The 114,568-nt window shown below is 62.1% G+C and carries 102 protein-coding genes and 2 pseudogenes (1 of these 104 cut by a window edge); 50 read left to right on the top strand and 54 right to left on the bottom strand.

Annotated elements, in window-relative coordinates; translation table 11 throughout:
• Positions 1-1,721, top strand: the 3' portion of a protein-coding gene (locus CFII68_RS02145; RefSeq protein ID WP_018613471.1) for a nitric oxide reductase activation protein NorD. 118 nt of this gene lie to the left of the window's left edge; the window shows 1,721 of its 1,839 coding nt (coding positions 119-1,839); its start codon lies off the left edge, out of view; the stop codon is at positions 1,719-1,721.
• A gap of 5 nt (positions 1,722-1,726) precedes the next feature.
• Here CFII68_RS02145 and CFII68_RS02150 read toward each other — a convergent pair whose 3' ends face one another.
• Positions 1,727-1,927, bottom strand: coding sequence for a hypothetical protein (locus CFII68_RS02150; protein WP_018613469.1), 201 nt, complete (start codon positions 1,925-1,927; stop codon positions 1,727-1,729).
• Positions 1,924-2,607: a Crp/Fnr family transcriptional regulator gene (locus CFII68_RS02155; protein ID WP_003202487.1), complete on the bottom strand. Its 684-nt coding sequence runs from the start codon at positions 2,605-2,607 to the stop codon at positions 1,924-1,926. Before CFII68_RS02155 ends, CFII68_RS02150 begins: the two co-directional genes overlap by 4 nt.
• Positions 2,608-3,162: 555 nt before the next feature.
• Here CFII68_RS02155 and CFII68_RS02165 point away from each other — a divergent pair.
• Together CFII68_RS02165 and CFII68_RS02170 are read left to right on the top strand one after the other, a co-directional pair.
• A complete protein-coding gene (locus tag CFII68_RS02165; RefSeq protein WP_018613464.1) occupies positions 3,163-4,353 on the top strand; it encodes an NnrS family protein in 1,191 nt (396 codons plus the stop codon).
• A 25-nt stretch (positions 4,354-4,378) separates the two neighbouring features.
• Positions 4,379-4,816: a hypothetical protein gene (locus CFII68_RS02170; RefSeq protein ID WP_018613461.1), complete on the top strand. Its 438-nt coding sequence runs from the start codon at positions 4,379-4,381 to the stop codon at positions 4,814-4,816.
• A gap of 194 nt (positions 4,817-5,010) precedes the next feature.
• Here CFII68_RS02170 and ytfE read toward each other — a convergent pair whose 3' ends face one another.
• Positions 5,011-5,685 (bottom strand): iron-sulfur cluster repair protein YtfE, encoded by a 675-nt coding sequence (gene ytfE / locus CFII68_RS02175; protein WP_018613459.1) that lies wholly within the window; start codon positions 5,683-5,685, stop codon positions 5,011-5,013.
• A gap of 159 nt (positions 5,686-5,844) precedes the next feature.
• Here ytfE and norR point away from each other — a divergent pair, with 159 nt between their 5' ends.
• The 8 genes from norR to CFII68_RS02215 all read left to right on the top strand — a co-directional run bounded on the left by norR (position 5,845) and on the right by CFII68_RS02215 (position 13,062).
• Complete coding sequence (gene norR, locus CFII68_RS02180) at positions 5,845-7,377, top strand: nitric oxide reductase transcriptional regulator NorR (RefSeq protein WP_018613457.1); 1,533 nt, start codon at positions 5,845-5,847, stop codon at positions 7,375-7,377.
• A 215-nt stretch (positions 7,378-7,592) separates the two neighbouring features.
• Positions 7,593-8,240: a pyridoxamine 5'-phosphate oxidase gene (pdxH, locus tag CFII68_RS02185; RefSeq protein ID WP_018613455.1), complete on the top strand. Its 648-nt coding sequence runs from the start codon at positions 7,593-7,595 to the stop codon at positions 8,238-8,240.
• Between the two features lie 228 nt (positions 8,241-8,468).
• Entirely contained in the window at positions 8,469-9,023 is a 555-nt protein-coding gene (gene moaB, locus CFII68_RS02190; protein WP_018613453.1) for a molybdenum cofactor biosynthesis protein B, read from the top strand.
• Positions 9,020-10,255 (top strand): gephyrin-like molybdotransferase Glp, encoded by a 1,236-nt coding sequence (gene glp, locus CFII68_RS02195; RefSeq protein ID WP_033062928.1) that lies wholly within the window; start codon positions 9,020-9,022, stop codon positions 10,253-10,255. Before moaB ends, glp begins: the two co-directional genes overlap by 4 nt.
• Positions 10,256-10,335: 80 nt before the next feature.
• Positions 10,336-11,331, top strand: coding sequence for a peptidase U32 family protein (locus CFII68_RS02200; protein ID WP_018613449.1), 996 nt, complete (start codon positions 10,336-10,338; stop codon positions 11,329-11,331).
• An 11-nt stretch (positions 11,332-11,342) separates the two neighbouring features.
• On the top strand, positions 11,343-12,233 hold the full coding sequence (locus CFII68_RS02205) for a U32 family peptidase (RefSeq protein ID WP_018613448.1): 891 nt from the start codon (positions 11,343-11,345) through the stop codon (positions 12,231-12,233).
• Complete coding sequence (locus tag CFII68_RS02210; RefSeq protein ID WP_018613446.1) at positions 12,227-12,697, top strand: SCP2 domain-containing protein; 471 nt, start codon at positions 12,227-12,229, stop codon at positions 12,695-12,697. The genes CFII68_RS02205 and CFII68_RS02210 overlap by 7 nt, the downstream gene beginning before the upstream one ends.
• Entirely contained in the window at positions 12,697-13,062 is a 366-nt protein-coding gene (locus tag CFII68_RS02215; protein WP_018613444.1) for a putative zinc-binding protein, read from the top strand. The genes CFII68_RS02210 and CFII68_RS02215 overlap by 1 nt, the downstream gene beginning before the upstream one ends.
• 1,315 nt (positions 13,063-14,377) lie before the next feature.
• Here the strand turns inward: CFII68_RS02215 and CFII68_RS02220 are convergent.
• From CFII68_RS02220 to CFII68_RS02230, 3 genes are all read right to left on the bottom strand, one after another.
• On the bottom strand, positions 14,378-15,055 hold the full coding sequence (locus CFII68_RS02220) for a Crp/Fnr family transcriptional regulator (RefSeq protein WP_018613442.1): 678 nt from the start codon (positions 15,053-15,055) through the stop codon (positions 14,378-14,380).
• Positions 15,056-15,366: 311 nt separating this feature from the next.
• Positions 15,367-16,014, bottom strand: a complete 648-nt coding sequence (gene narL, locus CFII68_RS02225) for a two-component system response regulator NarL (protein WP_003202460.1) — start codon at positions 16,012-16,014, stop codon at positions 15,367-15,369.
• Positions 16,011-17,810, bottom strand: a complete 1,800-nt coding sequence (locus CFII68_RS02230; protein WP_018613439.1) for a HAMP domain-containing protein — start codon at positions 17,808-17,810, stop codon at positions 16,011-16,013. The genes narL and CFII68_RS02230 overlap by 4 nt, the downstream gene beginning before the upstream one ends.
• A gap of 308 nt (positions 17,811-18,118) precedes the next feature.
• On the opposite strand from CFII68_RS02230, the gene CFII68_RS02235 reads away from it, so the two are divergent.
• The 12 genes from CFII68_RS02235 (at position 18,119) to CFII68_RS02290 (ending at position 34,545) form a co-directional block, all read left to right on the top strand.
• Positions 18,119-19,420: a nitrate/nitrite transporter gene (locus CFII68_RS02235; RefSeq protein WP_018613437.1), complete on the top strand. Its 1,302-nt coding sequence runs from the start codon at positions 18,119-18,121 to the stop codon at positions 19,418-19,420.
• Positions 19,398-20,795: a NarK family nitrate/nitrite MFS transporter gene (locus tag CFII68_RS02240; protein WP_018613432.1), complete on the top strand. Its 1,398-nt coding sequence runs from the start codon at positions 19,398-19,400 to the stop codon at positions 20,793-20,795. Before CFII68_RS02235 ends, CFII68_RS02240 begins: the two co-directional genes overlap by 23 nt.
• A 64-nt stretch (positions 20,796-20,859) precedes the next feature.
• Entirely contained in the window at positions 20,860-24,633 is a 3,774-nt protein-coding gene (locus CFII68_RS02245; protein WP_018613430.1) for a nitrate reductase subunit alpha, read from the top strand.
• A 1-nt stretch (position 24,634) separates the two neighbouring features.
• The gene (gene narH, locus CFII68_RS02250) at positions 24,635-26,173 is read left to right on the top strand and encodes a nitrate reductase subunit beta (protein ID WP_018613428.1); all 1,539 of its coding nucleotides are present in this window, start codon (positions 24,635-24,637) and stop codon (positions 26,171-26,173) included.
• Between the two features lie 2 nt (positions 26,174-26,175).
• Positions 26,176-26,931: a nitrate reductase molybdenum cofactor assembly chaperone gene (gene narJ / locus CFII68_RS02255; RefSeq protein WP_014339180.1), complete on the top strand. Its 756-nt coding sequence runs from the start codon at positions 26,176-26,178 to the stop codon at positions 26,929-26,931.
• Positions 26,924-27,604, top strand: coding sequence for a respiratory nitrate reductase subunit gamma (narI, locus tag CFII68_RS02260; RefSeq protein ID WP_018613426.1), 681 nt, complete (start codon positions 26,924-26,926; stop codon positions 27,602-27,604). Before narJ ends, narI begins: the two co-directional genes overlap by 8 nt.
• A 10-nt stretch (positions 27,605-27,614) precedes the next feature.
• Positions 27,615-28,583, top strand: coding sequence for a peptidylprolyl isomerase (locus CFII68_RS02265; RefSeq protein WP_033062926.1), 969 nt, complete (start codon positions 27,615-27,617; stop codon positions 28,581-28,583).
• Between the two features lie 25 nt (positions 28,584-28,608).
• Positions 28,609-29,601: a GTP 3',8-cyclase MoaA gene (moaA, locus tag CFII68_RS02270; protein WP_018613423.1), complete on the top strand. Its 993-nt coding sequence runs from the start codon at positions 28,609-28,611 to the stop codon at positions 29,599-29,601.
• 312 nt (positions 29,602-29,913) lie between these two features.
• Positions 29,914-31,929, top strand: coding sequence for a ribonucleoside triphosphate reductase (locus tag CFII68_RS02275; RefSeq protein ID WP_018613421.1), 2,016 nt, complete (start codon positions 29,914-29,916; stop codon positions 31,927-31,929).
• A 31-nt stretch (positions 31,930-31,960) separates the two neighbouring features.
• Positions 31,961-32,122, top strand: a complete 162-nt coding sequence (gene nrdD, locus CFII68_RS02280) for an anaerobic ribonucleoside-triphosphate reductase (protein WP_014339185.1) — start codon at positions 31,961-31,963, stop codon at positions 32,120-32,122.
• Positions 32,119-32,814: an anaerobic ribonucleoside-triphosphate reductase activating protein gene (locus tag CFII68_RS02285; RefSeq protein ID WP_033062924.1), complete on the top strand. Its 696-nt coding sequence runs from the start codon at positions 32,119-32,121 to the stop codon at positions 32,812-32,814. Before nrdD ends, CFII68_RS02285 begins: the two co-directional genes overlap by 4 nt.
• Before the next feature lie 111 nt (positions 32,815-32,925).
• Entirely contained in the window at positions 32,926-34,545 is a 1,620-nt protein-coding gene (locus tag CFII68_RS02290; RefSeq protein WP_018613416.1) for a methyl-accepting chemotaxis protein, read from the top strand.
• A gap of 446 nt (positions 34,546-34,991) precedes the next feature.
• Here the strand turns inward: CFII68_RS02290 and CFII68_RS02295 are convergent, their stop codons facing one another.
• From CFII68_RS02295 to CFII68_RS02310, 4 genes are read right to left on the bottom strand one after another with little or no spacing between them, the layout of a single operon-like run.
• Entirely contained in the window at positions 34,992-36,359 is a 1,368-nt protein-coding gene (locus tag CFII68_RS02295; protein ID WP_018613413.1) for a 4Fe-4S binding protein, read from the bottom strand.
• A complete protein-coding gene (locus tag CFII68_RS02300) occupies positions 36,347-37,201 on the bottom strand; it encodes an FTR1 family protein (RefSeq protein ID WP_018613411.1) in 855 nt (284 codons plus the stop codon). The genes CFII68_RS02295 and CFII68_RS02300 overlap by 13 nt, the downstream gene beginning before the upstream one ends.
• 22 nt (positions 37,202-37,223) lie before the next feature.
• Positions 37,224-37,568, bottom strand: coding sequence for a cupredoxin domain-containing protein (locus CFII68_RS02305; protein WP_018613409.1), 345 nt, complete (start codon positions 37,566-37,568; stop codon positions 37,224-37,226).
• Between the two features lie 2 nt (positions 37,569-37,570).
• The gene (locus CFII68_RS02310) at positions 37,571-38,101 is read right to left on the bottom strand and encodes an iron transporter (RefSeq protein WP_018613407.1); all 531 of its coding nucleotides are present in this window, start codon (positions 38,099-38,101) and stop codon (positions 37,571-37,573) included.
• A 204-nt stretch (positions 38,102-38,305) separates the two neighbouring features.
• Between CFII68_RS02310 and CFII68_RS02315 the strand changes: the two genes are divergently transcribed.
• Positions 38,306-38,533: a DUF3079 domain-containing protein gene (locus CFII68_RS02315; RefSeq protein WP_018613405.1), complete on the top strand. Its 228-nt coding sequence runs from the start codon at positions 38,306-38,308 to the stop codon at positions 38,531-38,533.
• 140 nt (positions 38,534-38,673) lie between these two features.
• Here CFII68_RS02315 and CFII68_RS02320 read toward each other — a convergent pair whose 3' ends face one another.
• The 3 genes from CFII68_RS02320 to CFII68_RS02330 form a co-directional block, all read right to left on the bottom strand.
• A complete protein-coding gene (locus CFII68_RS02320; protein WP_018613403.1) occupies positions 38,674-40,413 on the bottom strand; it encodes a dipeptidase in 1,740 nt (579 codons plus the stop codon).
• A 330-nt stretch (positions 40,414-40,743) separates the two neighbouring features.
• Positions 40,744-42,744: a U32 family peptidase gene (locus CFII68_RS02325; RefSeq protein WP_018613401.1), complete on the bottom strand. Its 2,001-nt coding sequence runs from the start codon at positions 42,742-42,744 to the stop codon at positions 40,744-40,746.
• Positions 42,745-42,860: 116 nt separating this feature from the next.
• Positions 42,861-44,429, bottom strand: a complete 1,569-nt coding sequence (locus CFII68_RS02330) for a sensor domain-containing diguanylate cyclase (RefSeq protein WP_033062923.1) — start codon at positions 44,427-44,429, stop codon at positions 42,861-42,863.
• A gap of 127 nt (positions 44,430-44,556) precedes the next feature.
• Here CFII68_RS02330 and CFII68_RS02335 point away from each other — a divergent pair, with 127 nt between their 5' ends.
• Positions 44,557-45,015 carry a metallophosphoesterase family protein gene (locus CFII68_RS02335; RefSeq protein ID WP_018613398.1) on the top strand — a complete coding sequence of 153 codons (459 nt, stop codon included), beginning with the start codon at positions 44,557-44,559 and terminating at the stop codon, positions 45,013-45,015.
• 6 nt (positions 45,016-45,021) lie between these two features.
• Here CFII68_RS02335 and CFII68_RS02340 read toward each other — a convergent pair whose 3' ends face one another.
• From CFII68_RS02340 to CFII68_RS02350, 3 genes are all read right to left on the bottom strand, one after another.
• Complete coding sequence (locus CFII68_RS02340; protein WP_018613397.1) at positions 45,022-45,924, bottom strand: sugar phosphate isomerase/epimerase family protein; 903 nt, start codon at positions 45,922-45,924, stop codon at positions 45,022-45,024.
• A 175-nt stretch (positions 45,925-46,099) separates the two neighbouring features.
• Positions 46,100-47,269: a Gfo/Idh/MocA family protein gene (locus CFII68_RS02345; RefSeq protein WP_018613396.1), complete on the bottom strand. Its 1,170-nt coding sequence runs from the start codon at positions 47,267-47,269 to the stop codon at positions 46,100-46,102.
• A gap of 18 nt (positions 47,270-47,287) precedes the next feature.
• On the bottom strand, positions 47,288-48,208 hold the full coding sequence (locus CFII68_RS02350; protein WP_018613395.1) for a TIM barrel protein: 921 nt from the start codon (positions 48,206-48,208) through the stop codon (positions 47,288-47,290).
• 127 nt (positions 48,209-48,335) lie between these two features.
• On the opposite strand from CFII68_RS02350, the gene CFII68_RS02355 reads away from it, so the two are divergent.
• From CFII68_RS02355 to CFII68_RS02365, 3 genes are all read left to right on the top strand, one after another.
• Positions 48,336-49,391: a LacI family DNA-binding transcriptional regulator gene (locus CFII68_RS02355; protein ID WP_033062921.1), complete on the top strand. Its 1,056-nt coding sequence runs from the start codon at positions 48,336-48,338 to the stop codon at positions 49,389-49,391.
• 73 nt (positions 49,392-49,464) lie between these two features.
• Positions 49,465-50,031 carry a chalcone isomerase family protein gene (locus CFII68_RS02360; RefSeq protein ID WP_018613393.1) on the top strand — a complete coding sequence of 189 codons (567 nt, stop codon included), beginning with the start codon at positions 49,465-49,467 and terminating at the stop codon, positions 50,029-50,031.
• Between the two features lie 58 nt (positions 50,032-50,089).
• Positions 50,090-50,395 (top strand): DUF6482 family protein, encoded by a 306-nt coding sequence (locus CFII68_RS02365; RefSeq protein WP_024617111.1) that lies wholly within the window; start codon positions 50,090-50,092, stop codon positions 50,393-50,395.
• A gap of 21 nt (positions 50,396-50,416) precedes the next feature.
• On the opposite strand, the gene CFII68_RS02370 is transcribed toward CFII68_RS02365, so the two are convergent.
• The 8 genes from CFII68_RS02370 to CFII68_RS02405 all read right to left on the bottom strand — a co-directional run bounded on the left by CFII68_RS02370 (position 50,417) and on the right by CFII68_RS02405 (position 57,496).
• Positions 50,417-50,905 carry a DUF2878 domain-containing protein gene (locus CFII68_RS02370; protein WP_018613391.1) on the bottom strand — a complete coding sequence of 163 codons (489 nt, stop codon included), beginning with the start codon at positions 50,903-50,905 and terminating at the stop codon, positions 50,417-50,419.
• Positions 50,905-52,173: a cyclopropane-fatty-acyl-phospholipid synthase family protein gene (locus CFII68_RS02375; protein WP_033062920.1), complete on the bottom strand. Its 1,269-nt coding sequence runs from the start codon at positions 52,171-52,173 to the stop codon at positions 50,905-50,907. The genes CFII68_RS02370 and CFII68_RS02375 overlap by 1 nt, the downstream gene beginning before the upstream one ends.
• Entirely contained in the window at positions 52,136-52,960 is an 825-nt protein-coding gene (locus CFII68_RS02380) for a DUF1365 domain-containing protein (RefSeq protein WP_018613387.1), read from the bottom strand. Before CFII68_RS02380 ends, CFII68_RS02375 begins: the two co-directional genes overlap by 38 nt.
• Positions 52,957-54,204: an NAD(P)/FAD-dependent oxidoreductase gene (locus CFII68_RS02385; protein ID WP_018613384.1), complete on the bottom strand. Its 1,248-nt coding sequence runs from the start codon at positions 54,202-54,204 to the stop codon at positions 52,957-52,959. The genes CFII68_RS02380 and CFII68_RS02385 overlap by 4 nt, the downstream gene beginning before the upstream one ends.
• A gap of 3 nt (positions 54,205-54,207) precedes the next feature.
• On the bottom strand, positions 54,208-54,963 hold the full coding sequence (locus CFII68_RS02390; protein WP_018613382.1) for an SDR family oxidoreductase: 756 nt from the start codon (positions 54,961-54,963) through the stop codon (positions 54,208-54,210).
• Positions 54,960-55,382, bottom strand: coding sequence for a nuclear transport factor 2 family protein (locus CFII68_RS02395; RefSeq protein ID WP_014339204.1), 423 nt, complete (start codon positions 55,380-55,382; stop codon positions 54,960-54,962). The genes CFII68_RS02390 and CFII68_RS02395 overlap by 4 nt, the downstream gene beginning before the upstream one ends.
• Positions 55,383-55,528: 146 nt before the next feature.
• The gene (locus CFII68_RS02400) at positions 55,529-56,605 is read right to left on the bottom strand and encodes an alkene reductase (protein WP_018613380.1); all 1,077 of its coding nucleotides are present in this window, start codon (positions 56,603-56,605) and stop codon (positions 55,529-55,531) included.
• A gap of 51 nt (positions 56,606-56,656) precedes the next feature.
• Positions 56,657-57,496, bottom strand: a complete 840-nt coding sequence (locus tag CFII68_RS02405; RefSeq protein WP_018613378.1) for a pirin family protein — start codon at positions 57,494-57,496, stop codon at positions 56,657-56,659.
• Between the two features lie 121 nt (positions 57,497-57,617).
• Here CFII68_RS02405 and CFII68_RS02410 point away from each other — a divergent pair, with 121 nt between their 5' ends.
• Together CFII68_RS02410 and CFII68_RS02415 are read left to right on the top strand one after the other, a co-directional pair.
• Positions 57,618-58,532, top strand: coding sequence for a LysR family transcriptional regulator (locus tag CFII68_RS02410; protein WP_018613376.1), 915 nt, complete (start codon positions 57,618-57,620; stop codon positions 58,530-58,532).
• Positions 58,533-58,666: 134 nt separating this feature from the next.
• Complete coding sequence (locus CFII68_RS02415) at positions 58,667-59,284, top strand: hypothetical protein (protein WP_018613374.1); 618 nt, start codon at positions 58,667-58,669, stop codon at positions 59,282-59,284.
• Positions 59,285-59,507: 223 nt separating this feature from the next.
• Here CFII68_RS02415 and CFII68_RS02420 read toward each other — a convergent pair whose 3' ends face one another.
• From CFII68_RS02420 to CFII68_RS02430, 4 genes are all read right to left on the bottom strand, one after another.
• Positions 59,508-60,710, bottom strand: coding sequence for an NAD(P)/FAD-dependent oxidoreductase (locus tag CFII68_RS02420; RefSeq protein ID WP_018613372.1), 1,203 nt, complete (start codon positions 60,708-60,710; stop codon positions 59,508-59,510).
• 236 nt (positions 60,711-60,946) lie between these two features.
• Positions 60,947-61,321, bottom strand: coding sequence for a response regulator transcription factor (locus tag CFII68_RS0126250; RefSeq protein ID WP_033062919.1), 375 nt, complete (start codon positions 61,319-61,321; stop codon positions 60,947-60,949).
• Between the two features lie 101 nt (positions 61,322-61,422).
• Entirely contained in the window at positions 61,423-62,073 is a 651-nt protein-coding gene (locus tag CFII68_RS02425; protein WP_018613367.1) for a response regulator transcription factor, read from the bottom strand.
• Positions 62,070-63,521 carry a sensor histidine kinase gene (locus CFII68_RS02430; protein WP_018613366.1) on the bottom strand — a complete coding sequence of 484 codons (1,452 nt, stop codon included), beginning with the start codon at positions 63,519-63,521 and terminating at the stop codon, positions 62,070-62,072. The genes CFII68_RS02425 and CFII68_RS02430 overlap by 4 nt, the downstream gene beginning before the upstream one ends.
• Positions 63,522-64,286: 765 nt before the next feature.
• Between CFII68_RS02430 and CFII68_RS02435 the strand changes: the two genes are divergently transcribed.
• On the top strand, positions 64,287-65,228 hold the full coding sequence (locus CFII68_RS02435) for a LysR family transcriptional regulator (RefSeq protein ID WP_018613364.1): 942 nt from the start codon (positions 64,287-64,289) through the stop codon (positions 65,226-65,228).
• 27 nt (positions 65,229-65,255) lie between these two features.
• On the opposite strand, the gene CFII68_RS02440 is transcribed toward CFII68_RS02435, so the two are convergent.
• Positions 65,256-66,266 carry a GlxA family transcriptional regulator gene (locus tag CFII68_RS02440; protein ID WP_139213181.1) on the bottom strand — a complete coding sequence of 337 codons (1,011 nt, stop codon included), beginning with the start codon at positions 66,264-66,266 and terminating at the stop codon, positions 65,256-65,258.
• Positions 66,267-66,473: 207 nt separating this feature from the next.
• Here CFII68_RS02440 and CFII68_RS02445 point away from each other — a divergent pair, with 207 nt between their 5' ends.
• The 5 genes from CFII68_RS02445 to CFII68_RS02465 all read left to right on the top strand — a co-directional run bounded on the left by CFII68_RS02445 (position 66,474) and on the right by CFII68_RS02465 (position 72,332).
• The gene (locus CFII68_RS02445; RefSeq protein ID WP_018613361.1) at positions 66,474-67,481 is read left to right on the top strand and encodes an ABC transporter substrate-binding protein; all 1,008 of its coding nucleotides are present in this window, start codon (positions 66,474-66,476) and stop codon (positions 67,479-67,481) included.
• A gap of 111 nt (positions 67,482-67,592) precedes the next feature.
• Positions 67,593-68,585 (top strand): helix-turn-helix domain-containing protein, encoded by a 993-nt coding sequence (locus CFII68_RS02450; RefSeq protein WP_018613358.1) that lies wholly within the window; start codon positions 67,593-67,595, stop codon positions 68,583-68,585.
• Between the two features lie 70 nt (positions 68,586-68,655).
• Positions 68,656-69,588, top strand: coding sequence for a transporter (locus CFII68_RS02455; protein WP_018613356.1), 933 nt, complete (start codon positions 68,656-68,658; stop codon positions 69,586-69,588).
• A 12-nt stretch (positions 69,589-69,600) separates the two neighbouring features.
• Positions 69,601-70,857 (top strand): MFS transporter, encoded by a 1,257-nt coding sequence (locus tag CFII68_RS02460; RefSeq protein WP_018613355.1) that lies wholly within the window; start codon positions 69,601-69,603, stop codon positions 70,855-70,857.
• A gap of 17 nt (positions 70,858-70,874) precedes the next feature.
• Positions 70,875-72,332, top strand: a complete 1,458-nt coding sequence (locus CFII68_RS02465; protein ID WP_018613353.1) for an amidase — start codon at positions 70,875-70,877, stop codon at positions 72,330-72,332.
• A 530-nt stretch (positions 72,333-72,862) separates the two neighbouring features.
• Here the strand turns inward: CFII68_RS02465 and CFII68_RS02470 are convergent.
• Positions 72,863-74,350: an aldehyde dehydrogenase family protein gene (locus tag CFII68_RS02470; RefSeq protein WP_018613351.1), complete on the bottom strand. Its 1,488-nt coding sequence runs from the start codon at positions 74,348-74,350 to the stop codon at positions 72,863-72,865.
• A 209-nt stretch (positions 74,351-74,559) separates the two neighbouring features.
• Here CFII68_RS02470 and CFII68_RS28085 point away from each other — a divergent pair.
• Positions 74,560-75,270, top strand: a pseudogene (locus CFII68_RS28085) (PAS domain-containing protein); the annotation flags it as partial.
• Positions 75,250-75,519 (top strand): annotated as a pseudogene (locus CFII68_RS28315) (methyl-accepting chemotaxis protein); the annotation flags it as partial. The pseudogenes CFII68_RS28085 and CFII68_RS28315, both read left to right, overlap by 21 nt.
• A 133-nt stretch (positions 75,520-75,652) precedes the next feature.
• On the opposite strand, the gene CFII68_RS02480 reads toward CFII68_RS28315, so the two are convergent.
• Entirely contained in the window at positions 75,653-76,981 is a 1,329-nt protein-coding gene (locus CFII68_RS02480) for an alginate export family protein (protein WP_033062918.1), read from the bottom strand.
• Between the two features lie 291 nt (positions 76,982-77,272).
• On the opposite strand from CFII68_RS02480, the gene CFII68_RS02485 reads away from it, so the two are divergent.
• From CFII68_RS02485 to feaR, 3 genes are all read left to right on the top strand, one after another.
• A complete protein-coding gene (locus CFII68_RS02485; RefSeq protein WP_018613344.1) occupies positions 77,273-78,772 on the top strand; it encodes an APC family permease in 1,500 nt (499 codons plus the stop codon).
• A complete protein-coding gene (locus CFII68_RS02490) occupies positions 78,717-79,337 on the top strand; it encodes a DUF3156 family protein (protein ID WP_018613342.1) in 621 nt (206 codons plus the stop codon). Before CFII68_RS02485 ends, CFII68_RS02490 begins: the two co-directional genes overlap by 56 nt.
• Positions 79,338-79,460: 123 nt before the next feature.
• Positions 79,461-80,423, top strand: coding sequence for a transcriptional regulator FeaR (feaR, locus tag CFII68_RS02495; protein WP_018613340.1), 963 nt, complete (start codon positions 79,461-79,463; stop codon positions 80,421-80,423).
• 182 nt (positions 80,424-80,605) lie between these two features.
• Here feaR and CFII68_RS02500 read toward each other — a convergent pair whose 3' ends face one another.
• From CFII68_RS02500 to CFII68_RS02525, 6 genes are all read right to left on the bottom strand, one after another.
• Complete coding sequence (locus tag CFII68_RS02500; RefSeq protein WP_018613338.1) at positions 80,606-81,373, bottom strand: SDR family oxidoreductase; 768 nt, start codon at positions 81,371-81,373, stop codon at positions 80,606-80,608.
• A complete protein-coding gene (locus CFII68_RS02505; protein WP_018613336.1) occupies positions 81,366-82,166 on the bottom strand; it encodes an SDR family NAD(P)-dependent oxidoreductase in 801 nt (266 codons plus the stop codon). The genes CFII68_RS02500 and CFII68_RS02505 overlap by 8 nt, the downstream gene beginning before the upstream one ends.
• Positions 82,159-82,980 carry a molybdenum cofactor biosynthesis F family protein gene (locus CFII68_RS02510; RefSeq protein ID WP_018613334.1) on the bottom strand — a complete coding sequence of 274 codons (822 nt, stop codon included), beginning with the start codon at positions 82,978-82,980 and terminating at the stop codon, positions 82,159-82,161. The genes CFII68_RS02505 and CFII68_RS02510 overlap by 8 nt, the downstream gene beginning before the upstream one ends.
• Positions 82,981-83,058: 78 nt before the next feature.
• Positions 83,059-83,718: a helix-turn-helix transcriptional regulator gene (locus CFII68_RS02515; RefSeq protein ID WP_018613332.1), complete on the bottom strand. Its 660-nt coding sequence runs from the start codon at positions 83,716-83,718 to the stop codon at positions 83,059-83,061.
• Between the two features lie 51 nt (positions 83,719-83,769).
• Positions 83,770-84,135: a cupin domain-containing protein gene (locus tag CFII68_RS02520; RefSeq protein WP_018613329.1), complete on the bottom strand. Its 366-nt coding sequence runs from the start codon at positions 84,133-84,135 to the stop codon at positions 83,770-83,772.
• Positions 84,136-84,313: 178 nt separating this feature from the next.
• Entirely contained in the window at positions 84,314-85,612 is a 1,299-nt protein-coding gene (locus tag CFII68_RS02525; protein WP_018613327.1) for an FAD-binding oxidoreductase, read from the bottom strand.
• A 311-nt stretch (positions 85,613-85,923) separates the two neighbouring features.
• Between CFII68_RS02525 and CFII68_RS02530 the strand changes: the two genes are divergently transcribed.
• From CFII68_RS02530 to hpaR (CFII68_RS02540), 3 genes are all read left to right on the top strand, one after another.
• Positions 85,924-87,093: a p-hydroxyphenylacetate 3-hydroxylase oxygenase component gene (locus CFII68_RS02530; RefSeq protein ID WP_018613325.1), complete on the top strand. Its 1,170-nt coding sequence runs from the start codon at positions 85,924-85,926 to the stop codon at positions 87,091-87,093.
• A gap of 65 nt (positions 87,094-87,158) precedes the next feature.
• Complete coding sequence (locus CFII68_RS02535) at positions 87,159-88,100, top strand: p-hydroxyphenylacetate 3-hydroxylase reductase component (RefSeq protein WP_014338026.1); 942 nt, start codon at positions 87,159-87,161, stop codon at positions 88,098-88,100.
• A gap of 224 nt (positions 88,101-88,324) precedes the next feature.
• Positions 88,325-88,747, top strand: a complete 423-nt coding sequence (hpaR, locus tag CFII68_RS02540) for a homoprotocatechuate degradation operon regulator HpaR (protein ID WP_018613322.1) — start codon at positions 88,325-88,327, stop codon at positions 88,745-88,747.
• A 139-nt stretch (positions 88,748-88,886) separates the two neighbouring features.
• On the opposite strand, the gene hpaI is transcribed toward hpaR (CFII68_RS02540), so the two are convergent.
• The 8 genes from hpaI to CFII68_RS02580 form a co-directional block, all read right to left on the bottom strand.
• Positions 88,887-89,684 carry a 4-hydroxy-2-oxoheptanedioate aldolase gene (gene hpaI, locus CFII68_RS02545; protein ID WP_018613320.1) on the bottom strand — a complete coding sequence of 266 codons (798 nt, stop codon included), beginning with the start codon at positions 89,682-89,684 and terminating at the stop codon, positions 88,887-88,889.
• 14 nt (positions 89,685-89,698) lie between these two features.
• Complete coding sequence (hpaH, locus tag CFII68_RS02550) at positions 89,699-90,502, bottom strand: 2-oxo-hept-4-ene-1,7-dioate hydratase (protein WP_018613318.1); 804 nt, start codon at positions 90,500-90,502, stop codon at positions 89,699-89,701.
• A gap of 12 nt (positions 90,503-90,514) precedes the next feature.
• Complete coding sequence (locus tag CFII68_RS02555; protein WP_018613316.1) at positions 90,515-91,819, bottom strand: MFS transporter; 1,305 nt, start codon at positions 91,817-91,819, stop codon at positions 90,515-90,517.
• 52 nt (positions 91,820-91,871) lie between these two features.
• Positions 91,872-92,264 carry a 5-carboxymethyl-2-hydroxymuconate Delta-isomerase gene (locus CFII68_RS02560; protein WP_018613313.1) on the bottom strand — a complete coding sequence of 131 codons (393 nt, stop codon included), beginning with the start codon at positions 92,262-92,264 and terminating at the stop codon, positions 91,872-91,874.
• Positions 92,265-92,309: 45 nt separating this feature from the next.
• Positions 92,310-93,167, bottom strand: a complete 858-nt coding sequence (gene hpaD, locus CFII68_RS02565) for a 3,4-dihydroxyphenylacetate 2,3-dioxygenase (RefSeq protein ID WP_018613311.1) — start codon at positions 93,165-93,167, stop codon at positions 92,310-92,312.
• 175 nt (positions 93,168-93,342) lie between these two features.
• Complete coding sequence (gene hpaE / locus CFII68_RS02570; RefSeq protein ID WP_014338032.1) at positions 93,343-94,803, bottom strand: 5-carboxymethyl-2-hydroxymuconate semialdehyde dehydrogenase; 1,461 nt, start codon at positions 94,801-94,803, stop codon at positions 93,343-93,345.
• Between the two features lie 5 nt (positions 94,804-94,808).
• Positions 94,809-95,579 (bottom strand): fumarylacetoacetate hydrolase family protein, encoded by a 771-nt coding sequence (locus CFII68_RS02575; RefSeq protein WP_018613307.1) that lies wholly within the window; start codon positions 95,577-95,579, stop codon positions 94,809-94,811.
• Positions 95,576-96,253 (bottom strand): fumarylacetoacetate hydrolase family protein, encoded by a 678-nt coding sequence (locus tag CFII68_RS02580; RefSeq protein WP_018613306.1) that lies wholly within the window; start codon positions 96,251-96,253, stop codon positions 95,576-95,578. Before CFII68_RS02580 ends, CFII68_RS02575 begins: the two co-directional genes overlap by 4 nt.
• Before the next feature lie 187 nt (positions 96,254-96,440).
• Between CFII68_RS02580 and hpaA the strand changes: the two genes are divergently transcribed.
• Together hpaA and hpaR (CFII68_RS02590) are read left to right on the top strand one after the other, a co-directional pair.
• A complete protein-coding gene (gene hpaA, locus CFII68_RS02585) occupies positions 96,441-97,346 on the top strand; it encodes a 4-hydroxyphenylacetate catabolism regulatory protein HpaA (protein ID WP_018613304.1) in 906 nt (301 codons plus the stop codon).
• A gap of 141 nt (positions 97,347-97,487) precedes the next feature.
• Complete coding sequence (hpaR, locus tag CFII68_RS02590) at positions 97,488-97,910, top strand: homoprotocatechuate degradation operon regulator HpaR (RefSeq protein WP_003201625.1); 423 nt, start codon at positions 97,488-97,490, stop codon at positions 97,908-97,910.
• Positions 97,911-98,049: 139 nt separating this feature from the next.
• Here hpaR (CFII68_RS02590) and CFII68_RS02595 read toward each other — a convergent pair whose 3' ends face one another.
• The 6 genes from CFII68_RS02595 to wecB form a co-directional block, all read right to left on the bottom strand.
• On the bottom strand, positions 98,050-98,307 hold the full coding sequence (locus CFII68_RS02595; protein WP_018613300.1) for a hypothetical protein: 258 nt from the start codon (positions 98,305-98,307) through the stop codon (positions 98,050-98,052).
• Positions 98,308-98,506: 199 nt separating this feature from the next.
• Positions 98,507-99,286: a hypothetical protein gene (locus CFII68_RS02600; RefSeq protein ID WP_077506954.1), complete on the bottom strand. Its 780-nt coding sequence runs from the start codon at positions 99,284-99,286 to the stop codon at positions 98,507-98,509.
• Positions 99,287-99,466: 180 nt separating this feature from the next.
• Entirely contained in the window at positions 99,467-101,470 is a 2,004-nt protein-coding gene (locus tag CFII68_RS02605) for a bacteriophage N4 adsorption protein A (RefSeq protein ID WP_018613297.1), read from the bottom strand.
• Positions 101,467-103,581: a glycosyl transferase family protein gene (locus CFII68_RS02610; protein WP_018613295.1), complete on the bottom strand. Its 2,115-nt coding sequence runs from the start codon at positions 103,579-103,581 to the stop codon at positions 101,467-101,469. The genes CFII68_RS02605 and CFII68_RS02610 overlap by 4 nt, the downstream gene beginning before the upstream one ends.
• Before the next feature lie 12 nt (positions 103,582-103,593).
• Positions 103,594-105,807, bottom strand: a complete 2,214-nt coding sequence (locus CFII68_RS02615; protein WP_018613293.1) for a hypothetical protein — start codon at positions 105,805-105,807, stop codon at positions 103,594-103,596.
• A gap of 38 nt (positions 105,808-105,845) precedes the next feature.
• Positions 105,846-107,075: a non-hydrolyzing UDP-N-acetylglucosamine 2-epimerase gene (wecB, locus tag CFII68_RS02620; RefSeq protein ID WP_018613291.1), complete on the bottom strand. Its 1,230-nt coding sequence runs from the start codon at positions 107,073-107,075 to the stop codon at positions 105,846-105,848.
• A 939-nt stretch (positions 107,076-108,014) separates the two neighbouring features.
• On the opposite strand from wecB, the gene CFII68_RS02625 reads away from it, so the two are divergent.
• Genes CFII68_RS02625 through CFII68_RS02635 form a run of 3 tightly spaced genes read left to right on the top strand, consistent with a single transcriptional unit; the run spans position 108,015 to position 110,922 of the window.
• Positions 108,015-108,575 (top strand): TRAP transporter small permease, encoded by a 561-nt coding sequence (locus CFII68_RS02625; protein WP_018613289.1) that lies wholly within the window; start codon positions 108,015-108,017, stop codon positions 108,573-108,575.
• Positions 108,572-109,852, top strand: a complete 1,281-nt coding sequence (locus CFII68_RS02630; protein ID WP_018613287.1) for a TRAP transporter large permease subunit — start codon at positions 108,572-108,574, stop codon at positions 109,850-109,852. Before CFII68_RS02625 ends, CFII68_RS02630 begins: the two co-directional genes overlap by 4 nt.
• 50 nt (positions 109,853-109,902) lie before the next feature.
• On the top strand, positions 109,903-110,922 hold the full coding sequence (locus CFII68_RS02635) for a TRAP transporter substrate-binding protein (RefSeq protein ID WP_018613285.1): 1,020 nt from the start codon (positions 109,903-109,905) through the stop codon (positions 110,920-110,922).
• Positions 110,923-111,074: 152 nt separating this feature from the next.
• Here the strand turns inward: CFII68_RS02635 and CFII68_RS02640 are convergent, their stop codons facing one another.
• Genes CFII68_RS02640 through CFII68_RS02650 form a run of 3 tightly spaced genes read right to left on the bottom strand, consistent with a single transcriptional unit; the run spans position 111,075 to position 113,947 of the window.
• Positions 111,075-111,866, bottom strand: coding sequence for a transporter substrate-binding domain-containing protein (locus tag CFII68_RS02640; RefSeq protein WP_033062917.1), 792 nt, complete (start codon positions 111,864-111,866; stop codon positions 111,075-111,077).
• A 55-nt stretch (positions 111,867-111,921) separates the two neighbouring features.
• The gene (locus tag CFII68_RS02645; protein ID WP_018613281.1) at positions 111,922-112,554 is read right to left on the bottom strand and encodes a response regulator transcription factor; all 633 of its coding nucleotides are present in this window, start codon (positions 112,552-112,554) and stop codon (positions 111,922-111,924) included.
• 31 nt (positions 112,555-112,585) lie between these two features.
• Positions 112,586-113,947: a cache domain-containing protein gene (locus CFII68_RS02650; RefSeq protein ID WP_018613279.1), complete on the bottom strand. Its 1,362-nt coding sequence runs from the start codon at positions 113,945-113,947 to the stop codon at positions 112,586-112,588.
• 314 nt (positions 113,948-114,261) lie between these two features.
• Here CFII68_RS02650 and CFII68_RS02655 point away from each other — a divergent pair.
• Positions 114,262-114,568: carbon starvation CstA family protein (locus CFII68_RS02655; RefSeq protein ID WP_018613277.1), on the top strand; the 307-nt coding region annotated here is incomplete at its 3' end.

Below are 114,568 nucleotides of genomic sequence, written 5' to 3'. Positions count from 1 at the left end.
CGTTGCAGGTGCTGTTTCGCGCCACCGGCGGTGCGCCTCACCTGGGGGTGGAGGCGGTCAGCGACCGTGACCTGTTGCTGCGGCGCAACCTGTTGCAGCAGATCGCCGGCACCTGCAAGCAAGTGCCCCTGGCCTGTTGCGATGGCGACAACCTGCGGCTGCCGGCGAGCCTGGCGACGTTCCCCGATGTCGGGCTCAACGAAGAGCTGTATCGCTGGCTCGCCTTGCTGGCCGCGCAGTCGGGGCCGATGAAGCACTGGGGGCGGGACAATCAGCGCTGGACCCTGGCGGTGTTGAAACGCTATCCGGCGCTGCGCCCTCGCTACCGGCGGCTGGTGGACGCGCACCTGTCCCTGCGCCCCGATCCGGCCACGCTCAACCCGGCCGAAGCCGCCCTGGAGCGGGCGTTGTGCCAAGCCTTGCGCGAACCGGGCAGTGTCGAACATTTTCCACGCAGCGAGCGGGCGGCCTGGCCGTTGCCGCTGTGGCTATACCCACCCCAACACCTGGCCAATCCCCAGGCCGCCAACCTTGAGGAGTCCGAGCAATACCTGGCGACGCCGCCCGGTGAACAGCAGGGCGGGCGCAAGCGCGCCGAGCGAATCGACGACACCACCCGTGACGGTGGGCTGCTGATCGTGCGCCTGGAAAACCTGTTCAGCTGGACCGAACACGTGGACCTGGATCGCTGGGCGGATGACAGCGAAGACCCGGACGCCGCTCGCGTCGCCGAGGACTTGGATCAGTTGACCCTGTCGCGCACCCGCTTGCGCAAGGGCGGTGGTTTGAAACTGCACCTGGACCTGCCGCCGGCCGATGTGGATGACATCCCGTTGGGCGCAGGCATCCTGTTGCCGGAATGGGATTACCGCAAGCAACGGCTGCAGGACGACTTCGTCAGCCTGCAAACCTTCACCCCTCGCGATAGCCAGCCCCAGCCGTTGCCCGCACGCCTGCGAAGCTCGGCCCAGCGCTTGCGTCGCCAGTTCGAACACTTGCGCAACGATCGCCAATGGTTGCGCCAGCAAACCCAAGGCTCGGAACTGGATCTGCAAGCCTGGCTGGACTTTCATGTCGAGCGCCAGCACGGGCAGTGCAGCGAACGCGGACTGTTCATGGACCAGCGCCAGACTCGCCGCGACCTGGCCTGCCTGCTGCTGGCCGATCTGTCGATGTCCACCGATGCCCACCTCAACGACGAGCACCGGGTGATCGACGTGATCCGCGACAGCCTGTTGCTGTTCGGCGAAACCCTGTCGCTACTGGGAGACGATTTTGCCTTGTACGGGTTCTCTTCCTTGCGCCGCCAGCAGGTGCGCATGCATGAACTCAAGGCCTTCAACCAGCGTTATGACGACCACACCCGCGGACGCATCCAGGGGCTCAAGCCCGGTTACTACACGCGCATGGGCGCGGCGATTCGCCAGGCCACGCAACGGTTGGCTGGCTGCAAGCGGCGGCGCAAATTGTTGTTGCTGCTCAGTGACGGCAAACCCAATGACCTGGACCTCTACGAAGGACGCTACGGTGTGGAAGACACCCGCCAGGCAGTGCTGGAAGCCCGGCGCCAAGGGCTGACACCGTTCTGCATCACCATTGATCGCGAAGCGGGGGATTACCTGCCGTACATGTTCGGGGCCAATGGCTACACCTTGATTCGCCAGCCCGAGCAACTGCCGCTGCGTTTACCGCAGCTGTACCGGCAGTTGACTCAGGATTGAGGGGGTCAGACGATGCTGCGAGGCAGCCAGAAGAACATGACGATGCAGAAGATCGTCAAGCCGACACAGAACCAGGTGAAGCGCCGCAACCGGCGCTCGCCGGCCTTTGCGGCCTCGACTGGCAGGGGCATGCCGCACTGGCGGCATTCGGTTGCATCACCGGGTTGGGTCTGTTGGCAATACAGGCAAGTGGGCTGCGCGCTCATTCGAATTGCTCCAGGCGCAGGCGATCGAGAATGGCGATCTGGCGACCGTCCTGGGTGATGATTTTTTCATCGATCAGGCGCCGGATGATCCGCGAGAAAGTTTCCGGCTGGATCGACAAGTGCCCGGCGATCAACTGCTTGGCCATCGGCAGTTCGAACTGGCTGTCCACGGTTTGCAGGCGCACCAGTTGCGTCAGCAGGTAGCGCACCACACGGTGCGTGGCGTTCTTCAGCGACAGGGTTTCAATCTCGTTGACCCGTTGGTGCAGGCGCACACAGAGCTTGCCGAGCAGGGCGAAGGTCAGCCGGCTGTTGCTTTGCAGCAGACGCATGTAAGTGGCGTTGGACAACCGGTAGACCTGGGTCGGGCCGACGGCTTCGGCGGACGCGACGTAGTTGGGTGTGTCCATCAGCATCATGGCTTCGGCGAAGGTCTGGCGCTCGCCGATCACCTCGAAGACCTTTTCCTGGCCGTCCGGGGTCAGCCGATAGATTTTCACGGCGCCGGAAATCACGAAGTAAAACGCCTGCGCCGGTTCTCCCTGGCGGAACAGCGGATCGCCCCTGTCGATGTTCAGCAGTTGGCTGTTGCTCATCAATTCGTTGAGCTCTTCTTCGTTCAAAGGCTCGAACAGGTGATGGCTGCGCAGAATCTGGTGATGGACGCGGTGGAGCACCATGGCATGGAATCCTTGTAAGGGCGAAAGAGGTGATCGGGGTCAGACCAGGCTCAGGGACAGGCCGCTGGCAAGCGCCACGACGCAGGAAAGCAAGACGAACCAGGTAAGCGGCAGAACGACGGATTTCATGGAGGACCCCGACAAGAAAGGTGATGCCGTGCCTGAGCAAGAGACGGGCCATGCCTGCGGGCGTTGATTCCTGGGGTGTTGAAGATGAGGTGGGTAAAAATGACCCTGGTCTGACAGGGTTAAAACAACCATGAAAGGGTAACTAATACCCCATTCAGCTACAGTCTCTATGGGCGCGAGCCGTTGTGGGAGCAAAGCTTGCTCGCGATGAACGATAACGCGGGCCAGCTGTAGACCGCGGCGTCTTCATCGCGAGCAAGCTTTGCTCCCACAACGGCAAGCCCCTTGCAAGTACCTGTTCGAGACGGGAGGTTGCCGATGAGCTGGCTTGATCTGAGACAAGGCCCGCCGGCGTCGATAGCCGATCATTCGAACCCTGGTTTGTTGTACCTCGCTGGCGGTTCAGCGAGGCAAAAGGAGTGATGTATGCAAGTGCTTGACCGTCGCAAGGCCATGGCCATCGCGCCGCTGTGGCGCCTGGCGTTTCGGCCATTCTTTCTGGCCGGTTGTGTGTTGGCGCTGCTGGCCATTCCCTTTTGGCTCGCGGCGTTTACCGGGCGCTTGTCAGCCTGGCAGCCGGCCGGCGGCTGGTTGGCCTGGCACCGGCATGAACTGTTGTTCGGTTTCGGCCTGGCGATCATCGCCGGGTTCCTGCTGACGGCAGTGCAAACCTGGACCGGAACCCCGGGGCTCAGCGGCAAGCGCCTGGCAACCCTGGCATTGTTGTGGCTGGGCGCGCGGCTGGCCTGGTTGGTGGATGCGCCCTGGCCGTTACTGACGCTGCTGGAGCTGGGTTTTGCCCTGGCGGTCGCGGCGTTGATGGGGGTGACGTTGTGGCGTGTGCGGCAGAAGCGCAATTACCCGATTGTGCTGGTATTGCTGCTGTTGGCCGCCGCCGATGGGTTATCCGTATACGGCCTGGTGCAGCACAACGAGGGCTTGCAACGCCAGAGCGTGCTCACCGGCCTGTGGCTGGTGGCGGCAATGATGGGGTTGATCGGCGGGCGCGTGATTCCATTCTTTACCCAGCGCGGCCTCGGACGGGTCGAGGGCGTTGCCCCGTGGCCGTGGCTTGATCGCCTGTTGCTGGCAGGGTCGGCGCTGGTGGCGTTGTTGTATGCCTTCGGTCCGGCGCTGGTGGCCAGCGTCTGGGTCGGCCTGTTGTTCGCCGCGTTGGCGGTGGGCCACGGGATTCGACTGGTGCGTTGGCATGATCGGGATTTGTGGCGGGTGCCACTGCTGTGGTCGTTACACCTGGCCTACGCCTGGCTGGCGGTGGCCTGCCTGGGCATGGCGCTGTGGCACTTCGGCGTGCCGGTGAACCCGAGCCTGGCGGTGCATGGCCTGACCATCGGCGCCATGGCCGGGTTGATCCTGGCGATGATTGCCCGTGTCAGCCTGGGCCATACCGGGCGCCCCCTTGAGCCACCAGCGGGCATGACCCTGGCCTTTATCCTGTTGAACCTGGCGTGCCTGAGCCGCGTGCTGTTGGTGCTGCTGTTGCCGTTGGCCGGGCTGTGGCTGGCGGCGCTGTGCTGGACACTGGCGTTCGGTCTATACGCCTGGCGCTATGGGCCGATGCTGCTCAAGGCCCGGGTGGATGGGCATCCGGGATGAGCCGGTTGGGCAGAGGGAATCGATAATGTACGGGGTCTTGCTGGTTACCCACCTGTTGGCGGCCATTGCTTTCATTGGCACGCTGTTTTTCGAGGTCTTCATCTGGCATAGCGCCCGCCGGCCCTTGGCCCAAGGCGTCAAGGACGCTGCCGACCAGGCCATCGCCCAGCGCTCGCGGCATGTGCTGCACGGCGTCGTGCTGGTGCTGTACGGCGCCGGCATGGCCCTGGCCTGGCAGCATCGCGGCGCATTGAACCAGCCGTTGAGCAACAGCTTCGGCCTGCTGCTGAGCCTGAAGATCCTGCTGGCGCTGAGCATCATCGGTCACTATTTGTGGCTGGCGTACTGGCTCAAGAGCGGTCGCCTGACGCCCAGCCGCGCCTGCTGGTTGCGGCGCAGTATCCTCGGGCACATGGTGCTGATCGTGGTGTTGGCGAAGGCGATGTTCTATTGGCAGTTTTGAGCTGCGGATGAGGGCGGCAAATTAGAGCTGCAAATGTGCAAATGTGCAAATGAGAGCTGCAAATGCCTGTGGGAGCAAAGCTTGCTCGCGATGGCTGTGAATCAGTCAACATTGATATTGACTGACACTACGCCATCGCGAGCAAGCTTTGCTCCCACAGGAGTAACACAGAAGTAATGGCCAATGTTTGAGGGTCAGCGGGCAGGCTTCATCGCATTGACGAACAACACATTGTTTTCCAGGTGGATGTGCTGCATCAGGTCATCACGAAACTCCACCAGCCCGCGATACAGGGCGCGCCAGGTGTTGCAGGCGTCGGCGGGTGGGGTGATCTGGTCGGTCAGGGCGAGCATGGTTTCCAGGGCTTCACCGTGCTGGTCGTGTTCGTAGCGCAGCACCTGGATCGGCGCCGAGGCCCGATCGCCGAGGCCTTGTTGCAGCATCGGGAACAGTACCTGTTCTTCCTTGAGCATGTGGCCTTCGAGTTCCTGGTACATGTCCTGCAGGTGATCGGCCAGGCCGTTCGGGCAACTGGGTCGCGCACCGTGGACCTGCTCGACGCGCCGGGCCAGGCGGATCAGTTCCGGCAGTTGTTCGCGATGGCGCGCGTGGTAGCGCTCCAGGATGTGGGCAATCAAGGTCGCCTGGGGCTCGTCGCGCCAGTCATGGCCCAGCTCCCCGGCGGCTTGCAGGGTGCGCAGGGCGTCGGCGATCAGCAGCGGGTTCAGGCCTTTGCCCAGCGCGGCTTCGCGCAAGGATTTTCGCCCGCCGCAACAGAAGTCGAGGTTGTAATGATGGAAGGTACGGGTAGCACCGGGAATGTCGCAGGCCAGTTGGCCGAGGCTTTGTTCCAACAGATCGAGGCTCATCATGTTTCCTTGGGTTGAATCCCGGCAGGGACAGATGAGCGAACTTTGCAGTCGACGTGCCAGATTCAACTGATTGAAAACAAAGCATTAAATTTTTGCCAGGGTGATTGTCACCCTGATTGTGAAGGGTCAAACGAACCCTGGAGGGTCATCACTACCATGCTGCGTGAAAGCCTGGCCGCCGACCTGATCGTCGAGCTGCCCAATGCGGTGCGATTGCAGCGCCTGGTGCAGACCCTGCGCGAATACTTCAACAGTGGCGCCGTGGGGCTGCTGCGTCTGGACGATGACAGTCTCAGGCCTGTGGCCACCGTGGGCCTGGTCCACGAGGCGCTGGGACGGCGCTTCGTGATTGCCCAGCACCCGCGCCTGGCGGCGATCATGGCGTCGCGCGAACCCACCTGGTTCGAGCCGGACAGCCGTTTGCCGGATCCTTATGACGGCTTGCTCGACAACCACGTCGGCGAACCGCTGCCGGTGCATGACTGCATGGGCGTGAGCCTGTACGTGGAAGGACGGCTCTGGGGGGCGATCACCCTGGATGCGTTGCACGCCGGCACCTTCGACAGCCGCGCCCGGGAGGAACTCAAGCGCTGTACCTTGCAGATCGAGGCGGCGGTGCGGGTCACTCGCCTTGAGCAGGAAAACCGTAGCCTGCGAGCATCGCGCAGCGACCAGACCGACCTGCGGCTACCCGCCGAAGAGGGCGAGATCCTCGGGCGCAGCGAGGGGTTGCAGCAGTTGCTCAACGAGCTGGATGTGCTGGCCGACTCCGAACTGCCGGTGCTGTTGCTGGGCGAAACCGGCGTCGGTAAGGAGCTGTTCGCCCGGCGGCTGCATCGCCTGTCCCGGCGCGGCCACAAGCCGCTGGTGCAGGTCAACTGCGCGGCGTTGCCCGAGTCCCTGGCCGAAAGCGAGTTGTTCGGCCACGTCAAAGGCGCGTTCTCCGGGGCGACCACCGACCGCGCCGGGCGCTTCGATGCGGCCAATGGCGGCACGCTGTTTCTCGATGAGGTCGGCGAACTGCCGTTGAGCGTCCAGGCCAAGTTGCTGCGCACTCTGCAGAACGGCGAGATCCAGCGCCTGGGGGCGGACAAGCCGCTGCACGTCGATGTGCGGATCATCGCCGCCACCAACCGGCACTTGCCCGACAGCATTCGCGACGGGCTGTTTCGCGCCGACCTGTATCACCGGCTCTCGGTCTATCCGGTGCCGATCCCACCGCTGCGCGAGCGCGGCCACGATGTGTTGATGCTGGCCGGGCACTTTCTCGAACTGAACCGCACACGCCTGGGCTTGCGTGGGTTGCGCCTGTCACCGGCGGCCGAACAGGCGCTGCTGGCGTACTCCTGGCCCGGCAACGTGCGGGAGCTGGAACACGTGATCAGTCGCGCGGCGCTCAAGCAACTGAGCCGCGGCGCCAATCGCAGCCTGATCATGACCCTGGAACCGCAGGTGCTGGACCTTGACGTCAACGCCAGCGCAGCTTCGGCGCAGGCGCTGCCGGAACAAGCCCTGCAAGCGTTGGATGCGCCCGTGCAACCCTTGAGCGAGGCTGTCGACGGCTGCCAGCGACAGGCGATCCTCAAGGCCCTGGAACGCTGCGGGCAGAACTGGGCGGGGGCGGCGCGGTTGTTGGAGGTTGACCCGAGCAATCTGCATAAGCTGGCGCGGCGGTTGGGGCTTAAGTAGCGGCAGACCGGGTTGCCGCCTTCGCGAGCAAGCCCGCTCCCACATTGGATCTGTGATTGTCTTCAGTTTTCTGATCACCCCCAATCCCCTGTGGGAGCGGGCTTGCTCGCGAAGAGGCCGGCACTTTCAACACAAGAACCGGCATTGACAACGATCAAGGCCCGCCACCGCCGCAGAATCCACACTGGCCCAAACCCACAGTGGAGATCACCCTCATGCCCCTTTCCCTGGCCAAAATGCGCCGCCAGTACACCCTCGATGGCCTGGATGAAGCCCAGGCCCCCGACGACCCCATGGCGTTGTTCGCGCTCTGGATGCAACAGGCCCGCGACACCGAAAGCCCACCCGTGGAAGCCAACAGCATGGCCCTGGCGACGGTGGACGAGCAGGGCCGGCCTCACTGCCGGGTGTTGTTGCTCAAGGGCTTCGACGCCCAGGGCTTTTCGTTTTTCGGCAACTACGACAGCGCAAAGGGCCAGGACCTGGCGGCCAACCCCTGGGCGGCCATGACGTTTTTCTGGCCGGGGCTGGAGCGGCAAGTACGCATCGAAGGGCCGGTCGACAAACTCGATCCGGCGCTGTCGGATGCCTATTTCGAATCCCGTTCCGTCGCCAGTCGCCTGGGGGCCTGGGCGTCGCCACAAAGCCGACCACTGTTAGATCGGGCCGCGCTCGAGACCTTGCTGGCGCAGACCGAACAACGCTTTGCCGATCAACCCGTGCGGCGCCCCGACCATTGGGGAGGCTATTGCCTGCGGCCCGAACGGATGGAGTTCTGGCAGGGCCGCGCCGACCGTTTGCACGACCGCCTCGACTACCGCCTGCAGGATGGCGCCTGGCAGCGTTGCCGCCTGGCACCCTGAATGGATGCCTTGTAGGAGCTGCCGAGCGTAGCGAGGCTGCGATCTTTTGATCTTTCGCTTGAGACTCAAGTGGCCCGGGAAAGATCGCAGCCTCGCTTCGCTCGTCAGCTCCTACTGGGACAGGATCGTTCTTGCATGGGGTGCCAAGGGAGGTACCTCCAACGAGGAATAGGCCCGGCAACGATTGCAGTTCAGGCTGGGCCATCTTTTCTGACAGGACGGCTGATCATGGCCCATCTGACGCAACGCCTCTTTCAACCGCTGAACATCGCGGTCCTTACCATCAGCGATACCCGCACCTTCGACACCGACACCTCGGGCCAAACCCTGGCGGACCTGTTGCAAACGGCCGGACACGTGCTCATCGACCGTGGGCTGGTGAAAGACGATATCTACCAGATCCGCGCCCAGGTCTCCCAATGGATCGCCGACCCCAAGGTGCAGGTGGTGTTGATGACCGGTGGCACCGGGTTCACCCCGCGCGACAACACCCCCCAAGCGGTGGCGCCACTGCTGGACAAGCAGGTGGACGGTTTCGGCGAGCTGTTCCGCCAGGTGTCGCTGGCGGAGATCGGCATGTCCACCCTGCAATCGCGCGCCTTGGCGGGCATGAGCAATGGGGTGCTGGTGTGCTGCTTGCCGGGTTCGCCGGGGGCGTGCCGGACCGGGTGGGAGCAGATCCTGGCCGGGCAATTGGACAGCCGCACCGGCCCGTGCAATTTCACCCCGCACCTCAAGCCCCAGGACGGCATCGCCCCAACGGCTTGCGAGACACGCTCGTGAGCGGTCGGGTGTGCGACAGCGGCGTGCTGATGCCGGTGGATGAGGCGATCCGTCATCTGCTCGACCAGGCACCGCCGCCACCGCCCGTGCAACGGGTTGGCCTGGACCAGGCCCTGGCGCGTGTGCTGGCCACTGACATTGTGTGCCCGATGAACCTGCCGGCCTGGGACAACAGCGCAATGGACGGCTATGCCCTGCGGGCCGCTGACCTGCCGGGTGACGGCGGCTACCTGCTGTTGGGCGGGCGGATCGCCGCCGGTGACGAGCCGGGCGAGCCGTTGCAGGCCGGGTACGTCGTGCGGATTTTTACTGGCGCGCCGCTGCCACCGGGTGCCGACACGGTGGTGCCGCAGGAAAGCTGTCGCGTCGATGGCGAGCGGGTCTGGTTGTCATCGGTCAATGGCGGCGACCATGTTCGCAAGGAAGGCGAGGAACTGCGTCGAGGAGACCGGCTGCTTGAAGCCGGCACGCGCTTGCGCGCCCAGGAGTTGGGTTTGCTCGCCGGTGCCGGCGTCGGCCAGGTGGACGTTTATCGCCCCTTGCAAGTGGGCTTGCTCAGCAGCGGCGATGAGCTGCGCGAGCCGGGCGAGCCACTGGCGCCAGGACAGATCTACAACAGCAATCGCCATAGCCTCGCCGCACTGTTGCGCGGTTGGGGTGTCGAGGTGCATGACTTCGGGGTCATGCCCGACCAGTTATTGGCCAGTCGACAAGCGTTGCGCCTGGCCGCCGCCGAATGCGATGTGCTGATCACCTCGGGCGGTGTCTCGGTGGGTGAAGAAGACCACCTCAAGCATGCTATCGAAGCCTTGGGCAGCATCGACCTCTGGCGCCTCGCCATCCAGCCGGGCAAGCCCCTGGCCTTTGGCGATGTGGAAGGCAAACCTTGGATCGGGCTGCCGGGCAACCCGTCGGCGGCATTGATTACCGCACTGATCGTCGTGCGGCCGTTCCTGTTCCGGGCCCAGGGCATGGGCGACGTGTTGCCGGTGCCGTTGCAGGTGCCAGCCGGGTTCGACTGGCTCAAGCGCAACCGGCGCCGGCAGTACCTGCGGGCCAGGTTGGTTCCGGATGCCAACGGCCACCTGTGTGTGGAACTGCACCCTCAACAAAGTTCGGCGATGCTGACGGCCGCTTGCTGGGCCGATGGGCTGGCGGTGGTGGAGTGTGAGGCGCAACTGCACAAGCACGACAAGGTGCTGTACCTGCCGTTCGCCGAGCTGATGCATTGACGGCAATTGATTGCCGTCAAGGTCGCCGGCCGAGGGCTGGCTAGACTGGCGGCGCTTGAGTTTTCTCATGAGGATGCCCCATGCAACTGGTTTGCCCGGCAGGGAATCTGCCTGCCCTCAAAGCGGCGGTGCGCCAAGGCGCCGATGCCGTCTATGTCGGCTTTCGCGATGACACCAATGCCCGGCATTTTGCCGGGCTGAACATGGACGACAAGCAGTTCGACGCGGCTGTCGCACACATCCGTCAGCATCAACGCAAGCTGTACGTGGCGGTCAACACTTACCCGCAGCCCAAGGGTTGGGAGCGCTGGCAACGGGCCGTGGACCGCGCCGCCGACTTCGGCGTGGACGCCCTGATCGCCGCCGACCCCGGCGTGCTCAGCTACGCCAGCCAGCGCCATCCTCGGTTGGCGCTGCACCTTTCCGTACAAGGCTCGGCCACACACGCAGCGGCCCTGGCGTTCTACGCGCAGCGCTATGACATTCGTCGCGCGGTGCTGCCACGGGTGCTGTCCCTGGCCCAGGTGCGACAGGTGGCGGCGGGCAGTCCGGTGCCGATCGAAGTCTTCGGTTTCGGCAGCCTGTGCATCATGGCCGAAGGCCGTTGCCACTTGTCTTCCTACATCACCGGCGAATCGCCGAACCTGTGCGGCGTCTGCTCGCCCGCCAAGGCGGTGCGCTGGAGCGAGGATGCCCAAGGCCTCAGCGCACGCCTGAACGAGGTGCTGATCGACCGCTACACCCCCGAAGAACCGGCCGGTTATCCGACCTTGTGCAAAGGCCGCTTCCTGGTCGGCGGCAAGCGCTTCCATGCGCTGGAAGAACCCACCAGCCTCGACACCCTCGACCTGCTGCCGGAGCTGGCGGCCATTGGCGTCGAAGCGGTGAAGATCGAAGGTCGCCAACGCAGCCCGGCCTACGTTGAACAAGTGACCCGGGTCTGGCGCGCCGCACTGGATGCCCATAAGGCCGCGCCGCAACGGTTCCGGGTGCAGGAAGAATGGCGCCAGGTGTTGGCTGGCTTGTCCGAAGGCAGCCAGACCACCCTGGGTGCCTACCATCGATCATGGCAATGAGGGGAGGCCAGATGAAACTCAGCCTGGGACCGGTCCTGTTTTACTGGGACAAAGCGCAACTGGGGAATTTCTATGCCGAGATGTCGGCATTGCCGCTGGACGTGATTTACCTGGGGGAAACCGTGTGTTCGAAACGCCGGGCGTTCTCCCTGGATCAGTGGCTGGGCTTGGCGCGCGAGCTGCAAGCGTGCAGCCAGGCACAGATTGTGTTGTCGAGCCTGACGCTGATCGAGGCAGCCTCGGAGCTGTCCTCGCTGCGCCGCCTGTGTGACAACGGCCAGTTGTTGGTGGAAGCCAATGACATGGGCGCGGTGCAGTTCATGGCCGAACGCAAGCTGCCTTTCGTTGGCGGCCCGGCGCTGAACCTGTACAACGGCCACGCCCTGGGGCAATTGCTCGACAGCGGCATGATCCGTTGGGTGCCGCCGGTGGAGTGCTCGGCGGCGCTGATCGGCGATGTGCTGGAGCAGGTGCGGGACATGGACCACGAGGTGCCCGAGGTGGAGATCTTCGCCTACGGTCATCTGCCCTTGGCATACTCGGCGCGCTGCTTTACCGCTCGAGCCGAAAACCGCCCCAAGGACGACTGCCAGTTCTGCTGCATCAACTACCCCGACGGCCTGGCGCTGAGCAGTCAGGAAGGCCAACAGTTGTTCACCCTCAACGGCATCCAGACGATGTCCGGCGAGGTGACGAACCTGCTGGCCGACTACAACGCATTGATGGCCTGCGGCGCCGATGTGCTGCGCCTGAGTCCGCGTGCCCAGGGCATGGCCGAGGTGGTCACCGCCTTCGACAAAGTTCGCCAGGGCGAGGCACCACCGCTGTTCGTGGACGGTTGCAATGGTTACTGGCACGGCCATGCCGGCATGTTGAAGGTAGAGGAGGCGGGCCTGTGTTGAGTCCGAAGAAGTGGGTGCTCAAAGGCGCCGACCGCTTGCTGCCGTTGGTGGGCAAGGTGCCGTTCGTGGTGCAGCGACTGGCGTTGCAGCAGGCGCTCAATCGCTGCCTGGCCGAGCCGCTGCGCGATGGCGGGTTCGATGTGCTGCGTGGGCGCTGGTTGTGCCTGCGCGTGCCGGACTTGAAGTTGTGCTGGTACCTGACTTTGGCGCGGGACGGTTTGCGGATTGCCGAATGGGCCGAGGCCCAGGTCACCATCAGCGGCAACTGGCGCGAGTTTCTGTTGCTGGCCAGCCGTCAGGAGGATCCTGACACGTTGTTCTTCCGTCGCCGGTTGGTGATCGAGGGGGATACCGAGTTGGGGCTGGCGTTGAAGAACTTGATCGACAGTCTTGATCCGGACGTCCTGCCGCCTTGGCTCTGGCGCAATCTGGAGCGGGCGGGCAAGGGGTTGGCGACGGTCTGATGAAAGCCCCGAGTTTATTGCCTCTGGTGTATTCGTGTTCCGGTTGTTCCAACGTGGCGCAACTGGCCAACACCGTTGCCCTGCGCCTGGACCGTGCGGGTTTGGCGGAGATGTCTTGTATTGTCGGGGTGGGTGGGCATGTGGCGCCACTGGTTGACAAGGCGCGGTCGGGGCGGCGGATCATTGCCTTGGATGGTTGTCCGTTGCAGTGCGTTCAGGCGTGTCTGCGGCAGCATGATTTGGTGGCGGATGTGCATGTGATTCTGAACCAGCTGGGGTTGCGCAAGCGGTTTGGGGTGGATTGCGCTGAGCCCGAGATGGAGTTGGTATTTTCGCGGGTGGTGGGGTTGATTGATGTGGGTTAGGTTGGGTGAATATCCATTTCTTTGGTAATGGCGGCTTATGGTTCCGCTCTTACAGCGGCTCACTTTTGAGAAGCCCGGAAGCCGGCCCAGTCAAAAGTAAGCAAAACGCTCCTGCCCCACCACTCGGCACCTCGCTTAGGCTCGGTGTGCCCTCACTCCGGCATTGCTCCGTGGGCCCGCCGCGAAGGGCCATCCATGGCCCAGCGCGGCTATCCCGGCATCCATGCCGGGATACCCACTGCGCAATACCTGCGTTCAGCCATCGTGGTTAACGGGGCGTCCGAGATCAACGTCCATCGCGAGGCGGCCTTATAGCCGACCTGGTTCTTGGTGGAGACCGCGTTTCTCCTGTGGGAGCGAGCCTGCTCGCGAAGAGGCCAGCAAGTTCAACATCCATGTGACTGAACCACCGCAATCGCGAGCAGGCTCGCTCCCACACTGGATCTTCAGCAGCCCCAAAATCAATGTTCACCGCAAGTCCCCTGTGGGAGCGAGCCTGCTCGCGAAGAGGCCAGCAAGTTCAACATCCATGTGACTGAACCACCGCAATCGCGAGCAGGCTCGCTCCCACACTGGATCTTCAGCAGCCCCAAAATCAATGTTCACCGCAAGTCCCCTGTGGGAGCGAGCCTGCTCGCGAAGAGGCCAGCAAGTTCAACATCCATGTGACTGAACCACCGCAATCGCGAGCAGGCTCGCTCCCACACTGGATCTTCAGCAGCCCCAAAATCAATGTTCACCGCAAGTCCCCTGTGGGAGCGAGCCTGCTCGCGAAGAGGCCAGCAAGTTCAACATCCATGTGACTGAACCACCGCAATCGCGAGCAGGCTCGCTCCCACACTGGATCTTCAGCAGCCACAAAACCTATGTACGCCGCAGCCCTCTTGTGGGAGCGAGCTTGCTCGCGAATGCGGTCTCACAATCGACGCGGATGCTGAATGTGCCGGCTAAATAAACCATCCAAGACAGTTGCTCCCACAGGAGAAACGCGGTCTCACCCAGAGCCAGGTCGGCTATAAGGCCGCCTCGTGGTGGACGTTGATCTCGGCGCCCCGTTAACCACGATGGCCGAACGCAGGCATTGTGGAGTGGGCACCTCGGCATGGATGCCGAGGTAGCCGCGCTGGGCCATGGATGGCCCTTCGCGGCGGCCCACGGAGCAATGCCGGAGTGAGGGCATGCCGAGCCTAAGCGAGGCACCGAGTGGTGGGGCAGAAGCGCTTTGGTTACTTTCGCGCTTTTCGAAAGTGACCCGCTGTAAGAGCGGAACCATAATCAGCCGTTACCTAAATAACGGATATTCACACAAAGAAACCTACTGCTGATAAGCCTCCAACTCACCCTCGGACAAGATACGAATCTGACGCCGCTCCATGGCAATCAACCCCCCATCAACCAACCGATGAAGAATCCGAGAAAACGTCTCCGGCTGAATCCCCAACTTGGAAGCCACCAGCCGCTTCGACACCTGCAACACCACCTGACCATCCCGCGGATCCCGCTCCTGCAGCAGGAAATTGATCACCCGCCGACTGGCACTGGCCAAGGTCAAGTTATCGATATCCTTGAGCCGCTGATGCAAATGAATACTCATGCTCGCCAGGATCGCCAGGCAGACCTTGGGCTGGTCCTCCAGGGCCTTGCGGTAATGGGTACCCTCGATACTCACCAGCACGCTGTCCTTGATCGCCGACGCACTGACCGGATAGCAGCGGGCCTGGCTGAACAGCAAAGCCTCGGCGAAGGTCTGGCCGGGCTGGATGATTTCCACCAGGTTCTCCTGGCCTTCACCGGTCACCCGGAACAGCTTGATCTGGCCACTGACCAGCAAGAAAAACCGCTTGGCCGGATCGCCCTGGTGCATGAGCGTGCTGTTGCATTCCAGGCGTTTGAGGACAGCCAGGCTGCAGACATCTTCAAAGACCCGCTCCGGCAGTTGGCTGAACAGGTGATGACGACGCAACAGTAAAACGATGGAAGGGTGGGTCAGCATGGCGTACCTCCGCGTGCCGTCATGGTAGAGCCCAAATCGCCGCCGGCCTATGCCTCGGCAGGCCTACCTCGGAAGAGGGATGGGCTGCGCGATCAAGACACAAACCCTGTGGGGAACGAAATCCAGATCTGCTGCCAATCCCCTGTGGGAGCAAAATCCGGGTCTGCTGCCTATCCCCTGTGGGAGCAAAGCTTGCTCGCGATAGCGGTGGTTCAGCTTGCGCAGATGTTGAATGTACCGCCGCCATCGCGAGCAAGCTTTGCTCCCACAGAGGGTATGTTTCACTCCCACAGAGCGTGTGTTTTGCTGGGCTAGCCCGCCCCGCGCAAATGCTCCATCGCCCAAACCGCCGCTTCCACCCGCGAACGCAAGCCGAGCTTGTGCAGCAGGTTCTTCACATGCACCTTGACCGTGCCTTCGGTAATGCCCAGCTTGTGCCCGATGACTTTGTTGCTGTAGCCGCCGGCGATGGTCTTGAGGACCTGGCGTTCGCGTTCGGTCAGTTCCACATCGGCCTGGCGCGGTGGCGAGCGCAGCGCCTGGGCCATGACGCGGGTCAGGCCGGGGCTGATCACCAGGGCGCCGTTGAGGGCATCGCGGATGTACTGGATCAGCAGCTCCGGCTCCATGTCCTTGAGCAGGTAACCGTTGGCGTCCAGGCGCAGGGCATCGCGGATGTCGTCCTCGGCATCGGACACGGTGAACAGCAGCACCTTGCCGGTGTAGTGCATGGCGCGCAGCCGGCGCAGGGTCTCGATGCCGTTCATCTGCGGCATGTTGTTGTCCAGCAGCACCAGGTCGGGCTTGAGCGGTTCGATCAGAGTCAGGGCTTCTTCGCCGTGGCTGGCTTCGCCAACGATCTGCAAATCGTCTTCGAGCTCAAGCATCTGGCGGATCCCGCGACGCATCATCGGATGATCGTCGACCAGTAGCAGGGTGTGGCGCAGGGGGGCGTTCATGTTGCGAGGCCTTCGGTGTGTTGGCCCAGGAATTCCGGTTGGAAATGCACCTGGATACGGGTGCCCTGGGGTGTACGGGAGTGAATCTGCAGTTGGCCGTGCAGGCTGCGGGCCCGCTCGTTCATGATGTTCAGGCCATGGTGTTCGCGCTGGTCGACCTCGCCGCTGAAGCCGCGGCCATCGTCTTCGATCGACAGCTGCACGGTCTCGCCTTCCTGGCGCAGTTCGAGCCAGGCGTTTTCGGCGTGGGCGTGGCGCAGGCAGTTGGACAGGGCCTCGCGGGTGATCTGCAGGATGTGGATCTGCTCGCTGGCCGACAGCTCGAAGGCCAGGGTGTCGATGAACAGGTGCACCTGGAAATCCCCTCGGTTGGAGAACTCCTCGGCGGTGTCCTTTAGCTCTTCGACCAGGCCGTCATCGTGGATCTGCAAGCGGAAGGTGGTCAGCAACTCGCGCAACTGGCGATAAGCATTGTTGAGCCCTTCACGCAGTTCACCAGTGACGGTCTCCAGGGTCTGCACCGGTTCGCCGCGACGCATCAGGGTCTGCATGCGGCTGACTTGCAGCTTCATGTACGACAAGGCCTGGGCCAGGGAGTCGTGCAGCTCGCGGGCAATGATCGTGCGTTCATCGAGCAGCAGCAGGCGATGGTCCTGTTCGCGCTGGCGCTTGAGGGACAGCGACGTGCCGATCAGGTTGGCCAGGGCCTGGATCAACGCGGTTTCCCAGGGCTGCGCCGCATGGCCGTCGACAAAATGCGCCTTGAGTTCACCCAGCTCGTTGCCCTGGTTGCTGATGCTGAAGGCTTGCGGGCGCGCAGCGTTGTGTTTATGGCAACTGGCGCAATCGCTGCTGGCGCAGACCTGTCGGTTGGCGGCGCCATGCAGGGCCAGCAGGTGCCTGGCCGGTGACTGCAATTGCCCTTGCAGGCACAACGTCAGACGCAGGCCTGGCAGGCGCTGCTGGAAGCGTCGGATCAGTTCATCCAGCCCTTCGGCATTGGCCTGGCGTGTCGCCAGGCTGCGGCTGCTCTGGTACAGCAGCTCCAAGGCGGCGTTGGCCTGTTGCAGGTTCAGGGTCTTTTGCTGAACCTGGTTTTCCAGGGTGCGGTGTGATTGTTCGATGGTTTCGGCCATGGTGTTGAAACTGGTCGCCAACTGGCCCAGTTCATCTTCGGACTGGTGATTGACCCGCACCTGGAATTCGCCACGGCGAAAGCGCTGGGTGGCGTCCACCAACTCCTGCAAGGGCGTGACCACGCCGTACTGCAATTCATACAGGCCGATCAGCAGGATGATCATGGTGCTGAACAGCGCCATACCCTGGATCACTTGCTGCCAACCTTGCTTGTGCTCGCTCTGGCGTTGCAGCAGGGTGACGAACCGGTCCAACTGGTTGACGAAGGCATTGGCATTGGCCTGGAAAAACGCCGAGTCACCACGCTCGATGGCCGGGCGCAAGGTCTGGTTCCAGCGTTGCACAAGGTCGCGATAGCTCTTGTGCAGGGAGGTTTCCGGCCCATCTTCCAGCACGGCGCGCAGGGCAGGGCTGTCGAGGCGTTGTTGCAGGCTGGCGGTGATCGCCGGGATGTCGTCGTTGGCCCCCGCCGCCAGTTTCCAGCTCAGGTGGTAGGTCTCCATGCGCACGGAGCCGGCGGTGTTGATGGCCGCGGCGTCGCCCTGGCTGAACCAGGCGATCAACCCGGCACTCAAGGAACTGGCCAGGGCCAGGATGGCGATCAGGATCACCGCCAGCCCGGCGCGAGCGGGCAGGGAACTGCGCAGCCAACGCATCATCGACGCGGGCCTGCGAGGCAAAACGGTGAAGCGAGCATAGGGGGCGCCCTGGACCTGGGGGTGTAGCAGCCAATCCTGGGCGCACTACCTCTAAAGAGTTGTCGGCCGCTCCATTTCCATAAAAGCTTCGGCAGACTTGATCAAGGTATTGATAAATAAAGGGTTGTATCAATATCCGGGTCTACCTCCTTGGAGGTAGATGGGCCAAGCATAGGCCTGTACCGCCCCGGCGCACGTTGATCCAGGTCAAGTTTTCGCGGGGTTCGTATCACTAGGCTGCGCTCATCGAACTGACGGAGTGCATCGTGATGCGAGCGCAAGTGCAACAAGGGCTGGTACTAGGGATGAGTACCCTGGCCTTCACCGTGTGCTTCATGGTCTGGATGATGTTTGCTGTGCTGGGGGTTCCGATCAAGGAACTGCTGGCCCTCAATGAAACCCAGTTTGGCCTGCTGGCCGCCACGCCGGTGTTGACCGGTTCGCTGGTGCGCTTGCCCCTGGGGCTTCTGACCGACCGCTTTGGCGGACGGATCGTGTTCTTCCTGTTGATGCTGGCCTGCGTATTGCCGCTGTACATGATCACCCTCGCCACGGCCTTCTGGCAGTTCCTGGTGCTGGGCCTGTTCGTCGGCCTGGCCGGTGGCTCGTTCTCGGTGGGCATCGCCTACGTCGCCAAGTGGTTCGACAAGCAGAACCAGGGTTTTGCCATGGGCGTGTTCGGCGCCGGCAACGCCGGTGCGGCGGTGACCAAGTTCCTCGCTCCGGCGCTGATCGCGTTCGGCAGCTGGCACCTGGTGCCGAAAGTGTTCAGCGCCATCCTGTTCATCACCGCGCTGCTGTTCTGGTTTCTCACCACCGAGAAAAAGGAACACAGCGGCACTGGCGGTGCGACGTTGCGCGAGCAATTGCAAACGCTGAAAGAGCCAGCCGTGTGGCGCTACTGCCAGTACTACTCGATCGTCTTCGGCGGCTACGTGGCCTTGGCCTTGTGGATGACCAAGTACTACGTGCAGGAATATGGCTTCAGCCTGCAAAGCGCGGCGCTGCTGGCGGCGTGTTTCTCCCTGCCCGGTGGTGTGCTGCGGGCCGTCGGTGGCTGGATGTCCGACCGCTGGGGCGCCCAGAGCGTGACCTGGTGGGTGTTGTGGGTCAGCTGGATCTGCCTGTTCCTGCTCTCCTATCCCCAGACTCAACTGCAAGTGCAGACCGTCAACGGCATCGTCGATTTCCACATCGGCCTCAACGCCACGCTGTTCACCGTGCTGCTGTTCGTGATGGGCATCGCCTTCGCGTTCGGCAAGGCCTCGGTCTTCAAGTACATCGCCAACGACTACCCGAAAAACATGGGTGCAGTGTCCGGCATCGTCGGCCTGGCCGGCGGCCTGGGCGGGTTCGTGCTGCCGATCATGTTCGGCGCCCTGGTGGACCTCACCGGCGTGCGCTCGTCCTGCTTCATGTTGATGTACGGCGTGGTCTGGGTCTCCCTGGCCTGGATGTACTTCAGCGAAATACGCAAGCGCCCGCTGCTGGGTAAACAGCCGCCGGCCACTCAATCCCCGTTTTCCAGCATTGCCCAAGGAGAAGAACATGTCCGTTCTGCAAACGCCTGAAAAGGGCCCGGTCATTCATGACTGGCGCCCGGAAGACCCTGCTTTCTGGGGCAGTAGCGGCAAACTGACCGCCCGGCGCAACCTGTGGATTTCCATCCCGGCGCTGCTGTTGGCCTTCGCGGTGTGGATGGTCTGGAGCACGGTGATCGTGCGCCTGAACGCCATCGGCTTCAGCTTCAGCACCGACCAGCTGTTCTGGCTGGCGGCATTGCCGGGGCTGTCCGGCGCGACCTTGCGCATCTTCTACTCGTTCATGGTGCCGATCTTCGGCGGGCGCCGCTGGACCGCGCTGAGCACGGCGTCGTTGCTGATACCGGCTTTGTGGATGGGCTTCGCCGTGCAGGATTCGGCCACGCCCTACAGCGTGTTCGTGCTGATCGCATTGCTTTGCGGTTTTGGTGGCGGCAACTTCGCCTCGAGCATGTCCAACATCAGCTTCTTCTACCCCAAGTCCCAGCAGGGCACCGCCCTGGGCCTGAACGCCGGGCTGGGTAACCTGGGCGTGTCGGTGATGCAGTTCAGCGTGCCACTGGTGATTTCCTTCGGTGTGTTCGGCTTCATGGGCGGTCAACCGCAAGTCCTGGCCGACGGCAGCTCGCTGTGGTTGCAGAACGCCGGCTTCATCTGGGTGCCGTTCATCCTCGCCGTGACCCTGATTGCCTGGTTCGGCATGAACGACCTGTCCAGCGCCCGCGCTTCGTTCAGCGAGCAGGCGGTGATCTTCAAGCGCAAGCACAACTGGCTGATGTGCTGGCTGTACCTGGCCACCTTCGGTTCGTTCATCGGTTTCTCCGCGGCTTTCCCGCTGCTGATCAAGACCTCGTTCCCGGAAGTCATCGCCCTGAAGTTCGCCTTCCTCGGCCCGTTGGTGGGCGCGCTGGTACGGCCGCTGGGCGGCTGGCTGGCGGACAAGCTCGGTGGCGCGAAGGTCACCTTGTGGAACTTCGTGTTGATGATCGCGATGGTGTTCGGCGTCCTGCACTTTCTTCCGCAGAACGGCCAGGGCGGCAGCTTCTACGGCTTCCTGGGCATGTTCATGTTGCTGTTCATCACCACGGGTGTGGGCAACGGTTCGACCTTCCGCATGATCCCAGTGATCTTCCGCACCCTGCACGAGAAGTCCGCCCTGGGCAAAAAGCCCGAGCAACGCGAGTTGGCGCTCAAGAACGCCGGCAAGGAATCGGCCGCCGTGCTGGGTTTCAGCTCGGCCATGGGCGCCTTCGGAGCCTTCTTCATTCCCAAATCATTCGGCACTTCGATGGCCCTGACCGGCGGCCCGGAGATGGCCTTCTACATGTTCGTCGGCTTCTACCTGAGCTGCATCGTGGTGACCTGGTGGTGGTATGCCCGCAAGGGCGCCGCGACACCTTGCTAAGCCGAACCTAAACCTGCGTGGGCGGGGCGCAGACCCCGCGGAGCAAGCCTGAGAGGAACACACTGTGAGTCATTTACTGGATCAACTGCGGTTTTTCAACCGCAAGCAAGGCGAGTTTTCCGATGGTCACGGCGAGACCCGCAAGGAGTCCCGCGACTGGGAGAACGTCTACCGTTCGCGCTGGCAGTACGACAAGATCGTGCGGTCCACCCATGGGGTGAACTGCACCGGTTCGTGCTCGTGGAAAATCTACGTCAAGAACGGCCTGATCACCTGGGAAACCCAGCAGACCGACTATCCGCGTACCCGCAACGATCTGCCCAACCACGAACCACGTGGCTGCCCTCGCGGCGCGAGCTACAGCTGGTACATCTACAGCGCCAACCGGCTCAAGTACCCGAAAATCCGCAAGCCATTGCTCAAGCTGTGGCGCGAAGCCCGGCAGACCCTGCCGCCGGTGGAAGCCTGGGCCAGCATCGTCGAGGACAAGGCCAAGGCCGACTCCTATAAAAGCAAGCGCGGCATGGGCGGCTTCATCCGTTCCAACTGGGAAGAAGTCAACGAGATCATCGCCGCCGCCAACGTCTATACCGTCAAGGAACACGGCCCGGACCGGGTGGTGGGCTTCTCGCCGATCCCGGCCATGTCGATGGTCAGCTATGCCGCCGGCTCGCGTTACCTGTCGTTGATCGGTGGCGTGTGCCTGAGCTTCTACGACTGGTATTGCGACTTGCCGCCAGCGTCGCCGATGGTCTGGGGCGAGCAGACCGACGTGCCGGAATCGGCCGACTGGTACAACTCCAACTACATCATTGCCTGGGGCTCCAACGTCCCGCAGACCCGTACCCCTGACGCCCACTTCTTCACCGAGGTGCGCTACAAGGGCACCAAGACCGTGGCGATCACCCCGGACTATTCGGAAGTCGCCAAGCTCACCGACCTGTGGCTCAACCCCAAGCAGGGCACCGACGCCGCGTTGGCCCAAGCCTTCAACCATGTGATCTTCAAAGAATTCCACCTGGACAAGCCGAGCGCCTATTTCACCGAATACGCCAAGCGCTACACCGACCTGCCGGTGCTGGTGATGCTCAAACCGATGCTCGGCGCCGCGCCGGGTGCGGGTTACCAGCCGGACCGTTTCCTGCGGGCCAGTGACCTGACCGACAACCTCGGCCAGGACAACAACCCGGAATGGAAAACCATCGCCATGGATGCCGCCGGCGAACTGGTTTCGCCCCAAGGCTCCATCGGCTATCGCTGGGGTGAGAAGGGCAAGTGGAACATCCTGCCCCGTGAAGGCGGCGAGGGACGTGAGATCGACCTCAAGCTGAGCCTGATCGGCGGCGACGTCGCCGAGGTGGCGTTCCCGTACTTCGCCGGCGAAGCCCAGGAGTACTTCCAGCATGTGGCCGGTGATGCGGTGCAGTTCCGTCGGGTGCCGGTGCACAGCGTGGTGCTGGCCGATGGCAGCGTGGCGAAAGTCGCCACCGTATTCGACCTGTCGGCGGCCAACCTGGCGATCGACCGTGGCCTGGGCGGCGCCAACGTTGCCAAGGACTATAACGACGCCTCGGTGCCTGGCACCCCGGCCTGGCAGGAACAGATCACTGGCGTAAGCCGCGAGAAGGCGATCCAGATCGCCCGCGAGTTTGCCGACAACGCCGACAAGACCCGTGGACGCTCGATGATCATCGTCGGTGCGGCGATGAACCACTGGTACCACATGGACATGAACTACCGCGGGCTGATCAACATGCTCATGCTCTGCGGTTGCGTCGGCCAGACCGGCGGCGGCTGGGCCCACTATGTCGGCCAGGAAAAACTCCGTCCGCAATGCGGCTGGCTGCCCCTGGCCTTTGGCCTGGACTGGAACCGTCCGCCACGGCAAATGAACGGCACCAGCTTCTTCTATGGCCATAGTTCGCAATGGCGCCACGAGAAGATGAGCATGCACGATGTGCTCTCGCCCCTGGCCGACAAATCGCAATTCCCCGAGCACGCCCTGGACTACAACATCCGCGCCGAACGGGCCGGCTGGTTGCCGAGTGCACCGCAGCTCAACACCAACCCGCTGCACATCTGCCGCGACGCCGCCGCCGCGGGCATGGAACCCAAGGACTACGTGGTCAAGTCGCTGCAGGACGGATCCCTGCGTTTTGCCTGCGAGCAGCCGGACAGCCCGGTGAACTTCCCGCGCAACATGTTCATCTGGCGTTCCAACCTGCTGGGCTCCTCGGGCAAGGGCCACGAGTACATGCTCAAGTACCTGCTGGGCACCAAGAACGGCGTGATGAATGAAGACATCGGCCATGGCACCGAGTGCAAGCCCACCGAAGCCGAATGGGTCGACGAGGGCGCCATTGGCAAGCTCGACCTGGTGACCACCCTGGACTTCCGCATGTCCTCGACCTGCGTGTATTCCGACATCGTCTTGCCGACCGCCACCTGGTACGAAAAAGACGACATGAACACCTCGGACATGCACCCGTTCATTCACCCACTGTCGGCCGCCATCGATCCGGCCTGGGAATCGCGTTCGGACTGGGAAATCTACAAGGGCATCGCCAAGGCGTTTTCCGCCATGTCGGTCGGCCACCTAGGTGTCGAGAAAGACCTGGTCACCGTACCGCTGATGCACGACAGCGTCGGCGAACTGGCCCAGCCATTCGGCGGCACCGACTGGAAAAGCGCCGGTGTGGCACCGGTCCCGGGCAAGAACGCGCCGAACCTGCACGTGGTGGAACGCGACTACCCGAACATCTACAAGCAGTTCACCTCCCTGGGTCCGATGCTGGAAAAACTCGGCAACGGCGGCAAGGGCATCAACTGGAACACTGATACGGAAGTTAAATTCCTCGGCGAACTGAACCACAAGGAAGTCGAGGCGGGTATCAGCCAAGGGCGGCCAAAAATCGACAGCGCCATCGACGCTGCCGAAGTGATCCTGTCCCTGGCGCCGGAAACCAACGGCCATGTCGCACTGAAAGCCTGGGCGGCGCTGTCGGAATTCACCGGCATCGACCACAGCCACCTGGCCATCTCCAAGGAGCACGAGGCGATTCGCTTCCGTGACATCCAGGCCCAGCCACGCAAGATCATTTCCAGTCCGACCTGGTCTGGCCTGGAAGACGATCACGTGAGCTACAACGCCGGCTACACCAACGTCCACGAGTCGATCCCATGGCGCACCATCACCGGTCGCCAGCAGTTCTACCAGGATCACCCGTGGATGCAGGCGTTCGGCGAGCAGCTGATGAGCTACCGGCCACCGGTCAACACCCGCACCATCGCTGGCGTGAAGGGCAAACGCAGCAATGGCGAGACCGAGATCGTCCTGAACTGGATCACCCCGCACCAGAAGTGGGGCATCCACAGCACCTACAGCGACAACCTGCTGATGCTGACCTTGAGCCGTGGCGGACCGATTGTCTGGCTCTCGGAAATCGACGCCAAGCGCGCCGGTATCGAGGACAACGACTGGATCGAATGCTTCAACGTCAATGGCGCGCTGACCGCCCGAGCGGTGGTCAGCCAACGGGTCAAGGAAGGCATGGTGATGATGTATCACGCCCAGGAACGGATCGTGAACGTGCCGGGTTCGGAAACCACCAAGACCCGTGGCGGCCACCACAACTCGGTGACCCGCGTGGTGCTCAAGCCCACCCACATGATTGGCGGTTACGCCCAACAGGCCTACGGCTTCAACTATTACGGCACGGTCGGTTGCAACCGCGACGAATTCGTCGTGGTGCGCAAGATGGTCAAGGTCGATTGGCTCGATGGTTCCAGTGGCGATGATTTGCCGCGTCCACTGCCGACTGATATCGAGGAGAACTGAGATGAAGATTCGCTCACAAATCGGCATGGTCCTGAACCTGGACAAATGCATCGGCTGCCACACCTGCTCGATTACCTGCAAGAACGTCTGGACCAGCCGCGAGGGCATGGAATACGCCTGGTTCAACAACGTCGAATCCAAGCCTGGCATCGGCTATCCCAAGGAGTGGGAAAACCAGGACAAGTGGAAAGGCGGCTGGATCCGCAACGCTGACGGTTCGATCAACCCGCGCATCGGCGGCAAATTCCGCGTGCTGGCGAACATCTTCGCCAACCCGGACCTGCCGAGCCTGGACGATTACTACGAGCCGTTCGACTTCGACTACCAGCACCTGCACACCGCACCGCTGGGTGAGCACCAGCCCACCGCGCGACCTCGCTCGGTGGTGTCCGGCAAGCGCATGGAGAAAATCGAATGGGGCCCGAACTGGGAGGAAATCCTCGGCACTGAATTCGCCAAGCGACGCAAGGACAAGAACTTCGACAAGATCCAGGCGGACATCTACGGCGAGTACGAAAACACCTTCATGATGTACCTGCCGCGCCTGTGCGAGCACTGCCTGAACCCGACGTGCGCGGCGTCGTGCCCGAGCGGTGCGATCTACAAGCGCGAGGAGGACGGCATCGTCCTGATCGACCAGGAGAAATGCCGTGGCTGGCGCATGTGCATCAGCGGCTGCCCGTACAAGAAGATCTACTTTAACTGGAAGAGCGGCAAATCGGAAAAATGCATCTTCTGCTACCCACGCATCGAAGCCGGGATGCCGACCGTCTGCGCTGAAACCTGCGTTGGACGTATCCGTTACCTCGGTGTGCTGCTGTATGACGCCGATCGCATCAGCGAAGTGGCCAGCACCGCCAATGAGCAGGACCTGTACGAGAAACAACTGGAGATCTTCCTCGACCCGAACGACCCGGCGGTGATTCGCCAGGCCCTGGCCGATGGTGTACCGCAGTCGGTGATCGACTCGGCGCAACGCTCGCCGGTCTACAAAATGGCCGTGGACTGGAAACTCGCACTGCCGCTGCACCCGGAATACCGCACCTTGCCAATGGTCTGGTACGTGCCGCCACTGTCGCCGATCCAGAACGCTGCCACGGCCGGCACCGTGGGCATGAACGGGGTGATCCCGGACGTCGACAGCCTGCGTATCCCGCTGCGCTACCTGGCGAACATGCTCACCGCCGGCGATGAAAAGCCGGTCAAGCTTGCGCTCAAACGCTTGCTGGCGATGCGTGCCTACAAACGCTCCGAGCAGGTCGACGGCGTGCAGGACCTGCAAGTGCTGGCCGACGTCGGCTTGAGCGTGAACCAGGTGGAAGAGATGTACCGCTACCTGGCCATCGCCAACTACGAAGACCGCTTCGTCGTGCCAAGCGCCCACCGCGAAGACGCCATGAGCGACGCGTTCGCCGAGCGCTCCGGTTGCGGCTTCAGCTTTGGCAGTGGTTGCAGTGGCAGTTCCGACACCAACATGTTCGGTGGCAAGAAGGCCAACCGCCGCGACGTGATCAAAACCGTGCAGTTGTGGGAGGAATGAGCATGCGCATTCTCAAAGTGATTTCGTTGCTGCTCGACTACCCGACCGAGACCCTGGTGGCCGGTCGTGACGAGCTGGAACAGGCCATTCTCCAGGCGCGGGAAATCAGTCCCGCCCAGCGCTCCGGGTTGTTCGAGTTGCTGGAGGTGATCTGCGGCAAGGACCTGATGGATGGCCAGGAGCACTACGGTGCGCTGTTCGGTCGCGGTCGTTCGCTGTCACTGCTGTTGTTCGAGCATGTCCATGGCGAATCCCGTGACCGCGGCCAGGCGATGGTCGACATGATGGCCCAGTACGAAGAGGCCGGTTTCGCCATCGGCGTCAAGGAGCTGCCTGACTACATCCCGTTGTACCTGGAGTTTCTTTCCACCCGCGAAGACATCGAGGCCCGCGAGGGCCTGGCCGATGTAGCCCACCTGCTGGCCTTGCTCGCGGCGCGCCTGGAAGAGCGTGAAAGCGCCTACGCCAGTTGCTTCCGGGCTCTGCTGCAGATATCCGGCGCTGAACCCCAGGTGGCGGTGGCCGAGATGCTTGAACAAGTAAAGGCCGAGCCACGGGATGACTCCCTCGAAGCCCTGGACAGGGTCTGGGAAGAAGAGGCGGTCGATTTCATGAAGGCCGAGCAGCAAGACCGTTGCAGCTCGATGCCAAGCGCGCCGGGCAAGGCGCGGGACGAAAGTGCGGTGCCGCTGCACTGGGTGGATTTTCAGCATGAAGGGCGGGCCGCAGCGCCAGCCGGGGAGGTGGGCAATGTCTAAATGGGATCTGTTGTTGTTCGGGGTCTACCCCTATGTCGCCCTGGCGATTTGCCTGATCGGTAGCTGGGCGCGGTTCGACCTGTCCCAGTACACCTGGAAGGCCGGTTCCAGCCAGATGCTCAACAAGCGCGGCATGCGTGTGGCCAGCAACCTGTTTCACATCGGCGTGCTGTTCGTGCTGGCCGGGCACTTCGTCGGCCTGCTGACGCCCGCGGCGATCTACCACCATGTGCTGAGCACCGAGAACAAGCAGTTGCTGGCGATGGTCTCCGGCGGTTTCTTCGGCGTGCTGGGCCTGATCGGCCTGGTGATGCTGCTCAACCGTCGCCTGACCGACCCACGGGTTCGCGCCACGTCCAGTGCCTCGGACATCCTCGTGCTGGTGGTGCTGCTGGTGCAACTGGTGTTGGGGCTGATGACCATCGTCGCGTCGACCGCCCATATGGACGGCTCGGTGATGGTGATGCTGGCCGACTGGGCCCAGAACACCGTGCTGTTGCGTCCGGTGGAAGCCGCTACCGCGATAGCACCGGTGGGCCTGGTCTACAAGCTCCACGTGGTGCTGGGCCTGACCTTGTTCGTGTTGTTCCCGTTCACCCGTCTGGTCCACATCGTCAGTGCGCCGGTCTGGTACCTGGGGCGTCGTTATCAAATCGTTCGGCAGAAGTTTTGAGGAGAAGATCATGGCGAGTGGATGCGGATGTGGCGGTGGTGGTGGCGGCAGCGGCGGCTGTGGTTCTTCGGCAAAAGCGGCACCGGTGATGGCGCCGGTGGCCGATGCCGAACCGGCAGGGGCGGTGCAGTTCGAGCCGGCCCAGGCCGGGCCGGTGGCGGAAGATGAAGCGCCGCAGTTGATTGCCAGCAGTGAACAGGAGTGGCCGATCATCAGCGTCAACGGGGTGTCGATCACCCCGCAGGCGATGGCCCAGGAGCTGCAATATCACCCGGCTGACAGTCGCGAGGATGCGGTCTACCAGGCCGCTCGGGCGCTGGTGATTCGCGAATTGCTCCAGCAGCGTATCGCCGAGCTTGGCCTGGCGTTGCAGGTCGGTGCCGGGGAAAACGAAGAGGAGGCAGCCACGCGGCTGTTGCTCGAACGCGAGGTGCAGGTGCCGCAGTGCGACGAGGCCACCTGCCTGCGTTACTACGAAAACAACCGGGCGCGCTTTCACAGCGCACCGTTGCTGGCGGTGCGGCACATCCTGCTCGAATGTGCGCCGGACGATGCCGAGGCGCGCAGCCTGGCCCATGTCCAGGCCGAGCTGCTGCTGGAGCGGCTGGACCAGTTCCCGGGCAGTTTTGCCGAGTTGGCGCTGACGCATTCGGCGTGTCCATCCAAGGCGCAGGGCGGTTCGCTGGGGCAGATCAGCAAGGGCCAGACCGTGCCTGAACTGGAGCGCCAGTTGTTCACCCTGCCGGCGGGCCTGGCCGGTAAACCGCTGGAAAGTCGTTACGGCTGGCACGTGATCAGCATCGACCAGCGAATCGATGGCCAGCCATTGCCGTATGAGGCGGTAGCGACGGCGATTCGTACCCAGTTGCAGCAGGGCGTGTGGCAAAAAGCGCTGGTGCAGTACCTGCAAACCCTGATCGGTGCGGCGGATATTCGCGGCATTCACCTTCAGGGTGCCGACTCGCCGCTGGTGCAGTGAGCACGGGCTCAATCGGGAGATCTTCATGAACGCGGTGTTGCAGGACGGGTTTGGGCGCCAGATCGATTATTTGCGGATGTCGGTGACCGATCGTTGTGATTTTCGTTGTGTGTATTGCATGGCGAAAAACATGACGTTCCTGCCGCGTCAGCAAGTGTTGACCTTGGAGGAGTTGCAGCGTCTGGCGCGGTTGTTCGTCGGCCTGGGGGTGAAGAAAATCCGCCTGACCGGTGGCGAGCCGCTGATCCGTCCGGGCATCGTCGGGCTGTGTCGCGAGATCGCGGCATTGCCCGGCCTGCGGGAACTGGTGATGACCAGCAACGGCTCGCAGCTGGGACGATTGGCCCAGCCGCTGGTCGAGGCCGGGGTCAAGCGCATGAACATCAGCCTCGACAGCCTGGACGGCGAACGTTTTCGGGCGATCACTCGCAACGGGAACCTGGACCAGGTGCTGGCCGGCATCGAAGCGGCGAAGGTCGCCGGGTTCGAGCGGATCAAGCTCAACTGCGTGGTCATGAAGGGACGCAACTTCGATGAAGTTCCGGCGCTGGTGCAGTACGCCATCGACCAACGTATCGACATCAGTTTTATCGAGGAGATGCCGTTGGGGGAGGTCGGGCGTTCCCGGGGCGAGTCGTTCTGTTCCAGCGATGAGGTGCGGGCCGAGATCGCCCGCCATCATCGCCTGCTCGACAGCGCCGAGAGCAGCGGCGGGCCGGCGCGCTATGTGCGCCTGGAGCGTCATCCGGATACCCGGATCGGTTTCATTTCGCCCAACACCCACAACTTCTGCGCCAGTTGCAACCGCGTGCGCATGACCGTCGAAGGGCGCTTGCTGTTGTGCCTGGGACAAGAGGACTCCCTCGACCTGCGCGGCTTGCTGCGGCGTTATCCGCTGGAAGACCAACCGGTGATCCAGGCGGTGCAACAGGCGTTGCGTGGCAAGCCACTGCGCCATGACTTCAATCCGGGTGGGGAAGTGCAGATTGTGCGGTTCATGAACATGAGTGGGGGCTGAGCAGTGCTCAGGTCCCACAAGGGGATTTGTTGTGGATACAAATCTTACAGTCACGCCGTAACCCATGTGGGAGCAAGGCTTGCCCGCGATGCAGGCGACACGGTTTAACTGCAAGACCGTGTCATCGTTCATCGCGAGCAAGCTTTGCTCCCACAGGGGATCAGGGGGCTGCCAAATGACCTTTCAGCCTGACGAATAGTCGCTGCCGATTCTTGATGTCGATCAATTGCAACCCTGCCTTTTGCCCGTACTCTCCACTGCATATTGTGTTTAAAGATCTCAAAAAGCCTATATGTAGTGTTTGGAGCCAAAATGCAGAGCACGTTGATCTCAGTAGGGTGTAACCGCTTGCACAAGCGCGATGGCAGTGTGGTCGCCTTTGATGCGGACAAGATCCGCCAGGCGCTGATCGCCGCTGGCAAGGCCACCGGCGAATACGCCGAAGCCGAGGCCGAGGCGTTGCTGGAGGCAGTGTTGGCGCGGTTGGAAGGGCAGACGCGGTTGAGCGTCGAGCAGATCCAGGACCGTGTCGAACGGGTACTGATGGACGCCGGTTTCTTTCTCTCCATGCGTGCCTACATCGTGTATCGCGAGCAACACGGACGCCTGCGTCGGGATCGTCGCACACTGGTGGAAGTCGCCACGTCGATGAACGAATACCTGGATCGCGAAGACTGGCGCGTGCAGGCCAACGCCAACCAGGGGTATTCCCTCGGCGGGCTGATCCTCAACGTTTCGGGCAAGGTCACCGCCAACTACTGGCTCGACGAAGTCTACAGCCAGGCCATCGGCGAGGCGCACCGCGAGGCTGACCTGCATATCCATGACCTGGACATGCTCGCTGGCTACTGTGCCGGCTGGTCCTTGCGCACCCTGTTGCACGAAGGCCTCAACGGCGTGCCCGGGCGGGTCGAGGCCGGGCCGCCCAAGCATCTGAGCAGTGCCTTGGGACAGATGGTGAATTTCCTCGGCACCCTGCAAAACGAATGGGCCGGCGCCCAGGCGTTCAGCTCGTTCGACACGTACCTGGCGCCCTATGTACGCAAGGACCAACTCAGCTACGACGAGGTCCGCCAGTCGTTGCAGGAGTTCATCTACAACCTCAATGTGCCGTCGCGCTGGGGCACGCAAACGCCGTTCACCAACCTGACATTCGACTGGGTCTGCCCGGAGGATCTGCGCGAACAGATCCCGGTGATCGGTGGCCAGGAGATGCCGTTCGCCTACGGAGACCTGCAAGCGGAAATGGAGTTGATCAACCGCGCCTACATCGAGGTGATGCAGGCCGGCGATGCGAAAGGCCGGGTCTTCACCTTCCCGATCCCGACCTACAACATCACCCATGACTTCCCCTGGGACAGCGAGAACGCCGACCGGCTGTTCGAAATGACCGCCCGCTACGGCCTGCCGTACTTCCAGAACTTCCTCAACTCGGACATGCAACCCAATCAGGTGCGGTCGATGTGCTGCCGCTTGCAACTGGACGTGCGCGAGTTGCTCAAGCGCGGCGGTGGCCTGTTCGGTTCGGCGGAACAGACCGGTTCCCTGGGGGTGGTGACGATCAACTGCGCCCGCCTGGGTTATCTGTACAAGGGCGACACCAGCGCCTTGCTGCAACGCATCGATACCCTGATGGAACTGGCGATGGAGAGCCTGGAGGTCAAGCGCAAGGTCATCCAGCATCACATGGATGCCGGTTTGTACCCTTACACCAAGCGCTACCTGGGTACCTTGCGCAATCACTTCTCCACCATCGGCGTGAATGGCCTGCACGAAATGCTGCGCAATTTCACCGATGACCAGCAAGGCCTGCACACCGAGCAAGGCCGGGAATTCGCCCTGAAACTGTTGGATCACGTGCGGGCCACGCTGCTGCGATTCCAGGAAGAAACCGGCCACCTCTACAACCTCGAAGCCACGCCCGCCGAGGGCACCACGTACCGCTTCGCCAAGGAAGACCTCAAGCGCTACCCGGATATCTTGCAGGCCGGCAGCCCGGTCGCGCCGTACTACACCAACTCGTCGCAACTGCCGGTGGGCTTCACCGACGATCCATTCGAAGCCCTGGAGCTGCAAGACGAACTGCAATGCAAATACACCGGCGGCACCGTGTTGCACCTGTACATGGCCGAGCAGATTTCCTCGACACAGGCCTGCAAGCAACTGGTGCGCAAGGCCCTGGGACGTTTCCGCCTGCCGTACCTGACCATCACGCCGACCTTTTCCATCTGCCCGGTGCACGGCTACCTGGCCGGCGAACACGAGTTCTGCCCGAAATGCGACGAGGCCTTGCTGCTGCAACAACAGCGCCAGGGCAGCGTTCACTGATCCGATCCATCGACCGCAAGGAGCTTCACCCATGAATGCATCGCAAAGCCTTCCCCAAGCACAACGTCAACGTTGCGAAGTCTGGACCCGCGTGATGGGTTATCACCGCCCGGTAACGGCCTTCAACCCGGGCAAGCAGTCCGAGCACCGCGAGCGGGTGCACTTCACCGAACGCGCGGCCGGGCGTCCATGAGTCGAGTGCTACGGGTCGGGGGCATGGTGCCCCTGACCACCCTCGATTATCCGGGCCAACTGGCGTGCGTACTGTTTTGCCAGGGCTGTGCCTGGCGTTGTCGTTATTGCCATAACCCGCAACTGATCCCGCCGCGCGGCAGCGCGGAGGTGGATTGGTGCCGGGTGCTGGCGTTCCTGCAACGTCGCCAGGATCTGCTCGACGCCGTGGTCTTCAGCGGCGGCGAACCGACTTTGCAGGACGGCCTGGCGCCGGCCATGGAGGAAGTGCGGCAGATGGGTTTTCGCATCGGCCTGCACAGCGCCGGCATCAAGCCAGCGGCCTTCGCCAAAGTGGTCGGTCTTGCCGACTGGGTGGGCTTCGACGTCAAGGCCTTGCCTGAAGATGCCCTCGATGTGACCCGGGTCGAAGGCAGCGGCCCTGCCAACTGGCGCAGCCTCGACCATCTGCTGGCCAGCGGCGTGGATTATGAATGCCGCACGACGGTGCACTGGCATCTGTTCGACCCCGAGCGGTTGCTGACCCTGGCCCGACGCTTGAGCGAACGCGGCGTTACGCGGTTCGCCGTGCAACTGGTACGCACTGCCCGGATGCTCGATCCCCACCTTTCCAGCGTCTCGGCACATGCTTTGCAGCCCGAACTATGGGCCGCCATGCGCGAGCTGTTTCCTTCGTTCGTCTTACGCAGTTGAGCGAACGTCGGGACGCGTGAGCGACAGCGGCCCGGGATAACCGGGCCCTCTTTTTTCAAGGTTTTCAGATGCGCTGCCAACCGGCAGGTAGTTGAACAGGGAGCATTTGATATGACCAGACTCACCACCGCCCAACGCATCGTGATCGGCTTTGCCATCGCGCCGCTGGCCTTGATCGCCTTGACGTTCTACGCCTTGAACGACCTGGCGATGCTGCGCGACCAGGCCGAGCAGATCGTTCGGCAGGATTGGCCGAAGATCGATCCGATCATGATGATCGCCACGGGCGTGCGCGATAACGCCAGGAACACCCGAGACTTGCTGATCGACAAGAACAATGCGCAAGTCCAGCAATCCATCGACGCCACCCGGCAACGGATTACCCAGGCTTTCGCCACGCTTGAGCCGCTGTTCGATCAGCCTGAAGGCAAGGCCGCATATGCCGAATTGAAGAAGCGTCGCGAGGCCTATGTGGCGGCATTCGTCCAGGTGCAGGCGTTGATCCGCCAGGGCGCGACGGAGGAGGCGATGACGCAGCTCAAGCAAGGGGTGATTCCGGCGGAGCGCGAGGTGTACAAGAGTCTCGAAGGGATCATGGCGATGCAGGGCAAGGTCTTCGTCGAGCGTGAGCACCAGGCCCAGGCACGTTACAACGATGCGCGGCGCAACATGCTGGCGTTGGTGCTGGCTTGCCTGGCACTGGTGACGACCGTGGCGGTCCTGGTGATCCGCAGCGTGACCCGCCCCCTGGGCGGTGAGCCCAATGACGCGGCGCGGGTGCTTAACCTCATCGCCCAGGGCGACCTGACGATCCGCGTGCCCGTGGGCGTCGGCGCCAATGACAGCGTGATGAGCAACATGCACGACATGCAGCAGAGCCTCAACAGCATGGTCCGGCACATTGCGGCCTCGGTGGATCGGGTGGCCAGTTCCTCCGAAGAACTGAGCGCGGTGAGCAGCCAGACCAGCAGCACCTTGCAGTTGCAAGGGCATGAAATCGAACAGGCGGCCGCGGCCGTGAACCAGATGACTGCCGCGGTGGATGAAGTGGCGCGCAATGCGGTGAGCACCAGCGAAGCCTCGCGAGTGTCCGAGCAAACGGCCCAGCGCGGGCGTGAACAGGTCCAGGAAACGGTGGCTTCCATTACCGCGCTGGCCGAAGGTGTGACGGACAGTTCCGGGCGAATCCAACAATTGGCCGGACGGGTCCAGGACATCAGCTCGGTGCTGGATGTGATCCGCAGCATTGCCGATCAGACCAATCTCCTGGCACTGAACGCCGCCATCGAAGCGGCCCGCGCCGGCGATGCCGGGCGTGGCTTTGCGGTGGTCGCTGATGAAGTCCGGGCGCTGGCTCATCGGACCCAGGATTCGACTCGGGAAATCGAGGGCATGATCGGTAACATCCGCCTGGACAGCGGGCACGCAGTGAGCTCCATGCAGAACAACAGCGAACTGGTGCAAGCCACGCTGCTAGTGGCCCAGCGCTCCGGCGATGCCCTGGACGAAATCGCCCGCTCGATCTCGCAGATCAACGAGCGCAACCTGATGATCGCCAGCGCCACGGAACAGCAGGCCCTGGTGGCGCGAGAGGTGGACCGTAACCTGGTGGGTATCCGCAACCTCTCCGAACAGGTCATGCTGGGCGCCCGACATACCGATACGGCGGGCCAGGACCTGGCGCAGATGGCCGGCTCACTGCACGAGACGGTGGCGCGGTTCAAGGTCTAGATAGTTTATTGCGGGGCGAGATGCCCGCCGAAGTCGTAGTCACCCGACCCCCTGTGGGAGCGGGCTTGCTCGCGAAAGCGGAGGGTCAGCTTGCATCGATGCTGATGCTGCTGACGTCATCGCGAGCAGGCTCGCTCCCACAAGGATTTTGTGTCGAATCCATATGCAGTGAGTATCCGCAACCCCCTGCTCGCGATAGCGGCGGATCAGTCTGCGATGATGTTGGCTGTTCCGACCCCTTCGCGAGCAAGCCCGCTCCCACAAGAATTTTGTGTCGAATCCAGATGCTGTGAAAACCCGGGCCCCCCTGTGGGAGCGAGCCTGCTCGCGATAGCGCTGGGTCAGCTTGTGGTGATGTTGGATGTGCCGACATCTTCGCGAGCAGGCTCGCTCCCACAAGGGGTTTGTGTCGAATCCGGATGCTGTGAACACCCGCAATCCCTTGCTCACCATCCCCAGAATTGCAACCACCAGCCATAACCCACCAAGCTGCTGGCCAAGACCAGGCATGACATGGCCGGCAATCGCTGGATCGGTGATACCTCTGTTTGCTGCAGGCGTTTCCAGCCCAGCCATAAACTCCAGGCTATCGCCGCTATCAGCAACACGGCCCGAGCCGGTTGGACCCATTCCAGCAGCAGTCCTTCATAGCGCAACAGTTTGACCGTGGTGGCCGACAAACCGAGGAACAACCCTGCACCGCCAAGGGGCGTCAGGGTGATGGCTAAGGGCCAATATTGTGCGCTATCCCCCGAGAGGCGTGCCGCCAGGCGCATCAGCAGCATCAGCGAAGTGCCGATCAGCAGCGCACTCATGCCCAGGTACGCGACGATGCAAAAACCATCGAGCCAACTGAAACTGTCATTGAGTTGCGGATAGTGCGTCAACAGCCACCAGGGCGCATTGTCCTGGAGTGCCCAGAGCCAATCATGACTGACCAGCCATTGGGCCAGGCTCTGCTTGAGGTCGATGAACCACGGGCTGACGGTCCACTGGAAGGCGCCCATGGCCAGGCCGATGACACCGAACAACAGCAAGCGAACATCCCAGGGCGAGAGGGCGTCAGCCGTCGAGTGCAGGATTTCCTCGCTGCTGGAGCGGGCAATCAGCCGTACCGCATCGCGCTGGCCGCTGCAGCGACCACAGGCGTGGCAATCGGCGGCGCCGCGCATACGGCGGATGTCCAGCAAGGGCGCGCAGTTGGGAGGAGGGCGACGCGGTGCCGGGTTTTCCAGCCAGCGTTGTTCGTCCACCTGAAAGTGCACCGGCGCCAAGCGAGCAAGCAGGGAGAAGACGCCGCTGACCGGGCACAGGTAACGGCACCACACCCGCTTGCCCCGGGCGAACAACAGGCCGACGATCACCGCGGCGACGGTCGAGCCGCCCAGAATCAGCAACGCCGCCTGGGCGTAGTCGTAGACGCTGATCAGTTGACCGTAGAGGGTGGTCAGGCAGAACGCCAAGGTCGGCCAGCCAGCCCAGCGCAATCCGCGCGGCACCCCGAGACCCTTGCCGTACTGGCTGGCCCATTCGCTCAAGGCGCCTTCCGGGCACAGCACGCCACACCAGAGCCGCCCGAACAACACGATCGAGAGCAACACGAACGGCCACCACAGGCCCCAGAACAGAAACTGCGCCAGCAACGTGAGATTGTCGAACAGGCGTGCCTGGCCGCTGGGCAATGGCAGCAGGGCCGGCACCACCAGCAGCACCGCGTAGAACAGCACCACCGCCCATTGCACGGCACGAATGGTTGCACCGTGGCGCCGCATGCCGTCGCCCAGGCGTTGAAGCCAGGGGTTCAGGTCGGGCATGGCAGGTTTTCCGCCTTGCGCGGCCACAGCCAGCCCGCGACGACGCCCCAATAGCCCAGCCACACCAGCAGCGTCATCGCACTCGGGCTGGCCCGATACCCGGTGAAGTCCGCCAGGAACCCGCCCAAACCGTGGCCGTCGTCGAGTATTGCGCTGCTGTCCCACAGCGCGTCGCCAATGCCGCGATACACCGCCTCAGGCCAATCCATCGCGAGCAGTTGCCCGCCGACCCGCTCGATACCGCTGACCAACAGCGCCGCCCCCAACAGCAGCAGGATCGCTTCGCTGATGGCAAAGAAACGCGGCCATGAGATGAACCGGCGGCTACTGTGCAGCAAGGAGACGGTCAGCAGCGATAGCACCAGCCCGGCCAGCGCACCCACGGCGAACAAGCCCAGTTGCGGCCCTTGCAGACGCGCACCGGCGCCATACAGGAACACCACGGTTTCACTGCCTTCGCGGCTGACCGCCAGCAACGCCAGCACCAACAGCCCCAGGCCGCCCTGGCGGCTCAGGCGCTGGTCGGCGTGGCGTGTCAGGTCATGCTTGAGCGTCCTTGCGTTTCGGTGCATCCAGCCGACCATCTGCACGATCAGCAGGCTGGCGACCAGTGCCAACGACGCCTGGAACCATTCATTGGCCGTCCCGCTCATGGCCTCGCCGGCCAGCAGGATCAGGCCGGCGAGCACACCGGAAAGCAACAAGCCCAACGCTGCGCCAGCCCATACATAGCGCAGCAGTTGGCTGGCCTGTTGTTGCCGGCTGACCCAGGCCTGGAGAATCCCGATCACCAACAACGCCTCGACGCTTTCGCGCCAGACAATAAACATCGATTGAGTCATGCAAACGCCTCCTGCTGGCCGATTACTGGGCGAGAATCCCGCCCTCGGGCAGTTGCGGATTGAATTCGTCGAAAAACGGATAGCGCCCGGGACGCAGCGGGTGGATGACCACGAAGGTCGTGACACCGGGCGAGAGCACTTTCTCCACGCGCAAAGGCGTGCTTTCGAACTCCGCCGGGCCCTGGCCGATGTTTTTCAGCACGATCTTGAAGCGTTGCCCGGCTGGCACTTCCAGTTGCGACGGGGTGAAATGCCCGTCGCGCATGCTCAGCTCGTAGGTCGGCAGTTCAGCCTGGGCGATTGACGGTTGCAGCAGACCGGCCAGCATCAGCCAGGCCAGGTATGACGGCCAGAATCGGCGATTCATGTTCAGTACCCGCCTTTTTTCCCGATCCCGGCGTAGACGAATTCGTAGTGCAATTCACAGCGCTCGAACCACGGCGCCACGCCGGTTTCCTTGTCGGTATGACGACCGAGGGAGCCATGGCCGCCGGGTGGCAGGACGGTGAACGTCAGTTGATATTTGCCTGGGCCGAGCAGCTTGACGTTGTCGCCATAGTGCGGCCCGTCGTTGGCGACCATGGCGTGGAAGTCGCCCTTGAGTGCGGTGTCGTTGCCTTGTTTCTTCAGTTGGAACGACACATTGAGATAGGGAACGAAGCTGCCTTCCTGGAAACCCTGCTGGTTGTCCGCCGTGGCGCGGATGTCGGCTTCCAGGTGCACGTCGGAATCGGCCGTGGCCCGCATCATCCCGGCCGGTGCCATTTCAATCGGTTGCAGGTACACCGCACCGACTTCCAGCCCTGGGCACAGTTGCGGTTCGCCGATGGGGTATTCCTTGGCCTGGGCCAGTGGTGCGAGAAACAGCAGGGCCAGAGGTAGAGTGGCAAGTGTGCGCATGATGACTTCCTGGTTGGCTAAATGATGGCGCCGAGTCTAGGAAGCTTTGCTGCGAATAATAATGATTCTTGTCAATTTTTAGCGCGAATTCTTGATCGGCGAACGCCTATTCGCTGCTGCGCGGCTGTTCTTGATCAGGATCAAGGGAGGTCGTGCCTCGACGGGGTAGGGTACGGGTACACCCATCGGTTATGCGGGGTCGTCATGGCAAAGCCCTTTCCCATCAGTCCCAAACATCCCGAGCGCATCTGTTGGGGCTGTGATCGTTACTGTCCGACCAGTGCGCTGGCCTGCGGCAACGGTGCCGATCGAACGATGCACCCGGCCGAGATGATCGGGGACGATTGGTACCTGCATGGGGATTGGGGGTTGGAGCTGGTCGACATTACCGCCAAGGTCATCGATCCAAGCGCCACTCACGTGAAGGTGTAGGAGCTGTCGAGTGCAACGAGGCTGCGATCTTCCCAAAAACACTTGAATCTCAAGAGAAAGATCAAAAGATCGCAGGCTTCGCCAGCTCCTACAGAACCGAGCGGGAGCAAGCTCCCTCGCCACAATGGATCACACGCGCCTTAGAGCTTCGGCAACTGCCCGATCCGCCCCATCATCTCGGTCACGATCTGCAAGTCCAACAGGAACTGCTCGACCGTCTTGAACTCGTTGTCGTTGTGACCGGTGTACTTGACGTCGGGCATGGCCAGGCCGAACTGCACGCCATTGGGCAAGTCATGAACCGAAGTGGCGCCGGCAGAGGTGCCGTATTTGTGTTCCATGCCCAGGTTCTCCGTGGCGACGGCCAGCAGCGCCTTGACCCATTCGCCTTCGGGGTTGCGGTACATCGGCTCGTCAATGGAGGCGTCGAAGGCGACGGCGACCTGGGATGTCTTGGTCCAGGCAGACAGCTTGTCGGTGATCTCAGTCTTCAGTGCCTCGGTCGGCTTGCCAACCGGAACCCGCAGGTTGACCGCCAGCTTGAAGGTCTTGTCATCCATCCCGACGTAGGTCAGCGTGGCGGTCAGCGGCCCCATGAACGCGTCGGAAAAGCCGATGCCCAATTTTTTGCCCAGGTAATCCAGGCCCCAGTTGTCGGTGGCGTAGCGCGCGGCGTCGGTGATGTGGTTGTGCTTGAGCGCGACTTTGCCGTCGAGGCCGTTGATGAACACCAGCATCCTGGAGACCGGGTTGACGCCTGACTCGGGCTCGGAGGAGTGGGCCGAGACGCCAGTGAAGGTCAGCTTGACCGTGTTGTCGGCCACTTCGCTTTTTGCCTCAAAGTCGCCGCCATTGGCCTTGGCATAGGCTGTACCGGCCTTGAGTAGGTTGGCGGCCAGTTCGGTGGGCTTGTCGGTGACAAAGGTCGCCACCGACGTCGACGGGATCTGGTTGGTCGCCATGCCACCGGTGAGCGCCGTTATTTCCGCGCCCTTGCCCTGTGCCGCGCGGCGCGGGAAATTGGCCATGACGGTGCCATAGCCTTTCTCGGCAATCACCACGGGGTAGCCGCCGTCCAGTGCCAGGTTGTAGTTGGGCGTCGGGTTGCGTTCGAAATAATAGGGGATGGCGTCGCCGGTGGTTTCCTCGGTGGTGTCGACCAGCAGCTTGAAGTTGCGCGCCAGCGGCAGTTTCTCTTCCTTGATGATCTTCATGGCATAGAGCGCGACCACGATGCCGTTCTTGTCGTCCTCGGTACCGCGGCCATACATGCGGTCGCCCACCAGGGTGACCTTGAACGGGTCGAGGCGGGTGCCATCTTTCAACACCCAGTTTTCCGGCGTTACCGGCACCACATCGGCATGGGCGTGAATGCCGACGACTTCGTCGCCGCTGCCTTGGAGGGAAATCTCATAGACGCGGTTGTCGACATTGCGGAAGTTGAGGTTGAACGCCTCGGCCAGGCTTTTGATCTTGTCGGCGATCTTGAGGAATTCCGGGTTCTCGTGCTGGGCAACGCCGTCCTTGCGAAAGGTCGGGATGGCGACCAGTTCCTTCAGTGTCTCGGTGGCCGCCTGGCCGTATTTCACTCGGGCATAGAGGCCCAGCAGGCGATGGATTTCATTCTGCTGTTCAGTCGAAAGGGTTTTGTTGCCTTGGAACGCGCTGATGGCCGGGCCGAGGTTGGCGGTTTTGCCCAGGTCGCTCTTGGCCACATCGGCCAGGAATTGTCTGAAATCGGTGACTGAGGTGTCGGAGAAGGTTTTGACGATGGCTGCGCCCTGTTGGGCGGTGATGTTGGCGAAGGCTGGTGTGGTGATCGAAGCGAGGCTGGACAACAGCAGGGTGGCCACGGCCAGGTGTTTGAGCGAGAAGTCCATTGCTGGGCATTCCTTTGCAGGCGGTAGGAGGGAAGTGTCTGATTTGATGACACAAACCTTTACAACCTAACAGGCGATTGTGGGGCAGGGGAGTCTGGCGAGGGGAATTTGTCGCACAGTGAGGCAAAAACGGCGCAGAAATGAAAAATCCATTCCAATCACCCAACATTCAGTGTGGGAGCGGGCTTGCTCGCGAAGAGGCCAGCACATTCAACATCATCGTCGACTGTTATGCCGCCTTCGCGAGCAAGCCCGCTCCCACAGGGGATCTGTGGTGGATGCCAGTTTTGTTAACACCCACTCCCACAGGGGAAGCGGGTGGGTATTGGTTTAATGCGGTGCGCGGGGGATCGTCTTGAGCAGGTCTTCAGGGCTGATATGGCCGACCACGGGTTGCGCGGTGCTGCCGGGCAATGGCAGGTCGAGGATGTGCCCCTTGATCTTGCCGACCACATGCATTTCGCAGGGTTTGCAGTCGAACTTCAGCGTCAGCACTTCATCACCGTGTATCAGCTGCATCGGTGCCACCTTGGTGCGTACGCCGGTGACGCCCTTGGCCTGCTTGGGGCAGAGGTTGAACGAGAAGCGCAGGCAGTGCTTGGTGATCATCACCGGCACTTCACCGGTTTCCTCGTGGGCCTCGAACGCCGCGTCGATCAGCTTGACGCCGTGACGATGATAGAAGTCCCGGGCCTTCTGGTTGTAGACGTTGGCCAGGAACGACAGGTGCGACTCCGGGTACACCGGCGGCGGGCTGGTCTCGGCCTTGCGGCCACCGCGTGGGTGGGCTTCGATGCGGGCGGCGGTCAGGGCCTCGATGGCTTCGCGGCGCAAGGCCTTGAGCTGCGAGTTGGGGATGAAGAACGCCTGGGGCGCATCCAGCTCGATCGCGGTGGCGTGGTATTCGGTGGTGCCCAGTTGGCCGAGCAGGTCGTGCAACTGCTCCAGGGCCTGTTCCGGCTTGTTGGCCACGCCAAACGGCCCATCCAGGGCGACGCTGGCGCTGATGCCTTCCTCGCTGGTGGCGGTCAGTTCCAGGCGCGCTTCACGCAGGCGTGCAACCCAGGCCAGGCCCACGCGGCGTTCGGAGGAGGTCTTGAGCAACGCTTGCTGCCAGTTGTGGTCCAGGTTGCGGCTCAACGGGTGGTTGGGGCGCAACTGGTACATGCCGGCCGGCATTTCGTTGGGCTCGACGCGGTAGCGGTAACGCTTCTGGCCATCCTCTTCGAACTCACCCTTGGGCTCAGCGATGTTGGCGCGGAAACCGACGACTTCGCGCTTGACCAGCACATTGAGGCCGTCGCCGTTGGACAGCGGGTCGAAGGTCACCACTTGCAGGTCGCGCTTGCCGACTTTTTCCACCACGCCCACCGGCACGCCGGTAAAGGTCGGCGAATCGAAGGCGCCGATGTCGATCTTGCGTTCGCTGACGAAATAGTCGGTGCTGCCACGGTGGAAGGTCTTGTCCGGGTCGGGGACGAAGAAGTGCGCGGTGCGGCCGCTGGACGCGCGGGCCAGGTCCGGACGGTCTTCGAGGACATCGTCCAGGCGCTGGCGGTAATAGGCGGTGATGTTCTTCACATAGCCCATGTCCTTGTAGCGGCCTTCGATCTTGAATGAACGCACGCCGGCTTCGACCAGGGCGCGGATGTTGGCGCTCTGGTTGTTGTCTTTCATCGACAGCAGGTGTTTTTCGTAGGCGACCACCCGGCCTTGGTCGTCCTTGAGGGTGTAGGGCAGGCGACAGGCCTGGGAACAGTCGCCACGGTTGGCGCTGCGGCCGTTCTGGGCGTGGGAGATGTTGCACTGGCCGGAAAACGCCACGCACAGCGCGCCGTGGATGAAGAACTCGATGGCCGCGTCGGTCTCGTCGGCGATGGCGCGGATTTCCTGCAGGTTCAGCTCACGGGCCAGGACCAGTTGCGAGAAACCGGCCTGGTCGAGGAATTTTGCCCGGGCCAGGGTGCGGATGTCGGTCTGGGTGCTGGCGTGCAGCTCGATGGGCGGGATATCCAGCTCCATCACCCCCAGGTCCTGGACGATCAACGCATCGACACCCGCATCGTATAACTGGTGGATCAGTTGGCGGGCCGGCTCCAGCTCGTTGTCGTGCAGGATGGTGTTGATGGTCGTGAACACACGGGCGTGGTAGCGGTGGGCGAACTCCACCAGCCGGGCAATATCGCCCACCTCGTTGCAGGCGTTGTGACGCGCGCCGAAACTCGGGCCACCGATGTACACGGCGTCGGCGCCATGCAGAATGGCCTCGCGGGCGATGGTCACGTCGCGGGCGGGGCTGAGCAATTCCAGATGATGTTTGGGCAAGGACATTTTTTTAGTCAGGCTGGTCACGGTCGAAGCGCGCATTGTAGCCGCCAGGCGCCTTACAGGCACCTGTGGACTTGGGTTTGCACGATCCTGACCGATGCGCGGCGCTCCCGCCGGGTTCACTCCGGTGTCGAGCTGGCGCTGCACCAACGGTTTCGCCCTGTGTTCTTGGCCAGGTACAAGAAGGCATCGGCGGCCCTGATCAGCATGGCCGGGGTGACGTCCTCTCCGCTCGGCTGGCAGGTGGTGACACCGGCGCTGATGGTCACAATGCCCAAGGGATGGTCGCCATGTTCAATGTTCAAGGCCCTGACGGCTTCGAGGATTTGCTGCGTGACCTTGGCGGCACCGGCGCTGTCGGTGTTGGGCAGCAGCACGGTGAACTCTTCACCGCCGTAGCGGACCGCCAGGTCACCCGGCCTTTTGATGGTCTGCCCGAGCGCGGCGGCAATCGCCCGTAGGCAATCGTCGCCAGCGGCATGGCCGTATCTGTCGTTGAAACGCTTGAAGTAATCGACGTCGAGCATGATCAGGGCCAGGGACGAACCCTGGCGCCTGGCCAGGCGGATTTCATCGGCCAGGGCAATATCCAGCCGCCTGCGGTTGCCCAGCCCGGTCAGGCTGTCGGTCAGCGCCATGTCGCGCATGGCCTGGTGCGCAGTGCGAATCTGTTTCTCCATCGTCATCCGGTAGCGCAGCTGGCTCAACACGATGAGCCCGAAACCCACCAGTATCGCGATCAGGAAAATCAGCACCAGACCGGTCTTGAACAGGTCGCGGCGCCAGGGCGCGATGATCGATTCGCGGGACAAGCCGGCTTCCACCACCAGCGGGTAAGTGGTCAGGGCCCGGTAGCCGTACAGGCGCTCGGTGTCGTCGACGACGGCCCTGGCTTCGGCGATGCCCTGGTTGGAAGTGGGCAAGTGTTCCCTGAAGATCACGCTGTTCACGAGACTCTTGCCAATTACCGACGCGACGAAGGGCCGTCGGACCAGGATTGTTCCGTTGCGCTTGGCCAGGACCAGCGCGCCTTTGCCATCGATTTTGAAGTCGCCGTAGTAGTCGACGAAATAGCTGACCTTCACGGTCCCCAGCAATACGCCGGCAAACGAGCCATCGGGGTTGTTCAGGCGGCGGGAAATGGGAATGATCAGGTCGTTGGTGGAGCGGCTCTTGACGACGTCACCGATGCGCACGCCTCGATCCTCGTGGGTGCGGTGGTATTGGAAGTAGTCACGGTCGGCGTTGTTCGCCATTTCCGGGATCACTTCCTTGTCCGTCACCAGCCATTGGCCGTCCGGGCCATAGATAAACAACCCATGCAGTTGCGGCATGATGGCGGCCTGTTGCACCAATAGCTTATGGATGCGCGGGACGTCCATGTTCTGCAGGCCATCGCCCTCCACCCGTTCACTGAGGGCGGCGGTGACCACATCCACTTGTCGAATGGTATCTTCGGCGTGCTGGGCCGTCGCCCGTGCCAGGTTCGTCACCGAATCGCGGGCAGACGCAAAAGCGGCACGGTAATCGCGCCAGGTGCGCCAGCCTTCGACGGCCAGAAACGCGATGATGACCACCAGCATGAAACTCACGGTCAGTCGCAATGCTGCTCCAGCCCGTGTGCTCTGGGGAGAAAAGGCCTCATCAGTGTTTTCAATCTTTGGCTCTGGCCGTTTGCGTCCGAGCATCAACATTTCCTTTTACGACAGGTCTGCGCGCTATTGATGCGCAGCCTATCTTATTCGATTCCAGCACGTTAGCTCGCTTCGACGAGGCAGGTACAACCGGCGACACACGATTTGGGAGAAATATTTCATGAAGGTTGGCGTCATTTCCGACACCCACGGTCTGCTTCGCCCGCAAGCGCTGGCAGCATTGGAGGGGTGTGAGCGGATCATCCATGCCGGTGACATCGGCAGCCCCGGGATCCTGGATCAACTGGCGTCGATCGCGCCATTGCATGTGGTGCGCGGCAATAACGACCTGGGGGGCGATTGGGCTGGACCGCTTGCCGATCGCCTGCAGTTCGACCTGTGTGGATGGCAGGTCTTGCTGGTCCACGACATCGCCGACGTACAGGATTCACTCGATCCGGACGTGAAATGGGTGATCAGCGGCCATTCCCACAAGCCGGGCATCGAATGGCGTGGCGAGCGGCTGTACCTGAACCCCGGCAGCGCCGGCCGGCGGCGGTTCACGCTGCCGGTGACGCTGGCGTTGGTCGATGTGAGTGCTAGTGCGATCGAGCCGCGGCTAGTCCGGTTGCTGGAATGAACATGCTTACTTGAAGTACTTGTCGACGTAGGACTGGATTTCCTTGCGCATGAAGCGTCCGGATTCATCCGCCCGTTCTTCCCAGCCGAACACGCAAGCGGTGACGATACCGTCGAAGCCGGTCTTGGCCAGCTCGCTGAAGAACAGGTCCCAGTCGATCTCGCCCTGGTGCATGTCCATGTGCTGGTGGACGGTGACCTTGGCGCCGGGCGGGTTGACGATGTAGCGCAGGCCGGACGAGGCCTTGTGGTTGTAGGTGTCGGCGATGTGGACATGGGCGATCATCGATCCGGCTTCGGCGATCATGGCTTTCATGTCATCGCCGAAATAGAAGGTATGCGGCGTGCAATAGAGGAACTTGACGTTGTCCGAGCCGAGGGTCTTGAGCATGTCGAGGGCCGGGTTCAGGGTTTCGCACCAGTCTTCGGGGTGAGGTTCGACGTTCAGCGTGACCCCCTCGCTTTCCAGGATCGGCACCAGTTCCTCCATCGAGCGCCACCAGGCTGCTTCGCTCGACTCATGGCTGTGCAGGCCGCCGCAGCAACTGACTTTATGCCCACGATCAGGCGACGGCCCGCGGCCAAACTCCGAGTTCATGGTGGTGCAACCCATTTCCACGGCGATCTGGATGGCCTCCTTCCAGTAGTTCACCGCTGCCCGGCGTTCGTCTTCGTGGGGGCTGGCCCAACGATACATCGGCAGCAGCGAGGCCAATTGCAGATCGTGGTCGCGCAGGGCTTTCTTGAACTCGGCGATACGTTCCTTGTGGGCGCGAGGGCGGACCCACCAGGGCAGGAAGTCTTCCCGTGGCGACAGCTCCAGGTACTGGTAGCCAAGTTCGGCGGTCTTGCGGCACAGGTCCGGCAGGCTCAGGTGGCGATGCATGTAGGGGTCGAGGGCGATTTTCATTGTTGTTCTCCTTAGGCAATGCTCATTACCTGTGGCGAGGGGATTTATCCCCGCTGGGGCGCGAAGCGGTCCCAAATGGATCTGCTACTACGGTGTATCAGGATGGAATGTCGGGGGCCGCTTCGCGCCCCAGCGGGGCGGTGCGACGTTTCGCTAAATCCCCTCGCCACAGGGGTCAATAGCCGACCCAGCTTGAATCCTGGTTGGCTGACTCCACACAGCGTTCGACCCAGCGCACACCTTCCACGCCGGCGTCGATGTCGGGGTAGCGCAGGGTGGCCAGCGCCTCGTTGTCGCCACGGTTCGCCGCATCCATGGCCAGGGCGAAGCGGCGATAGAGATTGGACCAGGCTTCGAACAGCCCTTCGGGGTGGCCGCCACCGATGCGGTCGTCCTCCAGCGCGTCGGCGTGCAGGTAGCCCATGCCGCGTTCCAGGGTCTGCGCCGGCTGGCCCTGGATCTCGAAGCTCAGTTGGTTGGGCCGCTCGTCCCACCATTCAAGGCTGGCCCGGGAGCCGATCACGCGGATTTTCTGCCCGTGCATGGACCCGGCATTCACGGCGCTGGACCAGACCATGCCCATGGCGCCGCCTTCGTATTCCATCAAGGTGTAGGCGTTGTCTTCCAACGGGGCGCGGCTGGCGACGAAGCTCTGTCGGCTGCACATCAAGCGTTTGATCTTGAGATCGGGCAGCATCACCTTGGACAAATACAACGGGTGCGTGCCGACATCCCCCAGCACGTAGCTGGGCCCGGCCTGGCGCGGGTCGACGCGCCATTGGGTAGCCTGGTTCTGCGCCTCCACCGGTGCGCTGTGAAAACCATGGGCAAACTGCATGTGCACCATGCGGATCTCGCCCAGTGCCTGTGCCGCGATCATCGCCCGGGCCTGTTCGATCAACTGGTGCCCGGCATAGCCGTAGGTCAAGCCCACGATGCGTCCCTTGGCGTGCGCCAGGCTGCGCAGTGCCTCGGCCTGTTCGAGGGTAAAGCACAGCGGCTTTTCGCAGATCACGTGCAGCCCGGCTTCCAAGGCCGCGCGGGTGATGGCGTAGTGGGTGCCGTTGGGCGTGGCGATCGACACCGCTTCAATCCCATCAAGGCGTTGTGCTTCCAGCTCGAACAGGCTGAGGTAGTCCGAATAGCAGCGCTGGGGGTCGATACCCAGTTGCTCGCCAAAGGCCCGGCCGCGTGCAGGGTCGATATCCAGCGCCGCGGCAACCAGTTCGAAATTCCGGTCGCGCAGGGCGGCCGAGCGGTGGATGTAGCCGATCTGGCTGTGCTCGCCGCCACCGACCATGGCCCAACGTATGGGCCGTGTGATTGTTTTGCTGCCGTTGATCATGACGTTGTCCTTGTGTGATCAGAAACCGATGCGGGCCAGGTAGGCGCGGCTGGCGGCCACGTCGTCGAGGCTGCTCCCGGCGTTGCGTGGGTCGCGCTCCTGTTCGACGGTGATGCAGCCCACATAACCCAATTCATGCACGAGGCTGTGCAGCGCCGGGTAATCGATGACGCCACGCCCGATGGGGCACATCACGCCGCGGGCGCAGGCGGCGAAGAAGCGGATGTGTTCGTTCAGCACCTGGTCGAGCACCACCGGGTCGATGTCCTTGAAGTGCAGGTAGTCCAGGCGATGGGCGTAGGTGCGCAGCGACGCGACTGGGTCCATGCCTGCGTAATAGAGATGCCCGGTGTCCAGGCACAGCCCGGCGACTTCATCGGGAATGTCGTCCACCAGGCGCGCCAACTCATCGGCGAACTCGATGTAGCCACCGGCGTGGGGATGGATGACGGCGCGGATGCCGTATTGATGCCAGGCGATGTCAGCGATGGCGCGGATGTGCGCCATCATCGTGTTCCAGCGAGCATCGTCCAGGCGCGGGGCGCGGTCCGAGTGACCGGCGGCGTAGTCGCGCACCTCGTGGCCCCAGTCGATGATTACCAGATACGGCCCGGCATGGCGCTGGCCGGCTTGCTGCGCCATGGGCGGCAGTTGTTTGAGCAGGGCGCAGATGTCGTGAGTCTGGCGCAGCAATTCAGGCAGGTTGGCGGGGTTGACCAAGTCGTCGAAAATCGTCCCGGCGACGATCTGGAGATCGTGTTCAGACAAGGCCTGAACAAGGGTTCCATCCAGCGGCAGGTAACCATAAGGCCCCAGCTCGATGCCGCGATAGCCAGCCTCGGCGGCTTCGCCAAGCACCCGGCGCCACGGTGGCAGGAACGGGTTCTTGACGTCGTCGACGCCCCAACAGCAGGGCGCTGTACAGATGTGAATGGCCATGGAAGTACTCCGGCTGTGTTTATTGTTATGGGCGGACCTGATGCTATTGCGTTGCCGGGGAGGGGGCTATGGGGCGTTGGCTTAATCTGTCAAAACCCCTCATGATGCCCGGCAGAGGTGTCAAAACATGTCAGAAAAGCCACGCCGAATGCTTCGCCCTACCATGGCCGATGTCGCCCGGGAAGCCGGAGTCAGCCTGTCTACTGTCGATCGGGTGCTGAACCTGCGCGCCGATGTGCGCGCCGACACCGCCCAACGCATTGCCGCGGCGGCCGCGCGGTTGGGGTTCCATGCCAAGGGCGTTATCGAACAGCGGGTGCTCAACGACCGCCCGACCTTGCGGCTTGGCTTCCTGTTGCAGAAAAGTGGTGTGCCTTTCTACCAGGGGCTTGCCCACGCGTTGTCGAACGCTGCCGCGACCTGCACGCGAGCACGGATTCGCGTGGTCATCGGCTACTTGGACGACCTCGACCCGGTCATCGTGGCGCAACGCATCCTGGCCCTGCGCGATCAAGTGGACGGGCTGGGCGTGGTGGCGGTGGATCATCCCCGGGTCCGGGAGGCGGTTGCGCAATTGCGCGAGACGGGTGTTTCGGTGGTGGCGCTGCTGTCGGAGCTGTCCAGCGCCAGCGGCACGGGGTATGTCGGGTTGGACAATCGACTCACGGGCCGCACGGCAGGCTGGTTCATCAGCCGTCTGGCGAGGCAACCCGGGGCGGCGGCTGTCATGCTCAGCAGCCAGCGTTTCCAGTGCCAGGAATTGTGTGAGCTGAGCTTTCGCAGTTATCTGGCCGAGCACTCCAGCGAATGGGAGCTGCTCGCATCGCGCCTGACGCTGGAGGACGATGAGTTCGCGTATGGCAACACGTTGGACTTGCTCAGCGCAGAGCCTGACCTGGTGGGGCTTTATGTGGCCGGTGGTGGCGTCGCCGGCGTATTGCGGGCCTTGCGTAGCCTCCAGGAACAGCGGATTCGCTTGCCGGTGGTGGTGTGCCACGACCTGACGCCGTTGACACGCGAGGCGTTGAAGACGGGCCTGGTCCAGGCGGTGCTGTCGCATCCTGTCGTGACCATGGCCGAACAGGCCGTCGAAGCCCTGGTCGAAGCGGCGACTGCTACGTCGCCAGGCCCGGCGCCGAGGCGGGTGGTGCCGCTTCAGATTGATGTGCCGGAAAGCGTGTAGCTGCACAAAACATGTACAAAACTAAAATTATGTACAAATATTAGGATTCCCTTGATAAGCGGGTAACGCCTTCATGGCCTGGTCGTTCGCGCTCAGGAAAAGCCTGATTGCCATAGCGCTTTGCATGTTTACGCTTTACTGCCCCCAAGTCTTGTCGGACTGGCGCGGCGTATTGCCAGGCACGCGTCTGGTTGGACAAGCCGATTTCGACTGGTATGGGTTCGACGTCTATCAGGCCAGGCTCTGGAGTGCGGCCGCTGCGCCAAGCCTGGAAACAGCGTTTGCTCTGGAACTCAATTACCGACGCGCCATCGACAAAGAGTCTTTGGTCGAAACGAGCCTGAAGGAAATGCAGCGTCTCAACGGTGCGCCCCTGGACGCCAAGCGCCGGGACGAATGGGCCGCGCAAATGCGCCGTGCCTTTATTGATGTGAAGCCTGGAAGTCGTATCACTGGCCTGTATCTGCCGGGGCAGGGCTGTCGTTTCTATGTGGGTGAAAAACTGTCTCTCGCGGTCACAGACTCGCTATTCGCCCGGGCATTTTTTGCCATCTGGCTCGATCCTCGAACTCGAGAGCCTGATCTTAGAAATCAATTGCTTGGAATCAAAACCTCAAGTGAAGGGAGAGATGAGCAGTGAGGCATTTTATGATGGCATTGCTGTTGATGCTGGGCCTGACCCATTGCGCAAACGTGCCATGAACTTGCAGGCGCTCACGGAGCTGGCTGTCGAGGGGCGAGTCCGCGAACTGGAGTTGTTGTCACTGGAGGGTGGCATCTACGTATTGCGCGCCCGACTGGACGGTGGCCTGCGTACGTTGCTCGATGAGTCGGGAAAGACTTTGCATATACGTTCCACCACCCATTTGCGTGAGCTGCTGCGTTTCGTCCCGCGGCTGCCCTGCACGCTGGTGCAACAGGTTGTCCATGATGAGATGTGTGGCCAGCGCGAGGGGCCGATCGAGCCGCTGCGCATGCCGCTTTTCCTCGACGAGCCCTGGTAGCGACGGCGTTCTGGGGCCAGTTCAGTTCGGCTCGGCCAGACGCAGCGCCAGGGTTAGCCATAACGCCCATAGCGGTGCCAGGAACAGGGCGGTGCCAACGACCCCCAGTGGCAAGGCGACGCCCGCCAGTGGCGCCCCCACGCAATAGGCCAGCGGACCACCGACCAAGCCCAGCAACACACCACGCGATACCGGCCGCCTGGCCCAGGCCAGGCTATGACGCAGGCCTGTGGCAAACACCAGCCAGAGCAGCGCCAGCCAGAGCGGCAGCGGGGTTTGCTTGAATATGAACAAGCCCTGCGTACCCAGGCTCCAGTCCAGCAGCATGCCACTGAGCCCGACACGCATCACCGCAAACAGCTCTGCCCGGGGAGCAGGACACAGCCACAGGTGGGCCAGCAATCCGATGACCACCAGCAACAGCCACCACGGGTCCTGTGCCCCGAGCACACAGCCCCACCAACCCAGTTGCAACCAGAGGGCATTGACGATCAGGCCGGTGCGGCTCATCACGTATCCTGGTACTCCAGCAGGGCGGTTCGACGGGCGCCGGGCCCGGCGAAGAGCAGTTGGGCCACGCCGATGGCACGCTCGATGAATCCACCTTCGCAGTAACACAGGTAGAACTCCCACAGGCGCTGGAAGGTTTCGTCGTAGCCCAACTGCGCCAAGGCCTGGTGCGATTGGCGAAAGTTGTCGTGCCAGTGCCGCAGTGTACGGGCGTAGTGCGCGCCGAAGTCCTCGAGATGCAGGAGGTTGAGCGGCGTCTGGGTGCTGGCAGTCTTCAGCAGGATCGACAGTGACGGTAACGCGCCACCGGGAAAAACATGGCGCTGGATAAAGTCCACCGAGCGTCGGGCCTGCTCATAACGCTGGTCGCGGATGGTGATCGATTGCAGCAGCATCAGCCCGTCGTCCTTGAGCAGCGCGGCGCAGCGCCGGAAGTACTCGGGCAGATAGCGATGCCCGACGGCTTCGATCATTTCAATGGACACCAGCTTGTCGTAGCGCCCTTGCAAGTCACGGTAGTCCTTGCGCAACACCTGCACCTGCTGTTGCAGGCCCAATTCTTCGACACGTCGACAGGTGTGGGTGTATTGCTCCAGGGACAGCGTGGTCGTGGTCACCTTGCAGCCATAATGGCTGGCTGCGTAGATGGCGAGGCTGCCCCAACCCGTGCCGATCTCCAGCAAATGGTCGCCGGGACGCAGGTCGAGTTTGCGGCAGATACGGGCGAGCTTGTTGAGCTGGGCCTCTTCCAGACTTTGTTCGGGGCTTTCGAACAGGGCGGCTGAATACATCATGGTGGGGTCGAGCAGGCGCTCGAACAGAGCATTGCCCAAGTCGTAATGGGCAATGATATTGCGCCGCGAACCCCGTCGACTGTTGCGGTTGAGCCAGTGCAGCCAGCGCAACAGCGGGCGGCCGATGCGAGCCAGGCCGCTGTCCATGGCATCGAGCACATCCAGGTTGGCGACGAACAGGCGCGTCACCGCCGTCAGGTCGCCGCTGCGCCAATAGCCGTGGACATAAGCCTCGCCAGCGCCGATGGAACCGTTGCACGCAACCATGCCCCAGACCGCGTCGTCGAGGATCTCGACCTCGGCCATCAAGGGGCTGGCCAGGTCACCGAAGCTCAATGGCTCGCCATTGAGTAGCAGTCGCAGGTGGCCGTGACGCAGGCGGCGCAACTGACCCAGCACGGCTTGCTTGAAAAACCCTCCGTTAAAGAGGTCGCAACTACCAGCCTTGGTAGCGCTCAGGGTCGGTTCGGGCATGATTGGGATCCTTGTGAGCGGTTTGACCCAGACTCAGGCCGTCTTCGCTGGCCTGATGGGCGTAGAGGGGCGTGCGTTTGAAAAGCAGGCGCAGGGCCTGCCAGTAAATGGCGCTTACGGTGCGCAAGCTCATCCAGGGGAAGGCCAGGACATGTCGGCGCAGCGAAGAGGCGTCGAGGGGGTGGCGCTTGAGTGCCAGGTCGGCCTCGAACACCTTGTGGCCGTCGCGCCAGTTCTCCATGCGTATGCGGATGTGCGTGTCCTGGACGAGGAATCCCATGTGATAGTCCATATCCCGAGGCAGGAACGGCGATACGTGAAACGCCTTGGCCACCCTGAAGGCACAGGACTCGCCGGGAGGCACCGGCAATACATAGTGATAGCGCTCGCGCCATGGGGTGTTGCGCACTTCGCAGAGGATCGCCGCCAGGCGCCCGTTGGCTTCATGGCAGAAATAGAAACTCACCGGGTTGAACGACAGGCCCCAACTGCGCGGCTGAGTCAGCAGGTGAATCGCCCCTTGGGGAGCGGCACCCAGGGCTTCGTTGAGGATCTGGCGCACGGCATCGACCAGGGGAACCCCAAGACGGGTGCGCGATGGCAGGTAGTCGCGCTCGCGCCAGCACAGGGGGGCCCAGGACCAGGGCCGTAGCAGGCGCGACAACCCCAGCATGTGTTCCTGTTCGGCGAGGTCCACGTAAAGCATGCCGATCCGATAGCGGAAGGCGTGGATTCGCGGCGTATGGCGCCGATGATCAATCCAGCCGCGACACACACTGCTGTTCAAAGCTGTTCTCCGAAATGCTTTGCCACGTCGAGGGCGCTGACCACGCCATCCTCATGGAAGCCGTTGGCCCAGTAGGCGCCGCAGAAATAGCTGTGCTGATGCCCTTGCAGATCACCTTGGCGGGCCTGGGCGGCAATGGCGGCGAGGCTGTACTGAGGGTGCGCATAATCGAAGCGCGCAAGCACCTTGGCCGGGTCGACCGCGTCGCCTTGGTTGAGGCTTACGCAGAAGATCACCGGGGCATCCAGGCCCTGGAGCAGGTTCATGTTGTAGGTCACCGCGGCAGGTGCTTGCGCAGGGCCACCGAGCCGATAGTTCCAGCTCGCCCAGGCCTGGGGTCGCAGGGGAAGCAGGCGGGTGTCGGTGTGCAGCAGCACTTCATTGCTGGCGTAGCTCAGGGCGCCGAGGACTTCACGCTCCGCCAGGCTTGGCGCCTCGAGCAGGGCGAGGGCCTGGTCGCTGTGGCAGGCGAACACCACCTTATCGAAATGCTCGGTGCCAGCGCTGCTGGTTACGCTAACCCCGGCAACGTTGCGACTGACACGCTGCACTGGGCAATTGAGCCGGATATGTTCGCGAAAGGCTGCGCACAAAGGCTCGATGTAGCCACGTGAGCCGCCCGCGATCACGCGCCATTGAGGGCGCTGATTGACCGACATGAGGCCGTGGTTGTGGCAAAAACGCACAAAGAACTCGAGCGGGAACTCCAGCATCCCGGCGGGCGACATCGACCAGATTGCTGCGCCCATGGGGACGATGTAGTGATCGATGAAACGTTGGCTATACCCTTGGCTGTGCAGGTAGTCGCCGAGCCGGGCGGTTCGGTCGATGCGCTGCGCCTGCAGGTCGGCGGTGGCCTGCCGATTGAACCTGAGTATGTCCCACAGCATGCCCCAGAACCCGGGCGAAAACAGATTGCGGCGGCGGGCGAACAGGCTGCGCAGGGTGTGGCCCTTATACTCCTGGCCGGTGGCCGGATCATGCACCGAGAAGCTCATTTCAGTGGGGCGAGATGCGACCCCCAACTGGTCCAGCAGACGGATGAAATTCGGGTAGGTCCAGTCGTTGTACACAATGAAGCCTGTGTCTACGCCATAGCGCTGCCCCTGCCAATCGACATCCACGGTGTGGGTGTGGCCACCGATCCTGTCGTCGGCCTCGAACAGGGTAATCTGGTGCCTGCGGGCCAACAGGTAAGCACATGTCAGCCCGGAAATGCCGCTGCCGATGATCGCGATGCGCATGCTTCAAGACTCCTTGGAAGGGCGTGCCAGGCGTTGGCCAAGGGCCAGCCGCCAGCGGGCGGGCAAATGCCCGAGCAGGCGCAGGACCAGCGTGAAGGACCACGGAAACGCAATGTCCAGCGGGCGCGCCGGCAGGCGGCGCGCGATATGGCGGGCGGCTCGTTGCGCCGACCAGCGCATGGGCATGGGAAAGTCGTTGCGTCGGGTCAGTGGCGTGTCGACGAAGCCGGGACTGACCAGGGTGACATCGATACCCTCGGCGGCCAGGTCGATGCGCAAGGATTCGATCAGATAACGCAGCGCGGCTTTGGACGCACCGTAGGCGCCGGCGCGAGGCAGGGCCAGCGAGGTGACCGCACTGCTCACCGCCACCAGATGTGGACGCTGGCCCCGGCGCAGCAAGGGCAAGGCGGCCTCCAGGCAATGGCAAGTACCCAGCAGGTTGGTGTTGATGAGCCGTTCGACCAGGCGGGTGTCGAAGTGGTCCGGCTCCAGGTATTCGCAGGTGCCGGCATTGAGGATCACCAGATCGAGCGCCCCCCAATGAAGGTCAATCTGCTGGCAGATCGTGGCGACCTGATGCGGGTCGGTCAGGTCGCCCGGTAGCACCAATATCTGATCTTGATAGCGTGTGGCCAAGGTCTCCAGGGGTTGGCTCCGGCGCGCGCTCACAGCCAGGAGATGCCCCTGTTCCAGAAGGACTGCCGCCAATGCCGCGCCAATGCCGCTGCTGGCGCCGGTCAGCCAGACACGGCTCATGCCAACCTCCGCTTGAGCCAGCGAATCACCGATCCAAACAGCGGCAGATGTTCGTAGAGCAGGGCGCCTGCGTCGAAAAAGTCTTGATGCAGGTAGATTCGATCATTCCAACGCAGATAGCTGCAGCCTTGCAGCGCGATGGGTGCTCCCTGCGCCAGGCGGGGGTGGCTGAAATGCAGGGTCCAGCGCAGATAGCCCTCTCCGGGACCGACTTCATCGAAGGCGTGGAAGTCATAGCGCAGGTTGCTGGCGTTGGCGTACAACTGGGCAAAGTAAGCGCGCAGGGCCGGCAAGCCTTCGATCCGGTGCAAAGGGTCTTGGAACTGTATGTCGGCGCTGTAGAGTTCATCGAGCTCAGCCAGGCGACTGGCGTCCAGCTCGGCGAAAGCGTGGGCGAAACGCTGGAGGTAGACGGACATGCATAGGCTCCGATTGTTGTACAGGAAATGATTCCTGTACAAGTTTTCAGAAGCCTACTGCACGCCTTGTACAAATTAAAGTTTTTTGTACAAGTAATTTCGCTATTTTGTACAAGTCCAAGCGAGGCACGCGCTGGACACTGGGGTCAAGCCCCGGCCAAGGTCGGATAGTCCGTATAACCGCGCTCGTCGCCCTGGTAGAACGTCGATGCATCAGGGGTGTTCAGCGCCTGGCCTCGTTTGAAGCGCTCCACCAGGTCCGGGTTTGCCAAAAACGGCGTACCGAATGCCACCAGATCTGCTTCTCCACGGCTGATGGCCGTGGCGGCGCGTTCGGCGCTGTAGCCGCCATTGGCAATGTACGTCCCGCCGAAACGGCGCTTGAGTTCCAGGAAGTTGAATGGGCCTTCGCCCAGTTCCACGATGTGCAGGTAAGCCAGGCCATAGCGGCTGAGCATTCTGGCCGTGTAGTCGAATGTCGCTTGCGGGTTGCTGTCGCTCATCGAGAAGTAGCTGAAGATCGGCGACAGGCGAACGCCGACGCGGCTGGCGCCGAAGACTTCGATCACCGACTCGACCACTTCCTTGAGCAAACGTGCACGGTTCTCGATCGAGCCGCCGTAGGCATCGGTACGTTGGTTGGTGCCGTCACGCAGGAACTGGTCGATCAAGTAGCCGTTAGCGCCATGAATCTCCACGCCGTCGAAGCCGGCCAGCTTCGCGTTGGCCGCGGCCTGACGGAAGTCGGCGACCACGCCGGGAATTTCATCGAGCTCCAGGGCCCGTGGCAGTTCATAGGGCTTGAGGCCTTCGGGGGTGTAGATCTCGCCATCGGCCTTGATTGCCGAGGGGGCTACGGGTTGGGCGCCGTTGACCTGCACCAACGGATGGGAAAGACGGCCTACATGCCAGAGCTGCAAGAATATCTGCCCGCCCTCGGCATGGACCGCGTCGGTCACCTGTTTCCAACCGGTAATCTGCTCAGGGGTAAAGATCCCTGGCGTTCTCAGGTAACCCTTGCCCTGGGCCGACACCTGGGAGCCTTCGCTGACGATCAGGCCGGCGCTGGCGCGTTGGCTGTAGTACTCGGCCATCAGGGGCGTGGCGGCATCGCCAGCACCTGCGCGGCTGCGGGTCATGGGCGCCATGATCATGCGGTTTTTCAGGGACAGCTTGCCGACTTGAGTGCGGGACAACAGAAGATCGAGACCGATGTCAGTCATGATTCACCTCTAAGGGATCGGGTATGAATTAGGGATTGAGTAGAGGGTCGGCTAAGCCAACCGACCCTCTTGTTGCAAAAGGGCGCCGATGCGCTGGATTTCTTTCTCGCCCTTTTCCAGGGCGGCCTCGCTGGTGTGCACCGAGTAGTAGCCCATCACCAGGTCATGGGGATGCTTGACCGCCGAACCGAGCACGAAGGAGGTCGCGCCCCGGGCAACGATGTCGATGGCCTCGCCGGACGCTTCGAATACCACCATTTCTCCGGCATTGACGTTGCCGCCAGCATCGAGACTGCCGCTGTTGACCGCCAGCCAGGCGACGGTGTGCCCGGCCGGTGGCGTGTAGCGCCAGTGCTCGTTGTCCTGCAACTGCACGGCGAGGTAATTCATGCCTGCTGGCGCCGCAACATTGCTGCGGGCTGCGCCGTATTGGCCGAGCAACACCAGCGCCGGACCTTCACGGGGGATCTCGGAGGGCGCCAGGTAGACGCTGTGGGCCGGGGCATTTTCTTCTGCCGCCGGCAGTGCAACCCAGAGCTGGAAGCCTTGGATCGGCGAACCCGCAACCGGTCGGGCGGTGTGCCATACGCCGTTACCGGCTTGCATCCACTCCATGCCACCGCTGGGCAACGTGCCGGACTGGCCCGTGGTGTCTTCGTAGATCACCTGGCCCTCGATCATGTAGGTCAGCGTGGCGATCCCGGAATGAGGGTGCATACCGAAACCTCTTTGCATGGCATCGGCGTTGAAGGCGAAGTGATCGAGAAACACGAATGGCTTGCAGAGCTGGCCCAGGTCACCTGGGCTCATGAGCCGGGTGATCGGCCCATGGCTGCTGCCGGAGGTGCGGTGGACGATGGCGCGGGGCGGTGCTGCGACGATGCTGTTCATGGGGTGCCTCCAAGTCTTGGGCGGTGGGCCTCGATGCGAGAAGGATAAGTGCCTGCCAATAGATTGATTAGTCGATACAATCGGATTGAACTCATCCACAAAACGAAGGAATGTGCGCGCCATGCTCGATCTCAACGATGTTGCGCTGTTCGTCCAGGTGGTCCGCAGCGGCAGCTTCGCCGAAGCCGCCAGGCGCTTGGGCATGCCTTCCAATACCGTCAGCCGACGGGTCCAGCAGTTGGAGGCGCAGCTTGAATCGCGACTTCTGCAGCGCTCGACCCGCAAACTCACGTTGACCCATGCGGGCCAGGGGTTTTATGAACGCTGTGTGGATGCGGTGGACGGCCTGATGGATGCCGGACAGGAACTGATGATGGGCAGCGAGGAGCCCAGCGGCCTGGTGCGCATCGCAGCGATGGCGGATTTTTTCGATTTTTTCCCGATGGAATGGGTGGCCGACTTTTTAGCCGCGCATCCGCGAGTGCAACTTGATTTCGTGCTCAGCGATGCCCGGGTCGACCTGATTGCCGACCGCATCGACGTGGCCTTTCGCGGCGGTCCCTTGCAGGACTCGGGGTATGTCGGTCGCCAACTGCTCAAGAACGACGGTGACGGCATGGTTGCCAGCCCCGCGTACATTGCCGCGCGCGGCGCACCGCTTTCGTTGCAGGACCTGGCTCACCACGACGGCGTGAGTTTCGCTCATCCCGGCGGCATGACCCATTGGCGATTCGTTGGCCCGGACGGCATCGAGGAACAGGTGCAGATCGCCAGCCGATTCCACGCCAACACCGCCCAGGCGCTGCGCAGGGCGACCGTCGCAGGCCTGGGCATCGCCGTGTTGCCGGGGGCGCTGAGCAGCCTCGACCTGGAAGCCGGAAGGCTGGTGCGGGTGCTGCCGCAATACCAGCGCATCGGCTTCGGCCTGAATGTGCTCTATCCGAGCCGGCGGCAGTTGCCGCTGGCGGTTTCGGCATTCATCGGGTTGGTGATGGAGAAGCTTGAGCTCAAGGCGTTTCCGGCGCGGATGATGTAGACAAGCCTGGGTGCTCCATTTTGCATTTTTCATCCCGGCGGCTAGTCTCACCTGCGTGTTCTGAGGCGCCCTTGAAACTCTGGACGAGTTCAGCTGTGGCCCCATGTCAACCCGATCAAGACAGGGATAATCTTATGCCGGTTGTTTTGCATCAGTTCACCGTGGCCATGGGCGGCGTCATGAACCCAGGTTATCTCGAAGCGTTGGAACTCGCCCGGCAATGCGCGACGCATGCCCATACCCAGGCCCTGCCGGGAGCTGGCATTGCCCACGGCTCCTGTTGGGCCGCATTGGCAACGGTGTCCAATCCGGGCGCAGGTTTTCCCTTGGGGAATGCGGTAGCGGGCGGGGCGGCCCTGCCTTATGGCGTGGTATTTGGAAATTCACGCTTTTCAATCGTTGGCGCCTTCGCTGTTGTGCCCGGCGCGCCTGCGGTCGGGTTTTCCGGTCATGCGGAGCGTAACGCCTTGGTGGTGGCGGGCGGCAATGGCTTGGTGCCCTATGGCCTTGTCGCGCCAAATGCCGGGGACTGGGTGATGTACGTTCAACTGCATCCCTGCCAATACTGCTTGCCATGGCTGCAAGGCGCCGGAGGCGGCGGACTGCTCAATCCTTTTGCGGGGCTGATCGCCGGGGCCCAGAACCTTCATGTCTGGTATCGGTGGGCACACAACCCGGTCGGGTGCGCAGCCAAGGACACCTGGAACGGCCTGCCCCTGGCGACCAAGCTCGCGCAGATCAATACCTGGTGAACAGACGCAGCGATTAGAGAAACAGGTGGGCGCGAGCCTGCTCGCGATGACGGCGGATCAACCAACATCAATGTTGATTGACACACAGCTATCGCCAGTAGCCTCGCTCCCATCGGTTTGGTGCTGGTTTTTCATCAAAAAAACGCCCGCCGAAGAATCATTGGCAGGCGTCTGGGAAAGACCGGCGCAGAAAGGAGAGACTGGCCGGAGTAGGCAGTAAGGGTCAGGCCACCGGAATCAAAGGGTCAGCCGCCGCCAGGGCCGCGGCGCGGTCAGCGGCGGGCGGGTAGATCCACACACTGTTAATCTGGGTCTTGAGATCCTTGGCTTCCTGCCCGACCAGCTTGAGTTGGCGATCCCAACCTTCGGTATACACCGCACCCCAGGCGCCCAGGTCCAGGCAGGTCACGTACTTGGGTTGGCTGTAGGGCATCGGCGCCACACCCAGCAGGTCGGCCGCGACGTTGTTGCCGGCGTAGCGACCCAGGGAGATGGCGTGCTGGCAAGACATCGCCGCGTAATTGCCCAGTGTGTCGGTGGCGGCATAGGCCACGTCACCGGTGGCGAATATGTCGTTTTGCCCCAACACTTTCAGATGGCCGTCGACGTGCAGGCGACCCTGGTGATCGCGGGTGCCAGGCACTTGCTGGGTCAGTGGGTGGGCACGGAAACCCACGGTCCAGATCACGGTATTGGACTCGATACGCTGGCCGTTCGACAGGGTGACACCGCCGGCATCCACCGAATCGACTGAAGCATTGAGGATCCATTCGATGCCCAGGTGATCGGACGCTTCGATCACGGAGGGGCGAATGCCGTCGCCCAACGATGCGCCGATCTGCGGCGCGCGATCCACCACGATGACCCGGATGTTCACGTCCTCACCCAGGGCGGCCCGCAGACGGGTTGGCATTTCGGTGGCGGTTTCGATGCCGGTGAAGCCGCCGCCGGCCACCACCACGGTGTTGCGGGCTGGGCTGTCCGGCAGGTTCTTGAGAGACTTGATGTGGGCTTCGAGGCGCGTTGCCTGTTCGATTTCATCGACGTCGAAGGCATGTTCGAGCATGCCTTTGAGGTCGGGGCGAAACAGTTTGCTGCCTGCCGCCAGTACCAATCGATCGTAACCCAGGCTGCCCTGGGTACCGAACACGTCCACGTAGCCGACCCGTTTACCCTCGACATCGATACTGCTCGCCGAGCCCCGTACGAACTTCACGCCCACTGCGTCGAACAGTCCGTCCAGCGGAGCCATCATGGTGTGGACGTCCGGCTCATAGAAACGAGGCCGGATGCGCAATTCCGCCTGGGGCGCCAGGACAGTAATCTGCACGTCATTTCGATCATGCTGGTCCAGCAGGCGGGCCGCGCTCAATGCGCTCCATACTCCGCCGAAACCAGCACCAATAACCAGAATTTGCTGTTTCATGATGTGCTCCCGAAGACAAAATCGATACGTTGAATGAATTAAACTGTTCAGCGTGACCGTGGCGCGAAGTACTCCAGAAATGCCTGGCTCCAATGTATTTACATCGAGCACATTCAGTTTCGGTTCGCTGTAGGAAATATTATTGGCCGGGACTGTGTTTAACACTTCTACATAAGGTCATCGGGCCCATGCTTGGGTAGGTGTGATCTATACGAAGGTATGAGGGGGCGGTGCAGTCAAGCAGACCGGGCCAGTACCGATTCGATACAGGCGATCAATTCAGCACAGTCGAAGGGTTTCGGGAAAAACGCCACCGGCTCGGGCGTGCCAGCGCTGACACGCGGTGGCACGCCAGGGTATCCGGTGATGAAAATTATCGGGATATGAATGCCCAGGGTCGACAGTTGATCGTACATCTGAATACCCGTCATGCCGGGCATTTGTATATCCGATATCAGGCAGGCTGTATTTTCAAGTTCGCAGGAAGATAAAAAGTCTAAGGCGCTGGCGTATGTTTCAACCCGATATCCGTGGGAACGTAACAAACCATCCAGGGCAATTCTAACTGATTCATCATCATCAATAATTGAAATAATTGCGGTGTTGGACATGTCGATACCTGGGGTGATATCAGGTGGCCATAAAGGCGCCCGTTATCAGTGCACGATACGCCGTCCAATGGGCTCGCCAAGTATACGTGGGTATGAACTTTCTACTGCTCGCCTTGCAATTCCAGTACCTGGGCCATGCGCACCAGATCGGCGAACGAACGTGCGCACATTTTGCGCATGGCTTGGCCACGGTGAATCTTGACCGTGATTTCACTCAAGCCTATTTCCCCGGCAATCTGCTTGTTCATCAAGCCCGACGCTGCCAGCGCCATGACCTGCTGCTCCCGGGGCGTCAATGTGGCGTAGCGATCAATAAGTTGCTGGTGGCTGCGTTCGGATTCGTGCCGCAGCCGGTCCTGCTGATGTGCGGCGGCTACGGCGTCGATCAGGTCCTGCTCGCGAAACGGTTTGGCGAGGAAATCCACGGCACCGGCCTTCATTGCCCGCACGGTCATGGCGATGTCACCGTGACCGGTCATGAACACGATTGGCAGGTGAACATTGGCCGCAGCCAGTTCGCGTTGGCAATCCAGCCCGCTGGTGCCTTGCAGCCGCACATCCAGTACCAGGCAACTGGGCAGGTCGAGCCGGGGATGGTTCATGAATTGCGCGACCGAACCGAACAAATGGACCTGCAGGCCGATGGAGCGCAGCAGGCTGCCGAGGGATTGGCGCAGCGGTGCGTCGTCGTCGACGATGTAGACGACGGGGGCATCGCCGATGACAGGGTGGGTGGTGTGTGTGGGGTTCATTGGGTGTTCTCCGCCAGGGTGATGCAAGCGAGCAGCGGCAGCGCGAACCTGAACGAGGTGCCTTGGTCGGCTTCGCTGGTCGCCCAGAGCCTGCCGTCATGGAAATCGATGATGGACCGGCAGATGGAAAGGCCCATGCCCAGGCCGTTTTCCTTGGTGGTAAAAAACGCATTGAACAAGGACGGCAGGACCTCGGGAGCAATGCCGGTTCCGTGGTCGGTCACCTCCAGCAGCGCTTCGTCATCCTCTGTCCATGTGCGTATGTGCAGGATTCTTGCGTGTATCTTGACCCCGTCCATGGCATGACAGGCATTGATGATCAGATTGATGATCACTTGCTGCAGTTGCACCCGGTCTGCGCTGACCTGGCCGTCCGTCGCCGCCAGGTCCAGCTTCGCCCGGACTTTATGATGAGCCAGTTGCTGCTGGACCAGGTTCAGGGTCTCGCGGACGATGTCGTCCAGCCGTTCGGGCTGGCGCAACGGGTCGCACTTGCGCGACAGCGCCCTGATACCGCTGATGACCTCGCTGGCACGACAGCCGTTGGCGACGATCCGGTCGAGGCAATCCAGGGCTTCATCGAGATCAGGTTCCGGACGTTCGAGCCATCGGCGGCAGGCCTCGCCGCTGCTGGTGATGGCCGTCAGTGGCTGGTTGACCTCGTGGGCAATGGACGCGGCCATTTCCCCCAGGGAGGTCAAGCGAGTGACGTGGGCCAGTTGGCTCTGGGCGCGGAACAGTGCTTCTTCGGACAGCTTGCCGGCGGTGACGTCCATGAGTGCGCCGAGGTACTGGAAACGGCCATGCTGGACGAGCAGTGGACTGGCGATCATGTGGATATGCTTGATACGCCCATCAGGCATCAGCAGGCGCAGCTTGACCTCTATCTGTGGTTCGCCGCCGGCGGCCTGCAAGAAAACCCCGCGTGCCAACTCCAGGTCCTCAGGGTGGGTGCGCTCCAGCATCATCGACACCGTCGGTGTTTTGCTGGGTGGGTATTCGAAGATCCGTGCCGATTCCTCCGACCAGGACATCTCTTTCCGATCACCGCGAAAGCCCACGCTGCCGGTCTGGCTCAGGCGCTGGGCGCCGATCAGATAGGCCTCGTTATGCCGCAGGCTGTCGGACGCCTGCTTGCTGCGCAAGGCCAGGAACGCGATGGCCGACAATGCGGTCAGGCAGCGAAAGAAGCCGGTGGTCGATTCCCAGCGGTGATAGCCTCCGTTGTACAAGAACATCGCGGTGAGCAGGAACATGCTCATCAGCGCGACGGCGATCACCAAGTTGATTGAAAACAAGTTGGCCGCCATCAACAACAAGGTGATGTACAGCAGAGTCGGGGCCAGGTCGGAATGGGTTTCGGAGTTGATGATGACAATTCCGCAGGCCACCACCAGGCCTACCAACCAGCCGAGGGCGTTGACCAGCGGGTGGGTGCTGATGCCCATCGACGGTCGCGGCCCGCTCTGGCATGGGGTGTATCGAAGGCTGTCATAGACGTTCTTGAGCATCGCGGAGGGTAGGGGCACGCTGGCAGACCTTCTGTTTTTACGGGGTCTCGCTCTGGGATGTCGGGGAGACAGAGCATCGATTCGTATCTTAGAAGCGGCCCTTTGTCTGAGGTAGGACATAAAACCCTGAAATCCCGCCAAGTCGCGCCTAAGAGAGGGGCCGCTGCGCAGCCCAGCGGGAGCAAGCTCTCATGGAACAAATTACAACTTGCTGATTTTTAATAAAAAAATTTCTGCTGAAATAAATCGGCCATGTGTCTCAGGTAGGTAAGAACACTCCCTTTGTGGCGAGGGGATTTAGCGAAACGTCGCACCGCCCCGCTGGGCTGCGTAGCAGCCCCCAAAACCAGGCAACTCGGTGTGCCAGGAAGATTGAGTTGACTGCTTTAGGGCCGCTGCGCGCCCCAGCGGGGATAAATCCCCTCGCCACAGGGCCTTGTTCCCTGCGCGACAGCGCAGCGTCGAAGACGCGGCGGGGACTCCCTCGCCACAAACGGCGCTGTTCGCCACGGGCCCGGGTGTATACCGAAGTATTGATGACGCCGCCCAAAGGGTGAGTCGAGTGTCCCCATGTACGACAGACACTGGCCCGCCCCGGGGATTAGGCTTTCAACACCTCGTCGCCGCCGTGCCTTGATGAAGGGCCTAGGTGGTGATCTTGTTCACTTCTGACTCAATGGCCTGGCGCCTGAGGCGATGACTATGATGAACAGAAATGACTTGCGTCGTGCTGACATCAATTTGCTGGTGGTTTTCGAAACCATGATGCACGAGCAAAACGTTACCCGCGTCAGCGAAAAGCTGTTTCTCGGCCAGCCAACGATCAGCAGTGCCCTGGCGCGCTTGCGGTTGATGTTCGATGATCCGTTGTTCATCCGTTCGGGACGGCTGATGGAGCCGACCTCCCGGGCCCAGGAAATCTTCTCCAATCTGTCGCCGGCGCTGGACGGCATCGCCGCCGCCTTGAGCCTTTGCCAGGCGTTCGAGCCGTCCACCAGCGAGGCGACCTTCCATATCGGGCTGTGCGATGACGTCGAGTACGCATTGCTGCCGGAGCTGTTACGCCGCCTGCGGGCCGAGGCACCCGGCACCACATTGGTGGTGCGTCGGGCCGACCAATGGCAGTTGTCCCAGCTGTTGGCCAGCGGTGAGATTTCCCTGGGAATCAGCCCAACCTTGGAACTGCCGGCCAATGCCCGACGCAAGCTGCTGCGGCCGATTCGGCCGATGCTGTTGCGCGCCGATTCGCAGCCCGGTGAACTGACGCTGGACGAGTTCTGCCGTCGGCCCCATGCGATTGTGTCGTCCATGGGCAATGTTATCGATGACTCGGACCGCGCGTTATGCCTGATGGGCCGACAGCGGCGGGTGGTGTTGACCGTGCCGCAATTCAGCGCCTTGCCCGTGCTGTTGGCCCAGAGCGACATGATCGCCATCGTGCCGGATTACGTTGCCCAGGCGATGGCGGTGACGACCGGCATGAGGGCGCAAGCGGCCCCGATCTGCTTGCCACAGCACGAGCTTTCCATGGTCTGGCGCGGCGCCTCGCACAATGATCCGGGGGAGCGGTGGCTGCGTTCGCGTTGCAGCGCGTTCCTGGCCGAGCAGGCCGACCCGCGGGAGCATTCGAAGAGAGTGGCCTGACGGGACCGTACCCTAAGGGGTTAGTGCTCAGCGGGAAAACCGGTTGCGATACTCCCGGGGGGAAATCGAGAGATGGCGCTGGAAGGTGTGACGCATTCGTTCCTCGTCACCGAAGCCGCAGGACCGGGCGATCTGGTCGATGTTGCGCTGGGAGTCTTCGAGCATTCGACGCGCGGCTTCAAGGCGGAACATCTCGACGGCTTTGGCCGGGGTTCGTCCGGTCTGGCGTTTGTAGACCCGGGCAAAATTGCGTGGGCTCATCCTTGCCTGGCGGGCCAGTCGTTCGACGGTGAGGTTGTCGTCATCCAGGTGTTCGGTCATCCAGGCGTGCAGTTCGTCGAACCCGGCGCTGTCCTGCATCTGCAACTGCAGCAGTTGGCTGAACTGCGCTTGTCCGCCGGGGCGCTTGAGAAACACCACCAGCTCACGGGCCACCTGCAGGGACACCTCGCGCCCACAATCGGCTTCGACCAGTGCCAGGGCCATGTCGATGCCGGCGCTGACACCGGCCGAGGTCCACACGGCGTCCTGCTGGATGAAGATCGCGTCCAGGTCCACTGTAATCGACGGGAAGCCGCTCTTGAGCATGTCGCACATGGCCCAATGGGTGGCCGCGCGGCGTCCGTCCAGTAAACCAGCCTGGGCCATGAGGAAGGTGCCGCTGCATACCGATGCGGTACGCCGGGCCTTGACCGAGGCTTTGCTCAGCCATTGCACCAGGTCGACACAGTCAATCATCGCCTGCCGTATGTCCGGTGCGCCAGGCACGATCAACGTATCGATGAGCGTCCCGTCGAGCTCGTGCAGGGCACGGGTATCCACGACCAAGCCTTCGGCGGTCTGCATCAATCCGCCTTCCAGGCTTGCGGTGTGCAGGGTGTAGCCGGGCAGGCCGCGTTCAGTCATGGCTTTGGTGGCGGCCCAGAAAACGGTCTGGGCACCGGTCAGGTCCAACAGGCCCATCTGCGGATAAGCCAGGAATACCAGTGTGCGCGGTTGGGAAATGGACTCGGCGGCGATGCCGACCTCCAGGGTCATCTCGTTCATGATCGCTTCGCGCTGGGTGTTCGTCAGGGAGGTATGCAAGATTATCAAGTGATCGTACCCGTGAGTGCGATTTCATGGGTTCGGATGCCGAACATTTAGGTGCTATTGATATGCCATTAAGGTATTTAAATTAACATTCTTATAGCTTTAAAGTCGTTGTCTTCAGTCTTTTTCACTTACTGTGAGGTTCATCAGACCATGGCTTTCAAGCGTTCTGCGCTCACCTTGTTGGTTTCCCTGGCGGCCACTGCGCTGCTCAATCCCTTGGCCCACGCCGAAGGCAAGATCAGCATCGCCCAGCAATTCGGTATCGGTTACCTGATCCTCGACGTGGTGCGTGACCAGCAGTTGATCGAGAAACATGGCAAGGCCCAGGGCCTCGATATCAAGGTGGACTGGAACAGCATTTCCGGCGCAACGGCGATGAACGAAGCCTTGCTGACCGGTGCCCTGGATGTGGTGTCGGCGGGCGTTCCGCCGATGCTGACGATCTGGGATCGGACTCGCGGCAAGCAGAACGTCAAGGCCATCGCCTCGCTGGGGTCGATGCCCAACTATTTGCTGACCAATAACCCGAACGTGAAAAGCCTCAAGGACTTCACCGACAAGGACCGGATCGCTGTCCCGGCGGCAGGTGTGGGGTTCCAGTCGCGCACGCTGCAGATCGAAACCGCCAAGGAGTTCGGCAACGATCACTTCAAGAAATTCGACGACATCTCGGTCAGCCTCCCGCACCCGGATGCGACGGCGGCGCTGATCGCCGGTCAGTCAGAAATCAATTCGCACTTCTCCAGCCCACCGTTCCAGTACCAGGCACTGCAAAGCCCCAACGTACACAAGGTGCTCAGCTCCTATGATGTGCTGGGCGGGCCGGCGACGTTCAACGTGCTCTACACCACGGAAAAATTCCACGACGAAAATCCCAAGACCTACAAGGCGTTCTACGACGCCCTGGTGGAGGCGCAAGGCATTATCAAGGCCGACAAGCCGGCCGCTGCCCAGACCTACATCCGCGTAGAGCAGTCCAAGTTGCCGCTGCCGCTGGTGGAAAAAATCGTCACGGACCCCGAAATCGACTTCACCGTCGTCCCGCAACGCACCTACATCTATGCGCAGAAGCTGCACGAACTGGGCGTGCTGAAAAACCAGGCCGACAGCTGGAAGGACTATTTCTTTGAAGAGGCCCATGCCGGCGCCGGCAGTTGAGTCCTGAGCGATTATCCGTTTTCGGCACAATTGCCCAATCGGCCCACGGGGCGGAATGGAACTTGCCTGAGCTTTGACCCGTATGCCCTGGAATCATCAAAGGTCGGGTCAATGAACAACTCCAACATGGCGCAGCCAGCGATCTCGTCGGACCTGTTGCCGACGCTGCCGATCAATCGGTTTCGTACCGCAGACATCGACGAGCACGCCCGCAACATGGGTGGTTGGCAGGTTTGCTATGACCAGTTGACCCCCGGACGCTTCGAAGGCGAGTTGGTCGAGTTCCGCTCGGACTGGATGCAACTGGTGCGCGACCGCTCTAATCAGGCACTGACCAAGCAAGGCATGGCCTGGGAGGGTGCCATCACCTTCAGCGTGCCACTGAGTGCCGATGGGCCGGTCTTTTGCTCCGGGCACCCGATTATCGAGCCCAGCCTGTTGGTCGCCCGTGGCCAGAACCTGCCCGAGCTGCGCACACCCCAGCATCTCGACCTGCTCAGTGTCGCCATCGACGAACAGGCGTTGGAGCATGTGCTGGAACGACAGGGCAGTCGCTTTCGAATTACCGATCTTCCCAAGTGTTACCGTCTCGGCAACTCGACGCTGCCCGCCGAGCTGGCGGCGTTGTTCGATGAGCTTGAAGGTGGCGAGCAGGGGCGTGACTCGTTACTGGGTTACGAGTCGATCCGCCGTGGCCTGCGTGACACGGTGATGCTGCACATACTGGAACTGGTGGCACCGGATGAGGCGCCGCCGCTCAACCCCACGGCGCGCAAGCGCATGGTCGACCGCGCCCGGGAATATGCCTTGACCCATGTCGATGAGCCGCTGTCGATCCTCGACCTGTGCAACCACATCGGTGCCAGCCGACGAAAACTGCAGTATTGCTTCCAGGAGACGCTGGGTATCAACCCCGTGGCCTATTTGCGGGCGTTGCGCCTCAATGCCGTGCGTCGTGAACTGCGCAGCGGCGGCCATGCCCAAGGTGTACAGGAGGTGGCGGCACGCTGGGGCTTCTGGCATTTGAGCCGGTTTTCCAGCGACTATCGAGTGTTGTTCGGCGAGACGCCTTCACAAACCCTGCGTCGCACGCATCTGTGCTGAAAACGGATAACGGCTGACCGGCCGGCTCCCTAGGATGACCCCTACACCACATGGTCGGGAGGGGCATTCGATGAATCAGAAGAATAAAACCAACGTCTTGCGCTGTACTGGGTTAACCCTGGGATTGATCGCTGTCTGTGGCGCTGCCCATGGCACCGAAAACGGCGCGCCGACCACGGCGGTCGGGGTCTACGATTTCGGCGCGGGCATGATGCCGCCGGCCACGCCCTTCGGCACTGTCGGCCTGCGAACTGCGTTCTATTCGGCCAACGTGCAGAAAGATCGCCACGGCAAGTCTGCGGACAACAATTTCTCCCTGGATGTCTTGTCCATCGGCGTCGCCTACATGCGCATGACCGATTACACCGTGCTGGGCGCCAAGTACGGCTTCGGCGCCGTCGTGCCGTTCTTCCAGATGGACGCCTCGCTACAGGTGCAGACGCCTGTCGGTCCGCTGGACCTCGCGGCCGACCCGTTTCGCCTGGCTGATATCCAGGTGCTGCCGGTGATCTTGCAATGGACCCTTTCACCGAATTTGTTCGTCAATGCCCAGTTCCAGATCCAGGCCCCCACAGGCGACTACGACAAGGATCGCTTGATCTCGCCGGGCCTCAACCACTGGACCTTCTCGCCGATCCTCAACGCCACCTACATCTCCGACAGCGGCTTCGAAGTGTCTTCCAGCTTCGAAGCCGACATCAACACGCGCAACCACGCCACCGACTACAAGAATGGCGTCGAGTACCGCCACGAGTTCGCCGTGGGTCAACACGTTGGCCCGTGGACCGTGGGCGTGGGCGGCTATTACTACCGGCAATTCACCGATGACGATGCGCCGGGCCTGGAGGCGGGCAATCGTGCCCGGGTGTTGGCGGTCGGGCCGGCGGTGAGTTACTTCAAGCCCGGCATCCCCCCGGTGTGGCTGCATGTCTACAAGGAGCTCGACGCGCGAAACCGCGCCGAGGGCTATACCGCGGCGCTGCGTATTTCTCAAAGTTTCTAAAAGGGGCTCGCCATGAACCAATCAAGTTCCGTTTCAACGGCGACCACTGCGTCGCGCCAGGCCAGTTGGCGCGAAGGTGGGGTGCTGATGCTGGGTAGCAGCCTGACGATCATGGGCGCGGTGATGGTCACGCCCATCCTGCCCAGATTGGGCGCCGAATTCGGTCCCATGGAACCGCGCGCCGATCTGCTGGTGCCGTTGGCGATTACCGGTCCGGCTTTGGCGATTGCCGTGTGCGCACCGTTGGCTGGCTGGTTGGCCGACCGCGTAGGGCGCAAAGCCTTGCTGGTGATTGCCACGGTGCTCTACGCCTTGCTCGGTGCGCTGCCTGCCATGCTCGACAGCCTGCCTTCGATTGTCGGTGCGCGGCTGTTGTTCGGGTGCACGGAGGCGGCGGTGATGACCTGCTGCGCAACCTTGATCGCTGACTATTGGCAGGGCGAGGAGCGGTTGCGCTACGTCAATCGGCAGGTGGTGACTATTGGCCTGGTGGGGGCGCTGTTTTTCGTGGTGGGCGGGGTGCTCGGCGAGCACTCGTGGCGCACGCCGTTCCTGCTGTATTTGCTGCCACTGCTGCTGGTGCCGGTAATGATGAAAGTGCTCTGGGAGCCGCCAGTGGCGGAGCTGCAGAGGGTCGAGCAGAGCGTCGATGAGTCGGGACCGGCCAAGGTCGCCGTGCTGCAACTGCTGGTCGGCTACCTGATGATCCTGGGCGGCATGGTCCTGACGTTCATCATGCCGATCCAGGCGCCGATGCTGTTGGTCAGCCTGGGGATCACCTCCAGCACGATGATTGGCCTGGCCGCGGGGTTGAGCCTGTTGGCGACCCTGGGCGGTTCGCTGATGTGGCCGTTGCTGCGCCGCCGCTTCGGCATCGCTGGTTGCAACGCACTGTTGCTCGGGCTGATGGGCCTTGGGCTGTGGCTGCTGATGCGCGGGCAGAGCTACAACGCCGTGCTGGTGGCGGTATTCATCCAGGGCCTGGGGGCCGGGTTGCTGGTACCCAACGTGATGGTGCCGGTGATGAACGCCCTGACCGCCAGCACCCGGGGGCGGGGCTTGGGCGGGTTTACCTCGTGCCTGTACATCGGCCAGTTCGTCAGTCCGTTGGTGGTGGCCTCGGTGGTTGTCTTTGCCGGTGACCTGCGTCACGCCATCCAGTGGCTGGCCCTGGCCAGTCTTGCCTTGGCGCTGCTCTGGGTCGTGGCCGGCCTGCGAGCACGGGGCCAGGGGCAGGCGAGCACTCTCGGATCACATCAATCGTCATGACATAAGGAACCTGAGACATGGGTATGCAAGACATCCACCACTTGATGGACATTGAAGATGCCACGGCGCTGGCTGAGTGGGTCAGGCGTGGCGAGGTTCAGCCCGGCGAACTGCTGGAGACGGCCATCGAGCGCCTGGAGCGGGTCGAGCCGCAGCTCAATGCGGTGGCCGAGCGCTTGTACGATTCGGCCCGGGAGGCGGCGCGCAAGCCTCAGGCCGGACAAGGCCTGCTGGCCGGTGTGCCGACCTTGATCAAAGACCTGTTTTCACCGGTCAACGGCGCGGCGATGACGAACGGTTCGCGCGCGCTGGGCGATTGTCGTGCGGATTTTGAATCGGAAGTCGTGGCGCGGTTGCGGCGTGCCGGGTGCCAGGTGATGGGCACCAGTACTTCCCCGGAGTTCGGCACGTCGTACTCCACCGAGTCCGCGCGCTTCGGCGCGACCCGCAACCCTTGGAACACCGATCATAGCGCCGGTGGCTCCAGTGGTGGTGCGGCGGCACTGGTGGCGGCCCGCGTGGTGCCATTCGCCCACGGCAACGACGGTGGCGGTTCATTGCGCGTGCCGGCGTCTTGCTGTGGCGTGTTCGGGTTCAAGCCCAGCCGTGGCTTGCTGCCGTCGGGGCCGATGGTGGGCGAGGGCTGGGCGGGGATGGGCACGCCTCATGCTATCACCTTGTCGGTGCGCGACAGTGCGGCGCTGCTGGATGCCACCGCCGGGATGGACCTGGGCGCGCCGTACGCCGCGCCGATCCAGGCGTTGCCGTATGTGATGGCGGTGCAGGCTGATCCCAAGCCGCTGCGCATTGCCTTGGTCGAGCAACTCGAGCCCTGGCCTACGTCACCCCAGAGCCTTCAGGCGGTGGGCGAGGCCGCGCGGTTGTGCGAGTCCTTGGGGCATCGTGTCGAACCGGTGAGCCTGCCGGTGGGGTTGTTGGAGTTTCTCGACCACGTGTTCAGCATTATTGGTGCAAGCACTCGTCGCTATGTCGACCTGCTGGGCCAGATGCGTGGGTTCGCCGTGCAGGCGGAAGAACTGGAGGTGCGTACCCGGATCATCCTGCGGGACAAGGGCAACGTCAGCGGCGCTCAATATGTCGCGGCGGTGGAATGGATTCATGCGCTGGGCCGGCAGTTGGCAGTGTTCATGCAGGATTACGACGTGATCCTGACCCCGGTCCTGACCCGTGAACCGGTGCCGATTGGCGAACTGGATCTGCAGGATGTGTGCATGAGCCTGGATCAACTGCTTGAGCGCTACCACAGCTATTCGCCGTTCACCGCGCTGTTCAACGCCAGTGGTCAGCCGGCGATGTCAGTGCCGTTGTCCTGGAGCGCCAATGGCCTGCCAATGGGGGCGCACTTCGCCGGTCGCTTTGGCGAGGAAAGCACCTTGCTGGCCCTGGCCGCCCAACTGGAACGCGCCCAACCCTGGCGTGGCCGAGTCCCACCGGTCAACGCCTGCCGGCGTTAAAACTGTGGGAGCGGGATTGCTCGCGAAGGCGGCGTCAGATTCAGCATCATGGTTGACTGATAGTCCGCTTTCGCGAGCAAGCCCGCTCCCACAGGGGATTTTTGGTGGTCGCGGATGACTTGGGCGACTCGGAAAAAACTGTGGGAGCGAGCCTGCTCGCGAAGGCGTTGGGTCAGTCGGCATCATGGTTGGCTGATAGTCTGCTATCGCGAGCAAGCTCCCACACAGGGGATTTTTGGTGGTCGCGGATGGCTTGGGCGACTCGGAAAAAAATTGTGGGAGCGGGCTTGCTCGCGAAGGTGTTGGGTCAGTCGGCATCATGGTTGGCTGATAGTCTGCTATCGCGAGCAAGCTCCCACACAGGGGATTTTTGGTGGTCGCGGATGGCTTGGGCGACTCGGAAAAAACTGTGGGAGCTTGCTCGCGAAGGCGTTGGGTCAGTCGGCATCATGGTTGACTGATGGGCCGCTATCGCGAGCAAGCTCGCTCCCACAAGAGGGCTCAGAGGGGTGTCCCAGAGCCCTTGAAGGTCAGTAGCGGATCATCACCGACTTCAGTTCGGTGTAGTCGTCGATGAATGCACTGCCGAATTCACGGCCTATCCCTGAAGATTTGCTGCCGCCAAAAGGCACCGCCGGGTCGAGCAGGGTGTGCATGTTCACCCAGACCGTACCAGCTTCGATGGCGGGGACCATGCGCAGGGCTTTGCCCAGGTCGTTGGTCCAGAGGCTGGCGCTCAGGCCGTAGGGGGTGTCGTTCATCAGTTCCAGCAACTCCTCCTCAGTGTCGTAAGGGAAGAACGTGGCGATCGGGCCGAAGGTTTCTTCGTTGAGCAGGCTGTCGTCGCGGCGATTGGCGAGGATGATGGTCGGCTCGACATAGCAACCCGGTCCATCGATCAGCTTGCCACCGTGGACGATGGTGTTGTTCTGTGCGCGGGCCTTGGCGAAGAATTCCGCGAGTTTGTGCTGGTGCTGGCGGTTGGTTACCGGGCCGAATTCGGTACGTTCGTCCAGGGGCGAGCCGATGGTGAGTTTGCTCAGGCGCTGGGCCAGTTTGTCCATGATCGACTCGATCTGCGAGCGATGGACAAAGAACCGTTCCGCCGCCGCGCAGATCTGTCCCGAATGCAGAAAGCCCGCCTCGATGATGCCGTTGACCGCTACCTCGGGATCGATATCACGCAGGAACCCCGCCGCATTCTTTCCGCCCAGTTCCAAGGTTGCACGGGTCAACCCGGCGCCCATGGCCGCTTGGCCCACCGCCAGGCCGGTGGGCACGGAACCGGTGAATGAGACCTTGTTGGTGCCCGGGTGTTCGATCAGCCCTTTGCCCACCAGACCGCCACCGGTCAACACATTCAGGGCACCGGCTGGAAGGCCGGCCTCGATGGCCAGTTCAGCGATGCGCAGGATGGTCAGCGGGGTGAACTCGCTGGGCTTGATGATGATGCTGCAACCGGTCACCAGGGCTGAGGCCAGTTTCCAGATGGCGATCATGGTGGAAAAATTCCACGGCACGATGCCGACCACCACCCCGACCGGTTCGCGCAAGGTGAAGGCGGTGTAGCGTTCGCCAGCGAAGGAGGGCAGTGATGGGGTGATCGTCTCGCCGTTGATCTTGGTCGCCCAGCCAGCGTAGTAACGCAGGAAATGAGCGGCCTGATCGACTTCGAAGGCCCGAGAGATGTGGATGATCTTCCCCGACTGGCAGGTCTCGATCTGCGCCAGCTCTTCGCGGTTGCGTTCCAGCAGGTCCGCCAACTTGAGCAGCACATGGCCGCGGACTGCGGGTGCCGTTTGGGACCACTGCTTGAAGCCGCGGCGGGACGACTCCACCGCCGCATCAATGTCGCCGGGAGTGGCGTCGCTGACCTGGGCGATGACTTGGCCGGTGGCAGGGTTGACGACGTCCAGCGTCTGGCTGCTCTGGCTTTCGACGTAGCCACCGTCGATGAACAGGGCGTGATGTCTACCGAGGAAGGCTTCGACCTGAGGCAGCAGGGCAATATCGCTCATGAGGGTTTCCTGATCGCGAATTAGGGAAAGCCCCGAGGGTAATCCCGGCAGGACCGTCCAGCTTGACTGTGCCTGCCGCGCCGTATGTCTGTGGCTGCCAGCCTGGGTGGTTGGCAGCCAGGAGCAAGGCCCCGTGCAGGCAGGGACAAGCCAGCCTGGCCGGTTTGCGATCAGATCCGGGTTTCGACTTGATGGCATAGGGGCGGGCGATGTTTCTCCAGACCAACAAACAGAAGCGGGTGTTGATCGCACAGGTGCAGCGCGTACTGGCCGGCGAAACGGAGGACACGCCGCTGCTCGACGCGTATCCGCCACTGCGCACAGTCCTTGAGCAGCATGCACGGCAGATGGCGAGCGCGACTGCGCATCTGCATCAGGTCGAGGCACAAGTGGAGACGCAAACCTTGCGCTGGCAGCAAAGCGAGCATGAGTTGCACAAGGTTCGCCAGCAATTGGAGCAAGCCCACGAGCGCGAGCAGGTGCTTGAAATTCGCTTGGGCGAACTCAGCCAGCAGCTGCAGCAACAACGCCGGGATGCGCAGATCTGGGAGCTGCTGCAGTCGACTCTGACGGAAGGCTGCTGGGACATTACCGTGGTCAACGGTGACCTCCAGCACCCGGCCAGTGGCATGCGCTTTTCCAGTCAGTTCCGTGCGCTGCTGGGGTATGGGCCGGATGATTTGCCCGATGGCTGGGATGCTCAGGTCGGCATCACCCACCCGGACGACTTGCCCAAGATCATGGCCATTTTCGACCGGGAAATCCTTGGCTCACAGGGCAGCGGTGAATACGTCTTCGAATACCGGATGCGCCACAAGACCCGGGATTACATCTGGTGTCGTGAACGCGGTCGGGCGGTACGCGACTCCCATGGGCAACTGGTGAGGATCATTGGTGCGGTGCGTGATATCAGCGACGAGCGCTCGGCCCAGTCCACCCATCAGCGCATGCTCGAACAGAACCAGGTGACTTACGCCCAGATTGCCACGGTGGTGGGGGTGATCAAGGGCATTGCCGACCAGACCAATCTGCTCGCCTTGAACGCCGCAATTGAAGCCGCCAGGGCCGGAGATGTCGGGCGCGGTTTCTCAGTGGTGGCCGATGAGGTGCGCAAGCTGGCGCAAAGCACCCGGCAGGCGACCCATCAGATCCAGACCATGTTGCACCAGCACAGATAACAGACCAATCGCTATCCCGTAGGAGCTGACGAGTGCAACGAGGCTGCGATCTTCCCAAAGACACTTGCATCAAAAGCGAAAGATCAAAAGATCGCAGCCTGCGGCAGCTCCTACGGTCGGCCTGTCAGAACGGAACCGCCACCACCAACTGGCTATAGACGTTGGTGCCATTGCCGCCAACCTGATTGCCACCGCTGTCCGCATCCTTCTCAGGCTTGTACAGGCCCACCAATGGCGTGATGATCAGGTGCTCATTCACCGCCCATTCCACGTACAGGTCCAGCTCCTGCGCATCGAGGTTCAGCGCGTCACGGGTATGCAGGGTCTGATAGTCGAAGAACAGTGCACCAATGGTCACGGTTTCTGCCGGCTTGAGCTTGAGGCCGACGTGCTGGATGGCGGTATTGCTGTTGAACGGACCGGCATAGTTGCCCGCCACTTCACCCTGGAACCAGGTGCCATAACCACGGCTCTGGCCGTTGAACATCGAGTCCCAGTCTTTGGAGTAGCGGCTGTAGCGATAGGTCAGGTCTGGCGTCCAGGGCAGGTCGGCGAAGGTGTAGCCGGCTTCGGTGTACCAGGCTTTCTCCGGGCCCGCGTCCTTGTCCTGCCAGGCGTACTCGAAGGAGAAATGCGCATTTTCGATGCCGGCATTCCCGGCGCCGCGCAGGCTGTAGATGTCCATGCCGTCGCGCTGCTTCTGGAAGTCGCTGGCGTAGCGGTCATCGACATCGATGCCATGGATATAGGTCAGCCCCAGGGTGCCAGGCGCGGCGGTGTATTCCAGGGTGCCAGCGGCCATTTCGGTGTTGGCCTGGGCGCGGTTGTCGGATTTGATCCACATCAGGCTGCCATGCACGCCTTCCTTGCCGCCCAGGCGCACGACAGCGGTTTTGTCGAAGGCATGCCGGGCCGCCAGGTAATAGGCGCCGCCACGGTTGAGCTCGCCATCGGCCACGCCTTTGCCCAGGTTCAGGCCATCGTCGTTGATGATGAAACCGTCGCCCAGGGTGATCACCTGGCGGCCGTAGGACAAGTCGACACCGTCCTTGCCCAATGCCGGGAACAGATCCCCCGAACGCCAGCCGGCAAAGGCTTCATCGAACTTGGTGGTGCGTTCGGAGCCGTCGCTCAAGCCGGCTGCGTCGCCATCGCCCCAAGTGCCGGAGCTGACCAGGTTGGCCGTCCCGTAGACACTGCCCAGGCCGCCGAGTGTCTGGTCGATACTCAGGCCATACTTGATGAAACCTTCGCGCCAGCTCGAACCGCCGGCGGTGCCGTCGTAGTTCTTGCGGCTGTTGAACAGCCCGTAGACCGCCAGGAAGTTGCCGGTGACGGTGGTGTCTTCGTCGGTGTAAAGCTCATAGGCCTGCGCCGATGAATCGGCGACCAGCAGGGCAATGCCCAGGCCGATGGCGGTGCGCAGCAAAGGTGTACGGCGTGTGTGCTCCATGGTGGATTCCCCAGTGTGATAGGACAGCAGAGCGCGCATTAAGGGGAGTGGTACCCAGGGAAGTCTTTCACCTGCCTGCCATGGAGTTGACTCAGGCCGCCAGCGCCGCGGTGTTGGCAGGCAGCAACAAAACCGGCGGCAGACATGGGCAAGACGCCCGGGGCGGCGCAGCGCAGAGTAAGGCTGCACGCAACGCCGTTTCGATCAGGGACTGGTTGGGGAAGGCATGATCGCCGGCTCCTGGACGGCAGTGGCATCCCTACTAAAAATCCGCTTTCGAGGATCTGCACCATGTCGATCAATGACAGGCTCACCGAGCACTTGAACCGGGGTTCGGTGGGCTTTCCCACCGCGTTGGCCAGCACCATTGGCCTGATCATGGCAAGCCCCGTGATTCTCACCGCGACCATGGGCTTTGGCATTGGTGGCAGCGCCTTTGCCGTGGCGATGCTGATCGCCGTGGTCATGATGCTGGCCCAGGCGACGACGTTTGCCGAGGCCGCGTCGATGCTCCCGACCACCGGCTCGGTCTATGACTACATCAACTGTGGCATGGGACGTTTCTTCGCGATTACCGGGACCTTGTCGGCCTATCTGATTGTCCATGTGTTCGCCGGCACCGCCGAGACCATCCTGGCCGGTGTCATGGCCCTGGTGAACTTCGAGCACCTCAACACCCTGGCCGAATCGGCAGGCGGCTCCTGGTTGCTGGGCGTGGGGTTCGTGGTGGTGTTTGGCGTACTCAATGCGTTCGGTGTCAGTGCCTTTGGCCGGGCCGAAATCATCCTGACGTTCGGCATGTGGACCACCCTGATGGTGTTCGGCGTGCTGGGCCTGATCGCTGCGCCGGCGGTGGAGCTGGAGGGCTGGTTTGGCGCGTCCGTGGTGGGCACCGATCTGGTCACGGTGTTGTCGCTGGTGGGCATGGCCATGTTCATGTTTGTCGGCTGCGAATTCGTCACACCGCTGGCGCCGGACCTGCGCAACTCTGCGAAAACCATGCCCCGGGCGATGATGCTGGGCTTGTTCAGCGTCGCCACCTGCATGTTCATCTACGGCGCAGCGATGAAGCGCCAGGTGGAAAACGTGCTGCTCGATGCCACCAGCGGTGTGCATCTGCTCGACACCCCCATGGCGATTCCACGCTTCGCCGAACAGGTCATGGGCGATATCGGCCCGATGTGGCTGGGCATCGGCTTTCTGTTTGCCGGTGCGGCGACCATCAACACCCTGATGGCCGGCGTGCCGCGAATTCTTTACGGCATGGCGGTGGACGGCGCGCTGCCGAAGGTCTTCACTTATCTGCACCCACGCTTCAAGACGCCGTTGCTGTGCATCCTGGTGGCGATGCTGATTCCTTGCCTGCATGCGTGGTGGCTGGGCGGTAATCCCGACAACATCATGCACTTGGTGCTGGCCGCGGTATGTGCCTGGAGTTTTGCCTACCTGCTGGTGACCGTGTCGGTGGTCAGCCTGCGGATTCGTCGCCCTGATCTGCCGCGGGCCTATCGCTCGCCGTGGTTCCCGTTGCCACAGATCCTGTCCAGTGTCGGCATTGTGTTGGGCATGTGGTTCATCACACCGCCCGGCATGAATCCGGCAGACATCTACGTGCCCTTCGCGGTGATGCTCGGCGGCACCGCGGCGTATGCCTTGTTCTGGACCCTGGTGGTACAGAAGGTCAATCCATTCAAGCCAGCGTCGGTAGAAGACGTGCTGGCCAAGGAGTTCTCCCATGAGCCAGGGCAACCTGCGGGCGAGTTTATCGACCCTGCTGCAAAAACTGTCTGAGTTGTTCAGCGCCCAGCGCGTCCCGGCCGGTTATCGGCCTGGGGCGACCCTGGAGCACTTGCGGCGTAACCTGGCGCTGGTGCGCTTCGAGGTGGTGGGCCCGGCGACGGCGACGGCCGCCACCGACGATGGCAGCTTGCAGTTGGAGATTGTCGAGCGCACCGAGTCGCAGTTGTTGATGCACCTGGTGATGACCGAGTTCGTGCTGCGCGTGCCTGCCTCCCGAGAGGGCACGGCGCGTCTGGAACTGCACCACGGCGGGGCTGTTTGGCGTAGCGGCATTCGTTGCCGGCAGCGGGACGGGCGCAGTGACCTGGCGGCCCGGTTGCAGGCGGCCGTGGAGCAGGATCCGGTGCTGTACCAGGCCCTCATGCCGCTGGATTTCAAACGGCTGCGCATCGATCTGCAAGGACGCCAGTGGTGCGTGCGCCTGGAACACATGGGCGGTAGCGAAGTGGTCAATCGCATGCCGGCCTTTCGTCGCTATATCCCGTTGAGCCGGGAGCAGCGCACTGTCTTGCTGGCGACCTTGAGCGGCCTGCAGCGGGTGTTGGCAACGCTCTGATTCCTTTGTTCTACCCTGGCATCATTCCTGCTACTGCTCTGGCGATCAGGTACTTGTTGCGCGCATATAGATAACATGTTAACTATTGCCGCACAAAAACAAAAAGCCACTGCGGAGAATGCCATGAGCATGCAACAGGTTGGGCAGGACGGTCTGGACACTTGGAACCGGGATCTGCGGGCGACTTGCGGCCACTTCGACACCGAGCTGGCCTTCAATCGTGCGCTGTTCATTGGTGAAGTGTCGAACTTCCATCGGGGTGGCCTTGCCCTCGCGAACCTGCGCACCAACGCCGGTAACATCAAGCGTCACTCGCCCAACGCCGATCACGATGATGACCAGGATTGCCTCCTGGTCAGCCAGCGCAGTGGCTACTGCCGCATTACCCAGAACGGTCGGAGCATCCAGTTGGCACCCGGTGAATTGTTGTTGATGGATTCCGTTGGGGCGCTTGAAATCACCCCGTTCGGCCTGATCGAACACGCGGTGCTGTCCTTGTCGCGCCAGGACGTGTCGCGGCAACTGGGCGGGGAAACCAGGACCTTTGGCAAGGTGTCGTCCAGCAAGGCGTGTGGGCGGATGCTGCATGTCTTGATGGACCAGCTGTGCAGGGACACACCGGACGGCGAGGGTGCGGCGGGAGAGGGTGAAGCCTTGCAGAGTGCCTTCGTTTCGCTGTTGGGCTCGGCCCTGGAACAGGATAGTGATGGCCGTGACGAAGGGGTGGCGTTGCAGGGTAGTCACTTGCGCAGCTATGTGCAGAAGGTCATCGACGAATCACTGACCCAGCCCGGCCTCAGCCCGGTGGGCCTGGCCAATCGGCTGAATATTTCGGTGCGGCATCTGTATCGCTTGTTCGAAGAGCAGGATGACAGCGTTTGCCGCTACATCCAGCGGGCCCGGCTCAAGCGCAGCGCTGATGACCTGACCAACCCGTTCCTGCGGGACGAGTCCATTACCTCGATTGCCTACAAATGGGGCTTTACCGATTCGGCGCATTTCAGCCGTTCGTTCAAGAAGCAGTTCGAGCTGTCGCCCAAGGAGTTTCGTTCCAGCCGTTTGCAGGTGGGGATGGGGGTGGCTTGAGTGGATGTGTCCAATAGCTTTGCAGTCTGAACCACCGCTTTCGCGAGCAAGCCCGCTCCCACAAAGGGATTTGTGATGAACATGATTTTTTTGGATGACATTGGAAAGTGTGGGAGCGGGCTTGCTCGCGAAGGCGGCGGTACATTCACCACCATCGTCAGCGAGGCACCGCTCCCGTAGGCTCAAACCTCCGGCAAAGTCGAACCCCCATCGACCACCAAAGTCTGCCCGGTCACATAACTGGCCAGGCTCGACGCCAGGAACAGCATGGCGCCAGCGATGTCGCTCGGTTGGCCCAATCGACCCAGCGGCACCCGACGGGCGATGTCCTGGTTGACCTCATCGTCGCCGAGATTCGCCATGGCCGGTGTTGCAATCATGCCCGGCTCGACGCCATTGACGCGGACATTCTCGGCCGCCAGCTCCAGCGCGGCATTGCGAATGAAACCATTGACCCCGGCCTTGGAGGCCGCGTAGTGGCTGAGCCCTGGATACGCGACCCGCGGGCCGGTGACCGAGGAGGTCACCAGCACGCAGCCTTGGCCCTGGCGCCGGAACATCGGCAACGCGGCCTGGGTCAGCCAGAACAGCGCCGACAAGTTCACCGCCAGCGTTCGCTCAAGCATCGACGGGGTGATCTCGGCGAACGGTGTCAGCGGAAAATAGCCGGCGTTGTGCACCAGGATATCCAGCCTCCCCAAGCGTTGCTCCAGCTCGGCCATCATCCCGAAGACCGCCGTTGCGTCGGCCAGGTCAACCCCCACCGCTTGCACCTGACAGCCCACGGCGGTCAATTCGCCGGCCACTGCTTCGGCCCGGGCCAGGCCCAGGTCGGCAATGACCACGCGAGCCCCTCGCAGGGCAAACGCTTCGACGATGGCTCGGCCAATGCCCTGGGCGCCGCCCGTGACCAGTACGGTCTGGCCGCTGAAATCCAGATCCTCAGGCATCGGTCGCCTCCATCCGGCTGAAGGCCAGTGTCGGCACGTCGACGATGCTGGAACCGCCATCGGCCACCAACGTCGCCCCAGTGATGATCGACGCATCAGGCGAGGCCAGGAAACGACAGACGTTGGCGATTTCCTGCGCACTGGCCGGCCTGCGCAACGGCACGTCGGCGCAGACCCGGTCATACGCCTGTTGCAACGTTTCGCCATGGAACTGCATCAATGCCTGCATTTCTTCATCGGCCATGGGCGTGCGGACCCAACCTGGGCAGATCGCATTGACTCGTACGCCGTGAGGCCCGTAATCCCTTGCCAGGGAGCGGTTGAGGCCCAGCAGCGCATGCTTGGCGGTGGTGTAGCCGCACACGTGCGGGCCTGCCGCCAAGGAAGCAATGGAGGCGATCAGCACAATGTTGCCGGCGCTTTCCTGCAGCAGGGGCAGGCACGCCCGGGCGCTGTAGAAGGCGCTGTCGAGATTGCTGCGCAGGGCCGCTTCCCAGGCCGATGGCTGAGTCTCGGTGGCGCTGCCCAATCCCATGCCGCCGGCACAGGCCAGCAGCACGTCGAGTCGGCCAAAACGCGTGCGAATCTGCTCGACGAAGCCGTCCCAGGTGGTCGGGCAGGCTGCATCGCCGACCAGCACCAGGCCGCCGATGTCCTCGGCGAGGGTTTCCAGGGGCTCGCGGCGTCGACCGATCAGCACCAGGTTGGCGCCTTCGGCGGCATACAGGCGGGCGCAGGCCGCACCGATACCGGTGCCGGCGCCCGTGATCACGACGGTGCGTAATTCAGGCATCGGGATACTCCGTCTGATTGATAACCTGGCAGTAGGAACTGACCGGGAAATTGGAATACTCATCGAACGACTCACCGGCGTAGCCAAAGATCTTGCCGTCGCTGCGATGCTGTTGCAGGTCGATCAGCACCAGGCCCAGGGTCGGGATGATTTTTTCCCGCCACACGAACAGGTACAGCTGATCGGCGATCTTGTAGGTGTCGCAGCGATCGGTGTCGCACAGGCCTTGTTCAACGCCCTTGAGGCACTGCCACGAGTAGAACTGGTCGTTGAGGTAAATGTGTTCATAGACTTCGCTCGGGCTGTAGCGATACAGGTTGCGCAGCCCCACCAGTTCGGTGGTCGGTGCGTGCGGGCACAGGCCAGGCTGCCAGGGACGATCGAGGCTGCCGTGCAGGAACTGCGCTTGAACCGAGGTCAGGGGCTTGCCGGTCAACGCCCGGCTGTAGAGGCCTTCGCCGGTTTCTTGCTGGCTTGGCATGCGGCCGATCACGGCGGTGAAGGACGCGCTGGCGGTATCGAGCACCAGGCTTATCGATGACGTCAGCTCGCCTTCGCGCTTGATGAAGTCCACCAGGTACAGGCCCGGGCGTACCGACGTGGCCCGGTAGGGCGCGGTGCCGCTGGAGTGCCCATCGGCGGCGTTCCAGGACACGGCATTCTGCTCGAAGCGATGCTCGATCTGCCAGCCATTGGCGAAATGCAGGGTGAAGGTCTTGCCGTCCAGGTCGGCCAGGTTTGGCAGGATGAAGGCTTCGGGGGCAAAGCCATCGGCCAGGGCGCCGACGGTGATCCAGTCTGAAGAGGTGCTCATTGCAAGGCTCCGGTGGTTGAGTTAGCCACTCGGATCATGCGGTGCCGGGCAACGGCGGCCTATCAACCAAATGGTTGATCAGAGGAACAGTGCGCTGACCAACTCGGTACGGCTGCTCACGCCAACCTTGCGAAACAGGTGGATCAGGTGAGTCTTGATGGTCGGTAAGCCCACCTCCAGCTCCCGGGCCAATTGCTTGTTGCTGACGCCTTGGCGCAGCAGCCAGGCAATCTGGCGTTCCTTGGGCGTCAAGTCGCCCAGTGGGTCCTCATGGCCAGGCAAATGGGCCACGGCCAGTTGCAGCAAGGCCTGCAACGCGCTGAGTTGACTCAACTGCTGGCTGGTGAAGACGCCTTGCTCGGCAGTGCGCAGCAACGAAATCGCGGCTTGGGGCTGACCGTCCCGATGGGCGAAGACTTCCACCACGTCGACCACGCCGTAGCGCTGCAGGAAGTCGTGATAACGATGGTTGTCACGTCGCGGTTGGCGGGCCATCGCCAGGCTCAACGGCACCACGGCCAACTCGCTGGACACGCAGTGGCGCGGGTGCAGCGGATCGAACTGGCGGTAGTTGTCCAGGTAGTCGCGGTGCATCTCGCCGCTCATCCCATGCAGGCTGAAGTCATGGACCTGCAACTGCCGATCAACGCAGTAGAACGCCGCCCGGCTGACGGGAACCAGCTGGGTAAAGGCGTGCAGGCACTGGCCGGCGATGTCCTGGGTGGGGATGACGTTCATGCTCGCACCTTCGCCGAGAGGGCTGCCGGTGGGGCCGGCAGCCAAGTCCGATCAGGCTACCGCGAAGTAGTGTTTGACGAAACTCTCGCTGAGCACTTCCCACAGCACCGGCGTGCCCTTGGTCACGAACCAGCTGTCGCCGGCCTTGTAGCGGGTGCTCTGGCCGGTGGTCTCGTCGGTGAGCACCACTTCACCGGTGACCACGGTGGCTTGTTCGGCGAAGGGGTAGACCATCCGGAACTTGCCTTGGGTGGTGCCGAAGTAGGCGCTGCTGACGGGGTCGGTCGGTGCGCCGAAGGTCATCTTGCCGAAGGCTTTGACTTCGCCTTCGAGAATCTGCGAACCGAGATCGGCGACGGTGCCCCAGGCGTCCAGGTCGGACAGCTGGATGTCTTTTTCGAGGGTGATAAGGGGCATGGCAGTGACTCCTGATGATTGAAAAATAGTGAAGTTGGGTGGGGTGCTGTAGGAGCTGGCGAAGCCTGCGATCTTTTGATTTTGACCTTTCGCTCTAGACTCAATGGTCAATGGAAAGATCGCAGCCTCGTTTCACTCGACAGCTCCTACGGCAGCGCAGCGGGATAAATCCCCTCCCTCAGCGACGGCCGTTCCAGTAGCCCGACAGCTGATGCCAGGACTTGCCGGCGGTCAGCAGCAATGGACGAATGGCGTCTTTGCCGATGATGGTCGGGCGATGGATCGAGCTGACCAGGTCGTAGCGCGCCGAGCCTTCGCTCATGCCTTCGGCCAGCACTTTGCAGATGATGTGGCTCGGGGTGACGCCAAAGCCTGAGTAGCCCTGGACGAAAAACGCGTTGCTGCGACCGGGCAGGGTGCCGATCTGCGGGAACAGGTTCGGGCTGCACGCCATCGGGCCACCCCAGGCCAGGTCGATCTTCACGTCCTTGAGGTACGGGAAGATCTTCAGCATCAGGCGCCGGTTCCAGGCCTTCAGATCTTGGGGGATGTGCTCCACCAACGGCGTCGCGGCACCGAACAGCAGGCGGTTTTCGTGGGTGACGCGGTAGTAGTCGATCACCGGGCGAATGTCGCTGTAGGCTCCGCGAATCGGGCTGATGCGCTGGATCAGTTCGTCCGACAACGGCTCGGTCATCATCTGGAAGGCGTAAGTGTTGATGGTCGAGCGATGCAGTTCCGGTTCCAGCTTGTTCAGGAAGCTGTCGCAGGCCCAGAGCAGCTTGCTGGCCCTGACCGAGCCGCGTCCGGTGCGCACGGTGATGCGTTCGCCATAGCTGACTTCCAGGGCCGGGCTGTTCTCGAAAATTTGTACGCCGTGACTGACCAAGGCCTTGGCCTCGCCGAGCAACAGGTTCAGCGAGTGCACGTGCCCGCCGCCCATGTGCAGCAATGCGCTGCTGTAGGCCTTGGAACCGATGATCTGCTGCACGTCGGAGCCGCCGAGAAAGCGGATCTCGTGCTTGCTGTTGATTGACTTGAAGTCTTTTTCCCAGGCCCGCAGGGTTTTTTCCTGGCGCGCGTTGAAGCCCATGTAGCCGTAGCCGTGGCAGAAGTCGGCATCGATGGCGTACTTGGCGATACGGTCCTTGATGATGTCGGCGCCCAGGTCGCTGATCTCGAAGATCTGGCGCAGGCCGTCTTCACCCACGTCCTTCTTGATCTTTTCCAGGTCATGACCGATGCCGGCCATGATCTGCCCGCCATTGCGCCCGGTGCCGCCGAACCCCAGGTAACGCGCCTCCAGCACCACGATGTTGGTGATGCCTTTTTCGGCGAGCTCCAGCGCGGTATTGATGCCGGAGAAACCGCCGCCAATGACCACAACATCGGCGTCCACGTCCTGTTCCAGCGTGGGGAAGCTGAGGTTGTATTTCTTGGTGGCCGTGTAATAGGTGGGCGTTTCGATATTGATCATGACGCAACCTGACAAAGTGAAAGGAAACTCCGTTGCAACGCCTACGCAAGGCATTGCAGGGGATGGCCCTATTAAGAGCCCGGATGGGGGTGCCTGTCTTGATCATCCGTGCCGGGGTATTTGACCGAGCGCGCCAGGGAGCCGAAACCTGCCCATGAAAAGTACAATCTTGGATCTGGAAGGTGCATTTTTCAGCCGCCCGTGATTGCCCATACTGGACCGGCCTTAATCACTGATCCCGCTGTTTGTGCAACCTCAGGTTGCCGGGCAGAGGCGGGATCGGCAGATGCCAATAATAAAAGAGCCTGTCCATGAAAAAGCCAAACCCGCTGCTCGAAGACCTCAAGCCGATCCTGCCGGTCATTGCTGCCAATGCCTTCCAGGCGGAGAAAGACCGTAGCGTGCCTGCCGAGAATATAGCCTTGCTCAAAAGCATCGGCATGCACCGGGCCTTCCAACCAAAACCCTACGGTGGCATGGAGATGTCCCTGCCGCAGTTCGCCGATTGCATCGCGCTGCTGGCCGGTGCCTGTGCCAGCACGGCCTGGGCCATGAGCCTGTTGTGCACCCACAGCCATCAGTTGGCAATGTTCCCGGCCAAGGCCCAGCAGGAAGTCTGGGGCGATGATCCCGATGCCACCGCCAGCAGCAGCATCGCGCCGTTTGGCCGCACCGAGGACGTCGAGGGCGGTGTGATGTTCAGCGGTGAAATGGGCTGGAGCAGCGGCTGCGATCATGCCGAATGGGCGATCGTGGGGTTTCGCCGTAAAAACGCCGAAGGCACCCAGGACTATTGCTTTGCAGTGCTGCCGCGCAGCGACTATGCGATTCGCGATGACTGGTTTGCGGTGGGCATGCGCGGCAGTGGCAGCAAGACGTTGATCATCGACAACGCTTTTGTGCCGGAACACCGGATCCAGAAAGCCAAGGACATGATGGAGGGCAAGTCCGGCGGATTCGGCCTCTACCCCGACAGCAAGATTTTCTACTCGCCATACCGCCCCTACTTCGCCAGTGGTTTCTCCACGGTCAGCCTCGGCGTGGCCGAACGCATGCTGGAGGTCTTTCGCGAGAAAACCCGCAACCGCGTGCGGGCCTACACCGGCGCGGCAGTCGGTGCCGCTACCCCGGCGTTGATGCGCCTGGCCGAGTCGACCCATCAGGTGGCGGCGGCCCGTGCCTTCCTGGAGAAAACCTGGCAGGAGCACGCCGAATACGGCGAGCGCCACGAATACCCCAGCCGGGAAACCCTGGCGTTCTGGCGGACCAACCAGGGCTACGCCACCAAGATGTGCATCCAGGCCGTCGATCGCTTGATGGAGGCGGCTGGCGGCGGTGCCTGGTTCGAAAGCAATGAGTTGCAACGGCTGTTCCGCGACGCCCACCTGACCGGCGCCCATGCCTATACCGACTACGACGTCTGCGCGCAGATTCTCGGTCGTGAGCTGATGGGCCTTGAGCCTGATTCTTCCATGGTTTGACCGCCTGTTCGCTGAACCCCAGAACAATAATCGAGGCCGTCGCTCGAGGCGGCCGGGAGTCTTGCATGTCCAGTCTTTGTGATACCGCTTTCGATACCCGCGCGTTCCGCCGGGCCCTGGGTAACTTCGCCACCGGCGTGACCGTGGTCACCGCTGCCACTGAAGATGGCCGCAAGGTCGGTGTGACGGCCAACAGTTTCAACTCGGTGTCCCTGGACCCGCCATTGATCCTGTGGAGCATCGACAAACGATCCAGCAGCCATGGCGTGTTCGAAGCCGCCAGCCACTTTGCGGTGAACGTGCTGGCCGCCGACCAGATCGACCTGTCGAACAACTTCGCACGACCCAAGGAGGACCGCTTCGCTGAAATCGAATTCGAGACCGGCGAAGGCGGCGCCCCAGTGTTTGTCGATTGCTCGGCGCGTTTTCACTGTGAAAAATTCCAGCAGGTCGATGGCGGCGATCACTGGATCATGATCGGCAAGGTCGTGGCGTTTGATGATTTCGGACGCTCGCCGTTGCTCTATCACCAGGGCGCCTACTCGATGGTGCTGCCTCACACGCGCATGACCAAACGGGAAGAGGGCCAATCCCCCAGCAGTCACTTCCAGGGACGCTTGAGCCATAACCTGTATTACCTGATGACCCAGGCACTGCGGGCCTATCAGGCCAGCTACCAGCCGCGTCAGTTGTCCACCGGCTTGCGCACCAGTGAGGCGCGGATGTTGATGGTGCTGGAGAACGACGCCGGGCTGAACCTGTGCGACCTGCAGCGGGAAGTGGCGATGCCGGCGCGCGAGATCGAAGAAGCCGTGGCCAACCTCAAGCGCAAGGGCCTGGTGAGCGATGAAGGCGAGCGGGTACGCCTGACTGCCAAGGGTATCGATGAGACCGAAGGGCTCTGGGCGATTGCCAAGGAGCAGCAGGACAAGGTGTTCGACCCGTTCAGCGAGGAACAGGTCGAGCACTTCAAGCAAGTGCTCAAGGGCGTGATCAAGGGCGCTTGAGCGACATTCAGTAAAGACTGGCATTCACCCCTTGTGGCGAGAGAGGTGTTGTGGGAGCAAAGCTTGCTCGCGACATAGGCGACTCGATTTCTGAAAGACTTTCATTGCCTGTATCGCGAGCAAGCTTTGCTCCCACAATGAGTCCCCTCGCCGCAGGTAACTCGGCATCGAAAATGATAAGATTTAGTTAACTCATTAACTAAATCCCTCTCGCGAACATACTCATGCCCAAGCTGCGCCAATCCTTGACCCTGACTCTGCTCCAGGCCCGCGAAGCGGCCATGGGGTTTTTCCGGCCTTCCCTCAATCAACATGGCTTGACCGAGCAGCAATGGCGGGTCATCCGTATTCTCAGCCAGCACGATGAGCTGGAGATCAATCGCCTGGCCGAATTGGCCTGCATCCTCAAACCCAGCATGACCGGCGTGTTGGTGCGCATGGAAGCGGCGGGCATGGTGGTGCGGCGCAAGGCTGAACAGGATCAGCGGCGAGTGCTGGTGCGCCTGGCGCCGCAAGGGCAGGCGAGTTTCGATTCGATGAGCCAGAGCATGGAAGAGAATTACCAGCGTCTGCAGGACAAGTTAGGGGAGGAAAAATTGCAGACGCTGCTGGGGTTGCTCAATGAGCTGAAGGCGATCAGGCGCTGAGACCCCGGGCTAGTTGTTTTCTGTGGGAGCAAGGCTTGCCCGCGATGAAGACGCTGCGGTCTTTCAGAGACCGAGGTGCCTGTTTCGCGAGCAAGCTTTGCTCCCACCGATCCCCTTGCCACAAGGTATTTGATACCGATCAGTACACGCCGCCAACCGCAGGCTTCGGTGTGTCCTTGAACGTCGCCGCCAGTGTCTGCAAGCCCCGCATCAACACCGTCGTATCCACGCCCACCGCGACAAACGCCGCGCCGAGTTCGATATAGCGCCGGGCCAGTTTTTCATCGGCGCTGAGAATCCCGGCTGCCTTGCCGGCCTGGCGGATGCGGGCGATGGCGTCTTCGATGGCCGCTTGCACCTCCGGGTGACCGGGGTTGCCGCGAAAACCCATGGACGCGCTCAGGTCCGCCGGGCCGATAAAGACCCCATCCACACCTTCCACTGCCGCAATGGCATCCAGGTTGGCCAGGCCCTCGCGGCTTTCAATCTGGACCAACAGGCACATCTGTTCATCGGCCTTGTCGAGGTAACCGGGGATACTGTTCCAGCGTGATGCCCGGGCCAATGCGCTGCCGACGCCGCGTACGCCATGGGGCGGGTAGTGGATGGCGCGCACCAGTTCCCGCGCCTGCTCGGCGCTTTCCACCATCGGCACCAGCAGGGTCTGCACGCCAATATCGAGCACTTGCTTGATCAGCGCCGTGTCACCGATCACCGGGCGTATCACCGGCTGGCTGGGGTAGGGTGCCACGGCCTGAAGCTGGCCGAGCAAGGTGCGCAAGTCGTTGGGCGCGTGTTCACCGTCGATCAGCAGCCAGTCGAAGCCGGCGTTGGCCGCCAGTTCCGCACAGTAGGCATCGGCCAACCCCAGCCACAGGCCGATCTGCGCCTCGCCGCTGCGCAGGCGTTGCTTGAAGGTATTGATGGGCATGTCCATGAAACGGTCTCCGATCAGACGAAACGGCAGGCGATGGAACCGAGCATGTCGTAGTCGACATGGAAGGTGTCGCCGGGGTTGGCGGCCACCGGGCGGGTGAAGGAGCCACCGAGGATGACCTGTCCCGGTTGCAGGGTGACGTCATAGGCCGCCAGTTTGTTCGCCAGCCAGGCCACGCCTTTGGCCGGGTGATTGAGCACCGCCGCCGAGACGCCGGACTCTTCGATCACGCCGTTGCGGTAGAGCACCGCCGGCACCTTGCGCAGGTCGATCTCGGTCGGGCGTACGGCGCGACCGCCCATGACCACGCCGGCATTGGCGGCGTTGTCGGAGATGGTGTCGAACACCTTGCGGGTCGCCTTGGTCTGCGGGTCGATCTGCTGGATGCGCGCATCGATGATTTCCAGCGCCGGGATCACCCATTCAGTGGCGTCGAGCACGTCGAACACCGTCACGTTCGGACCTTTCAACGGCTTGCCGAGGATGAACGCCAGCTCCACTTCCACCCGTGGCACGATGAAACGCTCGAACGGGATATCGGTGCCTTCATCGAAAAACATGTCGTCGAGCAGTGCGCCGTAGTCCGGCTCGGTGATGTTCGACGACACCTGCATGGCCCGGGAGGTCAGGCCGATCTTGTGGCCGACCAGCTTGCGACCGTCCTTGATTTTTTGCGCGACCCAGGCGCGCTGGATGGCGTAGGCATCCTCGATGGTGATGTCCGGGTGATCGAGGGAAAACTGCCGCACCTGTTCGCGGGAGCGTTCGGCATGGTCGAGGCGGGCGGCGGCTTGCTGGATGAGGTTCTGGTCAAGCATGGCAAGGGTCTCTTATTGAGGGTTGACGATGGCGGCCCGGGTGCGCAGCACCAGCAAGCCGCCAAGGGCGATGAGCAGGGCCAGCACATACAGGGCGAGGCTGGCGCTCTGGGTGGTGTCGCGCATCCAGCCGATCAGGTAGGGCGCGAAGAATGAGGCGATGCTGCCGAAGGAACTGATCAGGGCAATGCCGGCGGCCTGGGTGGCGTTGGACAGGAAGGCTGGCGGCAGCTGCCAGAACATCGGCAACGCCGCACTGGCACCCATGCCGGCGACAATCAGGCCGCTGAGCACCAGGGTCGGATTACCAGGTGAGAGTCCGGTGACCGCAATACCCAGCGCGGCCATCCACAGCGGCACGCACAGGTGCCAGCGGCGTTCGCGATGGCGGTCGGAGGAACGCCCGCAGCCGATCATGAAGAAACAGCCGGCCAGGTACGGCACCGCGCTGAGCAGCCCGACCTTGCCGTCGCTGCCGATGCCGGCGCCGTGGATCAGGGTCGGCATCCAGAAGGCCAGGGTGTTCACCGCCAGCATCACGGCGAAGTACACCGCCACCAACAACCAGACCTGCGGATTGTTGAGGATCGCCGAAAACGAGGTGATGGATTTGCGCTGTTCTTCAAGGCTCAGTTGTTCGCGCAGCTGCTGCTTGGCGTGCGGTGTGAGCCACCTGACCGTCTCGAAATTGTCCGGCAGGCACTTGAGCACAACAAGGCCGAGCAGGATCACCGGCAGCCCTTCGATGACGAACATCCACTGCCAGCCGCGCAGGCCGCCAAGGTCATGGAAGTGCTCGAGAATGCCGCCGGACAATGGTCCGCCAATCACCCCGGCCATCGGCACGGCGATGGCAAACAACGCGGTCACCTGGGCCCGGCGCCGGGCCGGATACCAACGGTTGAGAAAGACCAGGATGCCAGGAAAGAAACCGGCCTCGGCCACGCCCAGCAGAAAGCGCAACACGTAGAAACCGGCGGCGCTGTCGATAAGGAACATGCCGGTGGACAAGGCGCCCCAGACCACCATCAGCGTGGCGATCCAGCGCCGCGGACCGACCCGGTCCAGGGCCATGTTGCTGGGCACGCCAAACAGCGCATAGGCGATGAAGAACAGCCCTGCGCCGAAGCCGTAGACCGTATCGCTGAACTGCAGGTCGGCGCTCATCTGCATCTTCGCGAAGCCGATGTTGATGCGATCCAGGTGGGCAAAGAGGTAACAGACCAGCAGCAGCGGCATCAGCCGCCAGGTGATGGTGGCATGGGTGCGGTCGTGCGCGACGGTGCCGGCCGTGTCGGCGGTATGGGCTGTGCTCATGATCTTGTACTTTTTGTCAGAGAGGCCGATGGGAGGAGCAGGGCGGATGGGCCTAGGTGGCCTGGCCCTTGAGGAAGGCGTGGACGTTGTTGGCCTTGAAGTTGAGCTGTTCGTGCAGCTCGATCATCTCGAACGACAGGGCCAGCAGGCGTTGGGCCTGGAGCTCGGCGAAGTGCGCGGTGATCACCTCGAAGAGTTTTTCCGCGACTTTCTGGCGGGTGGCCAGGTCACGGCCGTGGCCGACTTTCAAGGTCATGTGCACGAAGGCGTAGTCGTGCTTGCCGTCAGCCATGCGCCAGGTGTCCAGGCGCACGCCGCGGCTGCGGATGCCGCCCAGGGGAAACACGCCGCTGTCGCCCAGCAAGGCGTGGACCTTTTCAAACAGGCCGGGCAGGTCGGCTTGTGGTTCGATGTTGTCGGTGTATTCAGCGATGAAATGCGGCATGAACGGCTCCTTCAGGCCGCACGGGAATGCCGTACGGCCGCAGTGTCAAACAGGGAAGACGGCGTTGATCTGTCCGGTGCCGGAGCTGCCGAAAGGCTCGGTGATGATTTCGGCAGGCTTGTCGTAGTCCGGCCCGCCGAGCAACCCCAGCAGCATCGCCGTGTCATGCATCTTGCCTTCGCCAAAGCAGTGTTCGGCGTAGTCCGGGAGCATGGCGCAGAACTCTTTCCAGCGGCCCTGGCGCCACATCTCGACGACGTGCAGGTCGACCTGCTTGTCGAATTCCCGCGTCCAGTTGTGGATGTTGGCTTCGGCGTTGCGATCATCGGAGAAACGGTGCGACAGCGAGCCGGACGCGAGCACCAGCACCTTGCGATCGCTTTTTTCGATGGCCCGGCGCACGGCGGCGCCGAAGGTGAAGCTGTCTTGCAGGCGGTGCCAGGCGCACCAGGCGGCAATCGACACGACGTCGAATTTCTGTTCCTGAGGGACGTCCATGTGCATGTAGCGCATGGGCACCAGCGTGCCGTATTCCAGTTCAAGACTCGGGATGTTGTGGGCCAGGGTGCGCACGTCGGCGGCATTGGCCTCGGCGGCGATCAGCTCGCCCAGTTCCGGGGCGCCTGAGTATTCGTACTCCATGTTCTTGATGAAGTGCGGCAGCTCGTTGCTGGTGTAGATGCCCTTGAAGTGCGCGCCGCTGTTGACGTGATAGGCGCTGTTGACCAGCCAGTGCACGTCGAACACCACGGCGGTATCGGCCCCCAGTTCCCGGGCGCGACGACCGATTTCCTTGTGGCCGGCAATCGCGGCGGCGCGGCAACCGTGGTGCTTGCCGGGCAGCTCCGACAGGTACATCGAGGGAACGTGGCAGATTTTCGCAGCCAGGACGACTTCGCCCATGATGATTCTCCTGAAAAATTGTTCTTGTTGAATCTTGGTTGTGGGAGCAAAGCTTGCTCGCGAATGCAGACGACTCGATTTCTGAAAGACCGCAGTGCCTTCATCGCGGGCAAGCCTTGCTCCCACAGGTACAGGGATAAATCCCCTCGCCACAGGGTTCATCACTGACCTTGGGTCATACACCCCACCGGGGTATGTGATGACTGCCCATGGAGATGCAAACGTTCTTGATCTCGGCAAACACTTCAAAGCTGTACTGTCCGCCTTCGCGGCCGGTTCCGGAACCCTTTACGCCGCCGAAAGGCTGGCGCAGGTCGCGCACGTTCTGGCTGTTGATGAACACCATGCCGGCCTCGATGCCATGGGCCAGGCGATGGGCCTTGCCGATGTCCTGGGTCCAGATGTACGAGGCCAGGCCGTATTCGGTGTCGTTGGCCAGTTGCAAGGCTTGGGCCTCGTCCTTGAACGGGATCAGGCACACCACCGGGCCGAAGATTTCTTCCTGGGCGATGCGCATGTTGTTGTTCACGTCGGCGAACACCGTTGGCTGGATGAACTGGCCGCGGCTCAAGTGCGCCGGCAAATTGGCCGGACGCTCCAGGCCGCCGGCCAGGAGGGTGGCGCCTTCTTCGAGGCCGATCTTGATGTAGCCGGTGACCTTGTCGTAGTGGGCCTGGGTGATCATCGAGCCGACCTGGGTCTTCGGGTCCTGCGGATCACCGACGATCAGGCGCTTGGCGCGGGCGGCGAACTCGGCCACGAACTGCGGGTAGACGCTTTCCTGGATGAAGATCCGGCTGCCGGCGGTGCAGCGTTCGCCATTGAGGGAAAAAATCGTGAACAGCGCGGCGTCGAGGGCGCGTTCGAGGTCGGCGTCTTCGAAAATCAGCACCGGCGACTTGCCGCCGAGTTCCATTGAATACTTCTTCAACCCGGCGGTCTGCATGATTTTCTTGCCGGTGGCGGTGCCGCCGGTGAAAGAGATCGCCCGCACATCCGGGTGGCGCACCAACGCATCGCCGGCGGTTGCGCCGTAACCCTGGATCACGTTCAACACGCCATTGGGCAGGCCAGCCTCGACCGCCAGGCGCCCCAGCTCGTTGGCGGTCAGCGGCGACAGCTCGGACATCTTCAGCACGGCCGTGTTGCCCAGGGCCAGGCACGGCGCGGTCTTCCAGGTCGCGGTCATGAACGGTACGTTCCAGGGCGATACCAGCGCGCAGACACCCACCGGTTGGTACAGGGTGTAGTTGAGCATCTGGTCGTCGACCGGATAGGTGTGACCGTCCATCCGCGTGCAGACTTCGGCAAAGAAATCGAAGTTGTGGGAGGCACGCGGGATCAGCACGTTCTTGGTCTGGTGGATCGGCAAGCCCGTGTCGAGGGTTTCCAGTTCGGCCAGTTTCGGCACGTTCTGCTCGATCAGTTCACCGAGCTTGCGCATCAATCGGGCGCGTTCCTTGGCGGGCGTATTGGCCCACTTTGGAAAGGCCTCCTTGGCCGCAGCCACGGCTTGGGCGACTTCCTCGGCACCGCCGCTGGCGACTTCGCCGATGGCCTCGCCGGTGGCCGGGTTGTAGTTGACGAAGACGTCTTTGCTTTCGACCTCACGGCCGTTGATCCAGTGTTTGATCATGCTGCTCAAGCCTCTTTACGGGATGCGAAGAACTCGGCTTCGCTGACAATTCGATTGACCAGGCGACCGACGCCTTCCACTTCCACCACCACTTCATCGCCGGGCACCACGTCCGCCAGGCCTTCCGGCGTGCCGGTGGCGATCATGTCGCCGGGCTGCAAGGTCATGAAGCTGGACAGGTATTCGATCAGGTACGGGATATCGAAAATCATGTCCCTGGTGCTGCCTTCCTGGCGCAGTTCGCCATTGATCCAGGTGCGCAGCGTCAGGTTGCTCGGGTCCGGCACATCGGCCGCATCGACAATCCATGGGCCGACGGGGGTGGTGGCATCACGGTTTTTCACCCGCAGGTTGGGGCGGTAGTAGTTTTCCAGGTAATCGCGGATCGCGTAGTCGTTGCACACGGTGTAGCCGGCCAGGTATTCCAACGCATCCTCGCGCTTGACGTTGCGCGCCGCTTTGCCGATGACCGCCACCAGCTCGCACTCGTAGTGCATGTAGGCGACGTTGTCGGGACGCCAGGTCGCCTGGTTGTGGCCGGTGTAGGTGCCGCGGGACTTGATGAACGCCAGGGGCTCGGTCGGCGGCTTGAACGCCAGTTCGGCGGCGTGATCGGCATAGTTCAGGCCCAGGGCGAACATGCTGCCGGTGGCCGGTGGCAGCCACTGGACCTGATCCTCGGCCAGCACGCGACCGTCGGCCAGGCGTACAGCGTTGTGAGCTTCAACGGTGACGGCTTGATCCTGGCCTTCAAAACGAATGCGCGCGTGTTTCATGAACCTGCTCCTGTTTCCTCGGCCACGACGGTATTGACCAGACGGCCCAGGCCGCTGATGTCCACTTCGACACGGTCACCGGGCAGTACGTCGACCCGGCCCTCAGGCGTGCCGGTGATCAGCACGTCGCCGGCATGCAGGGTCATGAACTCGCTGATCTCGGCGATCAGTTGGGGAATGTTGCGAACGAAGTGGGCCGTGCTGTTCTGCTGGCGAACCTCGCCGTTGACGTACAGCGTGATCGCCAGGCTGTGCGGGTCGGCCATCTGGGCGGTGGGCACCAGTTCCGGGCCGATGGCGCAGAAGCCGTCCCGGCACTTGGCCTTGACGGCGGGGCGGTAATAGCTGTCTTCCGGGAGGCTGAATTCATTGACGATGGTGTAGCCGGCCACGTAGTCCAGGGCTTCGGCGGCGCTGACGCGACTGGCTGACTTGCCCATGACCACGCCAAGCGCCGGCCCTGGTTGCAGTGTTTCGCCGCGACCGGGGTGAACCACCTCGGCACCGTGCCAGTTGCGGGTGTTGGGGGTCTTGATGAACAGCACGGGCTTGAGCGGCGGCTTCTGGTAGGGCGGTTGCTCGAACTCGGCGAGGCGCTGTTTCAGCAGCCCCTGGTAGTTCAGCGCGACCCCGAACAGGGTGCCGGTCGCGACGTCATGCAGGGCACGGCTCATGCTTGTCTCCTGGCGATGCAGAGGGGTGAGGGCTCTGCGGTTATTGTTAATGTGTTAACAGTTATAATTAAGATGTTAACTATCGTCAAGCGTGACAGAATGAGCGGGCACTGGTTGCCTTGCCGGATTCGGTGCAGGATGGGTGCGGCAGGTGCCTGGACCAGAATAAGAAAACGAGTACTGCGTGATGACTGACCGTCAGCCGATCCCCAACATCAACATTGGTCAGGTGTACGACCAGCGCTACAGCGACGCCGAAGTGCATTACGACCGACTCGCCAACCTGGCGGATTTTTTCGGCCGCAACATGCCGGTTCATCGCCACGACCGGTTCTTCCAGGTGCACTACGTCAAGAGCGGCACCGTGCGGGTGTATCTCGATGATCAGCAGTACGTCGAATCCGGCCCGATGTTCTTCCTCACGCCACCGACCATTCCCCATTCCTTCGTGACCGAGGCCGACAGTGACGGACATGTGCTGACGGTGCGCCAGCAATTGGTGTGGCAGTTGATCGACGCCGACCCGAGCCTGGCGCCGGCGGGCGTGCAAATGCCGGCAGCCTGCGTTGCGCTGGCGCAACTGGGGCCCGGGCAGGCGGGGGAGGTGCGGCGGTTGGAATACCTGTTCGAGGAATTGAGCGAGGAGGTGACGGCCGGGCGCCCGGGGCGCAGCGCAACACTGGACGCTTTGACGCGGCTGATCATGATCAGCCTGCTACGGTTGTGTTCCAACTCCCTGGAGGCCAGGCCGGCCCGGCATGAAGACCTGAAGATCTTTCACCGCTTCAACGAGTTGATCGAGGCCCACTACCTGCAGCATTGGCCGTTGTCGCGCTACGCCGAAGGCATCGGCGTGACCGAGGCGCGCCTCAATGACGTGTGCCGACGCATCGCCGACCTGCCTTCCAAGCGCCTGATCATGGAGCGGCTGATGCAGGAGGCCAAGCGCCTGTTGTTGTTCACCGGCAGCTCGGCCAATGAAATCTGCTACCAGCTCGGGTTCAAGGACCCGGCCTATTTCAGCCGTTTTTTCCAGCGCTACGCACAGCTCACGCCGGGGGAGTATCGCCAGCGGCAATCGGGCTTGCGCTGAATGGTGGGGAGAGGGATTTCTGTGGGAGCAAAGCTTGCTCCCACACAATCCCCTTCCATAGTGACATAGCGCGGCCATGCTTCTTGCAGCAGCCTGGCGGCCCAACTAAGCTGCCGACTCGCCCATCCACACAGTTCGAACATGGCCAACCCCAGACCTTCATTGACCCTGACGCTGTTGCAAGCCCGCGAAGCGGCGATGGCTTTTTTTCGCCCGGCGCTGAACCAGCATGACCTCACGGAACAGCAATGGCGGGTGATCCGCATCCTCCATCAGCAAGGGGAGCTGGAAAGCCATCAGCTCGCTCACCAGGCCTGCATCCTCAAGCCGAGCATGACCGGTGTGCTCAGTCGCCTGGAACGTGATGGGCTGGTGCGTCGGCAGAAGTCCAGCCAGGATCAGCGGCGGGTCTTTGTCGGGCTGACCGAGCGCGGCCAGCAGTGCTTCGTGTCCATGAGCGAGGGCATGGAAAGCAACTATCGACGGATCGAAGAGCAGTTTGGCGAGGAAAAGATGCAGCAACTGCTCGCGTTGCTCAATGAGCTGAAGAACATCAAGCCTTGAGCCGACCTGTCAGGCACTCACAGCGAGGATGCGATCTTTCCACTGCTCATTGAGTCGAAAGCTCAAGATCAAAAGATCGCAGGCTTCGCCAGCTCCTACAGAGCCCAGCGGGAGCAAGCGCCCTCGCCACAAAATCACTTCACACCGCGCTGCGTTCACGCAACTCCTGCAAGCGATCTGAGCCACCTTCGGCCACACGGTTCTCGCGCAAGCGATCTGAGCCACCTTCAGCCACACGATTCTCGAGCAACCGATCAGAACCGCCTTCAGCCAGCTGTTGCGCCTGGTCGTGAGTCGATGCACTGGCTGCGGTGGCCGAGGCGACATTGGCCAGGCCGACACCGCCAACCAGTGTCAGGGCGATAGCCAGGGACGATACTTTCGAGAAATTGAACATGGTGATTCTCCTTGCGCTTGATTGAGTGGGTCCGTGGCAGCGAATGTGTTGCTGTCCGGTGATCACAGTTAAACGCGCGGATGTATCGACGATGTGTGCCAGGAGGGGCGAAATTCAATGTTTCGTATCAGCCCGCATTTCAGATACAGACCGATACAAACTCAGTAAGCGAGGGCAAGCGGATGGCTTTAAGGCCCGGTCAAGGCTGGGCCAGGGCTTGTTTCAACTGGTCCACCAAGGTTGGCGGCATGTAGTGCGGCCCGTCGAACAGGTAGAGCGGATAGCCTGCATAGGCCGCCAGTTGTGGCTTGAGCTCGTCGACCGTGGCGGAGCGGAAGCCACCGCCGTATTTGGGGCGAAAGGCTTCGACGATGATCCGCACGCGATCCTGGCCAAGCCGATCACGCAGGGCGTCGGCGTAGTTGCGGGCAACCGGGGCGGTGCGGGCATAGACGCCAACGCCGTCCTGGAAAAACACGCCGATGTCGTTCGGCAACCATTGCTTGAGCCAGTCTGCGGTAGCGGCGGGGCCGATGTTGGCGCCGTCGTAGACGCTGATCCACAGCGGGCGTGGCAGCTTGGCCAGCAAGGCCGGCAGCTCCGTGGCGCCCGACCAGCTGGGGTCGACCTCAGCCGGAAAATACCAACCGGTGACATGCAAGGGCGTCGGCAACCCGGCAATGCGCTCTGACAGCGCCGCCAGTTGCTCGATATTTTCCCGTGAGCGGTTCTCGCTGAAATAGCCGGCCAGCCCGAGGATGACATCTTGGGCCCAGGGCGCCTGGGCGATGCGCGCCCAGTCCGGCAGCACGGGTACGCTGGGCAGGCCGGTGCCGGGCACGAAGGCCTGGTCGTCCACCACTGTCCATTGCACGAGCAGCTCGTGCACCCCCAGTTGTTCCCAATTGCCGCTGATGCCGACGGTCTGGTTGTCCGGCTGCCAGGCGATGCCGACGATGTTCGGTGTCGTGGTGGTCATTATGTAGTACGTCCCTGTACCTGCGCTGAGGAGCGCGGCCACAAACAGCGCCGCGATGGTCTTGCGATTGATGAACTTTGCGAAGCTATTCAAACAAGTCCCTTCTGGATGCAGTGTAGTCGCGGCTCGGCAAGGCGAGCCGTTTTTCGTACCGACGAACCGAATGTCCCACCAACGTCCTCAGTAGGAGTAGGTCAGGCGCGCGAACGCGCCTTTGGCGCGATCCTCGCCAAACACCCTGGCCCGGTATTGCAGGGACAGGTCCACATAGGAGCGTGGCGCGTTGTAGGCGTCTTCCCGGAACCAATAGCGTACGTTGTTTCCTATCCCGATCCCCCCGGCGTCGCCGGAAGAAAAGTCATTGCCGCCTTCGCTCTTCATCTTGGAATCGTAGTCGATCGCCGCGACGACATGGGGGAAGGCCACCCAGCGCGAGCCGGTCCCGCCGATGGCATAGCTGCGGCCCACTTGCCATTCGCTGTTGAAGTAGTCTCGCGAGTCGTTGATGTAGTGGCCGACCTCGGCGTACAGCTGCGAAGTCCACCAGCTCGGCACATCGACCCGCAGATCGGTGCCGATGCTCGAACCGTAGCCCAGTCGCACCAGCCAGTCGCCGTCGACATTGGAAGAACCCAGCGGGAAGGTCCGTTCAAGGGCGGCCATGATGTTGACCGAACTGAAGGGCTTGACCCGCACGCCGAGGGCGCCTTGCAAGGCATCCGCGCCGGTGTCCGAATCGCTGTTCTTGCTCCACAGGGTGTCGGTGATGCGTCCGTAGAGTTCGACAAAGCGGCCATTGCGATAGCCCAGCGGACGCCACGACAGTTCGGTGCTGTTTTGCAGCAGGTCATTGCTTTCGCTGCCGCTGCTGCTGGTGCCCGGGGCGGCGCTCAGGCCACTGGAACTGTTGCCGCGATAGCTGGTGGTGCTGGTCAGGCCGAGTCTGCGCGATACATCGCCCACGGTGCGACGGGTATCGAACAGCTGTTGTGCAGACAGCGGAGTCTCAGCGGTTTCTTGCCCATCGATGACACGCTTGAAGTAGGCCACGGCTTCGTCGTCTTCATGGACTCGCATGGCGTTGTAGGCAGCGTCCTGGGCGGGTGCCGGTGCCAGTCGCGCGGTGGCGTCCGCCTTGCGGAACGCGGTATGGGCTGCTTCGTCGTCGCCGGCCCGAACCCAATCATAAGCTAACTGCAGATCACTCACCGGAGCCTGCTCGCCGCTGTTCGCCGGCGAGATGGAGCAGGTCAGACCGTAGGTGCTTTCCTGGCACAGCAGCACGGGTGGTGAGGACTGGGCCTGGGCGGAGCGGATGTCACGGGCTTCCCCTGCCGACAGGCCCGCAAGGCTCTGGGCGTAGTGAAGATCGTCCTGGGCCGCCTGCGTCTTGCCCTGGCGGTTACGGGCATAGCTGCGCAGGATCCACGGCGCGGCTTGGCGATCGTCCAGTGTCAGCGCGGCAGAAGCGGCCTGTTCGGCACCCACGTCAGCCTTCGCCGCCAGCAGGGCACTGATGAGCAACTGCTGGTTGGCGGTGATTTCCGGGGCCCAGGCCACGGCTTTGCGCGCCTGATCCACGGCCAGGGCTACGTTGCCTTGCTCCAGCGCGCGATAGCCCTGGATTGCCAGCGGTACGGCGAGTTGACGGCGAATGGCTGTGCGGCGCATCAGCAACGTGTTGTCGTTGGCAAAGACGCGAAGGGCATCGGTGGTGGCCTGGTCGGCTTCTTCCAAGTGTTGCTGGCGCTGCAAGGAATCGATCAGCAACAGGCGATATTCACGGCGTCGGGGTGCCTGGGTCACGGCCTTGCGGGCCGATTGCGCAGCCAGGCCGAATTGTTCGCGGCCATAGGCCTTGAACCCTTGGGACGCGGCGACGAAACCCGGTGCTGCGCCAGCGGGACGAGACGCGACCAGGGACCGGGGGTGGTCGCGCAGTTTCTTGTCCCGTTCGGCCAATTCAATCAAGGTGTTCAGGCGTGTCACATCGGCCCGCAGGCGCAGGGCTTCGCGCGCCTTGGCGATGGCCTGGTCGTAATCCTTGCGTTCGTAGGCGCTGTAGGCCTCGTTGGCAGCGGTATAGGCCGGACCGGACAGTGGCAGCGGCAACGTTTCGGCAAGTGCAAACGCGGGTATCAGGCTCAGCCCCGTGGCCAAAAGGGTCAGGAAGCGGCGGTTCATGCCGGGAGCTCCGTTGGGTAGAGGTTGTGCTGACGGGCCACAGCCTGTTCGATCGTCGCGCGTGGCAGCACACCGCTGTCGACCAGGTAATCGCCGATGCGGCCGTGGTGTTGCGGCCGGTACTGGAGCATGACGCGACTGAACTCGTCGCGATCGAGCTGGCCCATTTCGATCAGCAGGTCGCCCAGCAGCGGCGCCCGGGCATTGGGCACGGCATGACCATTGCGCGCAGGCAGCTTGCGCAACAGCGCGAGAATTTCGCTTTCCCGGGCGATCAATTGCACCGGCTCGCTGCCCAGCTCGGCGCTGACCTGTCGCAGGCCTTCGTCGGGCAAGGGGTTGGCGACGGCGATCTGTTCGCAGCCTTCGCTATTGCGTCCCAGGGGCACGACCCGCCAGCGCAAGGCAAATTCGGGGCTCAACGAGGACGTCGAGGCAGCGGCTTTCTCGGCGACATCAAAGACCCGGGGCAGGTCATTTTGGAACGCGATGGCTTCGGCCAGGGTTTCATCGTCCAGCCAGCCGTTATTGAGCAGAATTCGCCCCAAAGGCACGTTGCGCGACTTTTGTTCGTCGAGCGCGCTTTGCAGGGCCGTGTCGGTGATGGCCTGCCAGGACAGCAACACGCTGCCCAGGCGGCGTGGCGCGATGGCGACCAGGTCGGTGGAAGGGAAATCGTGCATGGTCTTGTCCCAGACCAGCTTGCGATTCATGACCTTGCCCACCAGGAACATGCGCCAGGCCCGGGAGGCGGCCATGAAGTTGACGAAGTTGCCCACCAGCATGCGGGGCATGGACAGCAAGCCATGCTGCCAACCGTACAGCACGGTGGTGAAGTAATAGCGGTGCAGGATGCGCCAGGCCAAGGCGACGCCGTTGGCCAACAGCAGGTATTTGACCAGGCCATTGGTTTCAAACGGCGTGGGGAAGGTGACATCCCACAAGCCGCTGTGGCGCAGAATGATCAAGCCCAGCAGTTGCACCAGAATGACGTAGGCGATGATGCTCACGAATGCCGTCACCACGCCCTTGCGGTCGCGAAACAGCAAGTATCGGTTGGCCAGCGAGCCGTTCCAGCCCATCTGCTCCCAGCCTTGCAAACCGATGCCCAGGGTCCAGCGGGCCTTCTGCCGGAAGGCGGTGCGGAACGTGTCCGGGAAAAACTCGCGCACGCACAGTGGCATGGTCAGGGTCGATTCGTAGGGTTTGCGGAACCAGGATTTGCGCAGCACCCGGAACTGCACCGGAAAACGTACGAAGATCGCATTCATGCCAACCTTGGCCAATCGCGCGCCAACGTCGTAGTCCTCGGTGAGGCTGTCGGTGTTGAACGGCTGGTTTTCGGTTTCACCGGCCAGCACCCGCAGGGCGCGATGGGAAAAGCAGGTGCCGACGCCGGCCGAGGGCACGGTGTCGGTCATGCTTTCACGCACCACCAGGTCCTTGCCGTGCCATTCGGCGAACTCGTCCATGTAGACGCCTGCCACCCATTCGTACCAGTTGCGCTCCAGCGACACCACCGGCAACTGGATCATGTCCTTGCGCGGCAACAGGTAGTTGAACAGACGCAGTTCCAGCGGATGCAGCACGTCCTCGCTGTCGTGCAAGACGACGCCAGCGAAGGTCATGCCATGGGTTTTCTCATGCAGGAAAATCGCCTGGATCACCCAGTTCAGGCAGTCGGCCTTGCAGGTCGGCCCGGCATGGGGCACTTCCACGCGGTGCAGTTGCTTGTAACGCCTGCGCATCCGTTCGACTTCGTCGATGGTGCGCTGGTCGTTGATGTATGTACCGACGAAGACCACGTAGTTCTGGTAGTCGAGTGTCGACACCATGTTCTCGATCATCGGTGCGATGACGTCGTATTCCAGCCAGGCCGGCACCATGATCGCCAGGGGCTGTTCGTCCCGGGCCAACAATTGCTCGACGGTCAGCGGCCGGTAGCGGCGGTCCACGGTGAACTTGCGGTACAGGCGACGAGACCAGTACCACAGGTCAATGATCAGATCGTCCAGGCTGGAGATCAGGATCAGCACCGCGACCACGATGGTCGCGATCTCCAGGTAGTTGTAGTAATGGGCCAGCCAATAGGGCCAATAAAGCGACGTCATCGAAGGGTACCGTTACTGGCGATTGCGGCGGGCGCTACGGCCTGCCAGCAACAAGAGGAGGAACAGGGCAATGGCGCCCGGAATCAGCCAGAGCAGCGAAGGTTTACGCCAGGCGTCCAGGCCCTTGGGTTCTTCGCGGTCGATCAGCAGGCTACCGCTTGGGTCTTGGGTATCGAAGATCGCCACGGCGCCGTTGTTGCCCAGAATCGCCACGTCGCCACGGGTCAGCACAATCGGCTTGGCCAGGCTTGGCGGCTGGTTGCCCAGGGCCCGGTAGACCAGGCCATGTTGGCCTGCGCTCTGCACCACTTGCAGCGAAGCCAATTGGTTGAGGGGCTGCACGTCCAGCAGCACCTGGTCCTTGTGGTTGATGCGCAGGCGACCTTGCTCATCGACCTGGACCGATTCCTGGCTGTCCTTGAGCGGCAACTCGAAGGCCAGGAAGGCTTTGTCCGGGCTGACGACGGCGTTCGCATCAGCGCTGACCTTGAGTTGCGCGCGCAGCGGCGATACACCGGCGGTGTCGGCCACCGAAATGACCCGCGCCAGGCTGCTGGCCGGTTGGTCGAGGTAGGCCTGGGGCACCAGGATCTGGGTGTCCGCGGCGAAGCGTGCGGCCATGCCGGAGAAGTCGTCGTCCAGCGAGGTTTTTTCCAGGACGATATGGCTGGTCGGCAGGACCGACACCGGGAAGGCTTGCGGCGTTTCCAGGCAGCGGTCGCTGACCGGCTGGCGCTGGAACGATACGCGCAAGGTGTTTTTCGAGCCCAGGGCGTAGCGCGGGATGTGGGCCTGGATGCGCTGCGGCTCACCGTTGGCGGTCAGTTGCTGCGCGCCGATCAGGAAATCATTGAAAAACAGCGAGGCCACCGGTGCTGTAGGGGAAGCCCCCGGGGCTGCGGAAACGTCGACCACGGCCATGACGGGCAGGCGACCGTCGTACGCCACGCTGCCCAGGGGGAACGAAGTGCTCCAGTCGAATCGCGAGGCCACGTCGAAGTTGCCGGGGGCGCCGCCCAGTCGCGACAGGGTCAAACGACCATCCTCGCTCAACGGGGTTTGCGCTTCGCTCACGGTCAATTGGCGACTTTTCGCCAGTTTGCTCCAGGCCGTACCGAGCAGTGACAAGGCTTTGCCGGTGGATTGTGGGGCGATCATCAGGACCGGGCGAGTGCCCAGCAGCGCCAGGCGTACGCTGTCGGTGTCGGCGCTCGCCAGTGCGGCGTTGATGTGCTGTTTGCGCCATAGGCTCAGTGCGCTGGCTGCTGTCGTGTCGAGGCCTTGGACCTGGCTTTGCAAGGCGTCCAGGGATTGGTTGATGGCCTTGAGCAGTTCCGGGTCGTTGATCGCCAGGTCAGCCTGTACGTTCGGGCTCTGGCCCAACACCAGCAGTGCGCCGATCTCGGCCGGGTTGGCCAAGGTGTGCGGGCCTTTGCCGTTGAGGCTGGCGAAGGCCGGAATGCTCAATAACTCGGCAGGGATGCGCAGGCCGCTCAAGTCCACGCTGTCCTGCACGACAGGGAAGGGCAGGATGCGGCTGTGTTTGCCGATGCGCTCCAGCGCCACGCCCAGGCGCCAGGCCGAATCGTAGCTGGCGGCGGACAACGAGCCGGGGGCGACGAGAATGCCCGGCTCGCCGGGCAAGGCCGCCCAGGCCGCACCGACGTCGCGCAACTGGCTGGCGTCGTAGCTGTAGCTCAGGCGCGTCTCGGGTTGGATGCGCAGCACATTGCCGATGACCCGATCGTCTTCACACAATGGCCGAGACACCACCGAGGACCAGGCGAGGCCCAGGCGTACCAGGCCGTTGTCACGCGCGGCCTTGTCGACGCCGAGTGTGGCGCTGGCATCGCCTTGTGCCTCGCTGAGCCCTTCGGCGCGCACCGGGTAGCCATCGAGGGACAGCAGCAGGGTGTTGCGACCGCCTTCGCCATTGAGGTAATTGGCGTCCAGTTGCAGCGTCGCGTTCTCGAGGGCAACGCCGGCGGGTACCGGCAAGTAGAGCTCGCGGCGGGCGTCGCTGGCGCTCAAGAGGATCGGCGCCGTGATGCCCAGGTCGCTCAAACGCACCTCACGCGTCTGGCGGGTATCGGCGTTGAGCCGATGAATGGCCTGGGTCAGCGGGCTGTCCGCGGCCAGGGCAAAGGTCGGCATGAGCGCGAGCAGGCTCAAGCCGCAGGCAAGGGCGCTGAGCGCACCTGTAGGGAGGGCAACGGAAGGCTTCATTCAGGCAAGTCTCGATCTGATAAGGGGAATGACAGTGGTCAGTTGAAATCGGCGAGCAACTCGCGCGGCTCGGACAGGGACGGAGCGACCGGTTGCTGCCGTGCAGGCAGCGGGGCTACGACGAAGTCGTCGACGGGACGCCCCATCAGGGTATCGACGATGCGTTGGCTGGCCTTGCCGTCGCCATAGGGGTTGGCCGCCTGCGAGGCGCGGCGCCATAACGTGTCATCGTCGAACAGCGCATCCACGCCAGCGATGATCGATGCTGGCAAGGTGCCAACCAGGCGCACCGTGCCCGCCGCCACCGCTTCAGGGCGTTCAGTGACATCGCGCATCACCAGCACCGGTTTGCCCAGGGACGGCGCTTCTTCCTGCACACCACCGGAGTCGGTGAGGATGACATGGGCGTGTTGCATCAGGCGCACGAACGCCAGGTAGTCCAGCGGCTTGATCAAATGCACATTGAGCAACTCGCCCAATTGTTCGGTCACCGGGCCCAGGACGTTGGGATTGAGATGCACCGGGTAGACGATCTGGATATCCGGCCGCTGGGCCAGGTGACGCAAGGCCTTGCAGATGTCCAGGAAGCCTTCGCCGAAGTTCTCCCGACGGTGGCCGGTCACCAGCAGCAGCTTGCGTCCGGTTTGCAGGAACGGGAACTGTTGGTCCAGCTCGCCACGCAACCGGGCATCGTCATTGATGCGCCGGGCCGTGAGTTGCAGTGCGTCGATCACGGTGTTGCCGGTCACCAGGCAACGGCCTTGCAGGCGTTCGCCCAGCAACTTGTCGCGCGATTGTCCGGTGGGGGCAAACAGCAGGTCGGCGCTGAGGTCGATGCACCGACGGTTCATTTCTTCCGGCCAAGGGCTGTAGATGTCACCGGTGCGCAGGCCCGCTTCCACGTGGCCGACGGGGATGCGTCGATGGAAGGCGGCCATCGACGCGACCATGGCCGAAGTGGTGTCGCCGTGGACCAGCACCCGATCCGGCCGGGTCTGTTCCAGCACCGGGTCGATGGCTGCGTACAACGCGGCAGTCAGGGAGTTGAGTGTCTGGTGCGGCGTCATCACGTCGAGGGTGAAATCGGCCTTGAGATCGAACAGATCCAGGACTTGCTTGAGCATGCTCTGATGCTGGCCGGTGACGCAGATCAGCGACTCAATGCCCGGTTCGGCGGCGAGGGCCTTGACCAGGGGCGCCATCTTGATGGCTTCCGGACGGGTACCGAAGATCGAGAGAATCTTGATTCGTGGATGGTTAGTTGCCATGACGCCCTTCCTTGCGCAGTGTGCTGCGCCGCACAACAGCCCACCCGGACGCGATGAGGCGTTCGAGTAAATAAGCAATTTAAGTTTTAAGTAGTAGCCCGTTGTCAGACAGCGGTTTGACGTACACAGGAAGTGACGCGGTAGCATCTTCAAAATCGGGGCGGCAGATTAATAGCATTAAAGATCATGAGTGCAAAGGTTTAATGTGAAAAGTTCCTTTAATAATTTTCTAGAGGAGTGTTTGGAAGTGGGGGTTTAGTGTTTTCTTGTTGCCGCTGTATGGAATATTACCTATTGATTTTAAAGGATTTTCTATGTTGTTAGATGGTGGATATATGCGCGCCAGGTGTTAGGATGAGCGGCGCTGTGGTTTTTTTGGCGCCGAATAGTTGCTTGCTGATCATGCGATGCGTCATCGAAATGGCGCCTGTAAATCGTCGGGAGGCTACTCGATTAGAGGGTTGGTTAGTTGTGCGCGAAGTTTGCGTTTTAATGAAGGTTCAATTTAATTCGAGTTTTTATATTAATAAATTGGAGCGGTGTTTCTGTCGCCAGGGCCCACTCGGCAGAGTCGTTACTTATGAATAAGACAGGTTGCCTGGAATCGCCCATTCGAATCCAAATGGCAGCAACTCGTTCGCCCGGTCCGACCGATAATCGCACGCTTTGTGTTGCACACCTGCCTGGCTTATTGACCAAACTAACCGGGTGGTACATTTTATCGGCAATCAGTCTTGTCCAACGTGACCAAGACCATAATAAAAATAGAGGAATACTCATGCCTTTGCGTTTGCGAGCACCCCATTTCCCCTTGACCCGTTGTTCCAGCCCTGGAGCATCTTCCAGCCTCTCAGGTTCGATTCGATAGCGGCCACGCTGTTTGCGGTCCTATCGCGCCAGCGGGATGTCGGCGCTCGACAAGCCTCGGAGTTCTTCAAAATGACAAAAGTCGTCGATCTGTATTTCAAGCTGCTCAAGCTGCTGATTGTGTTGTGCATGGTCGCGATGATCGTGCTGGTGTTCGGCAATGTGGTGCTGCGCTATGCCTTCAACTCTGGCATCAGTGTGTCGGAGGAATTGTCGCGCTGGTTTTTCGTCTGGATGATTTTTCTCGGTGCCCTGGTGGCGCTCAAGGACCGTGCTCACCTGGGCATGGACAGCCTGGTCAAGCGCTTGCCGCCGGCCGGCAAGCGTATCTGCCTGGTCATCAGCCATCTGCTGATGCTGTACATCTGCTGGCTGATCTTCAGTGGCAGTTGGCAGCAGGCCGCGATCAACCTGAATGTCGTCGCCCCTGCCTCAGGATTGTCCATGGCGCTGTTCTATGGTGCTGGCCTGGTGTTTGGCGCCAGTGCCGCAGCGATCCTGTTCTACGAGCTCTACCTGGCGCTGTTTGGCAAGCTCGGGGATAACGAGCTGGTGATGGTCAAGGCCAACGACGCCGAGGTAATCACACATAACCCCGTCACCCCTGACCCCATCAAGAGTACCCGCCCATGACGCTGGTTATTTTCCTCGGTTCCCTGATGGGCAGCATGGCGCTGGGTATGCCCATCGCGTTTGCCTTGCTGGTGGTCAGCGTGGCGTTGATGTTCTACCTGGATCTGTTCGACGCGCAAATCATTGCCCAGAACCTGCTCAACGGGGCGGACAGCTTCCCGCTGATGGCTGTGCCGTTCTTCATGCTGGCCGGCGAAATCATGAACGTCGGTGGCCTGTCCAAACGCATCGTCAACATCGCCATGGCGCTGGTGGGGCACAAGCGTGGTGGCCTCGGTTATGTGGCGATCATCGCGTCCTGCCTGCTGGCGTCGCTCTCCGGTTCGGCCGTGGCCGATGCGGCGGCACTGGCGGCGTTGCTGGTGCCGATGATGGTGCTGGCCGGGCACAACCGAGGGCGCTCGGCCGGTCTGATCGCCGCCGGTAGCATCATCGCACCGGTCATTCCGCCGAGCATTGGTTTCATCGTCTTTGGCGTGGCGTCCGGGGTGTCGATTTCCAAGCTGTTCCTGGCCGGTATCGTGCCGGGTCTGATGCTGGGGGCTTCGTTGGCCGTTGCCTGGTGGTACATCTCCCGCAGCGAGAACGTCGAGACGCCGCCCAAGCGTTCTCGTGCCGAAGTGCTGCGCACCTTGCTCGACGGCAGTTGGGCGATGGGCCTGCCCTTGATCATCATCCTGGGCCTCAAGTTCGGCATCTTCACCCCCACGGAAGCTGCCGTGGTCGCGGCGGTCTATTCGCTGTTCGTGTCCCTGGTGATCTACCGGGAAATGAAAGTCAGCCAGTTGTACGAAGTGATTCTGTCCTCGGCCAAGACCACCTCGGTGGTGATGCTGCTGGTGGCGGCGGCCATGGTTTCATCGTGGCTGGTGACCATCGCCGATCTGCCGGGCCAGTTGGCGGAACTGCTGGCGCCCTTCATGGACAACCAGACCCTTCTGCTGCTGGTGATGATGGTGCTGATCATCCTGGTGGGAACGGTGATGGACATGACCCCGACCATCCTCATCCTCACCCCGGTGCTGATGCCGGCCGTCATCCAGGCGGGGATCGACCCGGTGTACTTCGGCGTGCTGTTCCTGATCAACACGGCCATCGGCCTGATCACGCCTCCCGTGGGCACGGTGCTCAACGTGGTCTGCGGGGTGGCGAAGCTGGACTTCGAGGAAATCGTGCGCGGGGTGTGGCCGTTCATGTTTGCGCAGTTTGTGGTGCTGTTCTTGTTGGTCCTGTTTCCGCAATTGGTCCTGGGACCGTTGAAATTCTTCACCGGATAACACCGGTGCTGGCTAGCTCGACCTTAAAACAATAATGATCGGAGAGTGACATGGGACAACTGATGAAAACCCTGATGGCCGGGGCGTGCGCAACGGGACTGCTGCTGGGTAGCGTGGTCAGTCACGCCGATGAAATTCGCGAGCGCACCCTGCGATTCGCGTTCCAGAACGTCAAGGAGCATCCACAAGGGCAGGGCGCACAGAAGTTCGCCGACCTGCTCAGCGAAAAGAGTGGTGGCAAGATCAAGGTCCGCCTGTTCCCCGGCGGTACCCTAGGCGGCGACGTGCAAACGGTGTCGGCGTTGCAGGGTGGCACGCTGGACATCACCGTGCTCAACTCCGGCATCCTGGCCGCCCAGGCGCCGGATTATGCCATGCTCGATTTCCCGTTCCTGTTCAACAACGTCGAGGAAGCCCATGCGGTCATCGATGGGCCGGTCGGGCAGAAACTGGCGGCGCAATTGGACAGCAAGGGGCTGGTAGGGCTGGGTTATTGGGACCTGGGTTTCCGTAACCTGACCAACAGCAAGCACCCGGTGACCAAGCTTGAAGACATGCAGGGCTTGAAGATCCGCGTCATCCAGTCGCCGATCTACCTGGAAACCTTCTCCGCCCTGGGCGCCAACCCCGTGCCGATGGCGTTCCCCGAGGTCTACACCGGCCTTGAGCAGCACACCATCGACGGCCAGGAAAACCCCTTCACGGTGATCGAGGGCAACAAGTTCTACGAGGTGCAGAAGTATCTCTCCGTCACGGGCCATATCTTCAACCCGCAGTCGTTGATCATCAGCCAGAAAACCTGGAACCGCCTCAACGACGATGAAAAGGCAATGATTCGCGCGGCCGCGGCCGAGGCGCAAATATTCCAGCGCGAAGTCACGGCGGCGGGCATGGACAAGGCCAAGGCGACTTTGGCCGGTGCGATGACCGTGAATGAAATCACCCCAGAGGAGAAAGATCGCTTGCGCGAGCGTGTGAAGCCGGTGATCGACAAATTCGCCAAATCCCTGGACGGCGACCTGGTGAAGACGATGTACGAGGAGATCGCCAAGGTGCGGGCGGCGCAGTGAGATGAGTGGGCCTGACACCAACGTCAGGCCTGGGCAGATACAATCTTGTGGGAGCGGGCTTGCTCGCGAATGCGTAGGGACATCCAGCATCACTGTAAGCTGGCCCACCGCTTTCGCGAGCAAGCCCGCTCCCACAGGTTCTTGCCTCTCTGTTATTGAGCCGCTGGTACCGCCAACCATTGCCCAATCACTTTCTGGTAGCTGCCATTGGCCTTGCTCAGGTGCAGCCACTGATCGACGTACATCTTCCAGGTGGTGTCGTCCCGAGGCAGCAGGTAGGCCTTCTCGCCATATTGCAGGTAGCGGGTCGGGTTGACCGCGCACAGGCCAGGCTTGAGTTTTTGCTGGTAGAGCGCTTCCGACGCGTCGGTAATCATCACGTCGGCTTTCTTGTCCAGCAGTTGCTGGAAGATGGTCACGTTGTCGTGGAAGCTGAGTTGGCCGTTGGGCAGGAACGCCCGGACGAAAGCTTCGTTGGTGCCGCCGGCCGGCTCGACAAGACGCACCGAAGGCTGGTTCATCTGCTCGATGGTCTGGTAGCGCTCCTGGTCTTCGCAACGCACCAGCGGGATCTTGCCATCCACGTCCAGGGTGGTACTGAAATAGGCTTTCTTCTGGCGCTCCAGCGTCACCGAAATCCCCCCCATGCCGATGTCGCATTGACCGGCAACCATATCCGGCATCAGGGTTTTCCAGGTGGTCTGCACCCATTGCACCTTGACGCCCAGGCTGGCGGCCAGCGAGCGTGCCATGTCGATATCGATGCCTTCGTATTCGCCGGTTTGGGTTTTAAAGGTATAGGGCTTGTAGTCGCCGGTGGTGCACACCTTCAGTTCGCCGCGTTGCAGGACCTGGTCCAGCAGCGAGGGGGCCGGCTCGGCCAGGGCGCTGCCGGAGAGCGCCAACAGGCCACAGAGCGTCATCGAGCTTGTTATGGTTTTCATAGTGATTGGACGTCTCGCAACGGAAGGGAACAAGACCGGGGAGTGTAGCAAGGGCCTAGCGCGAAATGATCCCGTGGTCGATCGCGTATTTCACCAAGGCCGCGGGCTTGTCGATGTTCAGCTTGCGGCGGATGCTCAGGCGATGGGTTTCGACGGTGCGTACGCTGATGTCCAGTTCACGGGCCATTTCCTTGTTGTTCAGGCCCTGGACCATTTTGTACAGCACCTGGCTCTCCCGTGGCGTCAGCTCGTTATCGGTGTGTGGGTCGGTGGCGAGCCGCTGGGCGATCTCGGCACTGTAGAACGTGCCGCCGCTGATGATGGCTTCGATGGCTGCGATGATTTCCCGCGACGGCGCGTTCTTGAGCACGTAGCCGCTGGCGCCGGAGCGCACGGATTCGCTCACGTACTCATAATTGTCGTACATGCTGAGGATGAGGATCTTGAGGTTGGGGTATTGCTTGCCCAGCAGCCGGGTCAGCTCGAGCCCGTTCTTGTCCTTGAGGCCGATGTCCATCAGCAGCAGGTCCGGTTGGCAGCGACCGACCATTTCGATCGCTTGCGCGCCGTTCTCGGCTTCGCCCACCACATCCAGTCGGGGCATGACGGACAGCAGGGCCTTGATACCGTCGCGGACCAGGGAGTGGTCGTCGACCAGCGCGACGCGAATCACGGGAGGCAGGTTCATCGGCAAGTGCTCTTGTTGGAGTGGACGCGCATCAGCTTTGCGTGACCGAGAGGTTCATGGGCAGCAGGATGTCCAGTTCGCTTCGTCCCGGTACCGAGGTCACTTCCAGGCGTCCACCGAAATGCTCGACCCGTTCGCGGATATTACGCAGGCCGATGCCGGCATGGCCGCGTTCCACTTGTGGGACGTTGAACCCCATCCCATCATCGACCACCGTCAGGCGCAAGGACTGGCTGGAGCCGAACAGGGTGATGCCGACGCTTTTGGCCCCGGCATGGCGCTCGATATTGGTCAGGGCTTCCTGGGCAATGCGGAACAGCGAGACAGGGGCACCATTTTCCAGGCGGCAATCGAATTCGTTGCTTCGATAGGAGACTTCCAGCCCGCTGCGCTGTTGGAATTCGCTGGCAAGCTGGCCGATGGCGGCGGGCAGGCCCAAGGTGTCGAGCAGGGACGAACGCAAGTCGTGGGAGATGCTACGGATCTCGCCGATGGCTTCGCCCAGCCGGTCGGTCGCGTTTTTCAGGATGCCCAGGCCGTTTTCCTGGCCATTCTCCAACACATGGCTGGCCAGTTCGAACTGGAATTTTATCGACACCAGCAACTGGCTGATGCCGTCGTGCAGCTCGCGAGAGACCCGCGAGCGTTCTTCTTCCTGCAAACTGACGATGCGCTGGTTCAGGCGCTGCAGCTTTTTGTCGGCCAGGCGATGTTCGCTGACGTTGAGGGTCATGCCGCCAGCGAACACCAGCAGGACCGCCACCAACGCGATCGCGGCGATGGCTTGCATGGTGGTGTGGATGCCATGGGCGACTTCGTCACGGGCTTGCTGGGTGGCGCGCTCAACGTCCTCCAGGTAAATCCCGGTGCCGAGCATCCAGCCCCATTTGTCCAGCATCACGACATAGGCCAGCTTGTCGGTCACCTGGCCGGAGGAGGGCTTGTTCCAGGCGTAGCGCTGGAACCCTTCGCCTGATTCGGCGCTTTTGATCAGTGCCTGGATGACCGGTAGGCCGTGGGGGTCCTTCATGTCCCAGAGGTACTGCCCCACCAATTCCGACTGGCGGGCATGCATGAGGCTGCGGCCATGGCGGTCGTAAACGAAAAAGTAACCGTTGATGCCGAAGCTGAGCTTGCGCAGTTCTTCCAGGACCTGCTGTTGCGCGCGCTCGTCTCCCCGGCCGTTGTCATACAGCGGGGCGATCAGGCTCTGCGCCATCTCGACATAGTTCTTAAGCTCGGCGCGCTTGCTCGCCAGGATGCTGTCTTCGATCAGCTGCGCCTGTTGATCGCCCAACTGGCGATTGAGCGAGATCACCAGGGCACAGATGACCGCGATGGCCAGGACCAGCGGCAAAATCCCGAGGGCGACGATTTTGTGTTTGAGCAGCATCTGTACTCCTGTCCGGACTCGGCGGGGAGGCGAATGGCGGCATCATATGCCAAACCCATGGATGAGGCATAAAACCTGTGGCGCAAGACCTGTGGGAGCAAAGCTTGCTCGCGATGCAGGCGCCGCGGTGTATGAAAGACCGTATTGACTCTATCGCGGGCAAGCCTTGCTCCCACAGGGGGAATTGGGGGTCTACGTAGTACTACGGATTTATTTATTGACCCATTGCAGGGATATTGGGTCGGCTCCGAATAGCCGGGGCACACTATAAAAACAATCGCCGCAATCCACTGGATATCGGCAGGAGACACGCAATGACAACCCGTCTGGTTAAACACCTCGCCTGGTTTGCCGTCGCCGTTCTGGGGGCCTGTGCGTTGAGTGTCGTGGCCTTGCGCCGCGGCGAACCCATCAATGCCCTCTGGATCGTCGTCGCAGCCGTGGCCATCTACCTGGTCGCCTACCGCTACTACAGCCTCTTCATCGCCAACAACGTGATGCAACTCGATGCGCGCCGGGCCACCCCCGCCGTGCTCAACAACGATGGCCTGGACTATGTCCCGACCAACAAACACATTCTGTTCGGCCACCACTTCGCGGCCATTGCCGGCGCGGGGCCGC

This window comes from Pseudomonas sp. CFII68 (genome assembly GCF_000416195.1).
Taxonomy (GTDB): domain Bacteria; phylum Pseudomonadota; class Gammaproteobacteria; order Pseudomonadales; family Pseudomonadaceae; genus Aquipseudomonas; species Aquipseudomonas kilonensis.
Note: the sequence above shows the minus strand (reverse complement) of the source record. Positions and strands in the feature narration are given on the sequence as shown.

Coding starts and splice junctions, on each gene's coding strand:
- CFII68_RS02150 (WP_018613469.1), bottom strand. CDS start 1,927: ATGAGCGCGCAGCCCACTTGCCTGTATTGCCAACAGACCCAACCCGGT.
- CFII68_RS02155 (WP_003202487.1), bottom strand. CDS start 2,607: ATGGTGCTCCACCGCGTCCATCACCAGATTCTGCGCAGCCATCACCTG.
- CFII68_RS02165 (WP_018613464.1), top strand. CDS start 3,163: ATGCAAGTGCTTGACCGTCGCAAGGCCATGGCCATCGCGCCGCTGTGG.
- CFII68_RS02170 (WP_018613461.1), top strand. CDS start 4,379: ATGTACGGGGTCTTGCTGGTTACCCACCTGTTGGCGGCCATTGCTTTC.
- ytfE (WP_018613459.1), bottom strand. CDS start 5,685: ATGAGCCTCGATCTGTTGGAACAAAGCCTCGGCCAACTGGCCTGCGAC.
- norR (WP_018613457.1), top strand. CDS start 5,845: ATGCTGCGTGAAAGCCTGGCCGCCGACCTGATCGTCGAGCTGCCCAAT.
- pdxH (WP_018613455.1), top strand. CDS start 7,593: ATGCCCCTTTCCCTGGCCAAAATGCGCCGCCAGTACACCCTCGATGGC.
- moaB (WP_018613453.1), top strand. CDS start 8,469: ATGGCCCATCTGACGCAACGCCTCTTTCAACCGCTGAACATCGCGGTC.
- CFII68_RS02200 (WP_018613449.1), top strand. CDS start 10,336: ATGCAACTGGTTTGCCCGGCAGGGAATCTGCCTGCCCTCAAAGCGGCG.
- CFII68_RS02205 (WP_018613448.1), top strand. CDS start 11,343: ATGAAACTCAGCCTGGGACCGGTCCTGTTTTACTGGGACAAAGCGCAA.
- CFII68_RS02215 (WP_018613444.1), top strand. CDS start 12,697: ATGAAAGCCCCGAGTTTATTGCCTCTGGTGTATTCGTGTTCCGGTTGT.
- CFII68_RS02220 (WP_018613442.1), bottom strand. CDS start 15,055: ATGCTGACCCACCCTTCCATCGTTTTACTGTTGCGTCGTCATCACCTG.
- narL (WP_003202460.1), bottom strand. CDS start 16,014: ATGAACGCCCCCCTGCGCCACACCCTGCTACTGGTCGACGATCATCCG.
- CFII68_RS02230 (WP_018613439.1), bottom strand. CDS start 17,810: ATGATGCGTTGGCTGCGCAGTTCCCTGCCCGCTCGCGCCGGGCTGGCG.
- CFII68_RS02235 (WP_018613437.1), top strand. CDS start 18,119: ATGCGAGCGCAAGTGCAACAAGGGCTGGTACTAGGGATGAGTACCCTG.
- CFII68_RS02240 (WP_018613432.1), top strand. CDS start 19,398: ATGTCCGTTCTGCAAACGCCTGAAAAGGGCCCGGTCATTCATGACTGG.
- narH (WP_018613428.1), top strand. CDS start 24,635: ATGAAGATTCGCTCACAAATCGGCATGGTCCTGAACCTGGACAAATGC.
- narJ (WP_014339180.1), top strand. CDS start 26,176: ATGCGCATTCTCAAAGTGATTTCGTTGCTGCTCGACTACCCGACCGAG.
- narI (WP_018613426.1), top strand. CDS start 26,924: ATGTCTAAATGGGATCTGTTGTTGTTCGGGGTCTACCCCTATGTCGCC.
- CFII68_RS02265 (WP_033062926.1), top strand. CDS start 27,615: ATGGCGAGTGGATGCGGATGTGGCGGTGGTGGTGGCGGCAGCGGCGGC.
- moaA (WP_018613423.1), top strand. CDS start 28,609: ATGAACGCGGTGTTGCAGGACGGGTTTGGGCGCCAGATCGATTATTTG.
- CFII68_RS02275 (WP_018613421.1), top strand. CDS start 29,914: ATGCAGAGCACGTTGATCTCAGTAGGGTGTAACCGCTTGCACAAGCGC.
- nrdD (WP_014339185.1), top strand. CDS start 31,961: ATGAATGCATCGCAAAGCCTTCCCCAAGCACAACGTCAACGTTGCGAA.
- CFII68_RS02285 (WP_033062924.1), top strand. CDS start 32,119: ATGAGTCGAGTGCTACGGGTCGGGGGCATGGTGCCCCTGACCACCCTC.
- CFII68_RS02290 (WP_018613416.1), top strand. CDS start 32,926: ATGACCAGACTCACCACCGCCCAACGCATCGTGATCGGCTTTGCCATC.
- CFII68_RS02295 (WP_018613413.1), bottom strand. CDS start 36,359: ATGCCCGACCTGAACCCCTGGCTTCAACGCCTGGGCGACGGCATGCGG.
- CFII68_RS02300 (WP_018613411.1), bottom strand. CDS start 37,201: ATGACTCAATCGATGTTTATTGTCTGGCGCGAAAGCGTCGAGGCGTTG.
- CFII68_RS02305 (WP_018613409.1), bottom strand. CDS start 37,568: ATGAATCGCCGATTCTGGCCGTCATACCTGGCCTGGCTGATGCTGGCC.
- CFII68_RS02310 (WP_018613407.1), bottom strand. CDS start 38,101: ATGCGCACACTTGCCACTCTACCTCTGGCCCTGCTGTTTCTCGCACCA.
- CFII68_RS02315 (WP_018613405.1), top strand. CDS start 38,306: ATGGCAAAGCCCTTTCCCATCAGTCCCAAACATCCCGAGCGCATCTGT.
- CFII68_RS02320 (WP_018613403.1), bottom strand. CDS start 40,413: ATGGACTTCTCGCTCAAACACCTGGCCGTGGCCACCCTGCTGTTGTCC.
- CFII68_RS02325 (WP_018613401.1), bottom strand. CDS start 42,744: ATGTCCTTGCCCAAACATCATCTGGAATTGCTCAGCCCCGCCCGCGAC.
- CFII68_RS02330 (WP_033062923.1), bottom strand. CDS start 44,429: ATGCTCGGACGCAAACGGCCAGAGCCAAAGATTGAAAACACTGATGAG.
- CFII68_RS02335 (WP_018613398.1), top strand. CDS start 44,557: ATGAAGGTTGGCGTCATTTCCGACACCCACGGTCTGCTTCGCCCGCAA.
- CFII68_RS02340 (WP_018613397.1), bottom strand. CDS start 45,924: ATGAAAATCGCCCTCGACCCCTACATGCATCGCCACCTGAGCCTGCCG.
- CFII68_RS02345 (WP_018613396.1), bottom strand. CDS start 47,269: ATGATCAACGGCAGCAAAACAATCACACGGCCCATACGTTGGGCCATG.
- CFII68_RS02350 (WP_018613395.1), bottom strand. CDS start 48,208: ATGGCCATTCACATCTGTACAGCGCCCTGCTGTTGGGGCGTCGACGAC.
- CFII68_RS02355 (WP_033062921.1), top strand. CDS start 48,336: ATGTCAGAAAAGCCACGCCGAATGCTTCGCCCTACCATGGCCGATGTC.
- CFII68_RS02360 (WP_018613393.1), top strand. CDS start 49,465: ATGGCCTGGTCGTTCGCGCTCAGGAAAAGCCTGATTGCCATAGCGCTT.
- CFII68_RS02365 (WP_024617111.1), top strand. CDS start 50,090: ATGAACTTGCAGGCGCTCACGGAGCTGGCTGTCGAGGGGCGAGTCCGC.
- CFII68_RS02370 (WP_018613391.1), bottom strand. CDS start 50,905: ATGAGCCGCACCGGCCTGATCGTCAATGCCCTCTGGTTGCAACTGGGT.
- CFII68_RS02375 (WP_033062920.1), bottom strand. CDS start 52,173: ATGCCCGAACCGACCCTGAGCGCTACCAAGGCTGGTAGTTGCGACCTC.
- CFII68_RS02385 (WP_018613384.1), bottom strand. CDS start 54,204: ATGCGCATCGCGATCATCGGCAGCGGCATTTCCGGGCTGACATGTGCT.
- CFII68_RS02390 (WP_018613382.1), bottom strand. CDS start 54,963: ATGAGCCGTGTCTGGCTGACCGGCGCCAGCAGCGGCATTGGCGCGGCA.
- CFII68_RS02395 (WP_014339204.1), bottom strand. CDS start 55,382: ATGTCCGTCTACCTCCAGCGTTTCGCCCACGCTTTCGCCGAGCTGGAC.
- CFII68_RS02400 (WP_018613380.1), bottom strand. CDS start 56,605: ATGACTGACATCGGTCTCGATCTTCTGTTGTCCCGCACTCAAGTCGGC.
- CFII68_RS02405 (WP_018613378.1), bottom strand. CDS start 57,496: ATGAACAGCATCGTCGCAGCACCGCCCCGCGCCATCGTCCACCGCACC.
- CFII68_RS02410 (WP_018613376.1), top strand. CDS start 57,618: ATGCTCGATCTCAACGATGTTGCGCTGTTCGTCCAGGTGGTCCGCAGC.
- CFII68_RS02415 (WP_018613374.1), top strand. CDS start 58,667: ATGCCGGTTGTTTTGCATCAGTTCACCGTGGCCATGGGCGGCGTCATG.
- CFII68_RS02420 (WP_018613372.1), bottom strand. CDS start 60,710: ATGAAACAGCAAATTCTGGTTATTGGTGCTGGTTTCGGCGGAGTATGG.
- CFII68_RS0126250 (WP_033062919.1), bottom strand. CDS start 61,321: ATGTCCAACACCGCAATTATTTCAATTATTGATGATGATGAATCAGTT.
- CFII68_RS02425 (WP_018613367.1), bottom strand. CDS start 62,073: ATGAACCCCACACACACCACCCACCCTGTCATCGGCGATGCCCCCGTC.
- CFII68_RS02430 (WP_018613366.1), bottom strand. CDS start 63,521: ATGGGCATCAGCACCCACCCGCTGGTCAACGCCCTCGGCTGGTTGGTA.
- CFII68_RS02435 (WP_018613364.1), top strand. CDS start 64,287: ATGATGAACAGAAATGACTTGCGTCGTGCTGACATCAATTTGCTGGTG.
- CFII68_RS02440 (WP_139213181.1), bottom strand. CDS start 66,266: ATGACCCTGGAGGTCGGCATCGCCGCCGAGTCCATTTCCCAACCGCGC.
- CFII68_RS02445 (WP_018613361.1), top strand. CDS start 66,474: ATGGCTTTCAAGCGTTCTGCGCTCACCTTGTTGGTTTCCCTGGCGGCC.
- CFII68_RS02450 (WP_018613358.1), top strand. CDS start 67,593: ATGAACAACTCCAACATGGCGCAGCCAGCGATCTCGTCGGACCTGTTG.
- CFII68_RS02455 (WP_018613356.1), top strand. CDS start 68,656: ATGAATCAGAAGAATAAAACCAACGTCTTGCGCTGTACTGGGTTAACC.
- CFII68_RS02460 (WP_018613355.1), top strand. CDS start 69,601: ATGAACCAATCAAGTTCCGTTTCAACGGCGACCACTGCGTCGCGCCAG.
- CFII68_RS02465 (WP_018613353.1), top strand. CDS start 70,875: ATGGGTATGCAAGACATCCACCACTTGATGGACATTGAAGATGCCACG.
- CFII68_RS02470 (WP_018613351.1), bottom strand. CDS start 74,350: ATGAGCGATATTGCCCTGCTGCCTCAGGTCGAAGCCTTCCTCGGTAGA.
- CFII68_RS02480 (WP_033062918.1), bottom strand. CDS start 76,981: ATGGAGCACACACGCCGTACACCTTTGCTGCGCACCGCCATCGGCCTG.
- CFII68_RS02485 (WP_018613344.1), top strand. CDS start 77,273: ATGTCGATCAATGACAGGCTCACCGAGCACTTGAACCGGGGTTCGGTG.
- CFII68_RS02490 (WP_018613342.1), top strand. CDS start 78,717: ATGAGCCAGGGCAACCTGCGGGCGAGTTTATCGACCCTGCTGCAAAAA.
- feaR (WP_018613340.1), top strand. CDS start 79,461: ATGAGCATGCAACAGGTTGGGCAGGACGGTCTGGACACTTGGAACCGG.
- CFII68_RS02500 (WP_018613338.1), bottom strand. CDS start 81,373: ATGCCTGAGGATCTGGATTTCAGCGGCCAGACCGTACTGGTCACGGGC.
- CFII68_RS02505 (WP_018613336.1), bottom strand. CDS start 82,166: ATGCCTGAATTACGCACCGTCGTGATCACGGGCGCCGGCACCGGTATC.
- CFII68_RS02510 (WP_018613334.1), bottom strand. CDS start 82,980: ATGAGCACCTCTTCAGACTGGATCACCGTCGGCGCCCTGGCCGATGGC.
- CFII68_RS02515 (WP_018613332.1), bottom strand. CDS start 83,718: ATGAACGTCATCCCCACCCAGGACATCGCCGGCCAGTGCCTGCACGCC.
- CFII68_RS02520 (WP_018613329.1), bottom strand. CDS start 84,135: ATGCCCCTTATCACCCTCGAAAAAGACATCCAGCTGTCCGACCTGGAC.
- CFII68_RS02525 (WP_018613327.1), bottom strand. CDS start 85,612: ATGATCAATATCGAAACGCCCACCTATTACACGGCCACCAAGAAATAC.
- CFII68_RS02530 (WP_018613325.1), top strand. CDS start 85,924: ATGAAAAAGCCAAACCCGCTGCTCGAAGACCTCAAGCCGATCCTGCCG.
- CFII68_RS02535 (WP_014338026.1), top strand. CDS start 87,159: ATGTCCAGTCTTTGTGATACCGCTTTCGATACCCGCGCGTTCCGCCGG.
- hpaR (WP_018613322.1), top strand. CDS start 88,325: ATGCCCAAGCTGCGCCAATCCTTGACCCTGACTCTGCTCCAGGCCCGC.
- hpaI (WP_018613320.1), bottom strand. CDS start 89,684: ATGGACATGCCCATCAATACCTTCAAGCAACGCCTGCGCAGCGGCGAG.
- hpaH (WP_018613318.1), bottom strand. CDS start 90,502: ATGCTTGACCAGAACCTCATCCAGCAAGCCGCCGCCCGCCTCGACCAT.
- CFII68_RS02555 (WP_018613316.1), bottom strand. CDS start 91,819: ATGAGCACAGCCCATACCGCCGACACGGCCGGCACCGTCGCGCACGAC.
- CFII68_RS02560 (WP_018613313.1), bottom strand. CDS start 92,264: ATGCCGCATTTCATCGCTGAATACACCGACAACATCGAACCACAAGCC.
- hpaD (WP_018613311.1), bottom strand. CDS start 93,167: ATGGGCGAAGTCGTCCTGGCTGCGAAAATCTGCCACGTTCCCTCGATG.
- hpaE (WP_014338032.1), bottom strand. CDS start 94,803: ATGATCAAACACTGGATCAACGGCCGTGAGGTCGAAAGCAAAGACGTC.
- CFII68_RS02575 (WP_018613307.1), bottom strand. CDS start 95,579: ATGAAACACGCGCGCATTCGTTTTGAAGGCCAGGATCAAGCCGTCACC.
- CFII68_RS02580 (WP_018613306.1), bottom strand. CDS start 96,253: ATGAGCCGTGCCCTGCATGACGTCGCGACCGGCACCCTGTTCGGGGTC.
- hpaA (WP_018613304.1), top strand. CDS start 96,441: ATGACTGACCGTCAGCCGATCCCCAACATCAACATTGGTCAGGTGTAC.
- hpaR (WP_003201625.1), top strand. CDS start 97,488: ATGGCCAACCCCAGACCTTCATTGACCCTGACGCTGTTGCAAGCCCGC.
- CFII68_RS02595 (WP_018613300.1), bottom strand. CDS start 98,307: ATGTTCAATTTCTCGAAAGTATCGTCCCTGGCTATCGCCCTGACACTG.
- CFII68_RS02600 (WP_077506954.1), bottom strand. CDS start 99,286: ATGACCACCACGACACCGAACATCGTCGGCATCGCCTGGCAGCCGGAC.
- CFII68_RS02605 (WP_018613297.1), bottom strand. CDS start 101,470: ATGAACCGCCGCTTCCTGACCCTTTTGGCCACGGGGCTGAGCCTGATA.
- CFII68_RS02610 (WP_018613295.1), bottom strand. CDS start 103,581: ATGACGTCGCTTTATTGGCCCTATTGGCTGGCCCATTACTACAACTAC.
- CFII68_RS02615 (WP_018613293.1), bottom strand. CDS start 105,807: ATGAAGCCTTCCGTTGCCCTCCCTACAGGTGCGCTCAGCGCCCTTGCC.
- wecB (WP_018613291.1), bottom strand. CDS start 107,075: ATGGCAACTAACCATCCACGAATCAAGATTCTCTCGATCTTCGGTACC.
- CFII68_RS02625 (WP_018613289.1), top strand. CDS start 108,015: ATGACAAAAGTCGTCGATCTGTATTTCAAGCTGCTCAAGCTGCTGATT.
- CFII68_RS02630 (WP_018613287.1), top strand. CDS start 108,572: ATGACGCTGGTTATTTTCCTCGGTTCCCTGATGGGCAGCATGGCGCTG.
- CFII68_RS02635 (WP_018613285.1), top strand. CDS start 109,903: ATGGGACAACTGATGAAAACCCTGATGGCCGGGGCGTGCGCAACGGGA.
- CFII68_RS02640 (WP_033062917.1), bottom strand. CDS start 111,866: ATGAAAACCATAACAAGCTCGATGACGCTCTGTGGCCTGTTGGCGCTC.
- CFII68_RS02645 (WP_018613281.1), bottom strand. CDS start 112,554: ATGAACCTGCCTCCCGTGATTCGCGTCGCGCTGGTCGACGACCACTCC.
- CFII68_RS02650 (WP_018613279.1), bottom strand. CDS start 113,947: ATGCTGCTCAAACACAAAATCGTCGCCCTCGGGATTTTGCCGCTGGTC.